We start from the raw sequence: 115,343 nt of genomic DNA, 5'->3' as shown, positions 1-115,343 counted from the left end.
TACAGCAGAAAATGGATGAGCTACAAGCATGGGATGTAAATGCTTTAGCAAAAACAGCTTTAACTAAACTAGGGATTACGCAGTTTGAAGATTCAATTTTACATTTATCAGGTGGCCAACAAAAAAGAGTCGCGCTTGCAAAAGTGTTAATAGAGCCGGCTGATTTATTGCTATTAGATGAGCCTACTAACCATTTAGACAAAGAGTCAACAGATTGGCTGCAGGACATGCTGCAAAAAGTAGAAGGGGCCATTATCTTTGTTACACATGACCGTTACTTTTTAGACACAGTAGCCACTCATATTTATGAGCTTGCTGATAAAACGTTGTATACTCACACAGGTAATTATGCAGATTATCTGGAATCTAAAGCGATTCGTGAAGAGATGAACGCTGCATCTCAGCAAAAGCTACAAAATTTATATCGTAATGAGCTAAAATGGATTCGCAGAGGTGCAAAGGCTAGATCTACCAAGCAAAAGGCAAGAAAAGATCGTTTTGAAGAAATCGATTCACAACTGGACCGCGATAATTCTGCTTTAAATCTAGAGCTTGAAATGGCTACTACTAGGTTAGGGAAGCAGGTGTTAGAGGGTAAAAATATTTCTAAACGTTTTGATGCAAAAGTCATTGTAGATGATTTTTCGTTTATCCTACAGGCAGGAGATCGAGTTGGCATAGTGGGGCCAAATGGGGTTGGAAAGAGTACTTTACTGAAAATGCTAGCAGGCGAGATTCAGATGGACTCTGGAGAAGTAGTTGTTGGATCGACTGTAAAACAGATGCACTTCTCACAACAGCTTCCAAAACTAAATGAACAAATGAGAATGATTGAATATGTACGCGAATCCTCCAATCTAATAGAAGTAGGATCTGGAGAAAAATTCTCGGCTGCTCAAATGCTTGAACGGTTTTTATTTCCATTAAATACACATGGCACGCAAATAGGCAAGCTCTCCGGTGGGGAGAAAAAACGTTTAGTTCTATTAAAAATGTTAATGGAGCAGCCAAATGTTCTATTTTTAGATGAGCCAACAAATGACCTGGATATTCAGACCTTATCTGTTTTAGAGGACTTTATGGAATCTTTCCCTGGTGTAATTATTACTATTTCTCATGATCGTTTCTTCCTGGACCGTATTGCTAAAAAGCTTTGGATTCTAAACGGAGATGGCTTAGTTAGAGAATGGTTAGGAATTTATTCGGATTATTTGGAAGACCTTAAGGATACATCAAAAAAAGTAGTGGAAGTTAGGAAAGATAATGCACCCGTAAAAAGTACGAAGGAAAAGAAAAAGCTAACTTATAAAGAACAACGAGAATGGGATACAATCAGTGAGGATATTGAAAAAACAGAGAGGTTGATTGAAGAATTGGAGCAAAAGCTGTTAACTACAGGCTCTGATTTTACATCGTTACAGCAACTGACCGAACAATTAGATCAAGCAAACGAAGTATATGAGAAGCTAATAGAAAGATGGTCTTATTTAGAAGAGATCGTTTCGTCCTGATTTTATAATATTGGAGGTATAAGATATGAAAATATTGACGATAGAACCAACGCCAAGTCCGAATACGATGAAGGTAGTCGTTGACCAGGAGCTTCCTTTTGGGAAGAGTTATAACTATAAAAAGGATCATATAGAAGACGCACCAAGAGAAATACAACGTATATTTGATATCGAAGGAGTAAAAGGGGTATACCACGTTGCGGACTTTTTAGCGATTGAACGAATTGCAAAGTTTAGTTGGGAATCCATCTTAGCATCTATTGAAAATGTATTTGGCGGTGAAAATGAAGCGGAAACTGAAGAAAAGCCTTTAGATCATTATGGTGAAGTATATGTCCATGTACAATCATTCAAGGGAATCCCGCTTCAGGTGAAAGTATTTGATAGTGAATCAGAGTCAAGATTTGGTTTATCTGCCCGCTTTACCAAGGCTTTGGATGAAGCGATGGAGGGTGATAAAGAAAATTATATTATGCTTCGTAAATGGGTTGACTATGGTGTGCGATATGGTGATCAAAAGGAAATTGGTGAGCAGCTAGTAAAAGAATTAGAGGCAAGCTTTCCCCAAAGTAAGCTGGAGCAACTAATTGCAGACAAAGACAAAGCCGAGGATGATAGAAAGCCTATAAGAGTTCCGTTCACTTTGGAGGAATTTGAAATAAGTGAATGGGAGAAGAGGTTCCAATTACTTGATAACCTTATTAACCCACAGGTTGAAGATATCCCAGTTCTAGCAAAAGCAATACAGGATGAACAGGTTTCAATAAGAAGGCTTGCTACTGTATATCTTGGTCTTATTGAAGATGAAAAAGTCATTCCGTACTTAGAAATGGCACTGAAAGATAAGAGTGCATCGGTTCGACGTACTGCAGGAGATGCAATGAGTGATTTAGGATTTGTACAATTTTCAAAAGCAATGGAAGAGGCGCTGTTTGATAAAAACAAATTAGTTCGTTGGCGAGCAGCTATGTATTTCTATGAGGTGGGAGATATGGATGCATTACCAGCCTTAAAGAAAGCGATGGATGACAAGGAATATGAAGTTAAGCTTCAAATCCGTATGGCGATTGCCCGTATTGCAGAAGGGGAAGAAGCAAAGGGCTCCGTTTGGAAGCAAATGAGCGAGGCAAGAAAATGAGTAAAAGTGAAGAGTCTGGCGGATATCGCCAGCTCTTCTTTTTTAGTTAAATAGATTGAAAATTGTAATAACTGTCGTTTTAAATGTTTAACAGACTAAAATGTGGGGAATTTTATTGTATATAGCAGTTTTTTCTCGAACAAAATCGATTCATTAAAAAAGTAATATTAATTTGTAATGTTGTTGTGTAAATTCAGGAAAATAGGTGAATAATATAAGTAGAACATAAAGTCGAAACGAGGGATCAAAATGAGTAAAGACCAAGTGAAGAAAAAAGAATACAAATATCGGGAAAATACCCAAATCACATACTATTTTACAACCATTTTTCTGATCGCCGGTACTCTTTTAACCTTGTATCTGCTGACTTTTAAAGTAGAAAATATCAGCATATTCATTATTGTATTGTCTATTTTGGCTGGTGGCTTACCGGTAGGTTTTATCGGAGCGTTTATCGATTATAAAATGTCAGTATCAAAGGTAAAATATCGCACCAATTCATCTGTAAAAGAAAGCAGACCTGAGCATAATTAATGCAAGGTCTGTTTTCTTTTTATATAGACATTATTCAGAAATCACAGTTCAATAATAGAACTTTCTATAACAGGCTTTCTATTTCAGGTTTTGCTGAATGCTTGGTACTTAAAAGATAATTTAATGTGTCAATATCAGATTTAGTCGAGAGGGAATAGCTTTGTTTATATGCTTCATTACCTTTTCCAGTAATTACTATCCAATCTCCTGGTCCCGCTATTTCCCAAGCGTATTTAATAGCCTCTGTTCGATCAGGGTATATCACACACTTTTCATGTGCCCCTAAATTCTCAAGCTCGTTTATCATTTGTTCCGCAGGTACCCCATTGAGATCATCAAATGTTAGAATGCATCGGTCTGCATATTTTAATGACATTTCAATCATCCTTGCCCTTTTTTGTACATCTCGATTACCCCTAAAGCCAAAAACATGATAAATCATCCGTGCGTTCTGTGACTTTACGGTGTCTAAAATATAGTGAAACGCATTGGCGGTGTGCGCGTAATCTACGACAGCGGTCGCACTATTCGCAAGAGGAAATAACTGATAACGTCCTGGAATACCTTTGAAATTATTTAACGTTAGCTCAACACGTTTGGGATCTAACCCGAAATGAACGCTTGTAGCAAAGGCTGCAGCTGCATTATTAATATTGTGCTCGCCTTGCATTTGTGTTGTAAGAGAAAAAACCTTGCCAGTCTGTTGTTCGATAATTTTATCTATATCTATTGTATAAGTAGGAGAGCTTCCATTAATTTTAATAACTTCTCTTCCAAGTGAATTTACATATGTATTAAGCCTCTCACTCCAGTCATTACTAGAGAGAAGAATTGCTTTTCCATTGCTTTTTAAGTATGTAAACAACGATTGTTTAGCTAAATAGTATGATTCCATATCTTTATGGTAATCGAGGTGCTCGTGTTCTATATTTGTAAAAATACAATAATCAAATTCAAGTCCTTCTACGCGTTGTTGCACTAGACCATGGGAAGAAACTTCCATAATAATTACTTGGTCCTTGCTCTTTGCAGCAAGTTCATGGAAAGTCAGAGGATCTAATGTCGTATGAGTAGAAGAATATTCTTCGTTGTTAATAATAATAGAAATACTCCCGAATACAGCACAGGAGATTCCTTGGCTCTCAAGTATATGCTTCAACATATAAGAAGTAGTAGTTTTACCGTTTGTTCCAGTAATTCCAATTATTGTTTTGTTATTCGTTGGATTTTTGTAAAATGTTCTAGCAAGAAAGGCTAATGCTTTTCTCGCATCTTTTACTTGAAAGTATGGAACCTCATTTAAGAATAGTTCCTGTTCACCGACCACGGCAATAGCCCCGTTCGTAAGAGCATCCTCAATATACGTATGTCCATCTGAATGAGTCCCTGAAATAGCGACGAACAAATAACCTTCTTTAATGTTTTTAGAATTAAAAGCAATCCCGTTTACTTGAATATTCTGTGTCTTTAGAGTTGGAATAATCTCGACTGAAGATAATAGTTCATTTAGTTTCATAATTTATTTCGCCCCTCATCTAGTTGGTTTGAATTACGAGGTAGCAGATCCATCGTAAGGTTCTAAAATGTATACAAAATCATTAGACTTATTTTGAACGGATACGAGTAAGTTTATGCTAATACTTAGTCATCCATATAGATGAGCAAATGTTGAAAAATGTCAAAAAAAGTCGATATACATTCATTTTAATAGTAACATAGTTAATTTTCTTTCACTAAATAAAAGTATTTCAGTATTCTAAAATAATTCTATTTTCCCTATTTAAAGAGAAACAAGATTATTTAATGCTATGTAGCAGCTATTTAGATTCGTACGAATGAACTGGCTCTTATTATTTTCTTTGCTCTATTTCGAAAACCTGAGAAAATAAATGGATTTAAGGGAAATATAGCACAAGACTATCAAGAGGTTAATGTACTATAAGTAAAAATGAGTGAAAAAAAACTTAAACAAAAGTAGAATAGAAAATAGAATACCTTTTAAGAATGGGTAATTGAACATACGTGAAAGTGGGCGAAGAGATGAACGCATATGATGAATATATGAAGCAAGTAGTTAAACCAATGAGAAGTGAGCTGACGAATGCTGGTTTTAAAGAGCTGACTACACCTGATCAAGTGCATGAGCATATGAAAGAAGAAGGTGTGTCATTAATAGTGATTAACTCGGTATGTGGTTGTGCAGCGGGGCTCGCAAGACCTGCTGTTACTGAAGCGATTGGCGAATTACCAAAGAAACCAAATCATCTTGTTACTGTTTTTGCAGGACAAGATCAAGAGGCGACTGCTACTATGAGAGATTATTTTAGTGAAGTCCCACCAAGTTCACCTTCCATTGCTATATGGAAGGATGGAGAATTAGCTTATTTTATCCCTAGAGAGCAAATTGAAAGTAACTCTATGGAAACAATCAAAGACCACCTGACAGGTGTTCTCACTGACATAATTGCTTAAATGAAAACAGTTATAACGACTGCTGGAAGAACGAATCCCGAATATACTCGGGTAGCAAAAGATATAGCTGCTGATTTATGTATAAACTTCATAGACCGAAAGAAAAAGTCAGTGGAAAAAATACAAAACGAGCAGTTAGCGGATGTTTTAGTAGTTGGTAAGGAAAGGCTGGAGTTTTTTGCATATGGTTCCACCACTCCTTTTTTCTTTCACCCAAATTCTGCAGCCTTTCGTTTAAAAAGGCTGTTAAAAGCGGAAAAAGACCCTTTTCTTGAAGCAACAGGCTTAAAGTTGGGGGATAGGTTTTTAGATACTACAGCTGGTTTATGTTCTGATAGCTTAATTGCTGCTTATACAGTAGGAAATCCAGGAAAAGTAGTTGCACTAGAGAAGGAAAAGATGGTTGCATATATTATTAATCGAGGATTAAAAAGCTATGAAACGGAATTTAGTGAATTAGAAAATTCCATGCGAAGAATTCAAGTGATTCATAAAGATGCAGTAGACTATTTAAAAACGGTAAAGGATAACTCATTTGACGTTGTGTATATGGATCCAATGTTTGAAGAGGAAATTGCCGAGTCTAATAATTTTCAAGCCCTTAGAGAAATAGGGGCTATTGGAACTCTGTATACAGAGTGGGTCGAGCAAGCGAAGCGAGTTGCCAAAAAACGAGTTGTTTTAAAGGCGCATTTCCGCTCTCCTATGTTTGAGGATTTTGGTTTTACCCGACTGACAAGACTAAGTTCTAAGTTCCATTACGGAATAATTGAAGTATAAAACAAAGAGGGAAGTGACTATACAAGTCGCTTCCCTCTTTGTTTTAGAATAATGAACTATTTACTTTTAAATCAGTGCGTGAAGTTTAAAGAAGTTAAATAACCTAATAAAAATAAAAATCCGATTCCAATGATAATATCTGTGCTCATAAGAATTTCCTCCTTAGTTTAAAAAACTACTGATTGTTTACCCTTTTTATTGTACAATGAATACTAGGAAGATGAAACCTTTTGTTCTCGATTTCGTATATGTTTATAATATTGCTTTTACTAAATTGTACATAATTGAAGGTGATTAAACATGAAAAAATGGTTCCAAAAATCGATTATTATTACTGTGGCATTTCTAACATTTGGACTGATTTCACCTAACCATGTTATTTGGGAGCAACTGTTAGAGAGCAAAGTGCCGATGAAGTCGGTCTCTGCAGAGAAGCATACGGTAGAGTATGACCAGGTTAGTCTTAAAGAATCCATTGATTACAGTGAAAAGATTACTCTGGCCGCTAAAGAACAAGCTTACATTAAGTTTGGTGCGAGAATTGGCCCTGTTATTCAAAATGAGTTTGATGAAGTTATTTTCCCTAGAATTCAAGAGGCAATTAATACAACATTGGTTTCTGTTGATGACCAAAAAGCAGCTAATCTAGCAATAACAGAACAGCCTTCTGGAGAATATTACGAAAAAATATTCCATATTTTTGATGAAACTACAAAAAAAGATTTGATGCGTTTTCATGTAAGAACAGATAAAAAACCGCTAGATGGTTACTACTTTAATTTTCATTATCACCTAGCAGAGGATAAATATTCAAAGCATTATGCTTTAGGTGAAATTTATTGGTCTAAGAACACCCCACCTAAATGGCTCTCCTAGATGAGAGCTTTTTTGCTATAAAAGGAAAGGAGCAAGCAAATGCAACAATACTTAGATTTATGTAAGCACATTATGGAACATGGGATTGAAAAAGGTGATCGAACAGGAACGGGAACAAAAAGTGTTTTTGGTTATCAAATGCGTTTTGACCTTTCAAAAGGATTTCCTCTTATGACTACTAAAAAAACTGCTTTTCGCTTGATAGTAAGTGAATTATTGTGGTTTTTAAAGGGAGATACCAACGTTAAAACCTTGATTAAGGCCAATAACCATATTTGGGATGAATGGGCATTTGAAAAGTGGGTAAATAGTGATACATATAATGGTCCAGATATGACAAACTTTGGTGTACGAGCTTCGAAGGATCCTGAATTTAAGGCTTTGGTGGATCAACAAATGAAGGTTTTCTGTGACAACATTCTATCTGATGAGTCTTTCGCAGAAGAATTTGGAGACCTTGGTCCTGTCTATGGTAGACAATGGCGCTCATGGCCTGGCAAAAACGGTGAAACGATTGATCAGCTTGCGAATTTGATCGATGGATTACAAAAGAACCCTGATTCCAGACGACATATCATTACTGCTTGGAATCCATCTGAGGTCGATGATATGGCATTACCGCCCTGTCACACTTTTATGCAATTCTATGTAGCGAACGGAAAATTGTCTTGTCAACTCTATCAGCGAAGTGCTGATGTTTTTTTAGGAGTGCCTTTTAATATAGCTTCCTATGCTTTACTTGTTCATTTAATAGCAAAAGAATGTAAGTTAGAAGTTGGAGATTTCGTACATACTTTAGGTGATGCTCATATTTATTTGAATCACTTTGAACAGGTTGAAACACAATTATCGCGAACACCGCGTGCTTTACCGACATTAGTCTTAAATGAAGAAAAAGCTTCCATCTTTGATTTTGAAATCGAAGACATTTCTATAGAAGGCTATGATCCGCATCCCAAAATCAAAGCACCAATTGCTGTATAAAGGAGAGAATAATGATGATATCACTAATCGTAGCACATGATCCAAACCGAGTAATTGGCTATAACAAAGACTTGCCTTGGCATATACCTGGTGATTTAGCATATTTCAAAGAAAAAACAATGAGTAAGGCAATGGTTATGGGACGGAATACATATGAATCGATTGGGAAAGTATTACCAGGTAGAAAAAGTATAATTGTTACTAGAAACTCCTCTTATAAAGTCGAGGGAGCAGAGGTAGTAAACAATTTAGTGGATGCAATCGAATTGGCGAAGAGTCACCACGACGAGGTTATGGTAATTGGAGGAGAGCAGATTTTTAGAGCAATCCTACCAAAAGCGGACAGACTATATATCACCTTCATTCAACAAACATTCAAAGGTGATACTTACTTCCCACCATACAGCTCCGATGAATGGGTACTTACTGAAAAGTCGGAAGAAATGAAGACATCTGACGGAATAACTTACGTATATTTGGTTTACGATAGAAAGGTTAGTGAATAAGTTGTTTTCTTCTTTAAGAACTTTTGGCTTTTTGTTTGGCTATTTACCAATAAGCATCCCAAAACTCAACAAAATTAAGTCTAAAAAAGGCTTACTATCAGTAGAGCAGTATGACTTGCTTGTCCACGAAGTTCCGCAAAAATGGGCTGGGGGTATTTTAAAACGAACAAAAAGCGAATTTACTGTAGAAGGATTGGAAAATCTTCCTGATGGAGCTGTCTTATTTGTAAGCAATCATGAAGGGAACTTCGATATTCCTACTTTGTTAGCCCATATCCCTAAGCCGTTTGGGTTTATTTCAAAAATCGAGGTTAAAAAAATTCCACTAATTCCTAAATGGATGGAAGAAATGAATTGTGTGTTTTTAGACCGGACAAATCGAAAAAGTAGTTATCGATCAATTCAGGATACAGTATCACAATTACAAAATGGTCATTCTATTTTAATGTTTCCGGAGGGAACTAGAAGTAAGGGACAGGGGATAGGAGCATTCAAATCGGGATTTGTCCGTATTGCTAAAGACGCAGATGTTCCTATTGTTCCTATCGCGATTCATGGAACCTCTAATATTATGGAGAAAAATAATAATAAAATTAGTCCAGCACATGTTCAAATTAGTATCCTTCCTTCATATAGTAAAGAAACGATTCAAGTAAGTAATTCAGAACAAATAAAAGAAGACTTACATATAATTATTGCAAATAAAATTAATGAGCTTCAAAGCAGGCATAAATAGTTTACAGATTAACATCTTTCTTCTTATAATATACTTAGGAAGGAAGGGATATACAGTGCCAAAGGTTCATATAGTTACAGACTCTACAGCTGATTTAACTAAAGAGATAATTGAAAAGTATAATATACATGTAGTACCTTTGACGATTCAGATTGATGGGGAGTCATATATTGATGGGGTTAATATTCAACCAGAGGAATTTTTAGAAAAGATGAGTACTTCTAAAGAACTTCCTAAGTCCTCCCAGCCTGCAGTAGGGGTGTTCAAAGAGCTATACGATAGACTTGGTAAGAATGGAGATCAAGTTATCTCAATACATATGACCGGTGGTATGAGTGGTACTGTCAAATCTGCTCAAACAGCTGCTGACCTGACAGATTCTGATGTGACTGTTATTGACTCCAAGTTTATCTCCTTTGCTTTATATTTCCAGGTGGAAGAAGCTGCTAAAATGGCTGTTAATGGAGCTACAAAAGATGCAATTGTTGAGAAGGTATTAGACATATGCACTAAAACAGATCTATATGTAGTAGTAGATACTTTGGATAATTTAGTGAAAGGTGGACGTATTGGAAAGGGAAAAGCAATGATTGGATCTTTACTTTCTATTAAACCCATTGCGAGCCTTGCGAATGGAGTTTATACTCCTGTGGCAAAAGCTAGAAGTCATAAGCAAGTAGTCAACTATTTGTTTAAACAGTTTATGGAAGACACTAAAGGTAAAGTTGTAAAAGCGGTAGGTATTTCTCATGCTAATGGATTGTCTATGGCTACACCCTTAATGGAATTAATAAAAGACTCGGGTTTCAAAGATATTCAAGTGTCCTTTACTTCCCCGGTGATTAGTACGCATACTGGTCCAGGTGCCATTGGATTTATGTATATGACAGAATAATGCCAAAGCAGGGAAGATCAAATTTTCCCTGCTTTTATTTATAGTTTTACATCATCTTGTATATAAATGGAGTTAAATAAAGGGGTTAGATATGAAATATAAATTTTTAATTATTCTTGTTTGTATTTCTTTATTAGCTAGCTGTGCGCCAGAAAAAATAGAAGAAGTTAGCTTTCCGATAAAGGAAACGGTCTTATTCGAAGAATATATTATTCCGCCTGAATTTTTCCCGAGAACATTAGAACTTGTAGGTCTTGGAGATTCTCTTACTCAAGGGGTAGGAGATGAACTAAAGAAGAATGGGTACGTTGGAAGATTAAAAAATCAAATCTTAGAATACAAGGGAATAGAAGATGTCGTGTTAACCAATACTGCTAAAAGAGGAAGACGAAGTGACCAACTTCTAAAGTTGTTAAAAGATGGAGAAATCGATCATCAACTTCGTAAAGCAGACTTAATCACTATTACCATTGGTGGAAATGATGTCATGAAGGTATTTAGAAAAGATCTCTTCAACCTTCAGATTGAGGCATTTCAAAAGGAATTACAGCGTTTTGAGCGAAATTATGATGAAATCTTAGAGCAAATTCGAGAGGTTAATAGTAGTGCTCCAATAATAATGATTGGAATTTATAACCCTATTACCATAGTTACAGATGAAACGAGCGAAGTAGATCAAATCATAACAGATTGGAACGACACTATAGAATCGCTATCCTATAGTAATACAAATGCTTGTTATGCACCTATTGATACTTTGTTTGATTCTAATGCAAACTTAGTCTATCATACCGACTTTTTTCATCCGAACAGCAAGGGGTATGAGCTGATAGTAGATAACGTAGTAAATTCTTTAGAAAATTGTGGTTTGATAGATGAGCAAAGTAGGGAATTGTTCTTTTGAGGAGCTGGTTTAGATGAATAAGTGGATGATTGCCTTTTTTTTATTATTATTAATCATTGCAGGGAGTATAGGAACCCTTTTGTACTGGATTACATCTCCAACGGAAAATGTTGACGTTGAAAGTATTACTACACCTGACCCTTCCGGACATGTATTAACTGTAAATGTCTCTAAGGAAGATTTTCAGGGAATAGCAAATACTTTTATAGCTACAGCGATGGATGATAAGCCTATTCCCCTTCAATTGAGTGTAGAGGAGCAAATTATTTTAAGCTCTGAGTTAACCATTTTCTCATTAACTCTTCCTGTAAAGATGTATTTCGAACCTTTTGTCGAAGAGAATGGGAATATTCGTTTGGAGCAATCGTCGGTTGAAGTCGGACAGCTTCAATTACCACCCGATACTGTGTTAAAGTTATTACGAGATTCAATAGACCTCCCTCGCTGGATGGTAGTGAAGCCTGATGAAGAAGAAGTTTTAATTCAGTTGGCTAGTATTCCTATGGCGTCTGGTGTGAATGTTCGAGCGAAGGAATTGAATCTTCAAGAAGACAAAATTGTTTTAGAAATTATAGTTCCATCGAAATGAGGGATATAAAATGGAAAAAGCAACATTTGCAGGTGGCTGTTTTTGGTGTATGGTAAAACCGTTTGATTCTTATGACGGCATTAAAAAAGTTGTTTCCGGTTATACGGGTGGTAATTTACCTAACCCTACTTATGAACAAGTGTGTTCAAATGCTACCGGACACTTTGAGGCAGTTCAAATTACGTATGATCCGGAAAAATTTTCTTACGATCAACTACTGGATATATTTTGGCTAAACATCGATCCAACAGATGAAGAAGGGCAATTTTTCGACAAGGGATCTTCCTATCAAACAGCTATTTTTTATCATAATGAAGAGCAACGAGAAAAAGCAGAACAATCAAAGGCTGCTTTAAATGCCTCTGGTCGATATCCGAAAAAAATAGCTACCAAAATTTTGCCTGCATCTGAGTTTTATGAGGCAGAAGAATACCATCAAGACTATTATAAAAAGAATCCAAGTCATTATAATAGATACTTTGTTGGTTCTGGTAGAGCAAACTTCGTTGAAAACAATAGGAGGTTACAAAATGAAGGATAAATTAACTGAAATGCAGTATTACGTGACTCAGCAAAATGGAACAGAACCACCCTTTCAAGGAGAATATGATAAGCATTTTGATGAAGGAATTTATGTAGATGTTGTTTCAGGCAAACCATTATTCCATTCAAAGGACAAATATGATGCTGGTTGTGGCTGGCCAAGCTTTACTAGACCAATCGAGAGCCACGAGGTAACTGAGCATTTTGATGATTCTCATGGTATGAGAAGAGTAGAAGTGAGAAGTAAAACAGCAAACTCACATCTTGGTCACGTATTCCCTGATGGTCCAAAAGAAGAAACAGGCTTACGCTACTGTATTAATTCAGCTGCTATGCGTTTTGTTCCCAAGGACAAGCTAGAGGAAGAAGGCTATGGAGAATACTTAAAACTATTCTAATGTAAAAAAGCATGGATTTCATATCCATGCTTCAGACTGTAGACAAACTCCAAAAATTTTGGAGTTTGTCTACAGTCTTTTTTCTTTTAAAATAGAAGTTAAGCGAGGAAGAGTTGATTTCCACTACGAACGGACGCTTTCCGCGGGCACGGCTTAGGCCAACAGGATGTTGGTCAGGAAAACGTTGTCACACGATGTGACGTCCTTAGTTTTCCCTCCTTGAAACTCCCTCACTGCGCTCAGTCCAGGGTCTTCAGCTCGCGCTGTTCCCGCTGGAGTCGCCGTTCTTCGCTCCAATCAACGGGTCTCCTATAAAATGAATGAGGTGATGGATTTGATGACGAAAAATCAAACCAATGACGCGAACAATTAGAAATCTTGACTATTGAACAGTTGGTACCACAAGACCATCTTTTTCGTAAGTTAGATGCGGCAATTGATTTTTCATTTATCTATCCATTGGTTGAAAATCTTTATTCTACACAGGGAGACCTAGTATCGACCCAGTGGTACTTATCAAGATGACTTTTATCCAATATACCTTTGGTATACGGTCCATGCGCCAAACCATTAAAGAGATTGAAACCAACATGGCATACCGATGGTTTCTAGGCTTTGGTTTCCATACCGAGGTTCCCCATTTCTCAACTTCCGCGAAAAACTATGTCCGTCGTTTTGCAGACACAGATCTATTAGAGCAGATTTTCTACAGAGTATTAAAGGATGTCGCAGATCGTGGGCTCCTAATCCCGGATCATGTCTTTGAGACGCAGGCTTATGAAAAGAGGCTCCAGGAGGAGCTCAACCTCGACCGGGAAAAGCATGGGAAGAAACCATTCCCGCATGAAAAGTTTGAAAAGGAAGAATACAAGGAGATTAAGGAATCGACAACAGATCCTGAAAGTGGTTAATTCGTAAAAGATGAACGGACAAAGCAGTTCGCCTATTCTTTTCACGCTGCAACAGACAAGAAGGGTTTTGTACTTGCAAACATTGTCACACCTGGAAATGTTCACGACAGCCATATCAATGCTTTTTATGTAATTGTTAAGGGTAGAGAGTGTAATAAGAAAGGGGGGGAACCTTGCGGAGATACACATAAGTATTGGGCTAATGGACCCATACCTTGTAGGGGTGGTCCTTAAATAAAGTGTAGAGCCTCACAAAGTGATTTATGGCTTTTTACATAAGAAAAGCTAGCACTATGATTCTCAGTACTAGCTAAAACGGTTATATTACTTACAAATTATAACTTGAACTCGTTTACTACTTTTCTAAGCTCGTCCGCTTGGTGTGATAATTCTACAGCGGAAGCATTGATTTCTTGCATGGCAGCACTACCTTGTTCAGCGGCGGCAGCAGAGTTTTCAGTATTTGACGCAGTGTTTTCTGCAATATGAGTCACTTCTATAAAGGAAGCAGCTACTTCCTGGCTAAATTCCAGTGTTTTTTCTATCTGATTGACCATTTTATTAATAATACTAATCGTTTCGTCTGTTTGTTTCATAATTTGTTCAAGGGAAGTGCTTGTTTCATTCGCTACTTCAACGCCTTTTATAACATTTTCGACCCCTTCGTGATTTTGTTTAACAATAGAGGTTACCTCCGTTTGAATGGAGGTTACAATTCCTGTTACCTCTTTTGCTGCTTTTTGAGATTGCTCTGCAAGCTTCCTTACTTCATCTGCTACTACTGCAAAACCTCTTCCATGTTCTCCGGCACGTGCAGCCTCAATTGCCGCATTTAGAGCCAGTAGGTTAGTTTGCTCTGCAATTGCAGTGATGGTTTTAATAATAGAAGTTATCTCATACGATTTAGTTCCTAAAGATTGAACAGTCTGAGAGGTATTAGCCATCGTTTCTTCAATATTTAACATAACATTTGAAGAATGTTGAACAGACAATGCTCCTTGTTTGGCAGCGGCAGTCATGTGATCAGTCGCTACTTTTACAGCTTGTGCATCCTCATTCAAATATCTTGTTGCTTCTTCTAGTGAATTCATTTTTTGAATAGCTAAGGTCATGCTTTTCATAGTCTGCTCACTACCAGATGCTATCTCATTTGTAGAATCCGCTATTGACTGAATTGTAATAGCAGTGTCGTCAGAAGAGGCCATCAATTCCTGACCGCTAGCTGATACATTTTCGGTTAAATGGCTTACACGTCTAACTAAATCAGCAATAGAAGCGATTAAAACATTTGTATTGGAAGCAATTTCAGCAAATTCGTCTTTCGTTCTTACTTTTACTCTTCTCGTTAAATCACCGCCAGCTTGAGCGATTTCTAAAATCGAACGGTTAATAGAGTAAGTGCTTCTTTTAATAGAATTAAATAGTACAATTCCAAATACTAATGTTAATAATACAGAGAAAATCGTTAAGCCTATAAATATGTTCAAAGCGTTTTGATTTTCGCTCTTTAAGAGTGCAATTTGCTTAGCGTTCTTTTTAGCTAACACTTCGTTCATCGCTTCGATTTGGACATCTACATGGCTCATGGCTGCGCGTCCACTTCCTGCATTTACAAGCTTTTGAGCAGCCTCAAATCCTTTTTGGTCTCTTAGGCTTAATGCACGTTCAGAATATTGAAGGTATGTATTAAAATGCTCGTTAATCGCCGTTACTTTTTTGAGCTCATCAGGACGATTTTTAAAAATAGTCTGCAATTCTTTAAAGCGAGTAACGATTGCATCTTTATAACTTCTATAACTTGACATATAATTTGATTTACCTGTGATGATATAGCTTTGTTCTGCATTTGAAAGTTTAGCAATATCCGCAGATATTTGATTGACCATTAACTGCTCTTTTATGTCCACGTTTATAAAGTTTTCTAGTTCCTTCTGAGATGATTGCATGTTGGCCGAAGTAAGGACAAGCATGGAAAATAGAATTATAATAAGGACGGAAAAAATGATGAGTACTCTGCCACGTATGGAATTTAACAAATTGGTATTTTGAAAGCTTTTGTTTGCATTCCTTTTAAAAAGGGAAAATGAACGACTACTAAGGGATTTGCGCTGTTTCTTTGGTTTAGGTACTTTGGGCGTACTAGGTATTTTGTTTTTTTTCGATTTAAATCCATATTTCAATTGAGCCATTCCTTTCTAATGTTTTATCATCATAATTTTTAGTTTAATTGTTTTAGACTGAATTATCTACAAAATTTTAAATTAATATACTACTTCAGGACTAAAGGAGGAAAAATAATATGAATCAATCGTTTTATTTATTTGCATTAAAATTCCGGGGAGGTCAAAAGACCGATGCCAAAGCTCTATTTGCGGAACAAATGTTTTTACAGCATGATTTTCCAAAAGCAGAAACATCTTTTCAGCCACTTTCCGAGTATATTGAGGAGCTCGCGCATCCAGAGATGCCGGCAATAGTTTTTGATGAAATATGGGAGTTATACGAAGACAATAACCTCTAGGCTTCTACATTGCATTTTATAGTAAAAAAAGGTATCATAAACACGATAAGTTTTAGAAATGAGGTTATATTAATGAGTATTCATATTAATGCAAAAAAAGGTGAAATAGCTGACACGATTTTACTACCAGGAGATCCACTTCGTGCAAAATATATTGCTGAAACTTTCTTAGAGGATGTTGTGCAATATAATGAAGTGCGTAATATGTTTGGTTACACAGGTACATATAAAGGGAAAAGAGTTTCTGTACAAGGAACAGGAATGGGAGTACCATCCATTTCTATATATACAACTGAATTAATGGCTGAATATGATGTACAAAAATTAATCCGTGTTGGAACTTGTGGAGCTATCCAAAAAGACGTAAAAGTACGTGACGTTATTCTTGCTCAATCAGCATCTTCTGACTCTTCTATGAATAAAGTACTTTTAGATGATATTAGCTTTGCTCCTACTGCTGATTTCAATTTATTATACAATGCATATAATGCAGGTAAAGAAGCAGGACTAAACCTACGCGTAGGTAATGTATTTACAGCTGATTTATTCTATAATGAAAATGCTCAAAATGAAAAATGGGCAAGCTACGGTGTACTTGCAGTTGAAATGGAAGCTGCTGCATTATATACACTAGCTGCTAAATACGGAAGACAAGCTCTAGCCGTATTGACTGTTAGTGATCACATTATTACTGGAGAAGTTACTTCTTCAGAAGAAAGACAAACAACATTTAATGACATGATCGTAGTGGCATTAGAAGCAGCATTAAAATAAGGATGTAATTTTAAAAAAAACAGACTGTCATTTTTGGCAGTCTATTTTTTGAAAAACGAATTGTGTGAAAAGGGTGAAGATTTTGGACGAACAAGAGCAACGAACAAACGAAGAACAGGAACAATCATCGCCTGAATCTTCCAAATATGTAAAGATTAAACCTTTGATGCTTTGGTTAATGATTTTTGGTCTCATGATAATCACGGCTGGCGTTACATCACTTCTATTTATGTTTGGAAAAGAGGATGAAGCTAGTGAAATAAAAGGGCAAGAATCACAGGTACAATATGTAGGTGAACGAAAAGAATTCACTAAGTTATATATGGCTTATGACAAATTAAAAAAAGATTACTATAAGGATATTGATGAGGATACAGTGATTAATGGTGCCATCAATGGCATGGTCGATGCACTGGAAGATCCTTATTCTGAATACATGGATACAGAAGAGGCATCTATGTTTGAAGACAGTGTTCATTCGAGCTTCCAAGGAATTGGAGCGGAAATACAGGAGCAAGATGGTATCATTACGGTTATTTCTCCTATTAAAAATTCTCCAGCCGAAAAGTCTGGGTTGTTACCTAATGATAAGGTTTTAAAAGTAGATGGGAAAGATATTAAAGGCTACAGTGTTTCGGAAGCTGTTTTATTAATTCGCGGTAAAAAAGGCACTGAAGTTACATTAACGATTCAACGTGGTGAAGGCGCATTAATTGAAACGACAATAGTTCGAGATGATATCCCTATAGAAACAGTTTATCCTGAGATGTTAAGTGACAAAGTAGGGCATATTATGATTTCTAGCTTTTCTGACGATACGTATGATGAGTTAGTTACTGCGATCGATGATCTGAAAAAAGAAGGCATGGAGTCATTAGTTCTGGATGTAAGACAAAATCCAGGTGGCCTGCTAGATTCGGCAGTTGATATTTCAAACCTTTTTGTTGAAGAAGGCAAGAATATTGTACAAATTGAAACAAAAGATGATAAAAACAAACTTGTAAAAGAGGCGATTGTTGCATCACCTGGTCTCCGAGTGGATCTTCCTGTTACAGTGTTGATCGACGAAGGGAGTGCATCTGCATCTGAGATACTTGCAGGAGCATTAAGCGAATCAGCAAATATGCCTATTGTTGGTGTAAATTCGTTTGGTAAAGGAACTGTGCAGTCTCTTAACAATTTACCTGATGGCTCTAATATTAAAATAACAACAGCAAAATGGTTAACACCGAAAGGTAACTGGATACATGATAAAGGTATTGCACCAGATTACGAAGTACAATATCCTTCTTATGCGATGTTATCTCCTTTAAATACTTCTGAAGTTTTAAAGACAGGTATGACATCAGATGCTATTAAAAATGCTAAGGAAATGTTAAAAGCAGTTGGATACGATCCAGGTACTATTAATACTAGCTTTGACGAGACTATGGTTTCTGCGGTGAAAAAATTCCAAGCTGACAACAAACTGGATGCTACAGGTGAGCTTACCGGTGATTCTGCTAATACATTGATGAATAAGCTTCGTGAAAAATTACTAAACGAAGATCCTCAATTATTAAAGGCAGAAGAGATAGCAAAGGATTTAATTAAAAAATAAGTAATAGCATAATCTATTTCTTAAAAGAGCTGACCTGCAATGGTCAGCTCTTTATTCAAGAGAAGAAGTTTTGACGTTGCCGAGTTGACGATGAATTTCTTTAGGAAATACATAGGAAGAGGTGTGGATGTTGAAAGATGTATATTTATTGAGTGGATTTTTAGGAAGCGGGAAAACATCCTTGTTAACCAATTTAATCTCACAATTCAAAAATGAAGGTATTAAACCAGCAGTAATTATGAATGAGTTAGGTAAATTGGCTTTTGATAGTAGAGCAGTAGAGGAAGACATCCCTCTTAAAGAAATGCTAGAAGGATGCATATGCTGTACAGGATCTGAGAAGATGGAAGCACAGCTTCAAATGTTGTTGGCTGGGGAAGATTTTGATGTGTTATTAATAGAGACTACTGGAGCTGCACACCCTGTTGAAGCATTAGATGCTGTATTCTCACCGATATTTGCAAATCAGTTAAATATAAAAGGTATTATTACTGTTGCCGACTGCAAAAGATGGTTAGAACGCGACAAGCTGTCACCCAGAACACGGATGCTCTTCCTTGAGCAAATCAAACATGCACATTTAATTGTTGCCAATAAAGTAGATTTACTAACTGATGACGAGATTGCGACTGCCTCTATGGAACTCCAAGGTATTAATGGGGATGCACCGATCATTCAAGCCTCAAACAGTAAAATTTCTATAAAAGCACTTGCTAACTTGGAAGCTACCTTTCATGAAAAAGAAGTTAAAGAAGCGGCAATAGGCAAGCAACTTTCCTTGTCTTCAAGGCTTCATACCTTTAACGGACCAATAGATCAAGAAGCCTTCGAGGATTGGGTTAGAGGTCTTCCTGACTCCGTCTATCGGATGAAGGGTTATGTTCCACTTAAGGGACACAAATATCCTTATTTATTTCAATATGCTTATGGAATGATCCAATGGCTCCCTGAATACATGAAAATGGAGCCCCAACTTGTAATTATCGGAGAGCAAATAAATAAGCTTGAGATTATAGGGGATTCGGTTAATGATTGATGCTTTTAAATTGCTATATAAAAATCGCACCACGAATGATATTACCGAAGAAGAAGTACGTAATGTCATTAAATCGGAGCTCCTAGACGAATATACTCACCCGAGGGTAAGGCAGAGCATTGAAAAAAAACGTGAAATGATCACAGAACGAGTTAAAAATAGCAAACTATCTATTTCACAGCAAGAAGATATACTTTTGGTAATTCACGAAGAATATATGAAATTGTCAAGAGCTTTAGAAAACTAATATTTTTATGTATTGGTTTATCCTACCATACCAAAGGAACGGAATCCTTTCTCCCGTCCATCTTTTAATACTCGAATGGACGAGATGGAAGATATTATATAATTTTTTCTTTTGATTTTGTGTATAAAATGAGAGAGCACAAAAGAAGGAGGAAATGAAAATGAACAAAAAGATTTTAGCAGGTATGCTAGCAGGAGGATTATTACTTACTGCTACAACAGCAACAGCATCAGCAGAAACAGCTGGTAATTCAAAAACTACTTCTGAGGCAAAAACATCCATCGAATGGAAGTCTCTAAAGATTAACTCTCAAAAATTGTCTTTAAGTGAGACAGAAATAAACAAAATGCTTCAAAAGTTTAATATAAATAAAGAGTTAATCGTTGCTAACCTAGCAAATACTATTAAAACAGAGGCTGCAAAGAAAAATGACGTGGCACAAAATACCCAAAAGGTACAAAAAGAAACAAAAGAGGTTACTAAACCCAACAATCAAATAAAAGAAAAACCAGTCGTTGAAAAAACACAAACTGCAGCAAAAGTAGAAGTAACTAAACCAAATGCTGCTAAAAAAGAAGCTACAACTGCGAAGGCTCCAGTAAAAAAAGAATCAACAGTGCCAGCGGCTCAACCAAAAAAAGAGGTAGCTACAACTTCTCCAACTACTCAGCAAGCTACTAAAAAAACGGAAACAAACAGTAATTCCAATCAAGCTCAAGTATCTTCTGTTATCCAACAGGTGGTAGATCTAACTAATGCCGAGCGTGCAAAGGAAGGCTTAGCACCTCTACAAATCGACTCTGCATTGACTAAGTCAGCACAGCTTAAATCTCAGGACATGAAGGATAATAATTATTTTTCACATACAAGTCCTACATATGGCTCACCTTTTGATCAAATGAAATCTTTAGGGATTAGCTACAAGTCAGCTGCAGAAAATATTGCAATGGGACAACGATCAGCTCAAGAAGTGGTACAAGGCTGGATGAATTCAGCTGGTCACAGAGCGAATATCATGAACGGTAGCTATACACATATTGGAGTAGGATTATCTGATAGTGGTTATTACTGGACACAACAATTTATTAGCAAATAATTAAAAGAGGCTAAGACAGCTCTTCTCAAAACAAAAGCCTCGAAATATTTTACCCTGGTAAAATATTTCGAGGCTTTCATTTTATCTATAGTTGATAACCGTTCCGGTAATTGCTTTCCATGGGCACTAACGAGAAATTACCAGATTGACATAGTTTTTAATATTGAAGAAAAAAGTGAAATCGGAAAAATGGATTTCACTTTTTCTTGTAGTTAGATTTGGATTACATCAATATCTAAAATATAACTGTTTAGCTATCCATAAAGTTTATGATTATTGTCAAATATCATTTAATAAAGCTTAGCAAACTTGCGCTGTAAGTATACTAAACGTGTTCCCAGGGTAAGTGCACCGACCGTTAAGCCGGCAATTAAGCCTATCCAGTAGCCAAATGGGCCGTATGCTGTGTAAGTACCTAGTATATAGCCAATAGGTAAACCTATTATCCAATAAGATATAATCGCCATGATAAACGTAATTGTAACATCCTTATAGCCCCTTAATGCTCCTTGAACTGGTGCTTGAATGGCATCAGATAATTGGAAGAGGGCAGCAAAAAAGAAAAATTGAACGGTTAAGTTAATGACCTCTACATCGTTTGTGTAAATGGCTGCTATAGGTTCTCGCCAAACAAGTAAAATAGTAGCTGACACAAAGCTAAAGGACACAGCTGTCCCGACTCCTAGCCAACTGTAGGATTTTGCATCCTGATAGCGTTTAGCCCCTACTTCTTGACCTACTAAAATAGTAGCTCCCATTGCAATACTTAAGGGAATCATATATAACAACGAAGTAAAATTCATAGCTATTTGGTGAGCTGAAATTACTGCTGTGGAAAATACACTCATCATAATCGTGACTGCAGAAAAAATAGTAGTCTCTGCAAAAATAGATAGTCCTATTGGTAAACCGATCACTGTTAATGTTTTTAACTTGGCCAACGACGGTTTCGTCCATTCTTGGAATATTTGTAGATCAGCAAACGGTTTATTGTATTTTATGATGAAAATAGTAATAATTAAAATGAGCCAATAAGTTATTGCTGAGGCTAATCCAGCCCCAACACCACCTAAAGCTGGCAATCCAAATTTACCGTAAATCAGCACATAATTTAGTGCGATATTAATTGGTGCAGACAGTAACGTGATGAACATGGAGATGCGGGTCTTGCCTAATGCATCTATAAACGATCGTAGGACACTGTATAGGAATAAAGGAAGTAGTCCGATGCACATCATCCATAAATATTTTTCCGCTATTATGCGTACACTAGTTTCAAGAGGAATTGCTTGAAGGATAGGGTCCAGAAACAAAATAATTCCTATAAAAACTAAAATAGCTAATAGAATAGCAATATATAAACCTTGTTGAACAAAGGTTCTCACATCTTCTTGCTTTTTTGCACCGATTAATTGTGCTACAATTGGCGTAATGCCTAGTAGAATACCAGTCAACCCGGTATATACTGGCACCCATAATGAAGAACCTATAGAAACGCCTGCTAGATGATTGATATTGTATTTACTTGTCATCAAGATATCAAAGAAAGTCATTAAATAGAGTGCGACCTGAGTGATTAAAATTGGTAGTACCATTTGAATCATTATCTTGGTTTTTTCTTGTAAGTTTTTTGTTTCTACCATATGGGCATACATCCTTTAGATAAATAGTTAGGAGATTATCATGAACAATAACAAAATAGTACTGACAGGCGGGGGAACAGCTGGTCATGTATCTTTAAATGAAGCCATTATCCCAGAATTATTAAGAAACGGATATGAAGTCCATTATATTGGTTCTGCTGATGGAATTGAAAAATCAATTATTGAAAAAAGCTTTCCCACTTTACCTTATCACACTATTTCTAATGGTAAGTTAAGAAGGTACTTCTCTATTAAAAATTTCTCAGATCCATTTAAAGTCCTATACGGAACAATGCAAGCCATGAGAACCTTAAGAAAAATAAAGCCTTCGCTTGTATTTTCCAAAGGAGGATTTGTTTCTGTGCCAGTTGTAGTGGCGGCAAAGCTTTCTAATATTCCAGTCGTAATACATGAGTCCGACATCACACCTGGTTTAGCAAACAAAATTGCAACACCATTTGCAGAACATATATTTACGGTTTTTGAAGAGACATTAAAGTATATTCCAAGGGATAAGTCTTCCGCTATAGGAGCAATCATTCGCCCTGATCTGTTTCAAGGAGATGAAAAAATTGCAAGAGAGCTGACAGGCTTTAGTCCTTTTAAAGAAACAATTATCGTTATGGGCGGAAGCCAGGGCTCTAAAAGTATTAATGCTGCGATTAAAGATAATATAGACACTTTAACCAAGCGATTTCAGATTATTCATCTTTGTGGTAAAGGAAACCTAGACCCTTCATTGATAGATAAACCAAATTATAAAGCCTTTGAATACGTAACGGATGAATTACCCCATTTGTTGAAAATCACAAACTATGTAATAAGCCGAGCTGGCTCTAACTCCATTTTTGAATTTTTAGAGTTAAAAAAACCTATGTTATTAATACCTTTGTCCAAGAACGCCAGCAGGGGAGACCAAGTATTAAATGCAAACTTCTTTGAAAAATTAGGCTATGCTATTGTCCTTGAAGAAGAGGGTCTCACCGCTGAGACATTTATGAATTCTCTTTCAGCTTTAGCATTAAACAAAGAAAAAATAATTGATGCACAGTGTCTGGCGAGTTCTTCCAAAACACCTGAGCAATTTACGGAACTACTACTAACATATAAAAACTAATGAAACTCCCGTCATAAAGTTGACGGGAGTTTCTTCTGTTACATAGCTTGTTCTTCTTCCGAATTCTGCTGAAGTGTTTTCATTAGGAAGAGGTCCTTAGGTATATAATATAAATCGAAATGGTTATTACCCTTATTAATCTCTTCGTATATTACTTGGTGGGAATCATTTGCTTTTAAAGCATAGCCAAGCTTTTCAGTTGCACGGATGCTCTTAATATTATTTTTTCTAATACGTAAAAATACTGTTTGTATATTCTGCTCAAAGAACAATTCCTCTAAAAATTGTTCCTTCGCTTTCTTATTATAACCTTGACCTTGGAATTGTGTGCCGATCCATGTTCCTAAAAATCCAGCACCGTGTTCAATATCAAATAGATTTATGGTTCCTATTGGTTGTCCATAGTCACTGATGATTGTTCGAGAAATAGTCGTTCCAGCTAATTCTTCCTCAATCATTTGTTTGGTTAAAAACCAGTATTCGTCTGCGGTATTAGCTTTATGACGAACGAATGGCATAATAGTTGGATCTGACATAAGCTCAAATAGAGCGGTACACTCATGTAAGTCTCTTTTTTTCAACACAAAAAAACGCCTCCTCCAGAACTGAAAATGAGCAGAGTCATTCTAGTTCCCCTGAAATTTTTCATTTGAATTGCATAAAAAATTTCGGGGTAGGAATCGAACCTACTAGAACCAGCTCAAGAACCGGTGGCGCACCATTTGCCTTCCCTCGGCAAAGAAATACTTTGCCTTATAAAATTATTTGCATAGAATAATATACTTTAAGTTTTTCATTTTGCATAGAGTTAAATTATACATTTTTAAAAAAAATATTGTTAATACTTGTATGTTTCACAATTAATACATATGATTAATTTACATAAACAAAAGATACATAGAAAATGATTTACTAGTACAGCTATTATAAATGAATATATCAAATCTTCCTATATTTTTCTATTTATTTGTTTGGATTTTCAACAGGAGGTTTTAGTTCATGTAATTGTACTTTATCGTTTTAAACGAATGCTTTTCACCTGATGATTTTCTATACAAATAGTATAAAAGTTAATAGAGGGTAGACCTATTGTTCATCTCTCAAAAAGCTTCTCCGCTTAGCACGCGATACACTTTATTTTATTATAATAACTATGACCTAAATTCTCTTTTCAGAATTTGAAATCGATGAGAAGAAACAATTCATATAATTTTACTGCCGTTCATATAAAGTGAACGGTATTTTTAAAGGAAGTGTGAAAGTGAAACATCATATTTTATTAATAGAAGATGAAATTAATATAGCGAAGTTTGTGGAACTTGAGCTGAAACATGAAAATTTTGAGGTAACCGTATCTTTTGATGGAAGAGAGGGATATGAATTAGCTTTAGAAAACCATTACGATTTGTTATTAGTAGATGTTATGCTACCTAATTTAAACGGTTTAGAAATATGTCGCAGGTTTAGAAAAGTTAAAGATATTCCTATTATTTTAATAACTGCGAGAGATGCAGTTATAGATCGTGTTTCAGGATTAGAGGCTGGAGCAGATGACTATGTGGTCAAGCCATTCGCTATAGAAGAGCTTTTGGCTAGAATTCGTGCTGTATTAAGAAGGGTGGGGCATACCACATTAAATCAGGAATCTGTTTTATCGATACGTGGCTTACAGGTCAATCAAAAAGCATATAGGGTTACGTATTTTGGGCAGGAGATTATTTTAACGAAAACAGAGTATGACCTTCTTGTATGTTTTATGCAAAACCTTAACATCGTATTAACTCGGGATCAGATTTTAGAAATTGTATGGGGTTATGAATCAGAAGTAGAGACAAATGTAGTGGATGTTTATATTAGGCATCTTAGAAAGAAATTGCCGAAGGAAATTGCAGCTTTAATAGAAACAGTTAGAGGAGTGGGATACGTGATTCGTTCATGAAAAACTGGACTTTACAAAAAAAATGGACATATGCTTCTGCTCTGTCTATTTTTTTAAGTTTTTTAATGATGAGTGCCATTTTATATTTTTCGCTATACAACTGGATGCTTATGTCTGAAAAGAGAGTGGCCCATAACACATTAAACGAAGTTGTAAGCTTCTTTGAGTCACAGGGTCCTGTGATTAGCGTTCAAGACATTCAAAGAAATCGCACACTTATTAACCAGCTTGTTAACCAAGAGCAGTCTATAAGGGTTTTAAATGCAGATGGAATCGAGCTTCTCCGCATTAATGATGCGAGTCCATTTTCAGCATTCGAACCCACTTCAATAAATGAATTTGAAAAAGACAAAGTAGAAGGACAGACTATTTTTCATAAATCTGCTGAAATTGACTTCGGATTATTTAAGGGATATATAGAAATTTCCCACAGCCTTTCTAATTTTGAAGAACTAATGCGCTATATATTGTTGGCTATAACGTTATTTTCTCTCATAGCGCTATTACTATCTGCATTTATAGGGTATTCGTTGTCTGCATTCATGTTACGTCCAATTAAGGAATTACGTGATGAAATGCAGGAGGCAAAACGGACAAGGTTTTCTAAGGAAGTTAATTTTGAACGTTTGTCAAAAGATGAAATCGGTGAGCTGATGAAAATCTATAAGGAATTAATGGACGAGGTAAATGAAACAATCACCAGACAAGACGAGTTTATTCATAATGTATCTCATGAACTTCGAACACCTATTCAAGTTGTGGAAGGACATCTGGCTCTGCTGAATAGATGGGGCAAGGAACAACGAGATGTTCTGGACGAATCCCTGGACATTTCCTTAGCAGAAGTTCAAAAAATGAAAGTTTTAATAGAAGAAATGTTAAAGCTTGCAAAAAATGAACAAACATTTGAGAATACAAATACCCGTCTATTAAGTGTAGTCAAGGAATTGGAACAACAACTGGAGGTGCTATCTCCAACTTCATCAATTGTTTACCGTGGAAATGAAAATATATCAGTTAATATCCCCTCAACGACATTGGAGCAAATTCTTAGAAACCTTATGGAGAATGCAATAAAATATAATGAAAACGATCCGAAAATAATTATAGAAGCTTGGGAAGACACTTCCAAAGTAGTAATTACTGTTTCAGATAATGGGATTGGTATTAAAAAAGAATCCCTTTCTAAAATCTTCGATCGTTTCTATACAGCAGACGAGGCACGTTCAAAGAATAAAGGAGGCTCAGGATTGGGCCTTAGCATTGTGCAACGACTAGTTGTTGCATATAAAGGTAGTATTAACGTAGAAAGTAATCAAAACGGAACAAAATTTTCCATATATTTCCCTAAATTTACAAGTGAATAATCATTCATTTCAAATGTATAAAAAAATTTAGAAAAGATTAATTTAATTTACCAAAAAGGATTGTATTTTTTAGTGAGAGTAGTAAGATGGATATGGAAAAATTGTTCTTATACTTGAATTCTTGAATTCTTTAAGTCTCATGAAAAGAGTGGTAAACTATTAATGTGAAGATTTAAAGAATAAAAATGTACATCTTTCATTTTCAGGCTTTTGCACTTATTTTTATGCAAATTCATTAATGCCTATTGTGGCACAATATGTTGGAGGTTTTTTTAAATGTCGAACAATCAAACACCTTGGTCCATTTTCTCAGGACCCAATCTTGGTTATGTGATGGAGCAGTATGATTTATACCTTCAATCACCAGAAGAAGTGGATCAAGAACTAGTTAGCTTATTTGAAGAGTATGGGGCACCAGTTCTGGATACAACTACAAATGGTACAGGAGCTGCTTTACCAACTGTGGAATCCAACAACTTCGATAAAGTGATTCGTGCAATCGAGTTGGCTGATGCTATACGAGCTCACGGGCACTTATCTGCAGATATCTATCCTTTAAATGACAGAGAAAAAAATGATTCTCGAATCAATTTTAAGACTTACGGTCTAACTCCTGCTGATTTAAAAGAAGTTCCTGTAGCTTTTTTATTAGCTGATGCACCAAACACAGTTACCAACGGTTTAGAGGCAATTGAGTACTTAAAATCTGTTTATACGAATAAAATAGCTTTTGAGATTTCTCATATTGTGAATGTAGAAGAGCGCAAGTGGTTACAGGGCAAGATTGAAAAAGGTGTTGTATTAGAAAACTTATCTGCTGATACAAAAAAGGAATTATTGAAACGTTTAACTCAAATTGAAGGTTTTGAGAAATTTATTCACCGTACGTTTGTGGGAGCAAAACGCTTCTCTATTGAAGGTTTAGATTCATTAGTGGTTTTGATAGACGAGCTTGTTAGACAATCTAATATCACTAAAACAAAACAAGTAAACATTGGTATGGCCCACCGTGGACGTTTAAATGTATTAACACACGTTTTAAACAAGCCTTATGAGATGATGTTCGCAGAGTTTGCACACGTACCTTCTGAAGCTTTTCAACCAAAAGACGGCTCTTTAGAGCTTTCTGAGGGATGGTATGGTGATGTGAAATACCATAAAGGTGCTGCTTACCATTCTCCATCTGGATTAACGATTAAATTAGCATATAACCCTTCTCACTTAGAAGTAGTAAGTCCTGTAGTAACAGGGCAAACTCGTGCTGCTCAAGAAACAACGGATCAAGCAGGTTTGCCAGTTCAAGATAAAAATGCTGCTTATGCAATTTTAGTTCATGGAGATGCGGCTTTCCCTGGTCAAGGTATCGTCACAGAAGTGTTAAACTATAGTAGAGTAAGAGGCTTCCAAACTGGAGGTTCGATCCATATCATCGCAAATAATATGATCGGATTTACAACGGAGCATTACGATTCACGTTCTACTTTCTATTCTTCTGACCCAGCTAAAGGATATGAAGTTCCTGTTATTCATGTAAATGCAGATGATCCAGAGGCTGTTATCGGCGTAGCAAAACTTGCTCACGAATACCGTAACAAATTTGGTAAGGACATTGTTATTGACTTACTTGGTTATCGTAGATATGGCCACAATGAAATGGATGAGCCACTTGTGACTAATCCACAAATGTATCATATTATTCATAAACACCCGACTGTACGTAATATTTACGGACAAAAGTTAGTAAATGAAAACGTTATCCAAGAAGCCGAAGTGAAAAAGCTGGATGAAACTATCTTCAGTGGAATGCAAGAAGCATACGATCGCGTGAAAGAGCTTCCACAGACTACTGCACATGAGATTATTATTCCTGATGCTGTATTAGAGGGAATGCCTGAGCTACCTACTGGAGTTGAGGAAGGCAGACTGAAGAAAATCAATGAAGAATTATTAAGCTGGCCATCTGATTTCAAAGCGTTCAAAAAATTAGAGAAAATTTTAAAACGTAGAGAAGAGCCATTTAAAGGGAAAGGTAAAATCGACTGGGGTCATGCAGAAACACTTGCCCTAGCAACGATTATTCAGGAAGGGAACTCTGTTCGCTTAACTGGTCAAGATGCACAACGTGGTACATTCTCACATAGACACTTAGTGTTACATGATGAAAATACAGGTGCAGAACTTACACCAATTCACTATATTAGTGATGCAAAAGCTTCCTTTACCGTTCACAACAGTCCATTAACAGAAACAGCAGTGTTGGGCTATGAGTTTGGTTATAACTTGGAGAATGCTAATTCATTAACTATTTGGGAAGCCCAATACGGGGACTTCGCAAATATGGCGCAAGTTATGTTTGACAATTTTATCAGTTCGGCTCGATCTAAATGGGGATTGAAATCTGGACTTGTGATGCTATTACCGCATGGTTCAGAAGGTCAAGGCTCAGAGCACTCAAGTGCACGTCTAGAGCGTTATTTACAGCTTGCTGCAGAAAATAACTGGACAGTTGCGAATCTATCAAGTGCCGCAAACTATTTCCATATCCTTAGAAGACAAGCTAAAATGCTAAAAGAAGACGCAATTCGACCATTAATAATCGTTTCTCCTAAATCATTACTTCGACATCCTTTAGTCGGTGCAGAGGTAGCAGATTTGACTGAAGGTAAGTTTGAGACTATTATTGAACAGCCAGGCTTAGGCCAACAACCTGACAAGGTCGAAAAAGTAGTCTTTGCAAGTGGTAAACTAGCAATTGACTTAGCAGACAAAGTGAAGGATGGAGAAGGATATGACTTCATGCATATAGTTCGTGTGGAGCAACTTTACCCATTCCCAGAAGAGAAAATTCAAACGATTGTAGATCGTTATCCAAACCTTAAACAAATTGTTTGGGCTCAAGAAGAAACAGAAAATATGGGCTCATGGAATTTTGCACTTCCATATTTACTGGATATTGCAAAAGGAAAAGATATTAAGTACGTAGGGCGAGTACATCGCTCAAGTCCTGCTGAAGGTGATATCGACACTTATAAAGTAGAGCAAGCAAGAATTATTGAAGAAGCATTGAAAAGCTTGTAAGAAAAGCAATAGAGGAGGAAAATCAAGTGGCAGAAATTATAGTTCCCGAATTAGCAGAATCAATTACAGAAGGTACCATTGCACAATGGTTAAAACAACCCGGTGATACAGTGGAAAAAGGCGAGTTTATCGTTGAGTTAGAAACAGATAAAGTAAATGTAGAGGTAATTTCAGAAGAAGCTGGAGTTGTTAGCGAATTACTTTTTGCTGAAGGCGATACGGTACAAGTAGGCGAAGTAATTGCTATCGTAGGTGCAGGTTCAGGCGCACCAGCAGCTAAAGCTGAAACTAAGGAAGAACCGAAAGAAGAAAAAACACCTGCAGTAAGTGGCAATAAAGCTGAAGAGGTAGCTAAAGCTAATGAAGACGCTTCTAAAGAACAAGACCGCACAATTGCTAGCCCAGCTGCTCGTAAGTTAGCTCGTGAAAAAGGTATTAATTTAAGCGAGATTTCTCCAGTAGATCCAATGGGACGCGTTCGAGTTCAAGATGTATCTGCTCACGGTTCTAAACCTGCAGCACCTAAAGCTGAAGCTTCAAAATCTGCAGCTCCAGTAAAAGAAGATGATGGACGCACAACTCGCGAGAAAATGTCACGTCGTCGTCAAACTATCGCTTCTCGTCTGTTAGAAGTTAGACAAAGCACAGCAATGTTAACAACATTTAATGAAATTGATATGACGAATGTAATGGCATTACGTTCTCGTAAAAAAGATAAATTCTTTGATGATAACGATGTACGTTTAGGATTCATGTCATTCTTTACTAAAGCTGTCGTTGCAGCATTGAAAAAATATCCTTACGTAAATTCTCAAATTGATGGAGATTATATTGTAAAAAATAATTTCTATGATATTGGTATCGCTGTATCTACAGAAGGCGGGCTTGTAGTGCCAATCGTACGTGATGCAGACCGTAAAAACTTTGCAGAAATCGAAGGAGATATTGCTGGTCTTGCTAAAAAAGCTCGCGATAACAAGTTAGCTCTTTCAGACATGGCTGGTGGTTCTTTCACTATCACAAACGGTGGAGTATTCGGTTCACTATTATCAACACCAATTTTAAATGGTACACAAGTTGGTATTCTTGGAATGCACACAATCCAAAAACGTCCAATCGCTGTTGGAAATGAAGTTGAAATCCGTCCAATGATGTATGTGGCTCTTTCTTATGACCACCGTGTTATCGATGGAAAAGATTCTGTTGGATTCTTAAAAACAGTAAAAGAACTTCTTGAAAGCCCAGAAGACTTAATGTTAAATTCTTAATATATTTATTTAAGGCTGGCATATACCCAGCCTTAAATATTCAAAGCACCGAAAATTCTACGTATGTAGATTTTCCGGTGTTTTTTTTGTCTACTTCTTACATGTGTGTTCTATACGGTATGCGTTTTCCAAGGAGTGTTACCTAAAGAGGAGGTGCGCACCTAAAAGCGTGGAAGAGTCACCTAAACCCGTGGAAAGCGCACGTAAAAGGGAGCGAATGTCACCTAAAGAGTAAAAGTGCACCTATACGTTGACCATTGACACCTAAATCATTAGTAAGCGAACCTAAAGGCAGTAGAACTGTCACCTAAACCAGAGCAAGTGACACCTAAATACAGCAGTAACATGATTGAATTTTCATGAATTCAATCGTATACTATAGGTAAAGGAAGTGGTTGAAATGATACATACTAATTGGGCTTTAAAGCCAACTACTAAGACAGTAACATGTATTCATACAGACGCTAAAAAATTCTTAGTTAGCAATGTATTGACAGTTGGAAAGACATACGAAGTAAAAAATGAAACAGAAGAATTTTTATTCGTCATTGATAATACCGGTAAGGTCGGCGGATACTACAAGGAATATTTTCAATAAAAAACTGATGAGCCTTCATCAGTTTTTTTTGTTAAGGAGGACAATAGCGTGATTGAGTTAATAAAAAATGAAAAAGAGCTAAGAACTAGCCGATTACACAGTGAGAAAGATATAGATCTGATTGGCACGGGAGGATATGTTTCGCCTATCGACCATTTATATGAAGATGTGCTAATAGCGGTTTCCTTAAAAAAACCTGTTTTATTAAAGGGGCCAACGGGAGCAGGAAAGACTAAGCTAGCTGAAACAGTGTCCCATTTTTTTTCACAGCCAATACAAAGTATCAACTGTTCTGTAGACCTAGATGCGGAGGCATTGCTTGGTTTTAAAACGATTGTCATTAAGGAAGGGACTAATGTGATTGAATTTGTAGATGGTCCTGTAGTTGAGGCGATGAAAAAGGGACATATTCTTTATATAGATGAAATAAACATGGCTAAGCCTGAAACCTTGCCAATTTTACATAGTGTATTAGATTACCGTCGTATGTTGACTAATCCATATACGGGTGAGGTTATTAAGGCACATCCTGATTTTTCTGTTATCGCAGCAATAAATGAAGGATATATTGGAACTACTCCTATGAATGAAGCTTTAAAAAATCGTTTTGTTTCTTTTTCTATTCCCTATATCACCGGAGAATTACTTGAAGAACTGTTTAATAATTTATTCCCAAATGCTCCTAAAGATCTTCATACTCTAATGCTTAACCTAGCAGAGGATTTAATGGCACAAGTGCAGCAAGGTCTTTTAGCAGAGGATGCTGCATCTATTCGGAGTCTCCAATATGCAATGGATTTAGCACAATATATGGATCCTTTAAGAGCAATTGAATATGCAATTGCTGAAAAGCTAGATGATGAGCAAGAGAAGAGACTCGTTTTAGAGCTTGCTTCCTCTTGGGTTAAGTGAGGCGGTATAATGTCTTCAGTAAATCGCTTTATACAATTTAACAACGAAACGATTGATGCTAGACAACTGATGCATTACGAGACAATTGCTCGTGCAATGACCAAAGACCTGGGAATTACTATTAATGAACGAAAGCTAATAGAATTCCAGCCGGAGGAGCAAACAATATCCATTAGTGTGTTTTGGAGACATCGAAGTGAAGAGGTGATGCATAAAGGGAGACTTTCAGACATCTATCTCTTAACCGAAGGGTTCTGGAAATACTTCAGCATAGGCGCTTGGCTAGACTACTTAAAAGATAGAGATGACACTCTGTCTAGATTAATGGATCAACTAGTGTTTTGTCTTGAGGAATTTCGCCTTATGGAAAATATACAAAAAAGACGTATTGGTACAAGGAAAATCTTTATTGCAAGAGTGGAGACATACCTTGCCTTTCATAAGCAACAGTTAATTGTTAATCTTCAAAAAGGGTTTTTAGCAGATGCTTATATTAGTTACCTTTATATTAGTTTATATGAAGGTACAATTAATGCAAAAGGTCCTGATTCGTTTGTTCAAACTAACAGCATGATTCAAAGAGTATACGATCACAGATCTACAAATGACTCTATTAATTTAGCGTATCAGCTTGTAAATTTTTTAAGGGAATATATTTCGACTGATTCTATTTTACAATTTTATGCGATTCTTTCTCCTAATACTTTAATGAATAAAGACTTTCATTATCATCAAGGCATGAAGGATTCTATAAAAGGTGAGGATGAAAGGAAAGACACAATCGAGGAAGTATTTAGATCCTGGCATAGAGAAAATGAACAGGAAAGCGGAGTCCATCTACAGTATGAGCTGGAACACGGAACAGATGGGAAAGCTGAACAAAATGTCAACGCTGAAGAAGGCCGAGAGGGTCATGACATTACGGAAACGGGTAGGGGACAATCCTCTGGGAATACGAAGGAAAATCTTTCGTCAGATCAAGTAGAGGATAAAATGGGAAGTACCAAGAAGGCAGGCAAGAGCTTTGGATATGAACATTTAAATGTGATATACGAAGAAAAGAGAATTGAAAGCATGCTCCATCCACATACGAAATTAGAACTGCAGACAATCCGGCAGGAGCAAGCTCCCTTTGTTAAGGCCTTTGTCCATGAAATGAAAAAACGTATGGAACAAAAAAAGGTAGATAAGCGGACCAATTTATCAAAAGGTCGACTTTCTACTCGAATGACGTCTATATGGACAGAGGAAAGACCTAAGCCGTTCTACAAAAAAGATGCTCCAAGTACAAGACTCAACGCCGTATTTGGTTTACTGGTAGATGGGTCTGCATCTATGCAGGATAAAATGCCAGAGACCCAAAAGGCTGTTTTATTATTCCACGATGTACTAAGAGAATTAAACATTGTTCATGAAATCGTACTTCATTATGAAGATGCCTATGAGGCAACTGAAACTAGCCAGCCTAATACATTTGAATGGATTCATCGATTAGAAGATGGACAAAAGGATAGTGGCCAAAACATTTTGGCCATGGAAGCTCATGAGGATAACCGAGATGGATTTGCAATCCGTTGGATAGGCAAACGTTTAGAAACTAGACCAGAGACACATAAATTTCTACTTGTCTTCTCAGACGGAGAGCCCTCAGCTTTTGGCTATGCACAAAATGGTATTATGGATACTGCTGAGGCAGTATTGGAAGTCGAGCGAAAGCAGATTTCTATACTTCATTTATTTCTTAATGAAGAGGACCCAACAGACGAACAAATTAACCTGTTCCAGCTTATCTTCGGTAAGAAAACAGCGACAGCTTCCTCTATGGAGAGGTTCTCAGATGAAACGTTGCGCTTACTGCGTAAAATGCTTCAGCATGTCGTAAAAAGCTAAGAAGAATAGTCAATCTCAGTATTGTTTTATAAAGAGGCTATGTTAAAGGTTATGGTTGATTTATAATGCAAACAAATCTTAGATCAGAGAGTAGTATTGATTTTTCGCACCAGCCGGACGCTTTCCTCGGGTTGAACGATAAGCCATCACCCATCGCTTACGCGCGTGGTTGTGATGTCTTATCTGTCTCACTCTCACTCATCCAGTAGGAGTCGCCGTATGGCGTTCCGATCAATAACTGGAACAGCTTTAGCATCTATAAAGCATTAAAAAAATTTACTCGCATAAACAAAGCTAAAAAACTGTCAATTTCACAATCTATTTATGTTCTTAATAGCCATTTAAAAGTTCCTTTGTTTATAGAAGTAGGGAACACCAAATCATTTTAAAAATATAAACATTATCCTTTAACATAGCCAAATAAAAAGACTGGAGTCAAACTCAAGATTCTGAGTTAGACTCCAGTCTTTATTTTATTGATATGCAATTTATGGTTGTACGGATCTGTTTTTAGATTGGTCTGCAATAAGAAGGAGACGTTGTTTTAATTCTTCTTCCATTCGACCAATTTCAATTTCAGCAGCTTTTCGCTTAACTCTGCCATCTGCTTGAATACGCATCGTTTCCTCGATTGTTTGCAGAAGATTTTCCTGTGTTTTCTTCAATGTATCGATTTCTACGATACCTCGCTCATTTTCTTTAGCTGTTTCAATACTATTCACTTTGAGCATTTCCGAGTTTTTCAATAGTAAGTCGTTAGTTGTTTTTGTAACTTGTCTTTGAGCTGCTACTGCTTTTTGCTGACGATTTAACGTTAAGGCAATCGCAATCTGGTTTTTCCATAATGGAATGGATGTCATGATAGAAGATTGTATTTTTTCAGCTAACGTTTGGTTCGTTTGTTGGATCATACGTATTTGTGGCGCACTTTGAATGGTAATCTGACGTGAAAGCTGTAGGTCATAAACTCGTTTTTCAAGTCGATCTACAAATTGGGCCATATCATTAACTTCCTGGTAAGCCATTTGGTCGTTTGACATTTCTGCTTTTCTTTTTAGTTCTGGGATCGTAACGTTGAGTATTTCATCTTTTTTTAGTTCAGCAGCTGCAATATAAACGTTTAATGCTTGAAAATATGTTTTGTTTTGATCATATAGCTTATCTAACATTTGAACATCCTCTACTAGACCACGTTTTGAATGCTCTAATTGAATACCGATACGATCGATTTGCGTACTAAGCTTTTGATATTTTGTCATCATTTCTTGAACAGATCTGTTTACACGATTAAAAAGCTTTTTAATGCCACTCTTCTTTTCGTTGGAAAGCTCTTCAGGATTTAGCTCTGAAAGTTTTTTCATTAAATCGCCTAATATATCTCCAACTGGTCCGATATCTTTCTTTTGCACATGGTCCAGCATTTGATGTGAAAAGCGGGTAAGCTCTGTTTGAGCATTGGCTCCATATGTTAAAATCGCTTCATAATTACCAGCAGGTATTTGATCTGCTAGCTGCTTAGCTTTTTGTTTCTCTTCTTCCGATAAGCGATCAATTAATTTAGTTGGTAGCGCCTCATTTGCTTGTTTAGTTAAAGTTTGAGGCTTTGTTTCATTTAGAGAAAATGGATTATTAAGTAGTTCGTCCATTAAAAGATCGTCTGTTTTATTCGAGATATTTTCGCTCATTTGTTGTCTCTCCTTTTAGATATAAGGGTTTTTCGTTTTTAGATACGGATAGTTTAGCAAAATCAAGTTCCATTCTTAAGTGCTCCATGTCACTAGCAAGAACATTTTTTAAGTCATCTTCCATGACAGAGTTAATGGATTCTAGTGTTTCACGAGTATCCTGCAAAGCAATTTTCATTTCTTTGTTCTTTGATGGCTGAGAAACTAAGAATGTATACTTAGATGTTAGCTCTACTGCCGAATCTAAATGAGCGTAGAAGAAGTTTTCAGCTTGGTAAAATTTCTTTGGGTTTGCTTTAACTAAAGCAATAATTCGTTTTGCTAATCTATTTAATTCGAAAAGCTGTTTAAAAGAGCTCACTGATCGTACTTTTAAATAATGGTTATTAAGTGTACGAACTTTTGCTGTTGCTTCCTTAATCTGCTTTCGAATATGAAAATACTCTGATGAAGTTAAATCATATTTCTTCATAATAGATCTCTGTTGAATTTTTTTGATAGCAAAATTAGAAGTTAGGTAGGTAACTACTGCTAACGCTGAGCTTACAAAAAAACCTAATTCAACTGGGAAGAAGAAAATTAGCCATGATGTAATCATGACAGGAACATTAATAATATGACGAATGACGGTTTGTATTACTTGTGTCATAGTCAAGACCTCCTTATATATACACTACATTATACGAACGAGAGAAAAGAAGGTTTCATATATGTCGAAATTAATGGGAGCATATTACCGTTTAATTTCTCTTTTATTTACTTTGATGTTATTTATAACTTAACGTAAATAGCAAATTTTTTCAATTTATTCAGTTTCAAAAGTCAAAAGAGTAGACATTTTCTTTGTGAGCAGTAAAATATGTATTAATAAAAAGTATTAGAGGCGATTACAATATGTATGAGGTTATTTATATGAAAGCAGACTATGAGCCGTGGTGGGCTTTTGAGGGCTGGGAAGAGTTTATAATGGAAAAAGCGGAATTTGATCAAGAGGACCAAGCTCGCTCATTTTTAGAAAAAAAACTAACCGAATTAAGAAGGAAGTTCCCAAAAGAAGAGATGAGAAACAATAAGTACTGGGCATTTTGGTCAGTAAAGGAACAATGTTATTGTGAGTCGTGTGAAGATGACTTACAAATTTTCCATGGAATAATATTTAATATCAAGTAAACGATTTAGAATAATGTAATTATTTGTTGACTAAATTTATCCAACTGCTATAATTTATAGTAACAATAAAGTATAAACCGGTTGAGCAATTCACATATCCCATGTAGTGATCGATGATGTGATGTCGGTACTTCATGGAATATGTGAATTTTTAGTTTACATATTGTTAATTTTATTTTTGGAGGTAATAACATGAAACAAGGTACTGTAAAATGGTTTAATGCAGAAAAAGGATTTGGATTCATCGAAATTGAAGGAGAAAATGATGTATTCGTACACTTCTCTGCTATTCAAGGTGATGGCTTCAAATCACTTGAAGAAGGCCAAAGTGTAGAATTTGAAGTTGTAGAAGGAAATCGCGGGCCACAAGCTGCAAATGTAACAAAACTATAAGTAGGAAGCCCATCATTATGATGGGCTATTTTTTTTCCTAAAAATATATTAAACTCTAAAGAAAACACTATCTACATAGTGTTTAATATTCAAAGAATTTGGGTATAAGAATCGAGTGTTTAATTTTATTTAAATTATAGGGGGATGTCACTTGGAAAAGCTATTATTAGACGGAGGAATTAAAGAATATTTCGAAGGTAACAAGGGGAAAGTCGAAGATAATCTTTTATCAGAGGCAGTAAATGTTAAAGATAAGATAAATGATATTTTAAGAGTTGGTGATATTGACCTTATCAACAATGCACATCATCTTATTAAAAACATTATCGAGGGTAATGATGAGGAGTTAGATCTATTTGCTAAACAAGAAGGAATTGCGTGGGCAACTCATTCTTTAACGCTTTCTTTTAAATTAGAATGGGTGCAAGCTATCCGTCGAACCATGTGGAGGTTTATAAAGGAATTGAATGATTCCGATCAAATGATGGACCTAGAGGACTTCTTTAAAATTGAAAAGCAGCTAAATAATAGAATTGACAACTTCTTAAATGAATTTTTTATTAATTATTCAACTTATAAAGATGCTTTGATATCCTCTCAGAAAAAAGTAGTTGAAACTTTATCGGTACCAATAATACCGATCACACCTTCCATTTGTATTTTACCTTTAATTGGATCAGTAGATACATATAGAACTTCAATTCTAGAAGAAAAAGTATTAACTGAAATTAGTAAACTCAGAATCCAAACTTTAATAATAGATTTATCAGGTATAGCAGAAATGGAGACAGAAGTAATAGAACATCTGTTAAAGACAATTTATGGTACATCAATGATGGGATGCCAAACAGTAATTACTGGTTTAAGACCTGAGGTTGTTCGACAAATGATTCGATTAGGCATGCTATTTGATAAAGATACAAGAACTTATGGCACATTACAGCAGGCTTTAAATGAATACTTGAAACTAGATAAAATGTATTTACAATAATGGCCATATTTAAGTAAGATATAAATAGATTTCACCAGTTTACTACTATGATTTTTTTATAGTAAAGGGCTAATTATAAAACTAACTCTTTGAAGTGCTCATTAATATACTCGAATGAGTGCTATTTAAGTTTCTTTTTCCAAAATTTTTGGTATAGTGAGAACAAGAAAGGGGAGCTTTGTATGAATTTAGAGTTAAAAAAGGAATTACCTTCCTATGAGGAGCAACAAGACTTTTACACAAAACTACGTGCTAAAATAACGAAATATGTAGATTCCAAATCAAACAAGTTAGGTAAGTTTACTCCATACCTTCTTTTTGCTCCAGATTTTTTCCATTTACTTATAAAATCTATGCTAGATGATCGCATTGACGCAAAAAGTAAAACACTTATTGGTAGCGGTATCCTATACTTTATTACTCCAATTGATATGTTACCCGAGGGCTTAATAGGACCAGGTGGATACATGGATGATATTATTGTTGCAGCATTTATTGTCAATATGCTTTTAAATAAGTTTTCCCCTGAGATCGTAGAAGAGCATTGGGCTGGAGAACATAAGCTGTTAGATACAATGAAAAAGGTATCGGAAACAAGTGATAGCTTGCTTGGGAAATTACCAGCACGTTCATTGCTAGGACGTTTTATAAAAACATCTAAGAAGGTGTAAGACTATACGTCTAACACCCTTTTTTATACGAAAAAAGTACCATGGGATATAAAAAAAAGGGTATCGTAAATATTTACGAATACCCTTTTTACGTATTATAATTTTTGAGATTCTTTCCATTCTAAGAATTCATCGTATGTCAGCTGTTTATCTAGAATAGAGCCGTCCTTGCGGATTTCGATTACACGATTTGCAATCGTTTGGATGAACTGATGGTCATGAGAAGTGAATATCATAGCGCCTTTGAACGCAATTAATCCATTATTCAATGCTTGGATGGATTCCAAGTCTAAATGGTTAGTAGGCTCATCTAGCAATAAAACATTACTTTCGGAAAGCATCATTTTAGAAAGCATACAACGAACTTTTTCTCCACCAGAAAGGACAGAAGGTTTCTTCTTCACTTCTTCCCCAGAGAAAAGCATACGTCCTAGGAAACCACGAAGGAATGTTTCACTTTCATCATCAGGTGAATATTGGCGTAACCAATCAACTAGTGAAGTTTCTGTACCGTTAAAGTATTTTGCATTGTCTAATGGGAAGTACGCACGAGATGTAGTTACACCCCAACGAATAGAGCCTTCTTGTGGCTCTTCCTCTTCTGCAAGCATACGAAGTAAAGCAGATTTAGCAAGCTCATCACCTAACAAGATAATTTTATCGTCTTTGTTCATAGTGAAGTTCATACCTGAGAATAGTTTTTCGTTCTCTAGCGAGTAACCTAAATCTTGAACCTGTAATACGTCATTACCAATTTCACGCTTCATAGAGAAGTTCACATATGGATATTTACGAGAAGAAGGTCTAATATCATCTAGTTCAATCTTATCTAACATTTTTTTACGAGATGTTGCTTGCTTTGATTTAGATGCATTCGCACTAAAGCGAGCAATGAAGGCTTGTAGTTCTTTAATTTTTTCTTCTTTTTTACTATTTTGATCCTGAGCCATTTTAGTAGCAAGCTGGCTTGATTCATACCAGAAGTCATAGTTTCCTACATAAACTTGGATTTTGCTGAAATCTAGGTCTGCAATGTGTGTACATACTTTGTTTAAAAAGTGACGGTCATGCGAAACTACGATTACAGTATTTTCAAAGTTGATAAGGAAATCTTCTAGCCATTGAATTGCTTTGATATCTAAATGGTTGGTAGGCTCATCTAGTAAAAGTACATCTGGTTTGCCAAATAAAGCTTGAGCTAAAAGTACTTTTACTTTTTCTGACCCAGTTAATTCAGACAGTTTCTTTTGGTGCATGCTATCAGGAATACCTAGTCCTTGTAAAAGGATGGCTGCCTCTGATTCAGCTTCCCAACCGTTAAGGTCTGCAAATTCTCCTTCTAACTCAGCGGCACGCATACCATCTTCGTCAGAAAAGTCTTCCTTCATGTAAATTGCATTTTTTTCGTTCATTACTTCATATAAACGTTTATGACCCATGATCACTGTTTCAAGCACATTGTATTCTTCATACTCAAAGTGATTTTGCTTCAAAATCGCTAAGCGCTCATCTGGGTTCATAATCACATTACCTTCTTGTGGCTCAATTTCCCCCGACAAGATTTTGATAAATGTAGATTTACCAGCTCCGTTTGCACCGATTAACCCATAACAGTTACCAGGTGTAAACTTTATATTTACATCTTCGAATAATTTACGATCACCAAATCGAAGACTTACATTACTTACTGCAATCATGCTATACCTCCTAAAATTCACAATGCTCTTATTATAGCACGGTGTTCAAACAAAAGCTATCAAACGTTGATTTGTTGGGCTTATATTAACCCTATTGGTGGGATATTTTAAAGGAAATTCCTAAAAATGTTGAAACCATCCAGAGTGTATTTAATGGAGAAATCAATATGGTAGATATTGATGGTTTTAAGATAGAAGTATGGCGTGGTGGATATAGTAATACTTTTAGAAAAATCGTTTACCTGGTCATCAGTATAAGACTGCTACGTCAAGGCTGACACTAACGCTAGTAAGGGCATGTTAATGTTATGATAGGTATACGGTAAATGATAGGGAGGAAACGATTATAAAGAAAATTTTAAAGCTACATCTATTATCTTTATTAATGATCACTTTATTCGGATGTTCTTCACTTGAAATTGAGATGGTAGCATTCAATAGTCTTTCGGAATCTGAACAAGATTTAATACCAACTTCTCCCATGGATTCTGTGGTTGAAGAGATTAACGTAACAGAAGAAAATAAAAAATATCTTTTTGATGATTATGACAGAGATAAAGTAGTATATTCAGTTTCATTTAATCATACGGATTCTGATAAAAATGGGGATTTGACTGTGGTTGTAGATTTGGATAAAGAAACCGTAGTTGGAAAAGGTTTTAAATAATCATAAAAATAAAATAGTTGATGACCAATCATTGGAAAGCTAAATGAACATGCCTACGAGTGTATGAACGACAGCAGTCCATACACTCATAGTTGCAGCATCTTACCTTAAAAATCTGACGTTAAGTTTAAATTATTTCTCCCAATGTTCTTCGATAAACTCCACGCGTCCTGATTGAGCAAGATCTTCTTTATAATGATCAGGACTTTTTTTATAGAAGTCTTGGTGATAGTCCTCTGCTTTGTAAAACGTTTCAGCATCTCGAATTACCGTAACAATCGGTTTGGAAAATTTACCGCTAGCCGCTAGCTGCTCTTTAGACTTTTCTGCGAGCATGCGTTGTTCTTCATTATATACGAATATTGCTGTCGTATAGCTTTCGCCTCGATCCTGGAATTGACCACCAGCATCCGTTGGATCTATTTGTTGCCAATATATTTCTAGTAGTTTTTCATAATCGAACATAGAGGAGTCATACTGGATTTCAACCACCTCTAAATGACCTGAGTCCCCTTTTTTCACTTGTTCATATGTGGGATTTTCGATATGACCACCCATATATCCTGATGTTACCTTATGTATGCCTTCCCAAGTATCAAACGGTTTTACCATGCACCAAAAACAGCCTCCTGCGAACGTAGCTCTTTCTATCATTTTTATATCCCTCCTATTATAGTAAAATGATTTTACCATTACTTTTCAAGTTGTACAAAATTCTGAAACCAACGCACTGTAAATACGTTATTATAAGAGTATGATATAAATATGGGAAACTAAATACGTGCACCATCAAAACAGCATCTATGAAGAGCTCAAGGGGAGATTTAATATGACTGAAGAAAGAAATACAGAAAGACGATATAAACCGAAAAAAAAACTACGGAAAGGAAGAGTATTCCTTACTGTTCTGTTACTAGCTGGGTTAACAATTGGTATTTACTCATTTTTACAATATCGGGAAGGCTATAATTTAGCTAATGAAACAAAAGTAAAACAGGATATTGACTTTGAAGGGGATGCTTGGTCAAAAGGTGAACGAGAAAATATTCTAGTCCTTGGAGCAGATTCCGGAGCGGGAGGGAAAGAGAGATCCCGAACAGATACAATGATGGTCATTTCTTGGGATAAAGAAAAAAATGACGTTAAAGTCATTTCATTTATGCGAGATATTTATGCGGATATACCTAACTACAAGTCTTATAAGCTTAATACAGCCTATTATTTAGACGGAGTGCCATTATTGCAGGCAACTCTTCAGAATATGTTTGATATACCTATCCATCATTATGCATTAATAGATTTTAGAAGCTTTGAATCATTGGTAGATATTCTCGCTCCTGAAGGAATTACAATGGATGTAGAGAAGGATATGTCTGAAAAAATTGGAGTTTCACTTACAAAAGGTGAACAACAGCTCAATGGACAGGAAATACTTGGTTACGCACGATTCCGAGCCGACGGAGAAGGTGATTTTGGAAGGGTTGCGCGCCAACAAAAAGTAATGGAAGCATTAAAGGACGAGGTAATCTCCATACAAAATGTTTCTAATGTACCCAAATTTATAGGTGCAGCTGAAGGATATATTCAAACAGACTATTCACGTAAGGATAAAGTTATTCGAATCATGGATGCTATAGTTAGTGGAAAACTAGAAATGGATAAAATGACTGTCCCTGTACCAGGAAGCTATTACGATAAGAACTATAGTCACGCAGGAGATGTTTTAGTGATTGACGAGGATCAGAATAGAAAGGCCATAGAAGATTTTTTAGGGGAATAGGACTTTTAAATTTGCGATAAAATTTATTCATTCGTAAAATTAAGTTAGGAAAGGATGTTATGTAAAATTGGAACCTGAAAAACCTTCTTTTTTCTCAACTAGATACATAAAATTTTTAGGTGGTCGTAATACTATATTTACGCTCATACTGCTTTTAATGATTGGCTTAATTATCATGATTTATGATGAAATTTCCTTCATATTTGTCCCATTAACCGTTTTTCTAGGGAATGTCATCCTACCAATCATATTAGCAGTCATCATCTATTATTTACTTAGACCAATATTGCGTATGCTAGAAAAAATTAAAGTTAAACGAGTGATTGGTATACTACTCATCTTCTTAGCTTTGGTTGGTATTATTACCTTATTAGTTTTCTTAGTGTTTCCATTTTTAAAAGCTCAATTTTTTAAATTGGCAGAAGAGCTTCCAGGTTATTTTATAGAAGTCTTAACCCGCTTAGATTCATTCTTGAGAACGAACTCTCTTATAAGCACGTACTATTTGCAAATAGAAACCGATGTTGCTAATCTTCTGTATGATTTACCGAAGGAGCTAGGTGCATTTTTCCAGGAAACCTTTACAGGAATTGCAACAGGAATTTCCTCTGTTATCGGTATATTAACTAGCTTTATACTGGCAATCGTTACTGTTCCTTTTATCTTATTCTATCTTTTAAAGGATGGGGAAAAGCTTCCTGCTTATGTACTAAAAATTTTTCCACCCCGCATGAGAGATGACATAAAGTCGGTTTTTACTAGCATCGATAAGCAGATCAGCTCGTATATTCAGGGTCAAATTCTTGTCTCTATGTGTATAGGTATTATGATCTTTATTGGTTTCACCATCATTGGGATGGATTATGCATTATTGTTGGGTGTTATAGCAATGGTTACGAGCGTTGTTCCATACTTAGGTCCAGTTATAGCGATAACTCCGGCTGCAATTATTGCCTTAGTTACCTCTCCTTTCATGCTTATCAAACTTGCAGTAGTCTGGACAATTGTTCAGTTAATTGAAGGGAAGTTTATATCGCCACAAATTATGGGCAAATCATTGCATGTGCATCCGATTACAATAATTTTTGTATTGATTACTTCTGGTGCAATGTTCGGAGTTCCTGGAGTAATTTTGGGTATACCTGGCTATGCTATTTTAAAAGTTATCGTTTCCCATTTTTACACAATGTTTAAAAAGAGGTACAATAAATTTGAACCAATTGTTGAAAAACACTATGAGTACACAAATAACAAGGTGGAATGAGAATAATGGCCAAAAAATTCAACTCCAGTATTGAAGTGAAATCCATAAAGATTGATACTGTGGTGGATCATCCTTATATTGAACATGGGATCAATCTTTCAGGTACGATTTATATTGATGGAGTTCATGACTATGAGCAAATCGAGAATATTAAGTTAGAAGTCTTTAAAGTGATTAATGGAGAAGCTCCCAAAGTTGTTTCCAAGCATTCTATAGAACTGGTAGGCACAGTAGCTTCAAAGGATATGCAAATGATTCCTTTTGAAATCATGCCAGATGAAAGATGGCTTCCAGATGGTGCAGAGGAAATGACAACGCTTATATTGAGAACGACTGTATTGTTTGAAAATGGCTCTGAATATAACGATGAAGATGAGATACATTTCGACATTGAAGAATAATTAGCAAAAAGACCAGCATTTTTAATGCTGGTTTTTTTGTGGATAAAATGATTGGATTGGTCCATTCTATGTGAAAAGGAATTGCAGCTTGTCATTTTTAGTTGCAGTATCAAAAGGAGTATGACATGAAAAAAATTATAGCTATATTGATTTTTACTTTGTTGCCCTTGAGTGCCTGCGGTGAAGACCGCACATCCAATGAACTTCCACCGCCTGAAATCATTGATAATAATAGGCAAAATTATGGGCCTGAATCAGGAAATGCAGAAGTAAATAAAGAAAACGATGCAGGAATGCCAAATACGAATGAGTTAAATGATCCTGGCTTAGAGGGATTAGAAGGTTACGAATAAATAAAAATTCACATTGTACGAAATAATGTAATATGTTAAAATAATCTTACATTAATGGACGGAGGTGAAGGAAGAATGAAAAACACTGTGAATGCACATGGATTTATATTGGAATTTTTATCCACATCATGTGCGATTACTCATGGATTTGCTACTAACGGGACCAGTCTGTCCTTTTTTAGACAATTACATGAAATTCACAGCTGATAAGCCATTCTTTCTGAACCACATTAGAAGACTGCTCGCTTATTCGAGCAGTCTTTTTGTATGCAGAAAAATGCTTCCAGCAATAATTTGGAGAGGAAGCTAAACATAATGATATGCAAAATACAGGAAATAAGTAAAATGCTTGGTGGTAATCTTATATTTGAGGATCTGTCTTTAGATATTAAATTGGGGGACAAATTAGGAATAGTTGGACGAAATGGGAGTGGGAAAACAACGCTATTTAAGCTAATAGCGGGTATTGAAAAACCTGATCATGGAATTATCACTTTTAAAAAGGGAGCGAAAATAGGTTATTTAGCCCAAATTCCTACTTTTTCAGAAAGCGTTAAAGGAAAAGACCTGTTATACGATGCTTTCGAGGATACTCTGCTACTACAGAAAAAGATGAGTATACTTGAAAAAGAACTAGCAGTGGTAAATGCCGAGGCAATGGAAAAACTCCTAAAGCAGTATGGAGACATACAAGAAAAATTCACGTTACAGGGCGGATATACGATTGATTCCGAAATTGATAAAGTAGTTGAAGGGCTACAGCTAGGTGGTTTTGTAGAACAGCCATTTTCAAGTTTAAGTGGTGGAGAGCAAACGAAAATAATGCTTGGACAGCTACTATTAACCAAGCCAGACCTTTTACTGTTGGATGAGCCGACTAATCATTTGGATTTGTTTGCAATAGAGTGGTTAGAGGAGTATTTAGTTAGTTATACAGGTACAGTTGTTATTATTTCACATGACCGATATTTTTTAGATAAGGTAGTTACAAAAGTTGCAGATCTTGAGGATGGTATGCTTACGAAATATCATGGTAATTATTCTTCTTTTTTAATCGAAAAGGAAGAAAAACTTACTCGTGAATTTCAACAGTATGAGGAGCAACAAAAAAAGATAAAGAAAATGAGAGAAGCAATAAAGAGGTTAAGGATTTGGGCTAACCAAGCAGTTCCTCCAAATGCGAGTTTACACCGTCAGGCGAGGAATATGGAACGGGCATTAGAGCGGATGGAAAAGGTTCGTAAACCTCTAATAGATCCTAAGAAAATGAGTCTATCTTTTGACGCGGCACCCCGAAGCGGAAAAGAAGTTGTCATAATGGAAGAGGCTTTCAAAAGCTTTGGTGAAAAAATGTTATTAAACAGTGCAGAGCTTCATGTATATTGGAAGGACCGTCTTGCAATCGTTGGTAGGAATGGAACGGGTAAAACTACCATTTTGAATATTCTTAGAGGAGTAGAGTTAATAGATTCGGGTGAAGCTCGATTTGGTAGTAATGTGCGCCATGGATATCTTTCTCAACATTTCGAAATAACAGATCCAAAAGCTCGCTTAATAGATATTTTTAGAGCAGAAGTAAATGTGGCAGAAGGAGAGGCTCGACACATTTTAGCGAAGTTTATGTTCTATGGGGCGGATGTTTTTAAAAGAATTGCTGATTTAAGCGGAGGAGAAAGAATGCGACTCCGTCTTGCTCAGCTAATGCATCAAGACATAAATTGTCTCATATTAGATGAGCCAACGAATCATCTTGATATTGATTCACGAGAAGTATTAGAGGAAGCGCTAGATGATTTTACAGGGACTATTATTGCTGTATCTCACGATAGATATTTTCTAAATAAACTATTTCCAAGGACTGCTTGGCTAGAGCATGGCGAGCTTACCACATTTGAAGGCCCTTACGAATGGGCAAGGGAAAAATGGAATGAGTTTTGCTCGAAAGAAAATACTAGGAAAGAAATAATCAATCAGCCATTAAAAGAAGCAACACCTGCCAAACAACAAAAGGAAATTCCTTTGGAAAAGCGAATAAGTGAGCTCGAAAATGTTATAGGTGAGCTAACTAAACAAATTAGCATAGAGAATGATTGGGAAAATTATGAGGCATTAAGCTTGGAAAAACTTCGGGTAGAGGAGCAATTGGAGCAATTATTGGAGAAATGGCTAGATTTAGCAGAATGACCCGAATACTTTTCAAAATGGGTTGATATAAGTAATAGAGCGTGCTAATATAACTTATTAACGAATAATTTAAATAATTTAATATTCTTATCAAGAGAAGTGGAGGGATTAGGCCCTGTGATACTTCGGCAACCTCTGTTGTACAGAAAGGTGCTAATTCCTAACAAGACGATCTTGGAAGATAAGAGCTAGTTAGCAAATTCCTGCCTCTCTTTTCTTACATGGAAAGAGAGGTATTTATTTTAATAATTGCCTTGCTCCTGTTCGATTTCCTACTTAGTTTGAGGCGAAATCACAGGTGCTCTTGCACATTTCATTGGGAGGGGAAAGTCATTGCCTATCAATATTCCGAAACAATTACCTGCAGCTAAGCTGTTAAAAGAAGAGAAAATTTTTCTCATGGATCAAGAGCGTGCTTACAAGCAGGACATCCGTCCACTTAACATTATTATTTTTAATCTAATGCCTGAGAAGGAAAAAACGGAGCTTCAGCTATTAAGGCTTCTGGGGAATACCCCAATACAAGTGAATATAACCTTTATGAATACAGCGACGCATGAATCCAAGAATGCCAGCAAAACCCATTTGGATACTTTCTACACGACATTTGATCAAATAAGAGAAAAAAAGTTTGATGGGATGATTATCACTGGTGCTCCAGTAGAACAGTTGCCATTTGAGGAGGTCGATTACTGGAATGAAATGAAGGAAATAATGGAATGGTCTAAATCAAATGTTACCTCCACCTTACATATTTGTTGGGGCGCGCAGGCTGCACTGTATTATCATTTTGGTATAGATAAATTCACACTTTCTCGTAAATGCTCGGGAGTGTATCGGCATATATTAACTGACCAAGTGGAGAATTTAATAAGAGGATTTAATGAAGAGTTTAATGCTCCCGTATCTCGTTACACTTCTGTATCTGAAGAAGAAATAGAAAAGCATGAGCGACTAACTATTTTATCCACTTCGGAGGAAGCAGGTGTGTTTCTTGTAAAATCGAACGACAATAAAATGGTGATGGTCACTGGTCATTTAGAGTATGATGCGCACACATTAGCAGAGGAATATCATAGAGACATAACTAAAGGAATAGATATTGAGATGCCCAAATACTATTTCCCAAATAATAATCCCTCTAATAAGCCATTAAATACATGGAGGGCACATACACATTTATTATTTTCTAATTGGTTGAATTACTATGTTTATCAGGCTACTCCTTATAACTGGGAGTAAATAGAAAAATTATATATGAGTCAATTTCATAAAAAGCATTTTAAAGATTAAAAGTGAACATTATATATATTGATTGCAGCGGAGGGCGGCGACGTAAGCAGGGATGAGTGAGACAGATAAAAACGTTACAACCACGTGCGAAAGCGATGGGTGATGGCTTATCACTCACGCCACGGAAAGCGTCCGCGATATGAGCGAAAGTCAATTCTACTTTATTATTAAAAATCATATAAATTTTATTGTTCTCTTTTAATTGTTCGTGTTTTTCTATAAAAACAGGAATTTTGAAATTGACACATATAAACTCCTGTTTTAATATTCAGGAGTTTTTTATTGATTTTAGTTTTATTTATTCAAATATTAGGGAAGACAAAATTGAAGAGACATTGTATTTTGTGGATACACATATCTATAAAAGTATGATTTTCAATTATTGGAAGTGGGGTTATGTCTATGAGTTTGACACCAAAACAAAGAATCGAGTTACATGGTTTTAATAATCTGACGAAAACACTAAGTTTTAATATGTATGATATTTGTTATACAAGGACGAAGGAAGAAAGGGAAAAATATATTGAATACATTGATGAGCAATATAACGCTGAGCGTCTAACCAATATATTAACAAAAGTGTCCGAAATTATAGAAGCGAATATTTTAAACATAGCGCAACAGGACTACGAGCCCCAGGGTGCAAGTGTGACCATTTTAGTGTCAGAAGGACCCGTGGATCAAACACCGATAGAATCATTTAAGCAATCCCCTGGGCCTATACCAGAGGTCGTTCTTGGTCATCTAGACAAAAGTCATATTACCGTTCATACGTATCCTGAATATCATCCAGATGAAGGGATTAGTACGTTTCGAGCAGACATAGACATTTCGACTTGCGGAGAAATATCGCCCTTAAAAGCTCTAAACTATCTAATACATTCCTTCGAAACCGATGTAATGGTCATGGATTACCGAGTGAGGGGATTCACGAGAGACGTGAAGGGTCATAAATTATTCATTGACCACGATATTAATTCCATTCAAAATTATATTCCGAATGCCTTGCAGGAATATTACCATATGATTGATGTGAATGTTTATCAGGAAAATATTTTTCATACCAAATGTAAGCTGAAACAATTTGATTTGAATAACTACCTCTTTGGTTACAAGGAAGACGAGCTATCCAATGAAGAGAAAATCTCTATCACCAAAAAGCTTAAAACAGAAATGGATGAAATTTTTTACGCCAAAAACATGACACGAACCGAATAATATTAAGCTCTAAGTATCATGTTAAATCGTTCAAAATGAAGATAAAATCATCTAGAATAGCAGAGCAATTCGCATAGAATTTGCTCTGTTTTTTATTTTTCGTCTTCTTACCTTTATTCCTTTATATGGGAAAATAATAGAAAATTATGTTAACTCTGCGAGGTGTTAATGAAATTAATTTTAACCTATTGGGAGAGGATGATAATTAAAAATGACCAAAATCATGGTATTAGGGACATTTCATATGGGAAATACTTCTGATTTATACAGTGTAGACACGGATAACTTACGATCTACTAAAAGGCAAGAGGAGATAAGAAAAGTTGTAGATGCTATAAAAGAATTCCATCCTAACAAAATTGCATTAGAAGTTGAAAAAGAAAAAAATCACTTATTAAACGAAGAGTATCATCAATATTTAAATAATGAACTAGAGCTAGCAATAGATGAAATACATCAGTTTGGTTTTCGAGCGGCAGCGGAGTTAAAACACGAAGAGGTATATGCGATAGATTGGATAGAGAACGTTGGAAATCGATCAATCGGAGAAGTTCTGAATTGGGTAGAAAAAGAACAAACAGAGGTTTTTCAATTAATAGATACTTATCGTTCTAAGCTCATACTCCCACTAGGTGAAAAAAGGATAGATGAGCTAATTAGAAGCCTAAACGAAGAGAAATACATAAAAAAGCAACATGAAATGTATATGCATATTGCTCGTATAGGTCGGGGGAGCGACTATGTGGGGATTGATTGGATGAGATGGTGGTACCAACGGAATCTTATTTTGTTTGCAAACCTCGCTGAAATCTCCTCTTCGAATGATCGGGTACTTTTGATAATAGGAGCAGCTCATGTCCATTTGGTAGCTCAATTTTTAAAAGAAAGTGGACTATTTGAAATTGTTTCGGTTAGTGAGTTTCTTTAGATTTGTATTAATGTTTTATCGTTTACCCCCCATGGAAAAATTCCGGTAAGATTGTAAGCCAATTCTACTTCAGTATTAAAAAGCTATTGTTCTTGGTTTTCTACAAAAACGGTAATTATAAACATGAATTAAATATGATTGGTAAGGAGAAAATCTGTTGGTTAACTTAATAGAAAGTGTAAACGAGGTAACGATCCTATTGCTGTGGCTATGTGGATATGCATATATTCGTCTGCTTAAAAAGACGAAGAGGGACAGAAAACTTAACAGGTTTGAAGTAATGATGTATATCATTACATACCTTGTAACTTTTTTATACGCAGCCTCTTACCTCCTTTTAACCCTTGGGACGTAACAAGAAAAGCGCAATCGCCTATGTCTGCCCCGACAGGCAAATGGAGAAAAGCGAGGAGGAAGTTCCTCAGCCACCGGAGCTTTTAACCATTTGACCCCGAGGGGCAAGGCGCTGGAGCTAGCCAATCAAGAAAAGCACAATCGCCTGTCTCTGCCCCGACAGGCAAATGGAGAAAAGCGAGGAGGCAGCTCTTCAGCAACCGGAGCTTTTAACCATTTGACCCCGAGGGGCAAGGCGATGGAGCTAGCCATCAATTTATCCACAGGTTTCGAAGTTTATAAATTCTTAAACAAAATTAAAACGAAGCGAATGGACTGCTTTCCATTCGCTTCGTTTTAATTTTCGTCTTTTTTAGCTGCATCAATAGCAGCACTTGCTAATTTTGACTTTATCATATCTTCCATCGGAGGGTTGTATAATCCTGCTCTTACATTTAGGTAGTAGCGATGCATCGGATTAGATTGAGATAGGGCTCTAGAGCCAACTATTTTCATAGCCAAATCGACTATTTTAATAGCTCCATTCGTAACGGCTATTTTAGTAATATCCAGTGACTCTTGAAGGGTCGTCTTATCTTCTGCTTGCTCATATCGTTCCACCGTACCATAGAGCATATGTCTTGCAATGGATAACTCTAGTTCCATTTCGCCTATGATATGCTTAATATTTGGAGTCTCCGCGATTGGCTTTCCTAAAGAGGTGGGGATATAAGAAGCTGCAAAGTCAACTGCGTATTTCCTTGCTGCAGCAGCGATCCCTAAGTAGCAGGCTGGAATATGAAGCATCCATCCCTTTGCTTCTGTCTTGGTAGCAGGTAAGGCTTTCAGGATATGATTTCCGGAAACTCTAACATTTTCTAAAATGAGGGTATGACTTGCAGTTCCTCTCATGGAAAGCATATCCCATGTTTCAAGAATAGAAACACCAGGACTATCCTTAGGTACTACTATCATTTCAATAATGCCGATTTCGTTTGTGCATGTAACTATAATATAATCGAGTACAGGGGAAGCAGATGTAAAAGTTTTCTCCCCATTAATCACTAAATCCTTGCCATCCCGTATAACCGTTGTACGGGGAAGAGCACCTCGTGTAGGGCTGCCGGCATTATTTTCAGTGGCTGCACTATTAATGATCGCACCATTTGCTATTTCCTTTAGAAGCCAGTCAGCAGCATCCTGCTCCCAATGGTTGTTTTCTGCATATTCCAAAACAATCCCATTATGCCATCCAATGGATAGTCCTGTAGCACCACTTCCCTCAGAAATAGCTTCCTGTGCTAGTATGTATTCATACAATCCTAAGCCTTGCCCTCCGTACTCCTTTGGTAAAGTTAAAGTAGGATAATCTATATTCTTTAAATCTTGGAAATCGGCAAAAGGGAAGGAGCCGAGTTGATCGAGCTCCGGCTCTCTATGTCTAAAAACTGGTTTTAAATCGTTTATCTTAGCAATTAGCTCAAATTGTTCTTCTGTTTTAATAAATTGGTCCATAGCTTGACATCCTCTCTCTATATATTGCTATGCAAGTCTAGGCGCTTAAATTGATAAAAAGATAAATCAGTGGAAGATACTAGAGATTTTGTTTATTTCATCTTTAGAAAGCTCAATTTCTAGAGTCTTAATATTCTCTAGTACTTGCTCTGGCCTTTTAGCACCAGGAATTACAACGTCAATTGATTCCTGTTTTAAATACCAAGCTAACACGAGATTAGAAACCGCTACATGCTTATTGTTGGCAATTGCCTTCAATTCATCCACTTTATTTAAATTCTGAATGAATGCATCTCCCTGGAACAATGGGTTCTTTGCTCGTCCATCTTCAAATGTACTATTAGGAGAAAATTTTCCTGTCAATAAGCCAGAAGCTAATGGGAAATAAGGTATAAAGGAGATATTATTTTCTAGAGAGTAAGGGATTAAGTCATCTTCTGCATCTCGTTTAAAAAGATTATAGCCAGATTGGATGACTTCAATATAACCATCTTTGTTTCCTTCTCTTAACTGATCCATTGAAAAGTTGGATACCCCTATAGAACGGATTTTTCCTTCCTCTTTTAATCTATGAAGTTCTCCAACAGCCTCATATTTCGGTGTTTGTTCATCTGGAAAGTGTATATAAAATAAATCAATATAGTCTGTTTGTAGGCGTCTTAAGCTGTTTTCGACCGTCTCTCTTAGAAATTTTGGTGAATTGTCTACTTCCATTTTGTCATTCATGTACTTTTGTCCACCTTTTGTAGCAAGAACAACATTAGATCTTTGTCCTGTCTCTTTAAGTACCTCACCAATTAGAATTTCTGATTTTTCCGGCCCGTACATATAAGCGGTGTCTATAAAGTTAATGTCATTTTGAAGGGCTGCACGAACAATTTCTTTACCAGTTTCGTCCTTTAAATTAGGGAATATATTGTGTCCTCCAACAGCATTAGTGCCTAGACCTATGGGATTTACAAATAACCCAGTACTACCAATCTCCACTTTATTAGACATAAAAAACCAACTCCTTTTCTATGGATAATTACTCATTCATCATATCAATAAATAAAATAGTGACCTAATGAAAGAACTTCCAATGTTATTATACTTTTAAATATATTTCCTATGCAGAGGAAAAGTAAACTATTATGTCGAAATATGAATTAATGGGAAACCAGAAAAGAAATAAAAATAGTTAAGAGGTTAGATTCATACATAGAAGTTTTTTAAATAAATAAAAAGTCATTAATCCTCGCCAATTGTAGGTAACAAGTCTTTAAAATAAAATTCACAAGGAGGAGGGAATGAATGAAATCCACTATAAGCTATTCAAATAAGCGTTCAAGAGTCTGGATATGGCTAGTGATTATCCCTATTGTGATTACTTTTCTTTCAATGAAATTTCTTCCACCTGCACTTCTCTTTTTACCGAACTTATTACTAGCATTGTTTTTCCTCCTCTATTTTATGAAGCTCGTCAGGAAGATTAGGAGTGAGAAAGCTAAATAACGTTCTTTAAGTTATTTCAGCCAATGGAATAGCAGCTTATATGTAACATGATCTATTTAATGTTTATATTGATTGCACCAACTAAAGGTGATGAGTGAGACAGATAAATCATCCAACACGTTCGTAGTCTGGGTTGATGGTTTTCGCCAATCCCGCGTAAAAGGACCGACTGAGAGCGAAAATCATTATTTATAACTTGAGGAGGAAGGGGTCTCTAATGACTAACATCTATTTTGTAAGACACGCGCATTCAACCTATTCAACAGACGAGGTAGGTCGACCATTATCTCTTAGAGGTTTAAATGATGCAAATCTTGTTGCGAATTTGTTAATGCACCATGATATTGACCATGTTATATCTAGTCCTTATAAAAGGGCTATACAAACTGTAGAAAAAGTGGCACAGCAATTTAATTTGACGATCGAGCTAGTAGAAGGCTTTAGAGAAAGAACATTATCAGAACATCCGGTTTCGAATTTTGATGAAGCAATAGCAAAGGTTGGGGAAGAACCAGCTTTTTCATGGGAGGGAGGGGAATCAAATCTAGTTGCACAGGAGAGAGGTGTAACGTCCTTATTGCAGGTATTAGATGAATGGCAGGACAAAAACGTGGTGATTGGAACTCATGGTAATATAATGGTTTTAATCATGAATTATTTTGATGTCAAATATAATTTAGCTTTCTGGGATCAGCTCCAGATGCCTGATATTTATCAGTTGTCATTTGAAGGTAGAAAATTGAGGGATGTTAAAAGAATATCAGAAGAAGAGGTACTACATGGATATTAAGGGCATTAACCATTTATTATTTTCTGTTTCTAATCTTCAAAGGTCCATACAGTTTTATAAAGAGGTGTTAAATGCAAAACTATTAGTAGTTGGAAATAGTACCGCTTATTTTGACGTAAATGGAATATGGTTAGCTTTAAATGAAGAGCCACATATACCTAGAAATGATATAAAATATTCCTATACGCATATCGCATTTACCGTAGAAGAAAAGGACTTCCAGGATATTTGTAAAAGACTAGAAATATTAAACGTGACAATCCTTCCTTCGCGAAAGAGAGAGGAAAGAGATAAGCAGTCCATTTATTTTACAGATCCAGATGGGCATAAATTCGAGTTTCATACTGGTACATTAGAGGATCGTTTGAAGTATTATAAAGAGGACAAGCAACATATGCGGTTTTATGAAGAAGCTTAAAATCCTTTAACACCCATACTTGCAAGGAAGGGTGTTAAAGGTCAATGAGTAAAAGTTGTGGAAAGTTAAAAATATAATCTCATCTCCTATTCATCTCAAAGAATCCCGGCACCTCTTGCGTAACCTTGTTATTGATAATTTTTATTATCTTTTCTATTAAGTCCTGCTCTAGGTCTTCTCTGTATTCAAAGCTTGTTTGATATAGAACACTTTCCATTTTAGGCTCTAGCTGTTTAAGAAGCTTCAAAATTTCAGCTTCGTCCATTTTATTTCCCCCCTTTTTTCTTTTCTAGGTTATGAACGACAGTATTGGATAGATTGTGTAATGAATTTTCTAGTGCCTCCAGCTTATTTTCAAAACGGTGAAGTAAATAAATGGAGACTACAATTGGAAAGCCGAAGTTGCCAAGTAACTGAACAATATTGCTAGCTTCAATCATACGTAAGCTCCTTTCGAATGTTTTCGATTATATTTCGTCTTGATTTTGAAACCGCTTGTTGTGAAATGCCAAAATAATGTGCAATTTCCCGGTCGGTCATTTGTTTTACAAAGACGAGTGATAATATTTTCTTCTGTCGTTCTGAAAGCTTTCTTATACTAAAAAATAATTTATCAGACGAGATGTGGTCTGATATGTCATCTGAGAATCCAATAAAGTCTGTAAAAAATCTTTCATGATAAATGACTGATATTTTTTCATCACCGTCAAGTGATAAAATATTCCTCCTTCTGTGAAGACGCTCCTTTTGATCAAATCGTTTACTTTCAAAATGTAATACCTTAAGCACATAGGTTAAGATACGGATATTTTGGTAAAATCTTTTAAACTCTCTATCTAATTTGTTTTTAATCTCTTGGCTATTGGTGTATTGATATTCTTCAAGCATCTTTTGATTGTCAGGGTAGCTGAGAAACTCTTCTATAATCTTTTTATTACCAGTAACCATTTTTAACATTCCCCCCTTGAAAATAGAATGTAATACTTGGCTGGCGCTAAGGAAAAAGGGACTTTAGCAACGAGTGACTTGTTGTTCTCATATAAAGGGATTTTTTTATTATTTTTTACAACTCCCTTGAAATGTTTTTGAAATAAAAGTAAAATATATAATTGTATATCCTAAATATTACTAATATTTGGATAAGAAATATACTAATATTTGTTGTGAAATAAAAAGAAAAAAGTATTATTATTTAATGCACTATAATAAGAATTTCTTTTTTTAAGTGAATTATTGTACAAAATATTGATTTTCGCTATGTTTTTCGTATTTTTTTATAGGGATGTAGAAAATAGTCGAAAAAATAAAAAAAGGAATTCAGCGATGGAAAGAGAATTATAACCTATACTACATTGCAAGGAGGTGACTTCCGATGGGTGGTAGTATTGGTCTCATAATTAAGCAGGAAAGGTTAAATCGGAATATTAAACAAACGGTTTTGGCAAAAGGGATTTGTTCTACTTCCTATTTAAGCAAGATAGAAAGTAACTCAACGATACCTAGCGAAGATGTAGCACAGCCATTGTTAAAACGATTGAACTTGATGCTAGAAGAAATGCCACTGGAAGAAGAAAACAAAGTTATTGAAGACTTATATGCATTATATAAAAGTGCGATTTTAAGTAGAGATCAAGAAATGGTCAGGGAATCCCTGCAACAATATACATCGCGGAAGATTAATTTTACCAATTTAAAAAATTTTTACAGTTACAATTTATACATGTTTCGATTGATGTTGATTATTAATGAGGAAGTCCTTCAAATCTATCCAATTTATCAAGTCCTAATAAAAATGGAAGCAGATTTTGATGACAAACAAAGGTTTCTTCTAAATTTAAACCTTGGAATATATAACTATTTAATCGCAGAATATTGTACTGCACTAGAAAAGCTTGAAGATGCTCTAAAACTCGTAAACTATAGCTCCTTTGAAGAATGGGAACTCGCAGATTTTCATAATGTTATAAGCTTGAGCTACTTTAAATGTAATGAGTACTTTAATGCCATTAATCATTCTAGTAAATCACTTAAGTATTATATGGATAACCTACTCTTTGAACGAGCGATTGATAGCTATATAGTTACAGGTATGGCCTATAAAAATATGAAAAATTATCAAGAAGCAGAGAAAAACTATAACTTAGCAAAAAAGCTGGCTATGGATTATAAGCTAACTCAATATAAAGGAATGCTCTATCAAAATTTAGGATCTCTCCAGGCTATCCAAGAAAATCATGAAAAGGCAATTGAGTACTATACACTTAGTCTATCGTATAAGGAAGGTCCTCAGCAGGTGGAAGGTTATATGATAACCACACTTTCCATTGTCAAAGAATATTCCAAGCAAAACGACCATCAAAGGGTCCTCAGCTGGTGTGAAGCGGGTTTCAGTAAAATGGACGAGGCTAGCATTCAGCAAAGAAGCAATATTAAATCTTACATACACCATCTTCACATATACCAGGCTCTTCATAACAATTCGGATGAATTTGAAGCTATTGTTAAAAAAGGTATTAATTATTTTGAAAAAGTCCATGACGATCGACATGTTCAAAAGTACTCTATTCTTTTAGCGGACTACTACTATAGGAATAGAAGATTTAAAGCAGCGAACCTTTATTATCAAAAGGCGAATGAAATATTGTTTAGAAAAAAATCTATTACAAAATGGGAGGATTTATAAAATGAAAAAATTACTCATTCTAAGCTTAGTAACTTTAACGGTCTTATTTAGTTTTGGAACTTCTACATTTGCTGAAGAAGAAGCACCTCGACCAACATCGTCTGGAAATACAAACTAGTAAAAGTCTAGTCATGGACTTTGGATAAATATTTAACTTATATCACCCACCTGTGCAATTACAGGTGGGTGTCTATGTTATTTGTAAGGAAACTTGAAGAACTTCAGGTAGAAAGTTGAGAAAGATGAAAAAAATTTGTTTTTTTGAAACCATAACGTGATGGTTTTCGTTATAATATATTAGATAAGATTTTTTAAGAGTCATATAACAAGAGAGTATTAAAAATAACGGAGGTGAATCCCTCGAAATGAGGGAACATATTGGACTCGAGTATATTAAATATCATTTTATTAATCATCTTTTTAGGTTTGACAGCATTTTTCGTAGCAGCTGAATTTGCAGTAGTCAAAATCCGCAAATCCAGAATTGATCAGTTAATCGAAGAAGGTAATAAGAAAGCTGAGATTGCAAAGAAAGTTGTAAGTGACCTTGATTATTACTTATCAGCGTGTCAGTTAGGTATTACAATCACAGCTATTGGGTTAGGTGCTTTTACAAAGCCTTACGTTAAGCATTTAATGTATCCTATTTTTGAATGGCTCAATACCCCTGAAACTGTAATGAATATTTTATCTTATGGTATTTCACTTGCGATTGTAAGTTACCTACATGTCGTTATTGGGGAAATGGCTCCAAAAACATTAGCGATTCAATTTTCGGAGAAAGTCACATTAATGTTGGCACCAAGTCTATATTATTTCGGTAAAGTAATGTATCCGTTTATTAGAGCATTAAATGGTACTTCACGATTTCTGTTACGTGCTGTAGGGGTAAAAGCAGCTAGCGAAGATCAAGCCTATTCGGAAGAAGAGCTTAAAATAATCATGTCTCAAAGTTTCCAAGGTGGGGAAATTGATAAGCAGGAATTGGAATATATGGAGAATGTATTCGCCTTCGATGAGCGTGTTGTCAAAGACATTATGGTTCCTCGCCCAGAGTTCGTTGCTATTGATAGGGATATGAATACTACAGAAATAGTATCGATTTTAGATGAGCATAATTACACTCGTTATCCAGTCGTTGAGGAAAACGATAAAGATAAAATTATTGGCTTTGTAAATGCAAATAAGTTACTTAGTCGCATAGTAACGAATCGTCCTGCTGATTTGAGTGATTTTGTTCGCACGATTCCATTTGTGTTTGAGCAAACACCGATTCAAAATGCATTATTAAAAATGCAGGAGGAGCGTGTACATATTGCGGTAGCTGTCGATGAATATGGTGGTACCGCTGGTATTTTAACGTTGGAAGATATACTAGAAGAGCTCGTAGGAGAAATTCGTGATGAATTTGATGCGGATGAAGTGGATGAAATTCGTAAGACGGGCGAAAACGAGTATACAATTAACAACCGAACATTATTAGAAGAATTAGAGGATCGCTTTGGTATAGATTTCGAGGATAGTGAAGATATCGATACAATTGGTGGTTGGGCACTAAATGAAGGTTTTAAAAACACATCGGAAGTTAACGAAGGAATGGAAATACAGCACGGTGATCATCTATGGATTATTGGTGAAGTAGAAAACTATCATATTAAAGAAGTGATCTTCAAACAAAATTATTTTAAACAATAATTACGATTAATTATTAATGGAGGTGAATCCCTTTCCATAAGGGAGTTAATTGGACGGTATAATTATTTTAAACTTAGCCTTAATCACATTATTTATTTTATTGACAGCGTTTTTCGTAGGGGCAGAATTCGCGATTTTAAAAGTGCGTATGTCACGAATTGATCAGCTTATCTCGGAGGGAAATAAAAAAGCAGTCGTCGCCAAGAAAGTTACACAAGATTTAGATTACTATTTATCAGCCTGTCAGCTAGGAATAACAGTGACAGCTCTGATTTTGGGAGCACTTGGAGAACCAACCGTTGAAAAAATGTTAGCACCAGTATTTGAATATTTAAATTTAGGTGAAGCTCTTTCAACCGCACTTTCCTATGCCATAGCGTTATCGGTTGTCACATTTTTACACGTAGTCCTTGGTGAATTAATGCCTAAAACATTAGCAATTCAATATGCTGATAAAATGACACTTCTTTTAGCACCACCTCTTTATTGGTTCGGGAAAGTTTCTAAGCCGTTTATCTCAGCTTTAAATGGTTCTGCTCGTTCGTTATTAAAAATATTTGGTGTAAAGCCTGCAGGACATGACGAAGTGTATTCTGAAGAAGAGTTGAAAATGATTGTTACACAAAGCTTTGCAGGTGGAGAAATCAACCAAACCGAACTTGCTTATCTGGAAAATATATTTGCATTTGATACTCGTCAGCTAAAGGACATTATGATTCCCCGCTCAGAGGTGATTATGTTAGAAAAACAGCAAACGCTTGAGCAAATGGTGGCGGTCATTGAAGAGTTCGAATATACACGCTATCCAGTCATTGACGTTTTAAAAAAGAAGAATGACGTAATTGGATTTATTAACACAAAGGAAATGTTAACGGATATCGCTGCTGGACGTTCTAATGACGTGACATTCTTCATCCATGACATCCCAAGATTTAAAAATTCAACAGTTATTAAAGAGGTATTCTTAAAAATGCAACAAACACGTAAGCACATGGCCATTGTAACCGATGGTAAAGGAGTTATCGTGGGTCTAGTAACAATGGAGGATATATTATCAGAAATTGTTGGTGAGATCCAAGATGAAGATGATGGAGATTTCGTATATGCAACATAACTTTAACCACATTTAAACAATACATTGGAAGAGTAACCCGAATAGTGGACATGTAACAAGTGGGCCTATTCGGGTTTTAATTATTTATACTTGAATCGTTTTTGGGCTTAACGGAGAAAAGATTATTTGAATTTTAGAGAATAGATTAAATACAACCATCACGTTTTAGTTTTGATTATTTTGAGATCAAAATTATTTGCGGAGGGGGATAGCGATGAAAGAATTATATTTGGAGACTGATCGCTTGATCCTCAGAACATTTAATGAGGAAGATTATGAGAGCTGGTCAAATGGATTTAATAATCGATTACCTTCTCAATATAAATATGACGAAGGATACAAAATAATGGAGAAGGCGTCTAATGAATGGTTCTCTGATTGGATCAAAGGTTTTAATAAGGCTCAAGAGAACGATGAAATGTATATAATGGGTATTTTTAGAAAAGAGGATGGAGTTAATATTGGAAAGGTAGAACTAATCACAATTCTTAGGATGGATTATCAATGGGCTATGATGGGATATTCTATTCATAACCAATATTGGAAAAAGGGGTATGGAGTCGAAAGTGTGAGAGAAGCTAAAAAATATTTTTTTGACTCGTTAAAGTTCCAACGAATTGAACTTCATATTAATGTTGATAATAGACCGTCCGAAACTCTTGCTAAAAGAGCCGGCTTTAAATACGAGTGCACACGAGAGAAGTTTTCTATGGAAGAGGAAGAATGGGTAGACTTTCTAATTTATTATGCGCTTAGAGAATAAGCTTGTTCCTTGGATAAGTAACATTTGAAACGAACTAAAAGATCGAATATTTATATTTTTCGCTAAGTAACAAATAATTCTATTGACATTCGTTTTACATACATGATAAATTTATCCACAATAAAACCATACAAATTCGTTGATGAGAAAAAGTAAAAGATAAATCTATTCCAAAGAGAGCCGATGCTATGCTGAAAGTCGGTGTTTAGGTTATTTTTGAAAATCCTCTCTGAGAAGTCGCACTGAACTAAGTAAGTGTGATCGGGTGTCTACCGTTAAAAGGAACGCGTATGCTTGTACGTGGCTAAGTGCTATTGAGGTGAAGATTTCAATGGAATTAGGGTGGTATCACGGTTAAACCCGTCCCTTTACTGGGGCGGGTTTTTTGTATGTTTTATTAATTTGAACGTGGAGTGATATCAGATGGTTAACAAGGACGTAAAGAAGACGGTTTTACAACGCGAGCAGCAGATAAGAAAAATGTGGGAGGAGCATAATGTATTTCAAGCATCTATTGAGCAACGAGATGGAAATCCTACATTTGTGTTTTACGAAGGTCCTCCTACAGCGAACGGTTTGCCACATGTAGGGCATGCCCTCGGCAGAACGATAAAGGATCTGGTCGCTAGATATAAAACAATGAAGGGTTATCAGGTCATTCGAAAAGCGGGCTGGGATACCCATGGGCTACCAGTTGAACTTGGCGTAGAAAAACAGCTTGGTATTTCTGGTAAGAAGGATATAGAAGACTATGGGGTCGAAGCATTTATCAAGAAATGTAAGGAAAGTGTATTTGTTTATGAAAAGGAATGGCGTGACTTCACAGAAAAGCTGGGATACTGGGTCGATATGGATAGCCCCTATATGACGATGAGTAATAGCTACATTGAAAGTGTATGGAATATCCTTGGTACTATACATGATCAAGGTCTGCTGCAAAAAGGTCATCGGGTTTCCCCATATTGTCCTAGTTGTCAAACGACCTTAAGTTCACATGAGGTATCTCAAGGGTATAAAACGGTTAAAGACTTATCAGCAATAGTTAAGTTTAAACTTACACATAAAGAGAATGAGTATTTTCTTGGATGGACTACTACTCCTTGGACACTGCCGGCAAATGTAGCCCTAGCGGTTAATCCTTCGCTTGAATATGTTCGAGCGAAGAAAGGGGAGGAGGTATATATCCTCGCAAGAGATTTAGTTAAAAAAGTCTTGAAAGATGGATATGAGATTCTTTCCACCTTAAAGGGGGCAGAATTAGAGGGTCTTTCCTATACCCCACTTTTTGATCTTGTACATGTAAAAAAGGGATATAAAGTAGTTACCGCAAATTATGTTTCAAGTGATAGCGGAACTGGTATTGTCCATATCGCACCAGCGTATGGGGAAGAGGATTACAAAGTGATGAAGGAAAATAGCTTATCTTTTATTCATGTAGTAGATGAAAGAGGGAGGTTTACAATAGCCGTCGAGGGGTTGGAAGGACGTTTTGTTAAAGAGTGTGATTTAGAGATTATACGATTACTCTCCCATAAAGGGCTACTGTTTTACAAGGAAAAATACGAGCATAGCTATCCCTATTGCTGGCGCTGTGATTCCCCATTGCTCTATTACGCAATGGAAAGCTGGTTTATACAAACTACAGCCTTAAAAGAACAATTTTTAGCTAATAATGAATCCGTATCTTGGCATCCAGAGCACCTCAAACATGGTAGGTTCGGCAACTTTTTAGAGCAAATGGTCGATTGGAATATCAGTCGTAATCGTTATTGGGGCACCCCACTTAATGTGTGGGAATGCAGCAATTGTAAGCTTGAGCTCGCCCCTAAGAGTATAGAAGAATTAAGCAAGTATTCGCTACATCCTCTAGGAAGTATTGAGCTCCACAAGCCATACGTAGATGATGTTCGTCTCTGTTGCCCTTCGTGTGCTGGAACTATGAGGAGAACTCCTGAGGTGATTGATGTATGGTTTGACAGCGGTTCTATGCCATTTGCCCAATATCATTATCCATTTGAGAATGAGAAGCTATTCTCTAAACAGTTTCCAGCAGATTTGATCGTAGAGGGGATTGATCAAACAAGAGGATGGTTTTATAGTCTTTTGGCTGTTTCTACACTGTTTACAGGCAAATCACCATATAAGCGTGTTCTTTCCACTGGGCATATTTTAGATGAGAACGGCCAAAAGATGTCTAAAAGCAAAGGAAATGCGTTGGATCCCGTTGAGCTGATCCAACACTATGGGGCAGATTCGCTGAGATGGGCTTTACTCGTTGACAGTGCCCCCTGGAATGCAAAAAGATTTTCTGAACGAATTGTTCAAGAGGCAAAATCTAAGCTGGTTGATACACTAGACAATGTTTATCATTTTTATACGCTCTATACTACTTTAGATAAATATGTTGTAACGGGAGATAAAGCCCTTCAGCAAACAACATTAGATAAATGGATTCTGTCCTGCCTTCATAGTACAATTCGTAACGTTAACATTAAATTAGATGAGTTTAACTTTACGAGTGCAGCCAGAGATATTGCACATTTAGTGGAACAAATCAGCAACTGGTACGTAAGAAGGTCGAGGGAACGCTTTTGGTCAAGTGGTCTTAATAAGGATAAGGTAGCAGCATATGAAACGCTTTACGAGGTATTGACTAAAGTAAGCCAATTACTTGCGCCATTTACACCTTTTATCGCGGAAGAAATATACGTGGGACTTACTGGGAAAAGTGTCCATCTTGCTGATTATCCACAGTCTGATGAATCCCTAATCGATCAATTACTCGAGCGAGAAATGGGTGAGGTATTACAGGTTGTTGAACTAGGAAGAAGCATTCGCAACAGTCTTGCTATAAAGGTAAAGCAGCCTCTAGCACAATTGTTTGTGAAGAGCAGCAAGCCAATAAATTGGAGTGCATATGAAAATATTATAAGGGAAGAGCTAAATATCAAGGAGATTCATCTGCTTAACAGCGGAGAAGAATATTTTACTTCAACTGTGAGATTAGATTTTAAAAAATCAGCTGCTAAGTTTGGCAAACATTCAAATAGTATTAATGTGAGGCTAAATAACTTAACATCTAGTCAGGTAAGCGAGCTTATTCAAAATAGAAGTATAAAGTTAGAAGAAAATCTTGTTTTACTAGAAGACGTTTTAATAGAGAATAAAGTAAAGGATGGCTTTGCTTATGGAACTAGTAATGACATGACTGTTGTGATAAATGTGACATTAACGGAAGCCTTGATACGTGAGGGGTGGATGCGTGAGTTAATCAGGGCAATCCAATCCTATCGGAAGCAGTTGCTTTTACCTGTAGAAAAAAGAGTAAATATCACCCTTCACACAACTGCCGAGATGCATGCAATCATAAACAGTTTTTATCCATTGCTAGAACAAAGTGTATTAATAAATCAGCTTATCGTTAAACAACAAAGAGTATCAGGTATAAGTGTGACGATTGGTGGTCATGAGATTGAAATAGCACTCGAATAAAAACTAAAAAAAGGGACATTCTTTCGCGAATGGTCCCTTTTCAAGTCTCTATTAATGCCAAGTATTTCTTTCCACTAAACGAGCATATAAAACATAAAACTCTCTTTCTGGATATTTCTGTTTCATTTTATCAATATGTTTAACAGCATACTCTTCTGCCTCTTCATAAGTGAGGTGGGTCATAGTGCCGCCTGAATTGGTGTACATAGGAGAAGTTGCTTCGTTAATTTGTACAAAGGTGAATGTGATATAAATCTTTTCAGGAAGGTATTGGGCTCTTTTTAATTCGTCATCTGCAGTTCGATCGTTTTCTGAAAAGTAGAATGTATCATGCTTATTCAACAATCCAACTCTCTTTAGTACCCACAGATCCGTGTAACCCATAGAAACTTCTTCTCGAAGGTTTGTATAAATTTCCTCTAGGCTATCACCTATTTTAGGGAAGGCATCTCCTCGGTTGGTTAAGTAAACAAAGTAGCTGATATTTTCAGTTTCATCCAGTAACTTTTTGATCATTTTGCTCCTCCTTTTGTTATGATAAAGTAAGTATATTACATTAATTCATACTATTGTTTATTTTCATTTAAACTTTAGTGAAAGGGTAGTGAAAATGGAAAAATTATTAACTTATATGAAGACAGTAGGAAGTTCTTCTATTCAACGTATACAGCTTCAACATCGCCTAGGGCTGGTACAATCCTTTAATATTGAAAAGGGGATGAGAGTGCTAGAAATCGGGTGTGGTCAAGGTGATACAACAGTTGCATTGGCAGATGCAGTAGGTGAAACAGGATTTGTAATGGCAATTGATATTGCTGGCAGAGATTACGGTAAACCCATAACCTTAGGAGAAGCAACTGACTTTATAAAATCCTCCCCAATAGGTAACCGAATATCTTTTGATCTAGAAGCAGACTTCCTAACGATGAAAATAGACGAGGCATATGATGTAGCTATTCTCTCTCACTGTCTTTGGTATTTTCAAGAACCTGCTACGTTGCTTTCTTATCTTAAACGATTAAAGAAGGTAGCTAAGCGCATATGTATCGCTGAGTGGGATTTAGAATGGACTAAGCCAGAGCAGCTTGCCCATTTTTACTCAGCGAGCATATTAGCAATATATGCAGAACAGTTTGAAGACGAGGGTAATATCCAAAATGTTTTTCACAAGCAACAACTTAAGAATATGCTGAAAGAATCAGGTTGGAACCTAGTTGACTCAAAAAATGTGGATGCATCGTTCCTACAAGATGGCAAATGGGAAGTAGATTATGCGATATCAGTGAGAGAGAAATTTAATCGTTCTCCCGTTAAAATACAGACGCTAATTCAGAGTTATTATGCCTTGCTAGAGAAAGCTACTAATAAGGATGTTCAATCATTAAACAGTATAGTATTAATCGCAAACTAGCCTAACACACCGTAAGATTGCTAGACTCTTATGGTGTGTTAAGCAGGGTTTGTCTCATCATTCACGATATCGGTTATTTCTTTAACAGCATTTGAGGTTTTCACAAAATGAAGCCACTTTGCATTAGCAGTTATTTTATTTTTCACATGGAGCTCTACTATATCTTTATCCTTTAAAATTGTTTGAAGTGATCTTATCGTGCCATTTACTTTAGCAAAGGCTAGTTTATTTGCCAAAGTCGGATTAAGTGCATATGCAAAGTCAATGATGTTGGAGTTAATTGGTAACTTAATAATATCCATTTTTGGTGTGTATATTTCTATTTCTTTATAAAAAAGTTCTAAAGAGACTAGCTCACAAAATGCAATTGGGTTATTGGTAATGGATTTAGCAAAAGGAATCGAATTCCCTAAAAGAGAGGTACTTAGTGTTGTAGAATCAATGGTCTTTAAGCAAGCGAATATCCCATTCTGGTAGAAGTATTGTGTTTGCCTATCCTGTAAAACAATTGTCATTGGAATACCAGCTACCCTAACCTTTGTTTTGAGCTGTTTGATAAAGGGGTGTTTTTCAATGGCAATTTGGTCTACAAAATGATCTGGCATTGTTTCAAATGTGGAATGCACGAGACCAAGAGCTGTATAGCAGTTGAAGGTAGAATCAATGGTAATGTGAACAGTAAACATATCAGAAAGGTAAAATCCTTCACTTAACAAGTTGTACCCTTGAAATAAGGGGATATTAATCCATCTATGTTTGGTAATTATGTGTGAAGTATCCTCTTTCATTAGTTTAGTAATAAATTCCTCATACGATTCTTCATAAACTTTTGTATAGTTATTTATCTTCTCTCGAAATTGCTTATACCGTTCCGGATGCAAATAGCTGAAGGCTAGCTCTTCCAACTCCCTTTGGAGTGTAAACAACCCTATTCTTTCTGCTAATGGTGAAAAATAAAGAAGTGTTTCGTTTGAATAGGGAATTTTCTTTTCCGTTCTTTTGATAGCTAGGGTTCTCATATTATGCAAACGATCTGCTAGTTTAATAGCTGCTATTCGTATATCTTGAATAGCATAGGATAGGAGCTTCTCCATATTAATGGCACTATACTCCTCTTTTTCAAACGTACCTTTTTCAAACTTCGTTAACCCATCCACGATAAAGGCGACATCTTTCCCAAATAAAAGCTCGATTTCCTTGAGGCCAACTGCTGTATCTTCCACTACATCATGAAGTAAGGAGCAGACTAAAGTTGTTATGTCCGCCTTGTATTCGGACAAAATCAGGCACACCTCGAAAGGGTGGATAATGTAAGGTTCACCAGTTGCTCGTGTTTGGCCAACATGCGCCTTTTCAGCAAAATCCATGGCACTTTTTAGTTGAACTAATTCTCTTTCCTCTAAATAGTTACAGCTATGTATAAGCTGCTCTTTTACTTCCTTCATTTGAAAATCACCTCCATTTATTAATATATGTATTAAGTCCTCCTTGAGCAAAGCAATTTAGACTAATAAGTGGTATTTATATTTATTCTACCGAAATGTCAGAATTCCTTTTTAAAGGATAGAACAATCCTAAACATTTGGAGTCTACCCGTATGAGCGCCAATAAATGAATGGAGAGTGTCCCATAAACATTGAAAACTCGCCCGTAAAATATGAAATAATGTCCCATAAAGATTAAGAAGTGTCCCATAAATAAGGAAAGCGCCCGTAAATGGTTGGAGAGTGTCCCATAAACAGTGAAAACTCGCCCATAAAATATGATAAGTGTCCCATAAATTGAGTGTAATTCACTCGAGGTCACATGTTTCTAAACTATCTATTCGATGATCCTAATTTTTGATTAAAAGTTTCTTTTTAGATAAATTTAAAGTAATGCTTGAGGAGGGTTTAATATGAAATGTGGTGCAAAATGCTTTTTAGTGGAGATGGAAGTGAATGGAGTAGTAGAGGTTATAGCGGTGAACGCCCGATCACGGTGTTTGTCAATATAGTTGTCGCATTTAGCTAGTTTAGTATTTTAAAAATACATGTTCTTATAATCTTGTAACCCCTAATTCAGTCTAGGCTACCGCGCTGTGCTTGCTGGCCTGTTGATTGGAATGGAAAGGAAGAGCGTTCTTTCCATTCCAACCAACAGGGTAACGGGGGATTACGGTTTAACTAATACTTCTTTTTTAGCCTCATCCCGCATGGGATTAAGCGCTACTTGTTCATGTGGTGCCCAGTTTCTCGTTTTCCGAGCCCATCGCTCAGGATGCTTCTCTTTCGCAACTTCGTACACATCTTTTCGCCTTTCTAATATCGCCAAATGTGCTCCCGTATGGCACTGTACTGGCGTTACGTAATTGAGCCCACTGTGTAAGTGAACCTCATTGTACCAATGGACAAACTTTTGCGCCCATTGTCTTGCTTTTTCGAGTGTTTCAAAGCCTTTATGCGGGAAATCAGGTCGATATTTTAGCGTCCGAAACATCGCTTCTGAATACGGATTATCATTACTCACACGTGGTCTTGAAAAGGAACTTTGAATGCCCAGTTTCTCGAGTAACACTAGGAATGTCGCAGCTTTCATCGGGCTACCATTGTCCGAATGTAGAACAAGTGGCGTTCCTTGAATTTTTTCACTGATCACTGCTTTTTTCACGAGTGCTTCCGCATGTTTGGATTCTTCTGTTTCCCATACTTCCCAGCCGACTGCTTTTCTACTAAACAAATCTAGAATCAAATAGAGTCGATAAAATAAACCTTTCACGGGTCCACCCAACCAGGTAATATCCCATGTCCACACTTGATTGGGAGCCGTCGCAAGATGGCTTTCTGGGATTCTTCGCTGTGGCTTACCACTACGTCCCCGATGATTTTGCATCTTTTCTTCTTTTAATACACGATAAAAGGTGGATTCAGATGCAATATAAGTACCTTTATCTGCGAGCTTCGGAACGATTTGTGTTGGTGGTAAATCCGCGTAATCTGCTTGTTTCACAACGGTGATAATTTCGTCTCTTTCTTCTGGTGATAATTTATTTTTCGGTACGGGACGTTTTGTAAGTGGTCGCTGATCGACTTTCACTCCGCCATCGGATACCCAACGCTCATACGTACGTACGTTGATGTGTAGCTCCTGACAAGCCTTCGCTATTCGTGCACCATTTTGATTGGCTTCTTGTATTAATTTCACGGCTAGTGTGCGATTTGCCGGGTCAATCATTCGTCCTCGTCGTCCCCCCAAATCGCTTGGGCCTTTTTTCTTAGAAGTAGTAATGCCGCAGCTTCCGCCAACGCTTTCTCCTTCTTTTGTAAATCTTTTTCTAATGCTTTTGCACGTTTCTGTTCTTCTTTTAGTTGAACATTCAACTGCTTGGACTGATCAAATGCTTGCCCATTTGCCTGAAGGCAAACACTCTTCCATGCTTCAATCTGTTCCAGATACAAACCCTTTTTACGGCAATACTCCGCAAGCTCCAGTTCATTCATCGCAAATGTTTCCATCACGATAAAAAACTTATCTTGACTGTTCCATTTGTCGCTTGTTTGTCCATTACCTGGCGTTGCAGTTCCAGCTACGCGAGCTTGCTTTCGCCACTTATATAGCGTCACTTCTGAAATACCTTCCGCTTTGGAAATTTGCGAAACCGCTTCGTTGTTAGGTGGCATCATACGCTTCAAAATTTCTGCTTTTCGTTCTTGTGTGTAACGTGTTCCATTTTGTTTTGTCATTAACGATCGACCTCCGTGTATTTTACTTAATCATATCACGTTAGCCTCGTACGACTTCTATCCTAACAGAGGGGGTGAATGTTACACTTAAGCTAACGCAGCGGTTTAGTTGAACAAGAGGTCCTTTTTATAGCTTTAAAGAATATACATGTAACAATAATTATAAATGGGGGATGTAATGGAGTTTAGTGGGAAGGTAGGTTTAAGTGTTGGTTGGATAACATTGTTTTTAATGGGTATTGACTTATTTGTAGTATCTCCTTTACTACCGTTCATTTCGGAAGCCTATAATGTTAGTTCAGCGATGACTGGATGGATGGTAACAGTTTTTGCAGTCACATATGCTTTTTCCGCTCCTTTCTTTGGATGGCTTTCAGATAAAAATGGACGGAGACCATTAATTACATTTGGCTTATTGTTGTTCGTCATTTCTAACATACTAACTGCTTTTGCTCCTTCATTTTTTTGGTTAATTGTTAGTCGTGTTTTAGCTGGTTTATCTGTTGCTTCAATTACTCCTTTGATTTACGCAATCATTGGAGATACTGCACCACCAAATCGGACAGGGACATGGCTTTCGATTGTTGTTTCAGGACACTTAACAGCTCTTTGGGCAGGAGCTCCATTCGGTATGTTATTAGAGCATTTTCTCGGTTGGCGTTCAGTATTTGTTATAATGGCTGTTATAGGAGCTATATTGGCAGTAGTAAATTTCAACACCTGGAAATATGTTCCTAGAATCTATTTAACAAGGAATCTATTAGAAGGAAATTTGCTAAGAATACTTGGTTCGGTAAGTGTTACAACCTTTTGGGCGATTTCAATGTATGCTCTTTATGTTTACTTAGGAGCTTCTCTTTATTCTGAAAATAGATTCTCATCAACAGAAATCGCATTAGCTATAACTTTTTATGGTATCGGAGCTGTTTTAGGAAGTCTTATAAGTGGACAATTAACAGATAACTTTGGAGAAAGGAATATATCGAAAGTTACGCTCATGTTCTTGACTCTAATATTTGTTTGTTTAGGTATATTCTTCACATCAGATGATTGGATCTATTTCTTCTTGTTCTTATGGGCTTTAGTTGGGTATGCAGGATTTACTTCATACCAAGCAAGATTAGCGGTTGAATATTCAAACGAACGAGGAATTGTCATGGCGTGGAATAATACCGCTTTGTATATTGGTATTACCCTTGGCTCAATGATTGGTGGTTTTGTCATTTCTAAATGGGGATACTCTTTCCTTCCGTATGTTTGTAGCATTGCAGCAGTTCTTAGTTTTGTCCTTAGTACCCAAAAAGTCAAAGAAACAAAAAAGGCATCAGCTGTTTCAGATACATGACCTCCGAATAAAGTCTTTTTGTTGAACTAACGAGGTGCTTAATAAAAAATCAATATCAAAGCAAAATGAGCCAGGAGGAAATATCCTAGCTCATTTTTTATGTGTATTTAAAATCAACCTTTACCTTTAACATAGCTAATTAATTTAACTGTTTGGTCATTAAAAGGTGGGGAATACCATCCTCCATGAAAGGATCGGAGGCTGTGTGATAACCAAGTTTCGCGTAGAAGCCCTCGGCGTGCGTTTGACCGTGAAGCTTAACCTTAGAAAGACTCATATCCTTCGCTATTTCCTCTAGGGAATGGATAATGACTTTTCCTAATCCGAGTTTACGGAATGGCTCTAAAATGCAGATGCGTTCTAGCTTTCCTACTCCATCGACCGCTCGAATACGACCCGTGCCTACTGCTTTATGATCGATAGACACTAAAATATGCTGGCACGGACCATCCAATCGATCGAATTGGTCAAATTCATCCTCTAAAGGAACACCCTGCTCTTCAACAAACACACTTTTTCTGATGTCAAAAGCTTCTTGTAATGAAGCATCAGATGCAATCTTTTCTATGTACATTATCATCATTCCTTTATAAATTAATATAAATCTATTATTTCATAAATTGAATCTATTTCCCAATTCGAGTTTTCAGTTAACGCTGTTTTTAAGAAGGTTTTAAACCTACTAATACTTCCCCATTTGCATGTGGGGGTAGTGATAGGCGCCTGCGCTTTTCTTGTTTTGATTGGGGATTGCGAGAAATTGGACTTAAACGGCGTTAAACACAATGAAAGTCTTTGAGGATAAGGAAGGTATTTTGCACATAAACAAAGAATTATTAAAACTAGGGGGTGAAAGCTCTGTATGTAATTGTCGCGATAATAATAGTAATAACCTTTATAGTTTCAACTTCCTTATCCTTGTTTGTGTTAAAAAGGTGGGGTCGACGGAAGGCTATGCTGACAAGCTGTATAGTAAATGTGTGCTTTTTAGGAATAGCTGCGGCTAATTTGTATGCAATGGATGCTAAAGTATTTTTGAAGCTCACAAATAGCTCTTTAATTATCCTGTTATCCGTACCTATTCTCACATGGATCAATTGCTTCGTAATCATGCAAAAAAGTAAAAGATAGTAGTATTTTTATCATTATTTCAGAGCAATGGATAGACAGGAAGGGGGAGATATTTAGTTGAATGAAATTGTAGAAAACCAAATAGACATACATATTTTTAAGTTACTAGAGCTTGCCACGTCAACGGACAAAGTAATAGAAGAATATAATGCTTATCAACAAATAGAAACAAGAACGCTTTATGGCTGGAAAACCAATGACGTCTATGTTGCATGTATAGGAATAGAAATGATAGAGAGACATCATGCAGAAATAAAGCATATAGCAGTTACCCCAGATAGTCGAAAACAAAAGCTAGGAAGCAGGATGCTAGATTATGTCGTGCAGGAGTTAGGGCTTCATCGATTAACCGCGGAAACAGACTGTGAATCGGTAGGTTTTTATCGGCGATGTGGATTTACTGATTCGAGTCTTGGTGAAAAGTATCCTGGGGTAGAGCGGTTCTTGTGTGTGTGGGAAGAAAAGATCCTTGTTCATCAAACGAGATAGTGTGTCTAAGCATAATAAACGTATGAAGCAGGAGACAAAAACCAATATACAATCAAGTTAAATAACGGAGGAAAGCTAATGTTTTTTGAAATGACGGTCCAGATAAGAGTATCCGATTTCCAAAAAGGTCTTCAATGGTATAAAACGTTATTAAAAAGAGAGGCAGAGCTTATTCCACATGATGGGTTTGTGGAATGGGAAGTAATCTCAGGGTGTTGGCTTCAACTTTCAGTAGGCGTTCCAGCAAAGGGGAGCGGTCCATTGCGTTTAGCTGTGAAGGATTTGGAAGCAGAACGTGAACGAGTGATGAAGGAACTTTGTGTAGAATACTTCGAAATTCACTCGAGGGAAGAAGTTGGGGCCAAATGGGCTACTTTTATGGATCCATGGGAAAACCAAATTGGCTTTTTTGAATACATGGATAAACAGGAAGAAAAAGAGCGAATACAGTTGTTGAATAAGAATCAAAGTAATTAATAGCTCGTCTTCAGAAAGAGGGATTTTTTAAATGAACATTAGTATTGAAAGGCTAAAGATGGAGGATATAGAAGAGCTCTATCTTTTTGAATCCAAAAACAGGACTTATTTTGAACAGACCGTACCTTCAAGGGGAGGAGATTACTATCATCACGAAATATTTATGAGGAAGAATATTGCTTTGTAAGAGGAACAAGCAAGGGGAGAATCCTATTTTTTTCTCATCAAGGAATCCGAATCTATAATAGGGCGTATTAATTTAATAGATATTGACAAACAACAAAAAAAGGCGGATTTGGGCTACAGAATTGGAGCAGAGCACACAGGGAAAGGGATTGCTAGTCTAGCAGTAGCAGTGTTGCTACAAACCATTTCATGGGAAGAAATTAATCAAGTGAATGCTAAAACCACAGCTAATAACATCGCTTCACAAAAGGTTTTAGAGAAAAACGGATTTCAAAAGGTCCAAGCTAAGGAATTTTACATAGCCGGAGAAAGTATAGAGTTCGTTCATTATACGTTAATAGGTGGACATATTTGATTCCCGATCAGCGCTAAGCAATCTATACATAATAACTTTTACAGATCAGTAGCTTAACGCACCTACAATTAATAGTGAAGTCAGTTCCTAGTGTAATCCTCAAATAATATAAAAAAATATAAAAATCCTTTCACCCTCTTATATAAAAGAATGAAAGGATTTTCTTAGTTTAGAAGAGGGACTCATGCCTCATAGATCATCTTTTTTGTCATGCCGCCGTCAATTGTTACATTTGTGCCTGTTACAAAGTTGTTAGAAGGATCCGTCAAATATAGACAGGCCTTAGCGATATCACTTGGTTTTCCTACACGACCCGAGAAATGCTGAGCATGGTCTACCTCCCGGAGGTCATTATAATCCCCAGTTTCAATCCATCCGGGAGATATACAATTAACTGTAATATTGTCCTTAGCTAATGAACTTGCTAAGGAATGGGACAGTGAAATAATGCCGCCTTTAGTAGCAGCATAGGACTCGGAGTTGGGCTCGGACATAAAAGCTCTTGTAGAAGCCATCGATACGATGGAGCCACCGTACTCATTAGTTCTCATAATTTTGGCTGCTTCACGACTACAAAGGAAAACACTTCGTAAATTTGTATGAATGACGTCATCCCACTCATCCAACGATAAGTCGTAAGGCGAGCTCGGTTGAAATTTCCCTGCATTGTTAATCAGTATGTCAATCGTTCCGAATTCTTTAGTAGTTTGTTCCATTAGATTTATAACGTCTTTTTCCACTCGGACATCCGTTTTTATAAAAAGACAAGAGTACCCCTGCTGTAAAAGAGACTCCTCCGTTTCTCTACCAAGCGATTCATTGCTATCAGCTAAAATCACGTGAGCACCGTTCTCTGCGTAAACTTGCGCAACTCCTCTGCCAATACCCTGAGCTGCTCCAGTAATGATTACTACCTTGTCATCGAACATTTTAATGCCGCCTTCCTATGTTTTTTTATTGTTTAGGAAATTATAAAATTGTGAACCTGTCGTTAAATTGATGTCTAGCTCCATCGCCTTGCCCCTCGGGTCAAATGGATAAAAGCTCCGGTGGCTGAGGAACTGCCTCCTCGCTTTTCTTCATTTGCCTGTCGGGGCAGTGACAGGCGATTATGCTTTTCTTGATGTCTAGCTTCATCGCCTTGCCCCTCGGGGTCAAATGGATAAAAGCTCCGGTGGCTGAGGAACGGCCTCCTCGCTTTTCTCCATTTGCCTGTCGGGGCAGACATAGGCGCTTGCACTTTTCTTGATGTCTAGCTTCATCGCCTTGCCCCTCGGGTCAAATGGATAAAAGCTCCGGTGGCTGAGGAACTGCCTCCTCGCTTTTTCCCATTTGCCTGTCGGGGCAGAGACAGGCGATTGCGCTTTTCTTGTTAAATGTATCATAGTTATAATTTCTTGTACGAACACAATTGATATTATCTAATAAAATATTTCTGTTTCCGAATTATTTTGTTTTTCCATCTTTCGTAATGTTCAAACATTTGCTAAACTAGTAAAGTCTTAATTTGTAATATGGGGGAAATATAGTGAAAGTATTCTTGGAGTTGGGCTGGTATTTTAAACAAAGGAAAAAGCAATATTTATTTGGCGTTTTAATGCTTCTATTTGTTGCATTTTTGCAGCTTTTTCCACCAAAGATTATTGGGTTAGTAGTAGACGAGATTCATGCGGGGACACTTACTAACGAGTTTTTATTTAAATGGCTTACTATTTTAGCCTTAGCAGCAATAGGGATGTATGTTCTACGTTATTACTGGCGTATTATGATTTTTGGTTCTTCTATTTATCTCGCTAGGTTATTGAGAGAAAAACTATTTAATCATTTCACCAAAATGGCTCCTTCCTTTTACCAGAAAAAACGGGTTGGAGATCTTATGGCTCATGCGACAAACGATTTGTCTGCAGTACAACAGACGGCTGGATCAGGTGTTTTAACCTTGGTGGATTCCTTGGCAACGGGGGGCTTTGTTATAGCTGCAATGGCAATTACGATTAACTGGAAGCTGACAATCATTGCCTTACTGCCATTACCATTGATGGCCATTTCTACTAGTTATTATGGAAAGCTGCTCCACCAACGTTTCCGTTTTGCACAGGAGGCTTTTTCTAGTTTAAATGATAAAGCTCAAGAAAGTATTTCCGGGGTAAAAGTCATTAAAACATTCGGTCAAGAGAAAGAAGACACAGACGATTTTGTTAATCTATCAAAAGAAGTTGTCGCTAAAAATATGCATGTAGCCAAGGTAGATTCTCTATTTGACCCAACGATTTCTTTAGTCGTGGGAATGTGTTTCTTCTTGTCTATTGTGTTTGGAACACGTTTTATATTAGCTGATGAGATGAGTATTGGAGACCTATTTGCTTTTACTTCCTATTTAGGATTACTAGTTTGGCCGATGCTAGCATTTGGCTATCTATTTAATATTGTAGAGCGTGGAAGAGCTTCCTATGATCGGATAAGAAATATATTAGAGGAAGAAATTGAAATCGATGACCATGCAGGAGCATTGGATCATAAGCCTAAAGGTGATATTCAATTTAATATTGAAGATTTCAAATTTACTGGTGACGATCGTGTTGCTTTGCACAATATCCAATTTACCCTAAAGCAAGGAGAAACTTTAGGAATTGTAGGGAAGACTGGCTCTGGGAAAACAGCAATTTTAAAATTGTTAATGAGAGAGTTTGAGGGGTATCGCGGTACTATTATGTATGGCGACCATTCCATAGTTGCCTATAAGAAGAGAGCTTTGAGAGAGGCGATTGGTTATGTTCCTCAAGATCACTTCCTATTCTCTACGACCGTTGCTGGTAATATAGCGTTCGCAAATGCAGATGCAACGATGGATGAAATCTATGAAGCAGCAAGATTGGCCAATATCCACGAAGATATCCTTCAATTTACGGACGGCTATAACACGATAGTAGGAGAGCGGGGAGTATCGTTATCAGGTGGACAGAAGCAACGTATTTCAATTGCACGTGCCTTGATGATGAAGCCAGAATTACTAATACTTGATGATTCTCTTTCAGCTGTTGATGCGAGAACAGAGGAAGCAATATTAGAATCATTGAAGAAAAGTCGTACAGATGAAACGACTATTATTACTTCCCATCGTTTAAGTGCCATTGCGCATGCACATCAAATTATTGTGATGGATGAAGGTACTATTAAAGAAAAAGGGACGCATGAAGAGCTAATGGAACTAAAAGGGATGTATTATGAAATGTATCAGTTACAGCAATTAGAGAATCTTGTGGAAAAAGGGAGGGATGTCTGATGAATGAAAAACAGCCAACACTGACTGGGAAAGACCAATGGCTAGTTCTTAAAAGACTGCTGACCTACTTAAAACCACATACAAAGATGATTGCTTTTGCATTGTTTTTATTAATATTAACGGTTACTGGAGATATCCTTGGACCATATTTAATAAAAACGTTTATGGATAATTATTTAACACCAAGAGAATTTCCTACTGGACCACTCGTTGGTCTGGCATTGGGATATATATTTATCCAAATTGGAAATGTTCTCGTAAGTTACTTCCAGTTGTTAAAGTTCCAAGAGATTGCATTAAAAATCATTCAACAGATGCGTATTGATGTCTTTTCGAAAGTCCATCGCCTAGGAATACGTTATTTCGATAAGACTCCTGCAGGTAGCATCGTCTCTAGGGTTACCAATGATACCGAAGCAATTAAGGATATGTTTGTTAGTGTATTAGTAGGCTTTGTACAAAGTGGGTTCCTAGTTATTGGAGTCTATATTGCTATGTTCTTACTGAACGTAAAGCTTGCATTAATTACTACCATTTTACTGCCTATTTTGTTTGTAATTATCATCACCTACCGTCGATACAGCTCGGTAGTTTACCAGGACTTGAGAGAACGACTAAGTCAGTTGAATGCAAAGCTGGCAGAGTCTTTACAAGGGATGACTATGATTCAAGCATTTAGACAGGAAGATCGGTTGCAGGATGAGTTCAATGATATCAACGAATCACATTGGAAGGCTGGAAGAAGAAATATAAAGCTAGACAGCCTGTTACTGCGACCAGCAATCGATATGGTATATGCTTTAGCAATTATTATTCTCCTCAGCTACTTTGGAGTCACTTCCATGGACAATATCGTGGAGGTTGGGGTGATCTATGCTTTTGTTACTTATATAGATAGATTTTTTGAGCCAATCAACCAGGTGATGCAAAGGTTATCGATTTTTCAATTAGCGATTGTTGCTGCATCTAGGGTATTTAAGCTGTTAGACGAGAGTGATTTGGCGCCTACACAAAAAAATGTGGAAACAGCTACGATTGACAAAGGGAAAATAGAGTTTCAAAATGTTACTTTTTCCTATGATGGAAAAACGGATGTCTTAAAGAATATCTCATTTACTGCTGAGCCAGGCCAAACAGTAGCATTAGTAGGCCATACAGGAAGCGGGAAAAGCTCAATTATAAATCTACTTATGCGTTTCTATGAATTTGAACATGGAGATATAAAAATTGACGGGCACTCTGTGAAAGATTTCCAGACTGCTGAAATTCGAAACAAGATGGGGTTAGTGCTACAAGATCCATTCCTTTTTTATGGGGATATTGAGAGCAACATAAGACTTCACGGTCACGATTTGACTGACGAAGAAGTGAGAGAAGCAGCTGAATTCGTGCAAGCCGATAAGTTTATAGAAAAATTACCAAATGGATATAAGCAGAAAGTGTCGGAAAGAGGGTCTACGTTCTCGAGTGGTCAAAGACAGCTAATAGCGTTTGCAAGAACTATCGCAACGAATCCTAAAATCCTTGTTTTAGATGAAGCAACTGCAAATATCGATACTGAGACTGAGGTTGCCATCCAAAGCAGCTTAGAAAAAATGCGTAAAGGAAGAACGACTATTGCTATTGCGCATCGTCTAAGTACAATTCAAGATGCAGAATTGATCCTCGTTCTTCACCATGGGGAAATAGTAGAAAGAGGCACACATCAGCAATTATTGAATGAGAAAGGTCTATATCACAAAATGTACCTGCTTCAAAATGGGGTAGTCGAGGATATAGCATAAAAAATTCAAAAAGCTGTCACAAGCTTTAATAGGGTAAAAGTTAAGGAAATTTGATACGATAGGAACAGTAATTTGGAAAGGAAGACTGCCGTGAGTACAGATCTTAACTTACTACTGGCGTTCGGTGCTGGGTTTTTAAGCTTTATTTCCCCATGCACTTTACCGTTGTATCCTGCATTTTTATCCTATATAACTGGTATGTCACTAGAAGAAATTAAAACAGATAAAAAGCTAATGCAAAAAAGAGGCATGCTACATACATTATTTTTCTTGCTTGGTTTCTCTGCTATATTTATCGCATTAGGATTTGCCACATCGTTAATTGGTACATTTTTTATCCAGTATGATGACTTAATCCGTCAAGTTGGTGCAATTTTTATCGTTGTATTTGGATTAATAGTCGTTGGAGTTTTTAAACCGGAATTTTTAATGAAAGAAAAAAAATTACATTTTAAAAACAGACCATCTGGATACTTAGGGACTTTTTTGATAGGTATGGCTTTTGCAGCAGGCTGGCAACCTTGTACCGGTCCGATTCTAGCGTCTGTATTATTACTAGCTGGATCTAATCCTGGTTCAGGCGTCTGGTATATGCTTGCATATGTTCTAGGCTTTGCAATCCCATTCTTTGTTCTGTCCTTCTTTATCACTAGATTGAACTGGATTCGTAAAAATAGTAATCTGATTGTTAAAGTCGGTGGCTATATTATGATTGCTTTAGGGATTCTATTGTTTTTCGACGGATTAACTTATATAATTCGTATATTAAGCCCTATTTTTGGAGACTTTACTGGATTTTAAATAAGGAGGCAACGATATGCCGACAGTTTTAGTAGTGGATGACGCAGTATTCATGCGTACAACGATTAAACGAATGCTAGATGATCATCCATTTGAGATAGTGGGCGAAGCCGCTAATGGGCTTGAGGCTATCGAGCAATATAGAAAGTTAAAACCAGATGTAGTCACAATGGATGTTACTATGCCAACGATGACGGGACTCGAAGCAGTAAAGCATATTATTGCTGAATTTCCAGAAGCCAGGATAGTAATGATTACTGCACTTGGGCAGCAAAAGCTTATTGTCGATGCGTTGGAATACGGAGCAAAGGATTTCATCACTAAACCGTTTGATCCGGACCAACTCATCAATGTGTTACGCAATGTAACAGACATATATTAAATCTATAAGATGAAGAAACTAAAAGATATGGGGAATACCAATGTTAGAAAATATTCCGGCCAATGTTATGATCATTGTCTCAACAGTCATTGCGCTAGGTATGGGAATTCTAGTAACAACCTTACGGGCAAAATCAGCAAAAAAACCAGCAAGTGCTAAAAAAATATTATTACCCCCTTTGTTTATGTCAACCGGGGCATTAATGTTTGTGTTTCCCTTCTTTCGAGTAACGCTAGCGCAAATAGGTGAAGCTTTGTTAATCGGAATGTTATTTTCTATCGTTCTGATATGGACGTCTAAGTTTGAGCATAAGGATGGAGAAATCTATCTGAAACAGTCAAAAGCATTCATCTTCATATTAATCGGGCTTTTAATCATTCGTTTAGTTGGCAAGATTGTTCTTAGCTCTACAATCGATGTGGGAGCATTAAGTGGAATGTTTTGGATTTTAGCATTTGGGATGATTGTCCCTTGGAGAATTGCAATGTTCATACAGTTTAAGAAAATGCAAAAACAGCCAATATAAAAACGAGCATCCTTTTTAAGGGGTGCTCGTTTTTTTTCGATCCTCTGACAAAGCAAAATACTTTTCAAATGGTGAAACATCTACTTCCATTTCCTTGAGTTTCTTACGTAAAAACTTATGATCTCTTTTAGGAGTAGCGATGATATAGCCACGTATCAACAGTTCCTGTGTGATAGCCTTGGCATTTTCTTTTAAAGCAATTTCTCCAATTTTCCCAGCTATTTTTTGTTTTGCAACAGGTCTGAATAAATCAGGTACTGGAGTAACTAGCTCATTTAACAAAGCTTTTTGTTCATCGTTCCATAGGTGTATCGTTTTATCTACATAATATTCTTCCCAGTCGAGATCAGATTTACCATCTCTTTTAGGCATCGATTTGAGGAACTTTCGGAACATGAAAAATCCGCCTATTCCCATCAAAGACACTAAGACAACAACCCAAAAAAGTATAAACCACATAAACCATCCTTCTAACAATCTCTTCACCTCATTCTTCTATCTATTAGTATAAGGTGTTTGAAATAATTTTTCATCAGGAATGTATCCTTTCGAGTAAAAACTTTCTATATAGAGAGTGAAGGGAGGTGATTCAGATGGCTAATTTAGAACACAAGCATTCCGTATTAAGAATTACTTTTGAAGCTGGTATGGGTGAAAATGGTAAGTTAAAAACAAAGTCAAAAACGTATCGAAATGTAAAAGCTAGTGCTACTGCAGACCAATTAGAAGCTGCGGTAATAATTCTCTCAGGCTTATCCGCAAGTCCATTTATCATAGCAGAGAAAGTACAAACATCTAATTTAAACTAAAAATAGGGAGGGTAAAACATGGCTAAAACATTACAACTTCAATTTGAAACAGATAATGGAAAGGAATTGACCTTATCAGTAGACGAGCCTCGCGAAAATCTAACTCGTGAGGAAATAGAAGCAGGGATGCAATCACTCATTAACAGCAACACTTTTCATGTAGATAGCTTTAGTCTAAGCGGTATTAAAGGTGCTAAAGTTGTGGAACGTAATGTCAATTCTATAATCTAACATGGTTAGGGGGGTATTAAGAGAGAACAGCTCTTAATACCTTTTCAATTTTGAACCGGAGATTGGAAAAATAGCAGAGAGCATGTTTGAAAAATGGCTTGGATCTTCTAGTAAATAGTGTTATAGTCGCTTGTACTTTTGGAGAAGATGAAAAGGAGGTTATCCCTATGGACCAGTGGCTTTCAGTTATTCAAGATGTAGGCTTTCCTATTTTTGTGTCATTCTATTTAATGCACAGAGTAGAGAGCAAGCTTGAAGAAATTAAAAATGCACTGTTATCCTTGAGCAATGTATAGACACAAAACTGTTGAAATCTAAAAGACAGAGTAGTTGAACGCAATATCCACATTGGTTAAGATTAGGCTAGGATGTTATAAAGGAGTCATACAATGAAAAAAATATTGGGTATTATAATGATAAGCTTATTGGTACTAGCAGGTTGTGGAAGCAGTGACTTTAAAGCCCAAACAAACTGGGAAATAGAAGAATTTGAGTTTGACAATCAACGAGGCGAAGAAACTTCTTTAGAGGATTTAAAGGGAACGGTTTGGTTGGCTACTTTTATCTTTACGAATTGTGAAACAATTTGTCCGCCAATGACCTTTAATCTTGCAGAAATACAAGGAATGCTAAAGGATAAAGGTATAGAGGATTATAAAATTGTGGGATTCAGTGTAGACCCTGAGGTGGATACGCCGGAAGTTTTACAAGAATACTTGGACATGTTTGAAGTGCCTGATCAAAGTAACTGGGAGCTTTTAACTGGTTATTCTCAGGAATATATCTCCCAATTTGCCGAGCAATCGTTTAAAGCACTCGTTCGAAATAATCCAAATGATGACCAAGTAATTCACGGATCTCGTTTTTATTTGATCGATCAAAACGGTGTTGCAGTTAAAAATTACACCGGATTCGAAGACGTACCTAAAGAAGAAATTGTAATTGACATGGAAACATTGATTGAAGAAGGTAAATAAATTCATACTTAAAACCTATTAAAGATTCCTTGGAGTTTTTAATAGGTTTTTTTATGGACTAATTAGAGTGACCTTTCTGCTCAAGTTCCAATCAAACTATTTTAACCTTCCTTAGGTTTTAAATTCACAAAAAAAGAGGCTGCCTCCAATTTTTGATATTAATCAAAGGTTGGGGCAGTCTCTTTTTTTAGAAATAATTTTTTAAATCAGTGTTAACTTCATTAAAATTATTTACGCATACTTTTCAAGATTAAACTTAAAATAGCAACTAGGATAATAGCACCGATTAAAGCTGGAATAATTGCCATGTCCCAAATTACTGGTCCCATATCAGGGAAAATCATTCCACCGATCCAAGCACCGATGATACCAGCTACAATGTTTCCTATAATTCCACCAGGGATATCCTTACCAAGAATTAGTCCTGCTAGCCAACCGATGATTCCACCGATTATTAAGTATAAAATTAGTCCCATTTACTTTCATCTCCTCAAATAATTATTATTCGATTACACTCTTTGTATAGCCAACATGAGAAGACGTTAAACCTCTTGCTTTTTAATTTAAATATTCCGTCTTTATTTTCCCGTAAAATTCATGATTTACTTCTTGAGTAACATACTTAGAAACACACAAGCTAAAATAACATAATCATATTTCTCAATATAGTTTCAAAGAGTATAATGAAAAACACTAGGATAATCGGTTACCGACTTCTATAAAAGGACTCAACTATGGAACAGAAAACGATTAACAGGCCATTCTAATAAAAACCAAATAATAGTGTTTCCATGGTGATTGCCTTAATCGCATACCAATACCAAGCGTGTCCGATCATACGAAAGGGAAACAATTAATTCAACTTTTGAAAAGTACATAGATATCAGAAGTAAAATAAGTGAAGTATAAAGAGAGAAAAGAAATTAGATTGCAAGGTTGTATAGTGGGTATAAGAATAGATATAAACAAAACATAGTGTAGTGGAGGTAAATAATGTTTCTTGAAAAAAACAATACAATACGTGCAGAGCTTTTTAGACTTGTAGATTCATTAAGCGAGGAGGAGTTCAATCGAAAACCTGATCAAAACTCTTGGTCACCAAAAGAGATTATGGAACATTTGGTTAAAATGGAGAATACGATTGTAAAAGGGATTAAGTCGGAGTTAGCTGATCCTAATAGTCCGCATGCGAAAAAAAAGCCGATTCAGGTTTCGACCCTTCGTTTGATCAAAGTTAAGGCGCCAAAGTATACCGTGCCGAAGCCAGATTACGAGACAAAAGAGGTGATGAAAAGTCAATTACATGCAGCTAGAATGGAATTATTAAAAGTATATGCTAATAATGATTATCAAGTTTTTCAAGATAAGTCACTAAAGCATCCTTTATTCGGCAGGGTACCACTTGTACAGTGGTTTCCATTCGTTGGTTTACATGAAAAAAGACATTTAAAGCAATTAGAGAAAACTATTAAAAAGATAAAAGGTCATAAGAATTAATTATTACTTATAATAATTTTAATGTAATTTACTTATCGCTAGAGTTAAGTTATGATTAATGGTGGAGAAAAGTTACTTGAATAGAGTCTTTTCAATAGATATTAGGAGGAATACAAATGGCAAAAGATAGCTTACACAATAGCCGTACTTCTTTCACGCTAAATGGAAAAGAATATACTTATTATCGTTTAGCTGCTTTAGAAGAAGCAGGAATTGCAAACGTATCACGTCTACCATACTCAATTAAAGTATTACTAGAGTCTGTGTTACGTCAACATGATGGATATGTAATTAAAGATGAGCACGTTGAACAATTAGCAAAATGGGGTAAAGATGCGGATCCAGAAGCAGAGGTTCCATTTAAGCCTTCTCGAGTTGTCCTACAAGATTTCACAGGAGTACCAGTAGTAGTTGATTTAGCAGCATTACGTTCTGCGATGAACGAAATGGGCGGAAATCCAGATAAAATCAACCCTGCTATTCCAGTTGACCTTGTTATCGACCACTCCGTACAAGTAGATAAATACGGTACGGCATCAGCTTTACAAGCAAACATGGATCTTGAGTTTGAACGTAATGCAGAACGCTACAATTTCTTGAAATGGGCACAAACTTCATACGATAACTTCCGTGCTGTACCTCCAGCAACTGGTATCGTTCACCAAGTTAACCTAGAGTACTTAGCACCAATCGTTCATGTGAACGAAAGTGCTGACGGAACACTAGAAACATTCCCAGATTCAGTAGTAGGTACTGATTCACATACAACAATGATCAATGGTCTTGGTGTACTTGGATGGGGTGTAGGTGGTATCGAAGCTGAAGCAGGAATGCTTGGTCAACCTTCTTATTTCCCAATCCCAGAAGTTATCGGGGTAAAATTAGTAGGAGATCTTCCAAACGGAACTACTGCAACTGACTTAGCGCTTAAAGTTACTCAAGTACTTCGTCAACGCGGTGTTGTTGGTAAATTTGTTGAGTTCTTTGGTCCTGGTGTATCTAAATTACCACTTGCTGACCGTGCAACAATCGCTAATATGGCTCCAGAATATGGTGCAACATGTGGGTACTTCGCAATTGATGAAGAATCTCTTGAATACTTGCGTCTAACTGGCCGTGAAGAAGAGCATATCGAAGTAGTTGAAGCTTACCTAAAAGCAAATGACATGTTCTTTGATCCAGCTCTAGAGCCTGTTTATACAGATGTAATTGAAATTGACCTTGGAGATATCCAAGCTAACCTTTCAGGACCAAAACGTCCACAAGATTTAATTCCTCTTACTGATATGAAATCTCGTTACCGTGAAAGCGTAGTAGCTCCTCAAGGTACACAAGGCTTCGGATTATCAGAGAAAGAATTTGATAAATCTGCAACTGTTAAATTTGAAGACAGAGATGTTGTTATGCCAACTGGTGCTGTAGCTATTGCTGCAATCACTTCTTGTACAAACACATCTAACCCATATGTAATGCTTGCAGCTGGTTTAGTTGCGAAAAAAGCAGTAGAAAAAGGATTGAAAGTTCCTGCTTACGTAAAAACTTCATTAGCACCAGGTTCTAAGGTTGTTACTGGTTATTTACAAGATTCAGGACTAGACAAATTCCTTGATGAAATCGGATTTAACACAGTTGGATACGGCTGTACAACATGTATCGGTAACTCTGGTCCATTATTACCAGAAATCGAGAAAGCAATCATTGACGAAGATCTTTTCGTAACTTCTGTTCTTTCTGGTAACCGTAACTTTGAAGGTCGTGTACATCCATTAGTAAAAGCTAACTACTTAGCTTCACCACCATTAGTAGTGGCTTATGCTCTTGCAGGTACTGTTGACATCGATCTTCAAAAAGATTCATTTGGTAAAGACGCAGATGGTAACGAAGTATACTTTGCTGATATTTGGCCTTCAACTGAAGAAGTTAACCAAGTGCTTTCTAAAGTAGTTACTCGTGAGCTATTCCAAAAAGAATATGCACGCGTATTTGATGAAAACGAAGCTTGGAATGCTATTGAAACTTCAACTGAATCATTGTATTCATTTGATGACAAATCAACTTATATTCAAAACCCACCATTCTTCCAAGGATTATCTAAGGAGCCAGGTTCAATTGAAACGCTTGCTGGACTTCGCGTAGTTGCGAAATTCGGTGACTCTATTACAACTGACCATATCTCTCCAGCAGGTGCTATCGGTAAAGATACACCAGCAGGTAAATACTTGCGTGAGAATGGAGTAGAAATTCGTGATTTCAACTCATACGGTTCACGTCGTGGTAACCATGAAGTAATGATGCGTGGTACATTCGCTAATATCCGTATCCGTAACCAAATTGCTCCTGGTACAGAAGGTGGATACACTACTTACTGGCCAACGGGCGAAATCATGTCTATCTATGATGCTGCTATGAAGTACCAAGAAGAAGGTACTGGTTTAGTAGTAATCGGCGGAAAAGATTACGGGATGGGATCATCTCGTGACTGGGCAGCAAAAGGAACAAATCTTTTAGGTATTAAAGCTGTTATTACAGAAAGCTTTGAGCGTATTCACCGTTCAAATCTTGTAATGATGGGTGTTCTACCACTTAACTTCTTACCAGGAGAAAATGCTGAAACTTTAGGATTGACTGGTAAAGAGGAAATCAGCATTAACATTGCTGAAGGAGTTAAACCTCGTGATATTCTGAAAGTAACAGCTAAAGCTGAAGATGGTTCTGTAAAAGAATTCAACGTGCTTGCTCGTTTCGATTCAGAGGTTGAGGTAGATTACTACCGTCATGGTGGTATCCTTCAAATGGTATTACGTAACAAAATGCTAGAAGCTTAATAAATAGATTAAAGGACCTAAATCTTAAATGATTTAGGTTCTTTTTTTGTTGTTTAGGAAATTATAAAATTCTGAACCTGTGGATAAATTGATGTCTAGTTACCTCACCTTGCCCCTCGGGGTCAAATGGATAAAAGCTCCGGTGGCTGAGGAACTGCCTCTTCGCTTTTCCCCATTTGCCTGTCGGGGCAGACGTAGGTGCCTGCGCTTTTCTTGCATGAATTAACAAAATATTCTTTATAAGAACATATATTCGTGTTAGTATCTAAATAATGGGGGGATTTTATGATAATAGAGGGTTTTGAACTGGCAGAGCGAATGAAATTTTATAAGGTACCTGGTATAAGCATTACATTTATTGATCAAGGGCAAATAAGTGAGGGTGTCAATGAAGGCTCCATAGAAAAGGGGTGTGAGAAAAATGTTAAAGAAGATACTCTTTTTAACGCTTGTTCGTTAAGCAAGTTTTTAACTGGAATGCTAGTCATGAAGCTCACCGAATTAGGGAAAATTAACCTAGATGAAGATATAAATAAGAAACTTGTAAGTTGGCATTTACCCGAAAATAAATTTACAAAACTAAAAGCGGTGACACTACGAAACTTACTAAGCCATCAGTCGGGTATTAAAGACCCTGTAAATAGTTTTACAGAGTTAAATCCAAATTATAGTGCCCCATCAATGATCAAACTTTTGGAAGGAGAAAGTCATTACACTGCTTACCCTATAAATGTTACATATGAACCTGGAAGTGAATTTCATTATTCAGATGCAGGATATTGTATCATTCAGCAAATTATAGAAGACGTTTTAAAAGAGCCATTTCCTCAAGTAATGGATAAATTCATTTTTCGACCATTAAATATGGAAAATAGTAAATATGTTATTAGTTCGTCTAGTATATGTAAGGAAAACTTTTCATGTGGTCACAGCAAGCACGGAGACGTTGTGGAGGGTAAATATACGATCTATCCATACTCAGCTGCTTCAGGATTATGGTCTACATCTAAAGATATTGCAAAGCTAGTCCAAGAACTAATGAATGCGCTAAAAGGAGAAAGCATAACAGGCATTTCTTCAACGGTTGCTAAAGAATTGATTACTCCCCAAGGAGGAAAAGAATGGTCTGGACTTAGCGTGTTTCTTGATAAAGTAGGGAATGAGCTAGAAATTACATCACTTGGGTGGGGTGTAGGCTATCAAAGTATGATGGTGGCGTTTCCATATTTAAACAAAGGTGCTGTGATCATGACTAACGCTGATCTCGGTGTTCATCAGTTAGATGGTATCATCGGTGAAATATATCAAGTATGGATTAATTCTTAAGGGAGGGCAACGAATGAGGATAATAATGGCTTCACCAACTGAAATACATAAAGTAAATTCCTTTTTTATAGAGCATTTAAATCCTATTAGCAGCGAGCTTTACTCAGCTGAGTTTTTGTGTCCTCTTGGCATACAAGCAGCCATTAGAAGAAATCAAATGGTTGTAGCCGTAGTAGATGGTGAAATAGTTGGAGCAATGCGGTTTTATCCAAAGAAAACAACTAATACTATCTCGCTTTATCAATTTGCTATAAGCAATGAGCATCGTGGAAAAGGGATTTTAAAAAAAATGTTACTTTTTATAAAGGCTGTACCTATTAATGCTCTCTGCCCAGTTGCTTCTGAATTTAACAATTACTTTTTAAAAACGGATTGGCAGCTACAGAAAAAAAGAGGCGAGTATAACGAATGGATATTTCAATAAGAGCAGCACTTCAACATTTTTGCCTGGTTAACTCCCAACTATGAATAAACATTTCGTTTAAATATAGGTTTGTAGATGTAGGTGGTAGCTCTAGCGAAGGAGTTAAGCTGATAACAGATCATAACACACCCAAAAGCTTCCACCTAGAGTAAAAATATATGAAACTATATGGTACAAAGCTTATCTTTCCTATTGTCGATTTCATTAAACAACTGTGTTTAAGATTTATTTATTCTTAGCTTTGTTAAAATTTTTGGTTGATTTTGACTAACAATTCTTTTTTATAGTGACTGTAAACATAAACAATTGAACTTTAAATGGCTATTAAGAACATAAATAGAAGATGAAATTGGGGTTGGTGACAGTTTTTCGGCTTTATTTAAGCGAGTAAATTTATAAGCAATTTATCGATGCATCAAAGAGGTTCCTATTTATTGATTGGAGCGCCAGACGGCGACTCCTACGGGATGAGTGAGACAGATAAGACATCACAACCACGCGCGTAAGTGATTGTGATGGCTTATCGCTCACCCCGAGGAAAGCGTCCGGCTGGGGCGAAAAATCAATTCTACTCTCTGATCTAAGATTTCTTTGGATCATAGCCTTATTCTTTAACAATTCTCTACATGAGCTAAATCTGGTATAGGGTACTTCACTTCCGAAAAGTTATGGATTAGCAACTCTTCTTTTATCATTTGACCTGTTCTTTTATCGATAGTCTTTCTCCAAATCTCGTTTTGACGAAAGTTTTTCCCGTTTTGTTTTAAAAATTGATGATTTCTTTCATCGATATGATAGGAATAGGGCATTTCTTCTTTAGCGAAAATGGCACCCTTCAAGTGTTTATCAGTTACCCAAACCTTTATTTGAAATGAGTTAGGTGTCGGATTATAAAATCGTAAATCAACATAATTGTAAAAGACACTGGCTCCACTGCCAAAAGGAAGCGTACGCCCCGAGTCAGGAAAAGGATCAAAACTATGATGATGTCTTTCTATAACATTAAGAGGTGTGTGTAGCACCATCCAATATAAGAGGTTTGCAAGCTGACATATCCCACCGCCAATGCCCTTCTTCACCTCTCCTCTGGAGAGCTGCATGCCTTCAATATAGCCTTTTGCTTTTGTAGCTTTTCCAACAAGCTTCCAAAAGGAAACAATCTCACCAGGTTTGATAATGATTCCATCTATTTTACTAGAAGCAATCTTCAAGTTTGTTATTTTGTTTTCTTGCAATTGAGGGTCGCTTTCACCTAATGTCCTTCTCAACAATGATTGGTGTTTTTTGCAGGTGTATGGAAATGTGGTTGACAGTAACTTGCTGGTAGCTAGCTTTTGCACATCTTGTAAATTGATTATCGACCTGACTAATCTTTTCTGTTGAATACGTAGGTGATAGAAAATTGGATGGAATTCAGATAATCTCAATTTTATTTTCCTCCCTGCTTTTTACTTGAAGTTTTTATCATGAAAAAGCTAATATAAGTTTCTTACTTATTTCTTCCATTCAGGCTGGGTAATAGAAAAAATAAAAGCGTCATGTGATTCGGTATCTTGATATAGATAACCTTTTAAGACACCTTCTTTTTCAAAGCCCATTTTTAAGAGTAAGGCGAATGATGCTTCATTTTGAGGGAAGGTTACAGCCCCTATACGAAAAAGTTTTAATTCATTAAAGCAATAATCAATCACGGCTTCTACAGCTTCCGTCACAATTCCTTTTCTCCAATGGGCGGGCAATAAATCATAGCCGATTTCTGTTCTTTTGCTATTTAAGGATAGGTTATTTAACCCTACTGTACCGATTAATTCTCCTGTTTCTCTCCAAACGATTCCCCAACGCATGGATCTTTTTTGCTCATACCCATTCCCAAAGGATTTTACCATTGTTGCTGCTTGGTCGATGCTAGTTAATGGGGACATTCCGTAATATTGAATGACTTCTTCATTGGAAAAAATGGAGTAAATGCTAGCCACATGCTCTTCATTTATTTCTATTAAATTTAATCTCTCTGTCTTTAATATTGGAAAACTCATTTCATAACCCCTTTTCTAAAATTCATATATTTTAGCATAACTGTAATTATCTATCTATTCAATTAAATTTTATGTTAGGATATGTTTAAATAAACGGTTTCTTTAGGGGGGATTCGATGGAACAACCAACAATATTAGTATCTAAGCTCACATCACCGATTCCTTCTTCTAATTACATGAGAAGGTCCTCTCTAATTAAAAAGTTAAAAAGTAAAGCAGATAAAAAGGTTTGTCTTTTACATAGTGGTGCAGGATTTGGAAAAAGCTCTGCGCTTGCTCAATATTTCTACGACACAAAGGAAGCGTTTTCATGGTACTCAATATCCGAGGAGGACGATAATATTCTTCCTTTTCTCCGTTATCTAGTGCATAGCATACGAAGAGTGGTTCCAACGTTCGGGAGTAGTCTACTAGAAGACAATATTCATTTCATTTACCCAAAGGAGACAGAGTTGACTAGGTGGTATTCTCTATTTTGTAACGAACTAGCCATGATTAATACCCCTTTTACGATTGTCTTAGATGATTATCATTTAGTTGACCATGTATTCCATATAAATTATGTAATCGAAAAAATAATAGAATTTCTACCTCCTTCTATTAATCTCGTTATAGCTTCTCGGATTCGACCGAAGTGGACTGTGTTGCTCAAGCTTAAGTTAAACGGTCAACTAGTTGAGCTAAAAGAACAGGATTTTATGTTTAGCGAGGAAGAAATTCAAGTGTTCTTTGAAGATTATCATGAAAAGTCGATTACTAACGTGGAAGCAGAGAATATTTTAAAGCTAACGGAGGGATGGGCGATTGCCATCCAATTGATTGCTGTTCAATTAGTAGAGTCTCAGAAAACGATAGCAGATCTTACTAAATTTGCGCTTAATGATTTGTTTTCCTATCTTTCTGAAGAAGTATTTTCTAATATGTCACCAAAAGATCAGCTTTCTTTATTGAATTTCAGTATATTTCCTGTCTTTTCTGCTGAAGAAATAGATGAATTCTTTGGTAAGGAAGAATTTGCTCAGTTTGAGATATTAACCTCTAGTCATTCTTTTATCCAAAAGTTAAGTGATTCCAATACTTATAGGTTTCACGCTTTGTTTCAACAATTTTTAGAAGATAAGTGGCTCCATACGAATTCTATTGGTTTTTATGAAACACATAAAGAAGTCGCTAGTTTTTTTAAAGAGAAAAATAACGTCGTCCAAGCTATATATCACGCCGTAAAATGTAAAAACGAACAATTTTTAGCCGAGATGATTATTCCGAACGCCAATTCCATGATTTTGGCTGGTCAATTCGATTGGCTGCTGGAGTTGATGAAGGATCATTTATCTCCTTCTACAAGAGAACATTTTTATGAACTCTATTATTTTGAGGGGGAATGTCATCGATATCGAGCGTTTTATGAAAAAGCGAGGAAATCATATGAAAAGTGCCTAGCAATGGCTCAGGCAAAGCAGAATATTCTTTACATGAGCAGAGCTAATGCAGGGATTGCCCATATTTATCTAGATACGATTCAACCAGCATTAGCAAAATCATTTTTAGAGGAAGCTATTAAATGGGCAAATGATAGCAAAGAAATATCAAATGACGAGCAGAATTCCCTAAAAAGACTCCATGCGGAGAATTTAGTTAATTTAGGCAGGTCGAAAGATGCCAGTGAGTGGGTAACAAGGGAAAAGTTAGATCCATTTATTTTAAGAAATGGTAACTTGGATGCCCGAATATATTTAAGAACTGGAATGTTAAATGATGCTATACGAGTTTTAGAGATGAGACTAGAGGATGAACTAGCAATACCGGATTCTCATCGTGAAACTGCCTTACTGCTCTCGTTCATTTACTCATTGACAGGGGACACCGAAAAAGCGAAAAAAGCAGCTAACAAAGGAATTGAAACTGGCATTAAGGAAAAATCAGGCTTTGTGGAAGCGGTGGGATGGATTAGAAAAGGTCATGCGGAAATATTACATAATCCATTTGACCTTCATACTCCTGAAGCACTTTATTTAAAAGCTGTTCAACGTATGGAGGATTTGAATGTTTCGAGAGCTAAAGCTGAGCCTTACTTGGGACTTTCCATTTTAAAGTCCCGGCAAGGAAAATTTCAGGAAGCTATTAGTTATGGGGAAATGGGATTACGTGAAACAATCAGAAGTAATGATTATTGGTTATCTGCATATATAATGCTTGGTCTGTCCATTGTTTATTATGAAAATGAAGATTTAGATAAGGCAGAAGCACGGTGTCAGGAGGCAGCAACATTATTTTATGAAAACGGAGATATATACGGAGAAATGGCCAGTAATTATTGGCTTTCTCGTATTTATGCTGACCTTCAAATGAATGAGTTATTTATAAGTTCCATGGTTACATTCGCAAAAATATGTGTTGAAAATAATTTTCTTTTCTTTTTACAGAAAGAAACAGTATTTGGTCCAGTTGACTTACAGATAAATTTTCCCCTTATAAAAAAGGGCTTACTTCTAACCAAAAATAAAGATACTTTTTTACAAACGCTGAGAGAAAAATTAGTTGTACGAGAGGAGATTGCCTATCCTGGATATTCTTTAAGACTTCAACTTTTAGGCTCCTTTACGTTATATATGGGAATTCATGAAGTAGAGGAAAGAAAGTGGAAAAGGGAAAAATCGAAGGAACTTCTTACTTATTTATATTTGAATAAAAGTCGTTTTGTACCTAAGGAAGAATTAATAAGAAGCTTATGGAAAGAAAACGCCGATGAAAAATCATCTGATCGAGATTTTAAGGTTATTTTAAACGCATTGCTTAAAGTGATCGAACCAAGTAGGGAAGCTAGGGGAGAATCATATTTTATAATCCGAAAGCAATCGATGTATAGGCTAAACCCAGAGTCAGTGGTGAGAAGTGATTTAGAAACTTTCAATGATTACGCTACACTTGGTATGCTTGAAAAAGATGCTTCCTTAGCATTAGAGCACCTATTGAAGGCAGTGAGACTTTATAATGGCAGCCTATTAGAAGGAAAGCCAGCGATTGAGTGGATTTCCCATGAACGGGAGAAAACAGAACAACAGTATATATTGGTATTAGAAAGATTAGCGCAAACGAGTACACGTTTGAAGGACTTTGAGAAAACAATTTATTGGTCCCAGAAGCTTATCCACTTAGATCATACGTGGGAAGAGGCCTATCGTTTGCTCATGTTTGCTTATTATCAGCTTCAAAATAGAACGCAGGCAGTTAAATGGTATGAGCGCTGTGTAGCGACTTTGCACGAGGAGCTTCACGTAGAACCTATGCAAACGACTATTCAAATGTATGAGATGATTATCAATTATGGGTAAATTTTAAGGATATAAATATTTTTGAGCTTTACTAATTTTATTAACACAATGGCATTCATTTTAGACAGGTTTACTGGCGCGAATCGAATAGCTTTAGCAATGGTGCAATAGGCAAGACAAAAATAAATGAAATTATCGACCATGAATTATCTGCTAACGAATAAAACATAAAAAAGGCTTCGAAAATTTACGTACAGTAAAATTTTCGAAGCTTTTTTAATTTTACATGATTGCCCTAGCCAAGAATTTTGCAACTTATTTGTAACTCCGATTTTGTACAGTTAAAACGAAGCATGAGAGCGCTTACAAAATAATTGGGAGGTTAAGAACATTGAAAAAATGGATTCTATTTCTAATGCTATTATCGGTTTTATTTTTTAGTGCGGCTTGTAGTGAGGAGTCAGGTGAAGCTACTCCTGTTTCAGGCGAGGTGCAGGAAGGCGAGACTATTAAAATTGGTGTACTTGCTTCGTTGACTGGATCACTGGAGTCGTACGGGAAGCAAACTAGAAACGGTTTTGAACTTGGTTTAGAGTATGCGACTGGCGGGACAATGGAGATAGCTGGCAAGAAAATTGAGGTTGTTTACGAGGATACAGAGACTAAACCTGAGGTTGCTGTTCAAAAAGCGACAAAGCTTTTGGAAGAGGATGAAGTAGACTTCTTAGTTGGTTCCTCTAGTTCTGGGGATACGTTAGCTGTACTGCCACTTGCTGAGGAATATGAAAAGATTATGATCGTAGAACCTGCTGTAGCTGATAGTATCACGGGTTCTGAATTTAATCCATATATATTCCGTACGGCTCGTAATTCTTCTCAGGATGCAGTTGCAGGAGCAGCAGCGATTGCTAAAGAAGGAGTGAAGATAGCGACCTTCGCACCAGATTATTCCTTCGGCTGGGATGGAGTCACAGCATTTAAAGCAGCAGCTGAAAAGCTGGGGGCAGAAATCGTATTAGAGGAATACGCTGACCCTGCTGCAACAGATTTCACATCTAATCTACAAAAGGTAATTCAAGCGAAACCAGATTATCTTTTCGTCGTTTGGGCTGGGGCTAACTCACCTTGGAACCAAATTGCTGACTTAAAATTGCAGGATAAAGGAATAAAAATCTCTACGGGTGCACCAGATATCCCTGCTCTATCTATTATGGAGCCGCTAATTGGTATGGAGGGATTTTCGGTTTATTATCACACATTACCAGACAATGAAATTAATGATTGGTTAGTTGAGGAGCATAAAAAACGTTTTAATGGAGAAGTCCCTGATCTGTTCACTCCTGGTGGTATGTCAGCTGCCATTGCCATCGTAGAAGCACTAAAAAAATCTGAGGGTAATACAGATGCCAATGAGCTCATTAAGTTGATGGAAGGTATGTCTTTTGAAACTGCAAAAGGAAAAATGACGTTCCGTGCGGAAGATCATCAGGCACTTCAATCTTTATATTCTATTAAACTAGAGAAACAAGATGGTATCCCGTACCCAGTACCGGTTCTGATTCGAGAATTGTCACCAGAAGAAACGGAGCCACCAATTATAAACAAGAAGTAACGATATTAAAGAATTGAAGAAACTGACTGCCTAACATGGATTAGGAATGAAACTAACCTTGTTATAGATTTTTTCTAAAGCAAGGTTAGTGTTTAAGAGAGGAGTCAATTCGAATGGAACCTATATTAAGAACGGAAAACCTGACAATTAAATTTGGAGGTCAAATTGCAGTAGACCATGTGAATTTTACTATGCCCGAAAAACATTTCAAATCGATTATTGGTCCAAATGGAGCTGGAAAGACAACTTTTTTTAATTTAATTAGTGGTGAATTGAAGCCAACAGAAGGCGATGTATTTTATAAAGGTCGATCTTTGGCTAAGTATTCTTCTATCGAGAGGACGCGACAAGGCTTAGGTAGATCCTTTCAAATAACAAATGTATTCCCAAATCTCACTGTCATGGAAAATGTTAGACTTGCGGTGCAATCGAAACAGAAAGTCCGTTATCAAATGCTTCGTCATTTTAGTAGCTACCATAAATTTCAGGAAGAGGCAGAACAGCTGTTGGAGATGGTTTTACTGTCTAAAAAAGCATATGCCTTTGCGAATGAGCTTTCTCATGGGGAAAAAAGAAAATTAGAAATTGCCATGCTTCTTGCTTTAGATACAGAGGTGCTGCTGTTGGATGAGCCGACCGCCGGTATGTCTTTAGAGGAGGTTCCAGCAATATTAGATGTGATCAAGCAGATTAAACAAAAGGGAGACAAAACCATTTTGTTGATTGAACATAAGATGGATATGATTTTGGACCTCTCCGACTCTATTATGGTTTTGTTCAATGGAAGGCTACTTGCAGATGGTAGCCCTGATGAAATCATGAACAATGAAACCGTTCAAAATGCATATTTGGGAGGTTTATACGATGAGCACCTTGCTTAAATTAGAAAACGTTCACACTTATATTGGTCAATATCACATTTTGCAGGGAGTCTCTTTTGAAGCGAGGGAAGGAGAAGTGAGTGTACTGCTTGGTAGAAATGGAGCAGGGAAAACGACCACTTTAAAAACGATTATGGGCCTTACACCCGCCTCCAAAGGAATCATAACATACGATGACTCATCAATTGCCTCGCACGCTACTCATCAGATTGCCTCAAGTGGTATCGGCTATGTACCCGAGGATCAAGGTATATTTGGAGCATTAACCGTTGAGGAAAATTTAAAAGTAGCCATGAGAAAGGATGATGATGCTGCAAAAGAAAGGCAGGAATATGTCCTAGAGCTATTCCCAGATCTTAAAAAGTATTGGAAGAAGGATGGGGGGCATTTATCCGGAGGACAAAAACAAATGCTTTCGATGGCTAGGGCTTTCGTTAATGAAAGTAAACTTCTCTTAATAGACGAACCTTCAAAAGGTCTTGCACCGGTCGTTATTGAAAAGGTGATGGAAGCAATAATAGAGATGAAGAAGCAGACTACTATTATCCTGGTAGAACAAAATTTTATGATGGCAAGTAAAATCGGGGATACATACACACTAATCGATGATGGAGAAACTGTTCAATCAGGACAAATGAGTGAGCTAATCCAAGATGAAGAATTGAAGAGAAAATACCTCGGTATCGGGTAAAGGAGGAAGCTATATGGAGTTGATCATCAATTTATTGATAAACGGATTGGCAACTGGCATGTTGATATTTTTATTGGCAGCTGGATTAACCTTAATATTTGGGTTAATGGATGTCTTAAACTTTGCGCATGGAGGCTTATTTGCCTGGGGTGCTTTTTCTGGAGTATGGTTTTACAGTTTGACCGATAGCTTTACCTTAGCTCTGGTAGGAGCTGTTTTAACGGGAGCTTTATTGGGGTTCATAACCGAAAAGCTAATTATCACACCTGTTTACGGAAACCATGTACAGCAGATATTAATTACTCTAGGTTTCATGATTGTTCTTTCTGAAATGCTGAAGGTCGTTTTCGGACCAAACCAAATTCCAGCAAAAGTACCTCCTCTGTTAGCTGGAAGCTGGGAGGTTGGGGATGTCATCATTATTAAATATCGTTTATTTATCATCACCATTGGATTCATCGTGTTTGGTATTTTCCAATTCATTTTAAAACGAACAAAAATCGGTCTAACTGTACGCGCTGGTGTTATGAACAAGGAAATGGTGCAGGCGTTAGGTATAAATATAAAAAAGGTTTTTTTATATGTTTTTATGACAGGTGCAGCACTTGCAGCGTTAGGTGGTGCTTTAATGGCACCCTATTCAGGTGTGGTATACGCTGAAATGGGCATGGAGTATGCAATATTAGCCTTCATAGTAGTAGTCATTGGTGGAATGGGTAGTTTTCCAGGATCATTAATGGCAGCTATTTTAGTAGGTTTGTCAGGGAGCTTCATGGCGTATTATGTTCCAGCTCTATCACTTGCGGTAAATATGCTGCTAATGGCAGTCGTATTAATCTTCCGTCCGCAAGGTTTGTTTACTGCGAAAGGATGATACAAGGATGAAGTTAAAATCTACATTTCAAGTTAAACATGGCGTATTGTTGCTAATTATCGCTGCATTTACCATATTTCCATTTGTCTCAGATTCTAGAACATGGACTATTTTGCTGACTCAAATATTCATCTTTTCCATATTAGCGATGAGCTATGATATTTTGCTCGGTTATACAGGAATTGTATCCTTTGGTCATGCTATGTTCTTCGGTATGGGAGCATATTCCACGGCTATCATGTTAAACCACTTTGAGTCAACAGTCGGAATATTTATACTTTCAATTGCTGTAGGTATGGTTATTGCAGGGGTTATTAGCTTTTTAGTTGGATTGTTAACGCTACGTCTAAAAAGCCATTTCTTTGCCATGCTTACAATGGCGGTATCCGGACTATTTCTTGTCCTTGCAGAAAAGTGGAGAACTCTTACCTATGGAAATGATGGCTTTACATTTAGAGCTCCTGAAATTTTTAGAGATCGCATGGTGTTCTATCTATTGGTATTGGGGTGCCTCGTCCTAGTTTATCTATTCCTAAGAAGATTTGTAAATTCTCCTCTAGGTAAAGTGTTGATTGGAGTTAGAGAAAACGAGCAAAGAACAAAGTCACTTGGATACAACACGCTCTATTATAAGGTAATCGCTTCAGTAGTTGCGGGTGTAATTGCCAGTCTAGCAGGATCGTTATATGCGATATCGTTACGCTTTGTCAATACCAGTGTACTGACGATGGATATCACACTTGATGCATTATTAATGACAATTATAGGCGGTGTGGGCACACTTATTGGTCCTATTATAGGTGCAGGAGTTATTGAATTAGCACAGCATTATCTTTCTGGGCTAGCTAAGGAACATCCGATTTTTGAAAGATGGATTATATTCTTCGGTATTATTTATATTCTCGCCGTTATTTTCTTCCCTAGAGGCATAGTTGGAACCATTCAATATGCTTTCTGGAAACGGAAAAACAAAAAAAGTAATGTGGAAGTGGCTACTAAAAGGAGGGAGTTAGCAAAATGACGATAGGGATTGTCAGTACTGGAATATATATTCCAACAGATGTAATGACTGCTGAAGAAATCGCATTCCGTTCCAAACTCCCTATTGAAGTAGTCAAAAACAAAATGGGTATTTCAAAAAAGCCAATTCCAGGGAAAGATGATCATACAGTTGCAATGGGAATATGGGCAGCGGAGAAAGCATTGCAAAAAGGAAATGTGGATCCCAAATCTATCGATCTAATAATCTATATTGGGGAAGAGCACAAGGAATATCCCCTTTGGACAGCTGCCATTAAGATTCAAGAAGAGCTTGGCGCCTTTCACGCGTGGGGTTTTGATGTGGCGCTACGTTGTGGAACAACAATTATGGCAATGAAAGTTGCAAAGAGCATGATGCTCGCTGACCCCTCTATCCAAACAGTTTTGCTTGCGGGAGGTTATAGAAACAGTGACTTTATTGACTATACAAATGATCGGACGCGCTTCATGTTCAACCTAGGTGCAGGTGGAGCAGCAATGATTTTAAAAAGAGATTACGAGAAAAATACTGTTTTAGAGACGGATATAATCACGGACGGCTCTTTTTCAGAGGATGTATTGGTGCCTGTTGGAGGAACTAAGCAACCTTTATCACCTGAACATTTGGAGAATGGTTTGTATCGATTAGATGTAATGGATCCCGAGGGTATGAAGGCAAGACTAGAACAAAAATCGATGGACAATTTTTTAAAGGTTGTTAGGAATGCGCTTTTGAAAAGCGGATACAGTGACAACGATATCGATTATCTTGCCATCCTTCACATGAAAAGATCTGCACATGATTATGTCCTAGGTGAGCTGGGTTTGAATACGGAACAATCTATTTATTTAAGTGATTATGGGCACGTCGGACAGATGGATCAAATTATATCATTGGAATTAGCTGAAAAATCAGGGAAAATAAAAAGTGGAGATATTGTCGTTCTAGTAAGTGCTGGCATTGGCTACGCGTGGGGAGCAATAGTTATTAAATGGGGAATGGAAGGGAGAAATATATGAACATGACATTACAAAAAGTAACATTGGCAAATGGGGAGTCAATTACTTATAGGGAAAGAGCAAGGGGTAAGCGGATCCTCGTACTTGTTCATGGCAATATGACGTCATCAAAGCATTGGGATCTACTAATGGATGCTTTGGATGATTCATTTACTGTAATTGCTATGGATATGAGAGGTTTTGGAGGCTCTACTTATCATACACGAGTAAATGGGATAAAGGATTTTTCAAATGATTTAAAAGGTTTTGTCGACCACCTTTCCCTTAAGAAGTTTGACTTGATCGGCTGGTCTACTGGGGGCGCAGTATGTATGCAGTTCGTTGCTGATTGCCCTGGGTATTGTGAAAAACTGGTTCTCTTGGCGTCAGCATCCACCAGAGGATATCCATTCTTTGGGACGAATGCAGATGGCACGCCTAACTATAATGAAAGACTACAAACGATTGAGGAAATCGAGAATGATCCATCAAAAACGAAGGCGATGCAAGGATTGTATGATACAAAAAACAAAGAGGGCTTAAGGGCTGTATGGAATGCTGCAATCTATACACAAAGTAAACCGAATGAGCAATTATATGAAGAATATTTAGACGATATGCTGACACAACGAAATTTAGCTGATGTGTATCACAGCTTAAATATATTTAATATTGGTAAAGAGCATAATGGAGCCGCAAAAGGAACTAACCAGGCTAAGGATATAACCATACCAGTTCTTGTTATTCGTGGAGATCGAGATTATGTAGTTTCAGAGCAAATGACACAAGAAATCGTTGCAGATTTGGGTGACAATGCTACATATATCCCTTTAGTTAACTGTGGCCATTCTCCCTTAATTGATGATTTGGAGCAATTGCTAAGTGCTGTCGAACCATTTTTAAAGCCCAGTGGTAATATGTCAAGCGAAAAAAAGAAATGAATTGGAAATTACTTAAGTGATACTTTCCAAATGAACACTTTTTGCGCATACCAAATAAACCTCTCATTTTTCTGCTTTTAAAAAAGAAAAAAATGGAAGTTATTTAACGGGTGAAAGGTTGTGAGTTGGTTAACTCAGTCTCTCCTTTCTGGTGGTATGTACAGCTGATTCGTGCGTAGTAGCGAATGCACGAGGCGTACTAGTTTTCTAGCGGTTAAGACGAGAGCGCGTTTATGTTGGTGCTTGGTTACTTCTTGGTATTTCTTTTGATAAAAGGCTTTATATTCAGTGTCATATTTACGTACCGCATCTGCTGCTTGTACAAGATAATACCGTAGGTATTTATTGCCGGTTCGCATCCGGCTAGTATTTTCGGCTTCAAATTCGCCAGATTGATACTGTGTCCAAACGAGTCCAGCATATTTCGCTAATGCGTGGTGGTCATCAAAACGCTTGATATCTCCAATTTCGGCGAGCAAGCCGGCTGCGTACACGGGTCCAATGCCTTTTACGGAAGTTAATGTTTGGGTGAAACCTTTCATCATACGCTCGATTTCCTTATCCAAACGTTTGACTTGGGATTCCATATGGCGAATCGTACTTAAAATCACGGATAGTGAGATGTTAACGGGATCAGCCATGGCCTTGTCTAATCGAAAGGAATTACGTGCAAGCTTTTGAAGATATTTAGCGATTTCTTCTGGCTCGGCAAAACGTTTTTTGCCTTTCTCCTGTAAGAACTCAACCAGTTCTTCTAAAGGCATCTCGGCAATGGTTTCCGGATCTAGCTCTTCAATGACAGCGAGACTGGTCGTACCGAATGTATTCGAGAACGGGTTATCTTGGCGTAGGCCACTAAACTTTAAAAACAGTTGGTTCATCATGTAGGTTTTATTACGTGCAACTTCATGCATTAGATGGAATCGGGTACGTGTTAAACGACGAAGTGCTTCATATTGTAAGGTTTCTTGCATTTCATGTGGCAGACGTCCAAAGCGTAAATGATCCGCAATTACCCAGGCGTCAATTCGATCGTTTTTCGGTAACGTATCGTACCCCTTTTTAAAGCGAGATACTTTACGTGCATTTAACATATAAACCGCTGTTTGAAACGTTGGTTCATAATTGTGCAATTGATTCTTTAAATAATGAGCAACGTGCCAGCTATACTGGTCTGTCGCTTCTAATCCAATTTTAATATGTTCGCACTGATTTTTTTCCGCTGTTCCTAAAAGCTTTTGAATTAAGGTGTTCGCACCTTCTGTATCATTGGAAACAGAAAAATCAGCGAGCGTATGTCCCTCTCCATGCATGAAATGGACATGATGGGAGCGCAAACTCACGTCGATACCGACTAGCATTTGTGACATGCCAATCACCTCCTAAGGTGGGATTAATCAAGATTGTCTCAGACCTGGGTGCCCATCAGAATCATCGATGTCTGCCTCGTTATTAGCAATCAAAGTGAAAGAAGACCAAAATGAGCGCTACACTCTCTTCTTCCTCAGCGTCGCAGCCAGTGGTTAGACCTTCCATAATGAACGATGGGTAGCAGGCTTATTAAGCAGTGCACTAAGTGCCCGCAAGGGGGAAAAGCTATTTCCTGTGTCAACCTTGTCCGTTCCATTGTCTCATGGGCACGGTCTGAGAGAAAAGTAGATTGAAATAAAAAAGGACGAAGTACTGAAATGGAGCATCCTCCAATCTTCGTCCAAACGATATGAAGTTAGGCAACTCAAATAAGCAGGTAAGCACCTGTCAGCTTTATTTAGTCATGTTAAAAATAGACTTTTCCTTTTTGGCTCCCTCGGTAAAGCAGGGGTCAAACAGGTAAAACATAAAAAGGGTGAGGGAGCCAAGAGGCGACCACTTCCTATAGGAAATCCAACAGATCCTCCAGCTGTCCGGATCAACTGGAAATTCTATCGGAAAGAGCTCTTATTACTAATATACGAGGGGGAAAAATAATGATGAGACTTCAAGATAAAGTAGCAATTATTACTGGAGCCGCTAACGGTATAGGATCCGCGGCTGTTCAACGGTTTGTTGAAGAAGGAGCAAAAGTAGTTTTGGCTGATTTCGATCAACAGGCAGGCACATCTCTAGAAAATGAATTAAGAGAACAAGGTTATTCGGCATTCTTTATCCAAGTGGATGTGGCAGATCGAAAAAGTGTTGATGCAATGGTGGACCAAACGATTGAACGGTTTGGAGAGATTCATATTTTGATAAATAATGCAGGGATCACTCGTGATGCCATGCTAACTAAAATGACGGAAGAAGATTTTAGTAGAGTGTTAGATGTAAATCTAAAAGGTGTATTCAATTGCACGCAGGCTGTTGTTCCATACATGGTAGGAAATCAATATGGAAAAATTATTAATACTTCCTCCGTTAGTGGAGTTTATGGAAACGTAGGTCAGACCAATTACGCTGCTTCAAAGGCTGCGGTGGTAGGAATGACGAAGACATGGGCAAAAGAACTAGGAAGAAAAGGCCTCAATGTCAATGCTGTAGCCCCGGGGTTCACTTTAACGAAAATGGTAGCGAAAATGCCTGAGAAAATTATTGAACAGATGCAGTCTGTTGTGGCCCTCCAACGTTTAGCAGAACCACGCGATATTGCAAATGCATATTTGTTTTTAGCCTCCGATGAATCTAGTTATGTTCACGGGCATGTACTACAAGTAGATGGCGGTATCATGATGTAAGGAAAGGGTGTTGCCAAGATGTTATCTGAACAAGCATGGATTTATAAAAGGGCTATCCTCTCTCCAACTAAGAAGGCTTTAATAGATAGTAGTAGTGGCAAGGAATGGACCTATGAAGCATTATGGGAACAAGTAAGTGGGTGGGCCAACTATTTTGAGCAACAAGGATATAAAGCTGGGCAGAGAATCGTGGTTCTTTCTCATAATAGAATAGAACTATTTGCATTATTGTTCGCCTGTGGTTTGAAAGGACTTATCTATGTGCCGTTAAATTTCCGGTTAAGCACCAAAGAATTACAATATATACTAGATGATTGTTCGCCAGTGGCCGTCATTTACGATGACGAGCATAGATACTTAAGTACATTTTTCCCTACCTTTAAAACAATTATTTTGTCGAGTATAACACTCTCCAATAATAGTGACTTCCATCTGAACACGGATTGGAAGCCGGATGATCCTTGGCTCATTATTTATACAGGCGGGACAACTGGAAGTCCTAAGGGAGCGGTACTATCCTTTGACAATGTCAATTGGAATGCGATCAATACAATCATCAGCTGGGGATTAAACGAAGAGGACTGTACATTAAACTATATGCCTATGTTTCATACTGGAGGACTAAACGCACTATGCATACCTATTTTAATGGCGGGGGGTACCGTGGTCACAGGCAACAAGTTCCAAGCAGAGGAAGCTTTAAAATACTTGGACTCCTACAAGACTACTCTGTCTTTGTTTGTGCCGACGATGTATCAAGCAATGTTAGATACAGAGTACATCAATAAGTCACTTTTCCCTACAGTTAAGTGTTTTTTATCCGGTGGGGCGCCTTGTCCTCACACAATCTATAATAAGTTTGAAGAGATTGGAATTTTGTTTAAAGAAGGCTACGGTTTGACGGAGGCAGGACCAAACAACTTTTTCGTCCATCCAGAGAAAGCTATGCTTAAAAAGGGTACAGTAGGCAAGTGTATGCAATTCAATGAAGTAAAAGTAGTAAACGAAAATGGGGAACCTTGTCAAAAAAATGAAGTAGGGGAGCTATACGTTTCAGGGAGACACGTTTTTAAGCACTACTGGAATAATGATGGGGAAACAAAAAATACATTTGAGGGCAAATGGTTAAAAACTGGAGATCTTGCAATCTTTGACGAGGATGGTGATTTCTTCATAGTGGGACGTAAAAAGGAAATGATTATTTCAGGTGGAGAGAATATTTATCCTTTAGAGATCGAGCAACGCCTTACGGAGCATCCTAATGTAAAGGAAGCAGCAGTACTAGGATTAGAGGACGTAAAATGGGGAGAGTGTGTGACTGCTTTTATTTCTTATGCTAGCTCATCTGTGTCAGAGCAGGAGCTGATTGATTATTGTAAAGTAACGCTAGGAAGCTATAAGGTTCCTAAGAAGATTTATTTTCTAGAAGAATTGCCAAGGACAGATGTAGGTAAAATTAATAAGAAACTATTAAAAGAGATGGCTTTAAAAGCTGTGGAGTAACACTTTCCAGCTTTTTTTGCTATCTTTTTGTATAATAGAGGTTGAGGTGACTAAGAAATGTTTATAAGTGAAAAAGAAATTGAAGTACGATACGCAGAGACCGATCAAATGGGAGTAGTGTATCATGCCAACTATTTAGTTTGGTTAGAGATGGGGCGAACTCAGCTCATACAAGATTTAGGTTTCTCCTATGCAGGTTTAGAGAAAGACGGATACCTTTCGCCAGTGACCAATGTCAATATAAATTATAAGACTCCTGTCAAATATGGAGATAGAGTCAAGGTACGCACTTGGATTGAAAAGCATGGAAGACTTAGAACAACCTATGGCTATGAAGTTGTACATACAGATGGCACGCTGTCTTCTACAGCAACAACGGAGCATGTCATCGTTCGAAAAGAGGATTTTAGACCGGTATCACTTGCTAAGATAGATGCAGCTTGGGACAATAAATATAAAGAAATCGTGAAGGAATCTTAACAGTGGCATTTGGTATTAATAGAGATGAGTTAAAAAATTGGAAACAGTCAGTGGAAAACAAGGAAATCGCTTTTCTTACTCACTATTGGTTGGATGAACGCTTTCCAGGATGCAAAACGGTTACTAAGGTTGGATGTAGCGATATTAATAAGCTCATCGAATGGGGAAAGCAGTATGACTTAAAGGAAGAGTGGATTGACTATAAGGAAGGTTACCCCCATTTCGATCTTTTTGGTAAATATGAACTTGAGATTATGGAAAAAGAGAATTTATTGGAACAGTTAAAACGATTTCGTCCATTAAAATAAAAGTGAGCTTGGATTCGCATCCAAGCTCATTTATTTTGTTTTTAAGTAAGAATGCATCCATAGAAGATGGTGTTCGTTAAAATACTTGACGTAATTCAATCTGACCTTCTCCATATCCTTGAGGGTCAGGCATTTGCATCGCCCACTCAACCGCTTCTTCTTTTGATTCCACTTCAATCAGTATAAACCCTGCAATTAAATCTTGTGATTCCGTAAATGGACCTTCTGAAACCACTGGCTTTTCCCCAGGTATAGGGAATGAGAGGCGAATCCCATTGGAACTTGGATGTAATCCTTTAGCCATAACACGTACGCCTGCCTTCACTAGATCCTCATTAAATTTTGTCATGGCTTCCATGAGCTCTGGGCTCGGGAGATTTCCGGCTTCTGAATTCCTTGAGGCTTTTACGATTAACATAAATAGCATGATAAATTCCTCCCTCTTTTTAGAAAAGTCATATTCCAAACAAATAAATATTAGTGAAAATCTCCTCCCTCAAATTGTACTATAACCCTAATTTTACCACAATTACGATTTTTGTAGTTTTTTATAAAATCAGCCAGGGTAGACAGTATAAAAATTAAAATTCCTTAAATACTTACAATGGAATGTCTAATAACCGCTCTTTTTTGAATGGCTATGTTAAAGGGATAGGTTGATAAAAATACTCATAAAAGATGAGCTAGGATATTTTATCCTGGCTCATTTTACTTTGATATTATTTTTTTCTAACACAACCCGTTAGTTAATTAAGTACCTTCATCATAATATTGTCTATATAAAACTTCATCCATATGATAAAATTTACCAGAAGAGGAGGTTACATGATGATTTCATTTTCATACAAGGCAATGGGCTTTGTTTTCTTATTTTCATTAGGATTTATTTATTCATGTTTACGGATTGGACAACTGACGGGAGAAGTATCCGAAGCAGTAACCTCACATATACTTTTCAAATTATTTTTTTCTGTCTTTTTTATAATAAGTTTAATTATATTTATTTACGGGTTGAAGAAGGATAAGTAAATATATGTCCTAAAGTATTCAACGTAATAATGCTCAATCCTACTTAGACTAACCTATGCAGTTTAAGTGTAACACTTTAAACAAAACTATCTTACGAAAAATCAAACAAGTCATTTAAATAGCCTTTTCAATAAAAAAGGCAGTAACGCTTTTATACGTTACTGCCTTTCGCTATCTAGCTTTTTTTATAGGAATATTCAAGCTCATTTGATTGGTCATTAAATGAAACATAAAGGTCATGTCCAGTGAAATACCATTCATCTCTCTCTTCTATAAAGAACATGATCTCTTCATGTAAGAGAGTTACAGATGGTTCGAATGGAGTATCCTTTGTCACACCTAGTGAGAAAGCCTCTTGTATTGGACTTGAGCCTCCATATCGAGCATAGAAACGAATTTTGTCTCCTTTTTCTGCTTCCATTTCCTCGCGGAACCATTTTAAAGCATCACTAGAGATATTGATTTTCATGCGAACCACCAAGCTTTCTTTAAATTTTACGATGTTTTTCATGGGTTTAGTCTAAAGCTTTTTAATAGGTTCCGCAAAGAATTTGTTTAACTCTTTAGCAGCAGGAAGCTTCGATTCAATAGTTAAATCCACTTGACCTTTGGCTCAGTTCCATTTTTAATGCGCTCTATATTCGAACGATGACGATAGAAAATAAAGATTGCAAGTAAAAATACGATTACGATTAGTGGCCAATCTTCTTTGACCGTAAAATAGTAAACAATAGAGTAGATGAGTGCAATGATGGCTAAACACATAGAGGTTAGAGAGACCATTTTGGTTATTTTTAATATAATAAAAAATCCTACAACTAATATTACAAATATTGGCCAGTTGTAGCCTAATAGGATCCCGCCTGATGTAGCCACTGCTTTTCCGCCTTTAAACCCAGCGAACACAGGATAAATATGTCCAATTACAGCAACTACCCCTAAAATTAGAGGATGCACGTTTGTTGAAGCAAAAAACGGAAGCAAGCCTAACAAAGTGGCTGCTGTCCCTTTAAGAATGTCCATAATTGTTACGGCCAATCCAGCCTTTTTACCGAGCGTTCGGAAAGTGTTAGTTCCACCAAGATTGCCACTACCATGCTCACGTATATCAATGTTATAAAATAGCTTTCCAACCCATAATCCTGATGGGATTGATCCGATTAAATAAGCAAGCAAAAGTAAAATGAATATTGTCATAGTGTGCTCCTTCTATATGTATCTATTAATGAATATAATAACTTTCTTATTTTACCATGTAGACAACTTTTTATTCAATGACAAGTAATGTCGTTATAACGGAGAGTTCGAGCGCAATATAAGTCTTTTTGGACCACAAAGTAAGTGTAAAACCTATTATAAAAAAATTTTAAGTAGGTTCCTAATGAAAAATTCCAAGTTTATACGATATACTTAATATACAATTGGTCTTTTAAGCAACTGGATGAAAACATTGTTTAAAAGTAAAGAAGGAATTATCTAGGTGAATAGAGAATGCATGAAAAGGGTAGATTGCATTCTAATTGAACTTTCACTACAATTGAAGTCTGGCCTGTCCTTCAGCGCTATTGACATAATGACAATCTGTTTGTAGGCTTAAATAGAAAGAAGAACAAACGTTTTGTTTTTTTGGAGGGAACGAATTGAGTAAAAACAATAATTTAACAAGCTATGGCGATGATGATATTCAGGTGCTTGAGGGCTTGGAGGCCGTAAGAAAAAGACCGGGAATGTATATTGGATCAACAGATTCTAGAGGTCTTCACCATTTGGTCTATGAAATAGTAGATAATGCGGTGGATGAAAGCCTTGCTGGATTCGGTGAACATATTATAGTTACAATCCATTCAGACCAAAGTATAACGGTAAGAGATTTTGGACGAGGTATGCCTACTGGTATGCATAAGACAGGCGTTCCTACTGCGGAAGTGATTTTTACTGTACTACACGCAGGTGGTAAATTTGGACAAGGCGGCTATAAAACAAGTGGAGGTCTACATGGTGTAGGTGCCTCTGTAGTAAATGCTCTCTCCTCATATGTAGATGTAGTCATTCATAGAGATGGGAAAAAATTTGCACAACGCTTTGAAAATGGTGGGAAAGTAGTCGAATCGCTAAACCAAATAGGGACTACAAAAGAAACGGGAACATCCGTACATTTCTTACCAGATACCAAAATCTTCTCTACTACTAAATTTAACTATGAAACACTTTGCGAAAGACTTAGAGAATCCGCTTTCCTCTTAAAAGGATTAAAAATCGAATTATTTGATGAACGTACCGAAGCCCACGATGTGTTTTATTATGAAACAGGCATCGAAGCTTTCGTTGCTTATTTGAATGAAGAGAAAGACGTTTTACATCCAGTGTTTTATATGGAAGGCAGCCACGAAGAAATTGAAGTGGAATTCGCTTTCCAGTTTAATGACGGCTATTCAGAAACGATTTTATCCTTTGTAAATAACGTGAGAACTAGAGACGGCGGTACACATGAAACAGGTGCCAAGTCGGCGTTGACACGTGTATTTAATGATTATGCTAGAAAAACAGGATTATTAAAGGAAAAAGATAAAAACTTAGATGGCTCGGACATTCGTGAAGGAATCTCCGCTATCGTATCTCTTAGAATTCCCGAGAATCTTTTGCAATTCGAAGGGCAAACGAAAGGGAAACTGGGTACTAGTGAAGCAAGAAGTGCGGTAGATTCTGTTGTGTCTGAAAAGCTACAATACATCCTCGAAGAAAACTCCGAGTTGTCCGCCTCTTTAATCCGAAAAGGGATTCGTGCTCAGCATGCTCGAGAAGCAGCAAGAAAAGCACGTGAAGATGCTCGAAATGGGAAAAAGCGCAAACCATCCGAGTTATTATCAGGTAAACTTACTCCTGCTCAATCTAGAAATGCAAAGAAAAACGAGCTTTATCTAGTAGAGGGTGACTCTGCTGGAGGTTCTGCTAAGCAAGGTAGAGATCGAACTTTCCAAGCTATCCTTCCCCTAAGAGGAAAGGTTATAAATACGGAGAAGGCTAAGCTTACTGACATCATGAAGAACATCGAAATTGCTACGATTATTCATGCAATTGGCGGTGGAGTTGGAGCAGACTTTAAGATAGAAGATATTGCTTACGACAAAATCGTTATTATGACAGATGCCGATACAGATGGAGCACATATCCAGGTACTATTGTTGACGTTCTTCTATCGATATATGAAGCCATTGATTGAAAACGGCAAAATCTATATCGCCATGCCTCCTTTGTACAAGGTATATAGAGGAATGGGGAAAAAAGAGGTCTCCGAATATGCATGGACCGAAAAAGAACTCAATGCAGCGATGGAGAGAATTGGAAAAGGCGTTATGCTACAACGTTATAAAGGTCTTGGTGAGATGAATGCCGATCAATTATGGGATACAACTATGAATCCTGACACTCGAACTTTAATACGAGTAACGATTGAAGATGGGGCACGTGCCGAGAGACATATAACAACTCTAATGGGGGATAAAGTAGAACCTCGCAGAAAATGGATAGAAGCAAATGTTGACTTTAGTTTAGATGATGATTCTAACATCTTAGAAAATGACAGAATTCACACGGAGGATGAATTAGTATGACACAAACCGAAAGATATCAAAATTTACCCTTAGAAGAAGTTATAGGTGATCGGTTTGGACGTTATAGTAAATACATCATTCAAGACCGCGCTTTACCTGATGCTAGAGATGGACTTAAGCCAGTTCAGCGTCGTATATTATTTGCCATGCTTCAGGAAGGGAACACCAATGACAAGGCGTTTCGTAAGTCAGCTAAGACCGTTGGAGTTGTAATTGGTAACTACCATCCTCATGGTGACTCTTCAGTCTATGAAGCGATGGTGCGTATGAGTCAGGACTGGAAATTGCGACATATGCTGGTTGAAATGCATGGGAACAATGGTTCAGTGGACGGAGATCCACCAGCTGCTATGCGTTATACAGAAGCAAGGCTTTCTGCGATTTCTCATGAGCTATTAAGAGATATTAATAAGAATACGGTGGATTATATTCCTAACTTCGATGACTCGGACATGGAGCCTATGGTTCTCCCCGCTCGTTTTCCTAATTTACTAGTAAACGGTGCAACTGGGATTTCCGCAGGATATGCAACAGATATACCTCCACATGCTCTACACGAGGCGCTTGATGCCGTTTTAATGCGCATGGAGAATCCAGCATGTACTGTGGACGAACTCATGACCGTTATTAAAGGGCCAGATTTTCCAACAGGTGGGATTATCCAAGGCGTAGAGGGGATTAAAAAAGCTTATGAAACGGGCAAAGGCAAAATCGTTGTTCGCTCTAAGGCTGAAATTGAAACCATCAAAGGCGGTAAAGAACAAATCGTCATAACTGAAATTCCATATGAAATCAATAAGGCTAATCTAGTCAAAAAAATTGACGAGCAACGATTAGACAAACGTTTAGATGGAATTGCAGATGTTCGAGATGAATCAGACCGAACTGGATTGCGTATTGTAATAGAGATGAAAAAAGAAATTGATGCTCATGGTATATTACAATACTTATTTAAAAATACAGATTTACAAATCACCTATAATTTTAATATGATCGCCATTCATAATCGTAGACCAACTATGATGACATTGCCTTTATTACTTGATGCATATATCAATCATCAAAAAGAGGTTGTTACTCGTAGAACAATTCATGATCTGAATAAAGCTCAAGAGCGCCTCCATATTGTCTCAGGTTTGATGAAAGCCTTATCTATTTTAGATGAAGTTATTAAGACGATACGTGCTTCTAAGGATAAAAAAGATGCCAAAAACAATCTGATTAAATCCTTTGACTTTTCTGAGGCACAGGCGGAGGCAATCGTTTCCTTGCAGCTATATCGTTTAACTAATACAGATATAACGGAGCTACAAGAGGAAGAGAAAAAATTAAATCTGCTGATCACGAGTTTAGAAAACATACTTGCGAAGGAATCTGTTTTGATGAAAACCATCAAGAAAGAACTACAGGTTGTTCGTAAGCAGTTTGCTGAACAACGTAAATCAGTTATCGAAAATGAAATTGAAGAGATAAAGGTTACTTTAGATGTGCTTATACCATCTGAAGAGGTTATCGTTACGGTTACAAAGGATGGCTACATTAAACGAACAGGCATGAGATCCTTTAATGCATCCAGTGGACAGGACTTTGCTATAAAAGAGTCGGATTACCTTCTTTATCAGCAGTCCATCAACACCCAGCACCACCTGCTGTTGTTCACATCGAAAGGGAACTATATTTATCAGCCAGTGCATGAATTGCCTGATATTCGATGGAAGGACCTTGGTCAGCATATATCTAGCATTGTTCCTCTTGATGCAAATGAGACAATTATAAACGTCATCGGTATTGAATCATTTGATTTAGACTTATGCGTTTTAACTGCAACGAAAGAAGGACAGATTAAACGCTCACTCCTTTCAGATTACGTAGTACAGCGTTATGCTCGACCTATAAAAACGATTAAACTCAAGCCAACAGATGAGCTTATATTGGCTCAGCTAGTAGCACCGTCAGATGAAATACTAATGACAACTCATTTAAGTTATTCTGTTCGCTTCTCTTTAGACGAAGTGCCAATTACAGGAGTAAAAACAAGTGGCGTGAAAGGGATCAATCTTAAAGAGGATGATTATGTCGTAAGTGTAAACGTAATATCACAACAAAGTACGGAAGACATTATGCTGATCACTCAGCGTGGTTCCATTAAACGAATGCACCTTTCTGAAGTCGAGCCAGGAGCTCGGGCAAAAAGAGGACTTGTGACACTTAGAGAATTAAAAACTAACCCGCATCGCGTGTTTGCAGTTGTTTTAGCTAACAAGTCAGAAGGCTTAGTAGTAGAAACGGTAAAAGGACATCAGGAAACGATTGAAGTGAATAGCTTCCGTCCAACAGATCGTTATTCTAATGGCTCATTTGTGATAGATACAGAGAAGGATGGGCAACTTCTAAGAGCTTGGAAGAAGCCAGTAGAACAAGAATCCTAAAAGAGGGAAAAAGGATATGTGGAGAAATAGAAACGTTTGGATTGTTCTAATAGGGGAATTAGTTGCTGGATTAGGACTTTGGAGCGGTATAATAGGAAACCTGGAATTTATGCAGGAAAAGGTCCCCTCTGATTTCCACAAGTCCTTGCTGCTTGCTAGTGGTTTACTTGCAGGAATTCTTGTAGGCCCACTAGCAGGTAGAATCATCGACCAGTCCAATAAGAAAAAAGTATTAATCCTTTCTGGTATCGGTCGACTATTTAGTGTGTTATTTATGTTTGTTGCTATTGCTACAGGATCCATTTGGTGGATGTTATTATTTCTAATAAGTCTGCAGGTATCCGCATCCTTTTACTTTCCAGCTTTACAGGCTACTCTGCCGTTAATTGTTAAGGATGAGGATTTACTTCAGTTAAATGGTTGGCATATGAATGTTTCCACTATTGCTAGAGTAGCAGGTACTGCAATTGGAGGGCTTGCATTAGTTTACTGGCCCATCCAATCTCTGTATATTATTTCAATGATTGCTTATGCAGGTATTCTTGCTTTTACTTTTATGCTCCGAATCGACGAAACTGCTAAAGAAAAAATGCTAGTGAGTAATGGACCTAGAAGAGATGGTTTTAAAGAGGTTTTTCCTATGCTTAAAGGGAATATGCCTGTCATGCTTACACTACTCCTAACCTTAATACCTGTTTTATTTTTAGGTTCCTTTAACTTGATCGTCATTAATATTAGTGAGATTCAAGATTCATCTTCTATAAAGGGAGTCATTTATGCAGTCGAGGGTGTAGCCTTCATGATTGGTACCCTTGCTATTAAGTATATTGGGAAAAGATATAGCACTAAATCTATTCTCTTCACTTTCGTATTTGTCATTGGTCTTGCTGAGATATCTATGTATTTTGTTGCAAACCCAATATTAACACTAGTAAGCTTTGCTTTGTTTGGTTTCTCTATTGGTTGTTTTTATCCAACAGCATTAACCATTTTCCAAAAGCAAGTGCCGAAAGAGTATCATGGTCGATTCTTCTCTTTTCGAAATATGCTGGACCGAATTTCGTTCCAGATTGTTTTGTTATCGACAGGTGCCATGTTAGATTTAATTGG

The 115,343-nt window shown here is 36.8% G+C and carries 106 protein-coding genes, 3 pseudogenes, 1 riboswitch and 1 other annotated feature (2 of these 111 cut by a window edge); of the genes and pseudogenes, 83 read left to right on the top strand and 26 right to left on the bottom strand.

Going from position 1 to position 115,343, the window contains the following annotated elements; all coding sequences use genetic code 11:
- The 3 genes from MKY09_RS10240 to MKY09_RS10230 form a co-directional block, all read left to right on the top strand.
- A protein-coding gene (locus tag MKY09_RS10240; protein ID WP_340883640.1) for an ABC-F family ATP-binding cassette domain-containing protein crosses the window boundary here: on the top strand, nt 1-1,511 show its 3' portion. Its footprint begins 370 nt before the window's first position; only the last 1,511 of its 1,881 coding nucleotides appear in the window; its start codon lies beyond the left edge, outside the window; it ends in the stop codon at nt 1,509-1,511.
- A 25-nt stretch (nt 1,512-1,536) separates the two neighbouring features.
- Nucleotides 1,537-2,649, top strand: a complete 1,113-nt coding sequence (locus MKY09_RS10235) for a conserved virulence factor C family protein (RefSeq protein ID WP_340883639.1) — start codon at nt 1,537-1,539, stop codon at nt 2,647-2,649.
- A gap of 249 nt (nt 2,650-2,898) precedes the next feature.
- Entirely contained in the window at nt 2,899-3,183 is a 285-nt protein-coding gene (locus tag MKY09_RS10230; RefSeq protein WP_169360126.1) for a hypothetical protein, read from the top strand.
- Nucleotides 3,184-3,247: 64 nt separating this feature from the next.
- Here MKY09_RS10230 and MKY09_RS10225 read toward each other — a convergent pair whose 3' ends face one another.
- A complete protein-coding gene (locus tag MKY09_RS10225) occupies nt 3,248-4,699 on the bottom strand; it encodes a UDP-N-acetylmuramoyl-L-alanyl-D-glutamate--2,6-diaminopimelate ligase (RefSeq protein ID WP_340883637.1) in 1,452 nt (483 codons plus the stop codon).
- Nucleotides 4,700-5,223: 524 nt separating this feature from the next.
- On the opposite strand from MKY09_RS10225, the gene MKY09_RS10220 reads away from it, so the two are divergent.
- The 12 genes and pseudogenes from MKY09_RS10220 to MKY09_RS10165 all read left to right on the top strand — a co-directional run.
- The gene (locus tag MKY09_RS10220; protein WP_340883636.1) at nt 5,224-5,655 is read left to right on the top strand and encodes a BrxA/BrxB family bacilliredoxin; all 432 of its coding nucleotides are present in this window, start codon (nt 5,224-5,226) and stop codon (nt 5,653-5,655) included.
- Entirely contained in the window at nt 5,656-6,435 is a 780-nt protein-coding gene (locus MKY09_RS10215; protein ID WP_340883635.1) for a class I SAM-dependent methyltransferase, read from the top strand.
- Nucleotides 6,436-6,735: 300 nt separating this feature from the next.
- Entirely contained in the window at nt 6,736-7,311 is a 576-nt protein-coding gene (locus MKY09_RS10210) for a YpjP family protein (RefSeq protein ID WP_340883633.1), read from the top strand.
- A 39-nt stretch (nt 7,312-7,350) separates the two neighbouring features.
- Nucleotides 7,351-8,295, top strand: a complete 945-nt coding sequence (locus MKY09_RS10205; RefSeq protein ID WP_340883632.1) for a thymidylate synthase — start codon at nt 7,351-7,353, stop codon at nt 8,293-8,295.
- A gap of 14 nt (nt 8,296-8,309) precedes the next feature.
- Nucleotides 8,310-8,801, top strand: coding sequence for a dihydrofolate reductase (locus MKY09_RS10200; protein WP_298467783.1), 492 nt, complete (start codon nt 8,310-8,312; stop codon nt 8,799-8,801).
- A complete protein-coding gene (locus MKY09_RS10195; RefSeq protein ID WP_342560707.1) occupies nt 8,794-9,537 on the top strand; it encodes a lysophospholipid acyltransferase family protein in 744 nt (247 codons plus the stop codon). Before MKY09_RS10200 ends, MKY09_RS10195 begins: the two co-directional genes overlap by 8 nt.
- Before the next feature lie 55 nt (nt 9,538-9,592).
- Nucleotides 9,593-10,432 carry a DegV family protein gene (locus tag MKY09_RS10190; protein ID WP_298467788.1) on the top strand — a complete coding sequence of 280 codons (840 nt, stop codon included), beginning with the start codon at nt 9,593-9,595 and terminating at the stop codon, nt 10,430-10,432.
- Between the two features lie 91 nt (nt 10,433-10,523).
- Nucleotides 10,524-11,336: a GDSL-type esterase/lipase family protein gene (locus MKY09_RS10185; RefSeq protein WP_298467791.1), complete on the top strand. Its 813-nt coding sequence runs from the start codon at nt 10,524-10,526 to the stop codon at nt 11,334-11,336.
- 13 nt (nt 11,337-11,349) lie between these two features.
- Nucleotides 11,350-11,925, top strand: coding sequence for a YpmS family protein (locus MKY09_RS10180; RefSeq protein ID WP_169360117.1), 576 nt, complete (start codon nt 11,350-11,352; stop codon nt 11,923-11,925).
- 10 nt (nt 11,926-11,935) lie between these two features.
- Nucleotides 11,936-12,466: a peptide-methionine (S)-S-oxide reductase MsrA gene (gene msrA / locus MKY09_RS10175; RefSeq protein ID WP_342560708.1), complete on the top strand. Its 531-nt coding sequence runs from the start codon at nt 11,936-11,938 to the stop codon at nt 12,464-12,466.
- Nucleotides 12,456-12,866 carry a peptide-methionine (R)-S-oxide reductase MsrB gene (msrB, locus tag MKY09_RS10170; protein ID WP_169360115.1) on the top strand — a complete coding sequence of 137 codons (411 nt, stop codon included), beginning with the start codon at nt 12,456-12,458 and terminating at the stop codon, nt 12,864-12,866. The genes msrA (MKY09_RS10175) and msrB overlap by 11 nt, the downstream gene beginning before the upstream one ends.
- A gap of 334 nt (nt 12,867-13,200) precedes the next feature.
- Nucleotides 13,201-13,894, top strand: a pseudogene (locus MKY09_RS10165) (transposase); the annotation flags it as partial.
- Between the two features lie 218 nt (nt 13,895-14,112).
- Here MKY09_RS10165 and MKY09_RS10160 read toward each other — a convergent pair.
- Nucleotides 14,113-15,957 (bottom strand): methyl-accepting chemotaxis protein, encoded by a 1,845-nt coding sequence (locus tag MKY09_RS10160; protein ID WP_298467797.1) that lies wholly within the window; start codon nt 15,955-15,957, stop codon nt 14,113-14,115.
- A gap of 119 nt (nt 15,958-16,076) precedes the next feature.
- On the opposite strand from MKY09_RS10160, the gene MKY09_RS10155 reads away from it, so the two are divergent.
- From MKY09_RS10155 to MKY09_RS10130, 6 genes are all read left to right on the top strand, one after another.
- Nucleotides 16,077-16,298, top strand: a complete 222-nt coding sequence (locus MKY09_RS10155; RefSeq protein WP_298467800.1) for a YozE family protein — start codon at nt 16,077-16,079, stop codon at nt 16,296-16,298.
- 72 nt (nt 16,299-16,370) lie between these two features.
- Nucleotides 16,371-17,072 carry a purine-nucleoside phosphorylase gene (deoD, locus tag MKY09_RS10150; RefSeq protein ID WP_169360112.1) on the top strand — a complete coding sequence of 234 codons (702 nt, stop codon included), beginning with the start codon at nt 16,371-16,373 and terminating at the stop codon, nt 17,070-17,072.
- 73 nt (nt 17,073-17,145) lie between these two features.
- The gene (locus MKY09_RS10145) at nt 17,146-18,672 is read left to right on the top strand and encodes a S41 family peptidase (protein WP_340883628.1); all 1,527 of its coding nucleotides are present in this window, start codon (nt 17,146-17,148) and stop codon (nt 18,670-18,672) included.
- Nucleotides 18,673-18,802: 130 nt separating this feature from the next.
- Nucleotides 18,803-19,708, top strand: coding sequence for a GTP-binding protein (locus MKY09_RS10140; protein WP_298467867.1), 906 nt, complete (start codon nt 18,803-18,805; stop codon nt 19,706-19,708).
- Nucleotides 19,701-19,955, top strand: coding sequence for a hypothetical protein (locus MKY09_RS10135; protein ID WP_298467806.1), 255 nt, complete (start codon nt 19,701-19,703; stop codon nt 19,953-19,955). The genes MKY09_RS10140 and MKY09_RS10135 overlap by 8 nt, the downstream gene beginning before the upstream one ends.
- Before the next feature lie 160 nt (nt 19,956-20,115).
- Nucleotides 20,116-21,051: a CAP domain-containing protein gene (locus MKY09_RS10130; RefSeq protein ID WP_298467808.1), complete on the top strand. Its 936-nt coding sequence runs from the start codon at nt 20,116-20,118 to the stop codon at nt 21,049-21,051.
- A 290-nt stretch (nt 21,052-21,341) separates the two neighbouring features.
- Here the strand turns inward: MKY09_RS10130 and MKY09_RS10125 are convergent, their stop codons facing one another.
- Nucleotides 21,342-22,694, bottom strand: coding sequence for an MATE family efflux transporter (locus MKY09_RS10125; RefSeq protein ID WP_169360109.1), 1,353 nt, complete (start codon nt 22,692-22,694; stop codon nt 21,342-21,344).
- A 40-nt stretch (nt 22,695-22,734) separates the two neighbouring features.
- Here MKY09_RS10125 and MKY09_RS10120 point away from each other — a divergent pair, with 40 nt between their 5' ends.
- A complete protein-coding gene (locus MKY09_RS10120) occupies nt 22,735-23,811 on the top strand; it encodes an undecaprenyldiphospho-muramoylpentapeptide beta-N-acetylglucosaminyltransferase (protein ID WP_251553193.1) in 1,077 nt (358 codons plus the stop codon).
- 38 nt (nt 23,812-23,849) lie between these two features.
- Here MKY09_RS10120 and MKY09_RS10115 read toward each other — a convergent pair whose 3' ends face one another.
- Nucleotides 23,850-24,395, bottom strand: a complete 546-nt coding sequence (locus tag MKY09_RS10115) for a GNAT family N-acetyltransferase (RefSeq protein ID WP_298467814.1) — start codon at nt 24,393-24,395, stop codon at nt 23,850-23,852.
- A 677-nt stretch (nt 24,396-25,072) separates the two neighbouring features.
- On the opposite strand from MKY09_RS10115, the gene MKY09_RS10110 reads away from it, so the two are divergent.
- The 7 genes from MKY09_RS10110 to MKY09_RS10080 all read left to right on the top strand — a co-directional run bounded on the left by MKY09_RS10110 (nt 25,073) and on the right by MKY09_RS10080 (nt 34,863).
- Complete coding sequence (locus MKY09_RS10110; protein WP_298467817.1) at nt 25,073-25,750, top strand: response regulator transcription factor; 678 nt, start codon at nt 25,073-25,075, stop codon at nt 25,748-25,750.
- The gene (locus tag MKY09_RS10105) at nt 25,747-27,117 is read left to right on the top strand and encodes a HAMP domain-containing histidine kinase (protein WP_298467819.1); all 1,371 of its coding nucleotides are present in this window, start codon (nt 25,747-25,749) and stop codon (nt 27,115-27,117) included. The genes MKY09_RS10110 and MKY09_RS10105 overlap by 4 nt, the downstream gene beginning before the upstream one ends.
- A 276-nt stretch (nt 27,118-27,393) precedes the next feature.
- The gene (locus MKY09_RS10100) at nt 27,394-30,195 is read left to right on the top strand and encodes a 2-oxoglutarate dehydrogenase E1 component (RefSeq protein ID WP_298467821.1); all 2,802 of its coding nucleotides are present in this window, start codon (nt 27,394-27,396) and stop codon (nt 30,193-30,195) included.
- Nucleotides 30,196-30,221: 26 nt separating this feature from the next.
- On the top strand, nt 30,222-31,463 hold the full coding sequence (odhB, locus tag MKY09_RS10095; protein ID WP_298467824.1) for a 2-oxoglutarate dehydrogenase complex dihydrolipoyllysine-residue succinyltransferase: 1,242 nt from the start codon (nt 30,222-30,224) through the stop codon (nt 31,461-31,463).
- Between the two features lie 400 nt (nt 31,464-31,863).
- The gene (locus MKY09_RS10090) at nt 31,864-32,061 is read left to right on the top strand and encodes a DUF6501 family protein (RefSeq protein WP_169360102.1); all 198 of its coding nucleotides are present in this window, start codon (nt 31,864-31,866) and stop codon (nt 32,059-32,061) included.
- Between the two features lie 60 nt (nt 32,062-32,121).
- A complete protein-coding gene (locus tag MKY09_RS10085) occupies nt 32,122-32,973 on the top strand; it encodes a MoxR family ATPase (RefSeq protein ID WP_298467870.1) in 852 nt (283 codons plus the stop codon).
- A 9-nt stretch (nt 32,974-32,982) separates the two neighbouring features.
- The gene (locus MKY09_RS10080) at nt 32,983-34,863 is read left to right on the top strand and encodes a VWA domain-containing protein (protein ID WP_298467827.1); all 1,881 of its coding nucleotides are present in this window, start codon (nt 32,983-32,985) and stop codon (nt 34,861-34,863) included.
- A 488-nt stretch (nt 34,864-35,351) separates the two neighbouring features.
- Here the strand turns inward: MKY09_RS10080 and MKY09_RS10075 are convergent, their stop codons facing one another.
- Both MKY09_RS10075 and MKY09_RS10070 read right to left on the bottom strand, forming a co-directional pair.
- The gene (locus MKY09_RS10075) at nt 35,352-36,548 is read right to left on the bottom strand and encodes a toxic anion resistance protein (protein WP_169360100.1); all 1,197 of its coding nucleotides are present in this window, start codon (nt 36,546-36,548) and stop codon (nt 35,352-35,354) included.
- A complete protein-coding gene (locus MKY09_RS10070) occupies nt 36,526-37,197 on the bottom strand; it encodes a 5-bromo-4-chloroindolyl phosphate hydrolysis family protein (protein WP_251553186.1) in 672 nt (223 codons plus the stop codon). Before MKY09_RS10070 ends, MKY09_RS10075 begins: the two co-directional genes overlap by 23 nt.
- A gap of 245 nt (nt 37,198-37,442) precedes the next feature.
- On the opposite strand from MKY09_RS10070, the gene MKY09_RS10065 reads away from it, so the two are divergent.
- From MKY09_RS10065 to MKY09_RS10050, 4 genes are all read left to right on the top strand, one after another.
- Nucleotides 37,443-37,718: a DUF1033 family protein gene (locus MKY09_RS10065; protein ID WP_169360098.1), complete on the top strand. Its 276-nt coding sequence runs from the start codon at nt 37,443-37,445 to the stop codon at nt 37,716-37,718.
- Between the two features lie 192 nt (nt 37,719-37,910).
- Entirely contained in the window at nt 37,911-38,111 is a 201-nt protein-coding gene (locus MKY09_RS10060) for a cold-shock protein (RefSeq protein ID WP_169360097.1), read from the top strand.
- A gap of 178 nt (nt 38,112-38,289) precedes the next feature.
- Nucleotides 38,290-39,102 (top strand): STAS domain-containing protein, encoded by an 813-nt coding sequence (locus tag MKY09_RS10055; RefSeq protein ID WP_251553210.1) that lies wholly within the window; start codon nt 38,290-38,292, stop codon nt 39,100-39,102.
- 182 nt (nt 39,103-39,284) lie between these two features.
- Nucleotides 39,285-39,773, top strand: coding sequence for a DUF1232 domain-containing protein (locus MKY09_RS10050; RefSeq protein WP_342566615.1), 489 nt, complete (start codon nt 39,285-39,287; stop codon nt 39,771-39,773).
- 95 nt (nt 39,774-39,868) lie between these two features.
- On the opposite strand, the gene MKY09_RS10045 is transcribed toward MKY09_RS10050, so the two are convergent.
- Nucleotides 39,869-41,470, bottom strand: coding sequence for an ATP-binding cassette domain-containing protein (locus tag MKY09_RS10045; RefSeq protein WP_169361410.1), 1,602 nt, complete (start codon nt 41,468-41,470; stop codon nt 39,869-39,871).
- A gap of 424 nt (nt 41,471-41,894) precedes the next feature.
- On the opposite strand from MKY09_RS10045, the gene MKY09_RS10040 reads away from it, so the two are divergent.
- Nucleotides 41,895-42,137: a hypothetical protein gene (locus MKY09_RS10040; RefSeq protein WP_342566614.1), complete on the top strand. Its 243-nt coding sequence runs from the start codon at nt 41,895-41,897 to the stop codon at nt 42,135-42,137.
- Between the two features lie 132 nt (nt 42,138-42,269).
- Here the strand turns inward: MKY09_RS10040 and msrA (MKY09_RS10035) are convergent, their stop codons facing one another.
- Nucleotides 42,270-42,791, bottom strand: coding sequence for a peptide-methionine (S)-S-oxide reductase MsrA (msrA, locus tag MKY09_RS10035; protein ID WP_342566613.1), 522 nt, complete (start codon nt 42,789-42,791; stop codon nt 42,270-42,272).
- 175 nt (nt 42,792-42,966) lie between these two features.
- Here msrA (MKY09_RS10035) and MKY09_RS10030 point away from each other — a divergent pair, with 175 nt between their 5' ends.
- The 8 genes from MKY09_RS10030 (at nt 42,967) to MKY09_RS09995 (ending at nt 51,558) form a co-directional block, all read left to right on the top strand.
- The gene (locus MKY09_RS10030; protein ID WP_342566612.1) at nt 42,967-43,917 is read left to right on the top strand and encodes an LCP family protein; all 951 of its coding nucleotides are present in this window, start codon (nt 42,967-42,969) and stop codon (nt 43,915-43,917) included.
- 67 nt (nt 43,918-43,984) lie between these two features.
- Nucleotides 43,985-45,181 (top strand): AI-2E family transporter, encoded by a 1,197-nt coding sequence (locus MKY09_RS10025; RefSeq protein ID WP_169361413.1) that lies wholly within the window; start codon nt 43,985-43,987, stop codon nt 45,179-45,181.
- Between the two features lie 5 nt (nt 45,182-45,186).
- Nucleotides 45,187-45,582 carry a sporulation protein gene (locus MKY09_RS10020; RefSeq protein ID WP_169361414.1) on the top strand — a complete coding sequence of 132 codons (396 nt, stop codon included), beginning with the start codon at nt 45,187-45,189 and terminating at the stop codon, nt 45,580-45,582.
- Between the two features lie 125 nt (nt 45,583-45,707).
- Nucleotides 45,708-45,935, top strand: a complete 228-nt coding sequence (locus tag MKY09_RS10015; protein WP_169361415.1) for a hypothetical protein — start codon at nt 45,708-45,710, stop codon at nt 45,933-45,935.
- A 312-nt stretch (nt 45,936-46,247) separates the two neighbouring features.
- A complete protein-coding gene (gene abc-f, locus MKY09_RS10010; RefSeq protein WP_342568233.1) occupies nt 46,248-48,119 on the top strand; it encodes an ABC-F type ribosomal protection protein in 1,872 nt (623 codons plus the stop codon).
- Nucleotides 48,120-48,203: 84 nt separating this feature from the next.
- Nucleotides 48,204-48,307: riboswitch (SAM riboswitch) on the top strand.
- 145 nt (nt 48,308-48,452) lie between these two features.
- Nucleotides 48,453-49,361, top strand: a complete 909-nt coding sequence (metA, locus tag MKY09_RS10005) for a homoserine O-succinyltransferase (protein ID WP_169361417.1) — start codon at nt 48,453-48,455, stop codon at nt 49,359-49,361.
- 453 nt (nt 49,362-49,814) lie between these two features.
- Complete coding sequence (gene speD, locus MKY09_RS10000) at nt 49,815-50,630, top strand: adenosylmethionine decarboxylase (RefSeq protein WP_169361418.1); 816 nt, start codon at nt 49,815-49,817, stop codon at nt 50,628-50,630.
- 211 nt (nt 50,631-50,841) lie between these two features.
- The gene (locus MKY09_RS09995) at nt 50,842-51,558 is read left to right on the top strand and encodes a DUF5694 domain-containing protein (protein ID WP_298467855.1); all 717 of its coding nucleotides are present in this window, start codon (nt 50,842-50,844) and stop codon (nt 51,556-51,558) included.
- Nucleotides 51,559-52,248: 690 nt separating this feature from the next.
- Here the strand turns inward: MKY09_RS09995 and MKY09_RS09990 are convergent.
- Together MKY09_RS09990 and MKY09_RS09985 are read right to left on the bottom strand one after the other, a co-directional pair.
- Nucleotides 52,249-53,406: an acyl-CoA dehydrogenase family protein gene (locus MKY09_RS09990; RefSeq protein WP_342566611.1), complete on the bottom strand. Its 1,158-nt coding sequence runs from the start codon at nt 53,404-53,406 to the stop codon at nt 52,249-52,251.
- Nucleotides 53,407-53,472: 66 nt separating this feature from the next.
- Nucleotides 53,473-54,405 (bottom strand): aldo/keto reductase, encoded by a 933-nt coding sequence (locus tag MKY09_RS09985; RefSeq protein WP_340883616.1) that lies wholly within the window; start codon nt 54,403-54,405, stop codon nt 53,473-53,475.
- A gap of 712 nt (nt 54,406-55,117) precedes the next feature.
- Here MKY09_RS09985 and MKY09_RS09980 point away from each other — a divergent pair.
- Nucleotides 55,118-55,690 carry a histidine phosphatase family protein gene (locus tag MKY09_RS09980; RefSeq protein WP_342566610.1) on the top strand — a complete coding sequence of 191 codons (573 nt, stop codon included), beginning with the start codon at nt 55,118-55,120 and terminating at the stop codon, nt 55,688-55,690.
- The gene (gene fosB / locus MKY09_RS09975) at nt 55,680-56,108 is read left to right on the top strand and encodes a metallothiol transferase FosB (RefSeq protein WP_342566609.1); all 429 of its coding nucleotides are present in this window, start codon (nt 55,680-55,682) and stop codon (nt 56,106-56,108) included. Before MKY09_RS09980 ends, fosB begins: the two co-directional genes overlap by 11 nt.
- A 79-nt stretch (nt 56,109-56,187) precedes the next feature.
- Here the strand turns inward: fosB and MKY09_RS09970 are convergent, their stop codons facing one another.
- The 3 genes from MKY09_RS09970 to MKY09_RS09960 are packed head-to-tail and all read right to left on the bottom strand — an operon-like array spanning nt 56,188 to nt 57,056.
- Nucleotides 56,188-56,373: a hypothetical protein gene (locus MKY09_RS09970; RefSeq protein ID WP_342566608.1), complete on the bottom strand. Its 186-nt coding sequence runs from the start codon at nt 56,371-56,373 to the stop codon at nt 56,188-56,190.
- Nucleotide 56,374: 1 nt separating this feature from the next.
- The gene (locus MKY09_RS09965; protein WP_169361335.1) at nt 56,375-56,548 is read right to left on the bottom strand and encodes a YvrJ family protein; all 174 of its coding nucleotides are present in this window, start codon (nt 56,546-56,548) and stop codon (nt 56,375-56,377) included.
- Nucleotides 56,541-57,056: a sigma-70 family RNA polymerase sigma factor gene (locus tag MKY09_RS09960; RefSeq protein WP_298469975.1), complete on the bottom strand. Its 516-nt coding sequence runs from the start codon at nt 57,054-57,056 to the stop codon at nt 56,541-56,543. Before MKY09_RS09960 ends, MKY09_RS09965 begins: the two co-directional genes overlap by 8 nt.
- Nucleotides 57,057-57,480: 424 nt before the next feature.
- On the opposite strand from MKY09_RS09960, the gene MKY09_RS09955 reads away from it, so the two are divergent.
- The 5 genes from MKY09_RS09955 to ileS all read left to right on the top strand — a co-directional run bounded on the left by MKY09_RS09955 (nt 57,481) and on the right by ileS (nt 65,855).
- On the top strand, nt 57,481-58,791 hold the full coding sequence (locus MKY09_RS09955) for a helix-turn-helix transcriptional regulator (RefSeq protein ID WP_342566607.1): 1,311 nt from the start codon (nt 57,481-57,483) through the stop codon (nt 58,789-58,791).
- A 378-nt stretch (nt 58,792-59,169) separates the two neighbouring features.
- The gene (locus MKY09_RS09950) at nt 59,170-60,486 is read left to right on the top strand and encodes a hemolysin family protein (protein WP_342566606.1); all 1,317 of its coding nucleotides are present in this window, start codon (nt 59,170-59,172) and stop codon (nt 60,484-60,486) included.
- A 49-nt stretch (nt 60,487-60,535) separates the two neighbouring features.
- Nucleotides 60,536-61,600: a hemolysin family protein gene (locus tag MKY09_RS09945; protein ID WP_251553173.1), complete on the top strand. Its 1,065-nt coding sequence runs from the start codon at nt 60,536-60,538 to the stop codon at nt 61,598-61,600.
- 208 nt (nt 61,601-61,808) lie between these two features.
- Nucleotides 61,809-62,363, top strand: a complete 555-nt coding sequence (locus tag MKY09_RS09940) for a GNAT family protein (RefSeq protein ID WP_251553208.1) — start codon at nt 61,809-61,811, stop codon at nt 62,361-62,363.
- A gap of 130 nt (nt 62,364-62,493) precedes the next feature.
- Nucleotides 62,494-62,734: a binding site (T-box leader), on the top strand.
- A 52-nt stretch (nt 62,735-62,786) separates the two neighbouring features.
- The gene (gene ileS / locus MKY09_RS09935) at nt 62,787-65,855 is read left to right on the top strand and encodes an isoleucine--tRNA ligase (RefSeq protein WP_342566605.1); all 3,069 of its coding nucleotides are present in this window, start codon (nt 62,787-62,789) and stop codon (nt 65,853-65,855) included.
- Between the two features lie 51 nt (nt 65,856-65,906).
- Here ileS and MKY09_RS09930 read toward each other — a convergent pair whose 3' ends face one another.
- The gene (locus MKY09_RS09930) at nt 65,907-66,371 is read right to left on the bottom strand and encodes a hypothetical protein (protein WP_298469966.1); all 465 of its coding nucleotides are present in this window, start codon (nt 66,369-66,371) and stop codon (nt 65,907-65,909) included.
- Nucleotides 66,372-66,465: 94 nt separating this feature from the next.
- On the opposite strand from MKY09_RS09930, the gene MKY09_RS09925 reads away from it, so the two are divergent.
- Complete coding sequence (locus MKY09_RS09925) at nt 66,466-67,266, top strand: class I SAM-dependent methyltransferase (protein ID WP_342566604.1); 801 nt, start codon at nt 66,466-66,468, stop codon at nt 67,264-67,266.
- A gap of 38 nt (nt 67,267-67,304) precedes the next feature.
- On the opposite strand, the gene MKY09_RS09920 is transcribed toward MKY09_RS09925, so the two are convergent.
- Nucleotides 67,305-68,711, bottom strand: coding sequence for an HD domain-containing protein (locus MKY09_RS09920; RefSeq protein ID WP_342566603.1), 1,407 nt, complete (start codon nt 68,709-68,711; stop codon nt 67,305-67,307).
- A 709-nt stretch (nt 68,712-69,420) separates the two neighbouring features.
- A pseudogene (locus tag MKY09_RS09915) lies at nt 69,421-70,988 on the bottom strand (IS3 family transposase).
- Nucleotides 70,989-71,166: 178 nt separating this feature from the next.
- Here MKY09_RS09915 and MKY09_RS09910 point away from each other — a divergent pair.
- Nucleotides 71,167-72,333, top strand: coding sequence for an MFS transporter (locus tag MKY09_RS09910; RefSeq protein WP_342566602.1), 1,167 nt, complete (start codon nt 71,167-71,169; stop codon nt 72,331-72,333).
- Nucleotides 72,334-72,472: 139 nt separating this feature from the next.
- Here MKY09_RS09910 and MKY09_RS09905 read toward each other — a convergent pair whose 3' ends face one another.
- Nucleotides 72,473-72,907 (bottom strand): GNAT family N-acetyltransferase, encoded by a 435-nt coding sequence (locus MKY09_RS09905; protein ID WP_342566601.1) that lies wholly within the window; start codon nt 72,905-72,907, stop codon nt 72,473-72,475.
- 614 nt (nt 72,908-73,521) lie between these two features.
- Between MKY09_RS09905 and MKY09_RS09900 the strand changes: the two genes are divergently transcribed.
- From MKY09_RS09900 to MKY09_RS09885, 4 genes and pseudogenes are all read left to right on the top strand, one after another.
- Nucleotides 73,522-73,953, top strand: coding sequence for a GNAT family N-acetyltransferase (locus MKY09_RS09900; protein ID WP_298469953.1), 432 nt, complete (start codon nt 73,522-73,524; stop codon nt 73,951-73,953).
- 78 nt (nt 73,954-74,031) lie between these two features.
- Nucleotides 74,032-74,430, top strand: coding sequence for a VOC family protein (locus tag MKY09_RS09895; RefSeq protein WP_169359208.1), 399 nt, complete (start codon nt 74,032-74,034; stop codon nt 74,428-74,430).
- A 31-nt stretch (nt 74,431-74,461) separates the two neighbouring features.
- Nucleotides 74,462-74,617, top strand: a complete 156-nt coding sequence (locus tag MKY09_RS09890; RefSeq protein ID WP_342566600.1) for a hypothetical protein — start codon at nt 74,462-74,464, stop codon at nt 74,615-74,617.
- Nucleotides 74,618-74,635: 18 nt separating this feature from the next.
- A pseudogene (locus tag MKY09_RS09885) lies at nt 74,636-74,971 on the top strand (GNAT family N-acetyltransferase); the annotation flags it as partial.
- Nucleotides 74,972-75,153: 182 nt separating this feature from the next.
- Here MKY09_RS09885 and MKY09_RS09880 read toward each other — a convergent pair.
- Nucleotides 75,154-75,900 carry a glucose 1-dehydrogenase gene (locus MKY09_RS09880; RefSeq protein WP_298469952.1) on the bottom strand — a complete coding sequence of 249 codons (747 nt, stop codon included), beginning with the start codon at nt 75,898-75,900 and terminating at the stop codon, nt 75,154-75,156.
- Nucleotides 75,901-76,499: 599 nt separating this feature from the next.
- Here MKY09_RS09880 and MKY09_RS09875 point away from each other — a divergent pair.
- From MKY09_RS09875 to MKY09_RS09855, 5 genes are all read left to right on the top strand, one after another.
- The gene (locus tag MKY09_RS09875) at nt 76,500-78,254 is read left to right on the top strand and encodes an ABC transporter transmembrane domain-containing protein (protein ID WP_298473195.1); all 1,755 of its coding nucleotides are present in this window, start codon (nt 76,500-76,502) and stop codon (nt 78,252-78,254) included.
- Entirely contained in the window at nt 78,254-80,038 is a 1,785-nt protein-coding gene (locus tag MKY09_RS09870; RefSeq protein WP_342566599.1) for an ABC transporter ATP-binding protein, read from the top strand. Before MKY09_RS09875 ends, MKY09_RS09870 begins: the two co-directional genes overlap by 1 nt.
- 90 nt (nt 80,039-80,128) lie before the next feature.
- The gene (locus MKY09_RS09865) at nt 80,129-80,839 is read left to right on the top strand and encodes a cytochrome c biogenesis protein CcdA (protein ID WP_169359203.1); all 711 of its coding nucleotides are present in this window, start codon (nt 80,129-80,131) and stop codon (nt 80,837-80,839) included.
- 16 nt (nt 80,840-80,855) lie between these two features.
- Entirely contained in the window at nt 80,856-81,221 is a 366-nt protein-coding gene (locus tag MKY09_RS09860) for a response regulator (RefSeq protein WP_169359202.1), read from the top strand.
- A 40-nt stretch (nt 81,222-81,261) separates the two neighbouring features.
- Nucleotides 81,262-81,747, top strand: coding sequence for a cytochrome c biogenesis protein CcdC (locus MKY09_RS09855; RefSeq protein WP_169359201.1), 486 nt, complete (start codon nt 81,262-81,264; stop codon nt 81,745-81,747).
- A gap of 15 nt (nt 81,748-81,762) precedes the next feature.
- On the opposite strand, the gene MKY09_RS09850 is transcribed toward MKY09_RS09855, so the two are convergent.
- Complete coding sequence (locus MKY09_RS09850) at nt 81,763-82,206, bottom strand: DUF2621 domain-containing protein (protein ID WP_169359200.1); 444 nt, start codon at nt 82,204-82,206, stop codon at nt 81,763-81,765.
- A gap of 134 nt (nt 82,207-82,340) precedes the next feature.
- Between MKY09_RS09850 and MKY09_RS09845 the strand changes: the two genes are divergently transcribed.
- From MKY09_RS09845 to MKY09_RS09830, 4 genes are all read left to right on the top strand, one after another.
- A complete protein-coding gene (locus tag MKY09_RS09845) occupies nt 82,341-82,556 on the top strand; it encodes a DUF1659 domain-containing protein (RefSeq protein WP_169359199.1) in 216 nt (71 codons plus the stop codon).
- 18 nt (nt 82,557-82,574) lie between these two features.
- Nucleotides 82,575-82,787 carry a DUF2922 domain-containing protein gene (locus MKY09_RS09840; protein ID WP_169359198.1) on the top strand — a complete coding sequence of 71 codons (213 nt, stop codon included), beginning with the start codon at nt 82,575-82,577 and terminating at the stop codon, nt 82,785-82,787.
- A gap of 167 nt (nt 82,788-82,954) precedes the next feature.
- Nucleotides 82,955-83,083: a YvrJ family protein gene (locus MKY09_RS09835; protein ID WP_169359197.1), complete on the top strand. Its 129-nt coding sequence runs from the start codon at nt 82,955-82,957 to the stop codon at nt 83,081-83,083.
- A gap of 93 nt (nt 83,084-83,176) precedes the next feature.
- Entirely contained in the window at nt 83,177-83,764 is a 588-nt protein-coding gene (locus tag MKY09_RS09830) for an SCO family protein (protein WP_251553157.1), read from the top strand.
- A gap of 227 nt (nt 83,765-83,991) precedes the next feature.
- On the opposite strand, the gene MKY09_RS09825 is transcribed toward MKY09_RS09830, so the two are convergent.
- Nucleotides 83,992-84,240 (bottom strand): GlsB/YeaQ/YmgE family stress response membrane protein, encoded by a 249-nt coding sequence (locus MKY09_RS09825; RefSeq protein WP_340883575.1) that lies wholly within the window; start codon nt 84,238-84,240, stop codon nt 83,992-83,994.
- A gap of 517 nt (nt 84,241-84,757) precedes the next feature.
- Between MKY09_RS09825 and MKY09_RS09820 the strand changes: the two genes are divergently transcribed.
- The 4 genes from MKY09_RS09820 (at nt 84,758) to MKY09_RS09805 (ending at nt 89,836) form a co-directional block, all read left to right on the top strand.
- Entirely contained in the window at nt 84,758-85,261 is a 504-nt protein-coding gene (locus MKY09_RS09820; protein ID WP_342566598.1) for a DinB family protein, read from the top strand.
- 116 nt (nt 85,262-85,377) lie between these two features.
- Nucleotides 85,378-88,086, top strand: a complete 2,709-nt coding sequence (gene acnA, locus MKY09_RS09815) for an aconitate hydratase AcnA (RefSeq protein ID WP_298473179.1) — start codon at nt 85,378-85,380, stop codon at nt 88,084-88,086.
- Between the two features lie 285 nt (nt 88,087-88,371).
- Nucleotides 88,372-89,412, top strand: a complete 1,041-nt coding sequence (locus tag MKY09_RS09810) for a serine hydrolase domain-containing protein (protein ID WP_342566597.1) — start codon at nt 88,372-88,374, stop codon at nt 89,410-89,412.
- Nucleotides 89,413-89,425: 13 nt separating this feature from the next.
- Nucleotides 89,426-89,836: a GNAT family N-acetyltransferase gene (locus MKY09_RS09805; RefSeq protein ID WP_342566596.1), complete on the top strand. Its 411-nt coding sequence runs from the start codon at nt 89,426-89,428 to the stop codon at nt 89,834-89,836.
- Between the two features lie 611 nt (nt 89,837-90,447).
- Here MKY09_RS09805 and MKY09_RS09800 read toward each other — a convergent pair.
- Both MKY09_RS09800 and MKY09_RS09795 read right to left on the bottom strand, forming a co-directional pair.
- The gene (locus tag MKY09_RS09800; protein ID WP_342566595.1) at nt 90,448-91,263 is read right to left on the bottom strand and encodes a VanW family protein; all 816 of its coding nucleotides are present in this window, start codon (nt 91,261-91,263) and stop codon (nt 90,448-90,450) included.
- A gap of 66 nt (nt 91,264-91,329) precedes the next feature.
- Nucleotides 91,330-91,872 (bottom strand): GNAT family N-acetyltransferase, encoded by a 543-nt coding sequence (locus tag MKY09_RS09795; protein WP_342560741.1) that lies wholly within the window; start codon nt 91,870-91,872, stop codon nt 91,330-91,332.
- A gap of 116 nt (nt 91,873-91,988) precedes the next feature.
- On the opposite strand from MKY09_RS09795, the gene MKY09_RS09790 reads away from it, so the two are divergent.
- The 8 genes from MKY09_RS09790 to MKY09_RS09755 all read left to right on the top strand — a co-directional run bounded on the left by MKY09_RS09790 (nt 91,989) and on the right by MKY09_RS09755 (nt 102,162).
- Complete coding sequence (locus MKY09_RS09790) at nt 91,989-95,204, top strand: BTAD domain-containing putative transcriptional regulator (RefSeq protein WP_342566594.1); 3,216 nt, start codon at nt 91,989-91,991, stop codon at nt 95,202-95,204.
- Nucleotides 95,205-95,559: 355 nt separating this feature from the next.
- Nucleotides 95,560-96,756 (top strand): substrate-binding domain-containing protein, encoded by a 1,197-nt coding sequence (locus tag MKY09_RS09785; protein ID WP_342568232.1) that lies wholly within the window; start codon nt 95,560-95,562, stop codon nt 96,754-96,756.
- Nucleotides 96,757-96,869: 113 nt separating this feature from the next.
- Complete coding sequence (locus tag MKY09_RS09780) at nt 96,870-97,637, top strand: ABC transporter ATP-binding protein (RefSeq protein WP_298473165.1); 768 nt, start codon at nt 96,870-96,872, stop codon at nt 97,635-97,637.
- The gene (locus MKY09_RS09775) at nt 97,621-98,328 is read left to right on the top strand and encodes an ABC transporter ATP-binding protein (protein ID WP_342566593.1); all 708 of its coding nucleotides are present in this window, start codon (nt 97,621-97,623) and stop codon (nt 98,326-98,328) included. Before MKY09_RS09780 ends, MKY09_RS09775 begins: the two co-directional genes overlap by 17 nt.
- Before the next feature lie 13 nt (nt 98,329-98,341).
- Complete coding sequence (locus tag MKY09_RS09770; protein WP_298473158.1) at nt 98,342-99,202, top strand: branched-chain amino acid ABC transporter permease; 861 nt, start codon at nt 98,342-98,344, stop codon at nt 99,200-99,202.
- Between the two features lie 7 nt (nt 99,203-99,209).
- Nucleotides 99,210-100,223 carry a branched-chain amino acid ABC transporter permease gene (locus MKY09_RS09765; RefSeq protein WP_169359183.1) on the top strand — a complete coding sequence of 338 codons (1,014 nt, stop codon included), beginning with the start codon at nt 99,210-99,212 and terminating at the stop codon, nt 100,221-100,223.
- Nucleotides 100,220-101,242: a 3-oxoacyl-ACP synthase gene (locus tag MKY09_RS09760; protein WP_342566592.1), complete on the top strand. Its 1,023-nt coding sequence runs from the start codon at nt 100,220-100,222 to the stop codon at nt 101,240-101,242. Before MKY09_RS09765 ends, MKY09_RS09760 begins: the two co-directional genes overlap by 4 nt.
- A gap of 2 nt (nt 101,243-101,244) precedes the next feature.
- Nucleotides 101,245-102,162: an alpha/beta hydrolase gene (locus MKY09_RS09755; RefSeq protein ID WP_342568231.1), complete on the top strand. Its 918-nt coding sequence runs from the start codon at nt 101,245-101,247 to the stop codon at nt 102,160-102,162.
- A 134-nt stretch (nt 102,163-102,296) separates the two neighbouring features.
- Here the strand turns inward: MKY09_RS09755 and MKY09_RS09750 are convergent, their stop codons facing one another.
- Complete coding sequence (locus tag MKY09_RS09750; protein ID WP_251557253.1) at nt 102,297-103,532, bottom strand: IS110 family transposase; 1,236 nt, start codon at nt 103,530-103,532, stop codon at nt 102,297-102,299.
- A gap of 600 nt (nt 103,533-104,132) precedes the next feature.
- Between MKY09_RS09750 and fabG the strand changes: the two genes are divergently transcribed.
- The 4 genes from fabG to MKY09_RS09730 are packed head-to-tail and all read left to right on the top strand — an operon-like array spanning nt 104,133 to nt 107,164.
- The gene (gene fabG, locus MKY09_RS09745; RefSeq protein WP_342568230.1) at nt 104,133-104,873 is read left to right on the top strand and encodes a 3-oxoacyl-ACP reductase FabG; all 741 of its coding nucleotides are present in this window, start codon (nt 104,133-104,135) and stop codon (nt 104,871-104,873) included.
- Between the two features lie 18 nt (nt 104,874-104,891).
- Nucleotides 104,892-106,376 carry an AMP-binding protein gene (locus MKY09_RS09740; protein ID WP_342566591.1) on the top strand — a complete coding sequence of 495 codons (1,485 nt, stop codon included), beginning with the start codon at nt 104,892-104,894 and terminating at the stop codon, nt 106,374-106,376.
- Between the two features lie 57 nt (nt 106,377-106,433).
- The gene (locus MKY09_RS09735) at nt 106,434-106,856 is read left to right on the top strand and encodes a thioesterase family protein (RefSeq protein ID WP_342566590.1); all 423 of its coding nucleotides are present in this window, start codon (nt 106,434-106,436) and stop codon (nt 106,854-106,856) included.
- 2 nt (nt 106,857-106,858) lie between these two features.
- Nucleotides 106,859-107,164, top strand: a complete 306-nt coding sequence (locus tag MKY09_RS09730) for a hypothetical protein (RefSeq protein ID WP_342560747.1) — start codon at nt 106,859-106,861, stop codon at nt 107,162-107,164.
- A 76-nt stretch (nt 107,165-107,240) separates the two neighbouring features.
- On the opposite strand, the gene MKY09_RS09725 is transcribed toward MKY09_RS09730, so the two are convergent.
- From MKY09_RS09725 to plsY, 3 genes are all read right to left on the bottom strand, one after another.
- Entirely contained in the window at nt 107,241-107,591 is a 351-nt protein-coding gene (locus tag MKY09_RS09725) for a YciI family protein (RefSeq protein WP_342566589.1), read from the bottom strand.
- A gap of 777 nt (nt 107,592-108,368) precedes the next feature.
- Nucleotides 108,369-108,662 (bottom strand): HesB/YadR/YfhF family protein, encoded by a 294-nt coding sequence (locus tag MKY09_RS09720; protein ID WP_251553143.1) that lies wholly within the window; start codon nt 108,660-108,662, stop codon nt 108,369-108,371.
- Between the two features lie 122 nt (nt 108,663-108,784).
- Nucleotides 108,785-109,390 carry a glycerol-3-phosphate 1-O-acyltransferase PlsY gene (plsY, locus tag MKY09_RS09715; protein ID WP_342566588.1) on the bottom strand — a complete coding sequence of 202 codons (606 nt, stop codon included), beginning with the start codon at nt 109,388-109,390 and terminating at the stop codon, nt 108,785-108,787.
- A 443-nt stretch (nt 109,391-109,833) separates the two neighbouring features.
- Here plsY and parE point away from each other — a divergent pair, with 443 nt between their 5' ends.
- The 3 genes in view from parE to MKY09_RS09700 are tightly spaced (at most 16 nt apart) and all read left to right on the top strand, a layout consistent with a single transcriptional unit that may run on beyond the window.
- Nucleotides 109,834-111,804: a DNA topoisomerase IV subunit B gene (gene parE, locus MKY09_RS09710; RefSeq protein WP_251553141.1), complete on the top strand. Its 1,971-nt coding sequence runs from the start codon at nt 109,834-109,836 to the stop codon at nt 111,802-111,804.
- Nucleotides 111,801-114,233, top strand: a complete 2,433-nt coding sequence (parC, locus tag MKY09_RS09705; RefSeq protein ID WP_251553140.1) for a DNA topoisomerase IV subunit A — start codon at nt 111,801-111,803, stop codon at nt 114,231-114,233. Before parE ends, parC begins: the two co-directional genes overlap by 4 nt.
- Before the next feature lie 16 nt (nt 114,234-114,249).
- On the top strand, nt 114,250-115,343 hold the 5' portion of the coding sequence (locus MKY09_RS09700) for an MFS transporter (protein WP_342566587.1). It continues 109 nt past the right edge of the window; 1,094 of the gene's 1,203 nt are visible here — the first part of the coding sequence; its start codon is at nt 114,250-114,252; the stop codon falls past the right edge of the window.

The organism is Psychrobacillus sp. FSL K6-4046, assembly GCF_038624605.1.
GTDB lineage: Bacteria > Bacillota > Bacilli > Bacillales_A > Planococcaceae > Psychrobacillus.
Note: the sequence above shows the minus strand (reverse complement) of the source record. Positions and strands in the feature narration are given on the sequence as shown.

Bases quoted from the DNA above. Each gene is read 5' to 3' on its own strand.
- MKY09_RS10235 (WP_340883639.1), top strand. From the start codon at position 1,537: ATGAAAATATTGACGATAGAACCAACGCCAAGTCCGAATACGATGAAG.
- MKY09_RS10230 (WP_169360126.1), top strand. From the start codon at position 2,899: ATGAGTAAAGACCAAGTGAAGAAAAAAGAATACAAATATCGGGAAAAT.
- MKY09_RS10225 (WP_340883637.1), bottom strand. From the start codon at position 4,699: ATGAAACTAAATGAACTATTATCTTCAGTCGAGATTATTCCAACTCTA.
- MKY09_RS10220 (WP_340883636.1), top strand. From the start codon at position 5,224: ATGAACGCATATGATGAATATATGAAGCAAGTAGTTAAACCAATGAGA.
- MKY09_RS10215 (WP_340883635.1), top strand. From the start codon at position 5,656: ATGAAAACAGTTATAACGACTGCTGGAAGAACGAATCCCGAATATACT.
- MKY09_RS10210 (WP_340883633.1), top strand. From the start codon at position 6,736: ATGAAAAAATGGTTCCAAAAATCGATTATTATTACTGTGGCATTTCTA.
- MKY09_RS10205 (WP_340883632.1), top strand. From the start codon at position 7,351: ATGCAACAATACTTAGATTTATGTAAGCACATTATGGAACATGGGATT.
- MKY09_RS10200 (WP_298467783.1), top strand. From the start codon at position 8,310: ATGATATCACTAATCGTAGCACATGATCCAAACCGAGTAATTGGCTAT.
- MKY09_RS10185 (WP_298467791.1), top strand. From the start codon at position 10,524: ATGAAATATAAATTTTTAATTATTCTTGTTTGTATTTCTTTATTAGCT.
- MKY09_RS10180 (WP_169360117.1), top strand. From the start codon at position 11,350: ATGAATAAGTGGATGATTGCCTTTTTTTTATTATTATTAATCATTGCA.
- msrA (WP_342560708.1), top strand. From the start codon at position 11,936: ATGGAAAAAGCAACATTTGCAGGTGGCTGTTTTTGGTGTATGGTAAAA.
- msrB (WP_169360115.1), top strand. From the start codon at position 12,456: ATGAAGGATAAATTAACTGAAATGCAGTATTACGTGACTCAGCAAAAT.
- MKY09_RS10155 (WP_298467800.1), top strand. From the start codon at position 16,077: ATGAATCAATCGTTTTATTTATTTGCATTAAAATTCCGGGGAGGTCAA.
- deoD (WP_169360112.1), top strand. From the start codon at position 16,371: ATGAGTATTCATATTAATGCAAAAAAAGGTGAAATAGCTGACACGATT.
- MKY09_RS10135 (WP_298467806.1), top strand. From the start codon at position 19,701: ATGATTGATGCTTTTAAATTGCTATATAAAAATCGCACCACGAATGAT.
- MKY09_RS10130 (WP_298467808.1), top strand. From the start codon at position 20,116: ATGAACAAAAAGATTTTAGCAGGTATGCTAGCAGGAGGATTATTACTT.
- MKY09_RS10125 (WP_169360109.1), bottom strand. From the start codon at position 22,694: ATGGTAGAAACAAAAAACTTACAAGAAAAAACCAAGATAATGATTCAA.
- MKY09_RS10120 (WP_251553193.1), top strand. From the start codon at position 22,735: ATGAACAATAACAAAATAGTACTGACAGGCGGGGGAACAGCTGGTCAT.
- MKY09_RS10105 (WP_298467819.1), top strand. From the start codon at position 25,747: ATGAAAAACTGGACTTTACAAAAAAAATGGACATATGCTTCTGCTCTG.
- MKY09_RS10100 (WP_298467821.1), top strand. From the start codon at position 27,394: ATGTCGAACAATCAAACACCTTGGTCCATTTTCTCAGGACCCAATCTT.
- MKY09_RS10090 (WP_169360102.1), top strand. From the start codon at position 31,864: ATGATACATACTAATTGGGCTTTAAAGCCAACTACTAAGACAGTAACA.
- MKY09_RS10080 (WP_298467827.1), top strand. From the start codon at position 32,983: ATGTCTTCAGTAAATCGCTTTATACAATTTAACAACGAAACGATTGAT.
- MKY09_RS10075 (WP_169360100.1), bottom strand. From the start codon at position 36,548: ATGAGCGAAAATATCTCGAATAAAACAGACGATCTTTTAATGGACGAA.
- MKY09_RS10070 (WP_251553186.1), bottom strand. From the start codon at position 37,197: ATGACACAAGTAATACAAACCGTCATTCGTCATATTATTAATGTTCCT.
- MKY09_RS10065 (WP_169360098.1), top strand. From the start codon at position 37,443: ATGTATGAGGTTATTTATATGAAAGCAGACTATGAGCCGTGGTGGGCT.
- MKY09_RS10060 (WP_169360097.1), top strand. From the start codon at position 37,911: ATGAAACAAGGTACTGTAAAATGGTTTAATGCAGAAAAAGGATTTGGA.
- MKY09_RS10050 (WP_342566615.1), top strand. From the start codon at position 39,285: ATGAATTTAGAGTTAAAAAAGGAATTACCTTCCTATGAGGAGCAACAA.
- MKY09_RS10045 (WP_169361410.1), bottom strand. From the start codon at position 41,470: ATGATTGCAGTAAGTAATGTAAGTCTTCGATTTGGTGATCGTAAATTA.
- MKY09_RS10040 (WP_342566614.1), top strand. From the start codon at position 41,895: ATGGTAGCATTCAATAGTCTTTCGGAATCTGAACAAGATTTAATACCA.
- msrA (WP_342566613.1), bottom strand. From the start codon at position 42,791: ATGATAGAAAGAGCTACGTTCGCAGGAGGCTGTTTTTGGTGCATGGTA.
- MKY09_RS10030 (WP_342566612.1), top strand. From the start codon at position 42,967: ATGACTGAAGAAAGAAATACAGAAAGACGATATAAACCGAAAAAAAAA.
- MKY09_RS10020 (WP_169361414.1), top strand. From the start codon at position 45,187: ATGGCCAAAAAATTCAACTCCAGTATTGAAGTGAAATCCATAAAGATT.
- MKY09_RS10015 (WP_169361415.1), top strand. From the start codon at position 45,708: ATGAAAAAAATTATAGCTATATTGATTTTTACTTTGTTGCCCTTGAGT.
- speD (WP_169361418.1), top strand. From the start codon at position 49,815: ATGAGTTTGACACCAAAACAAAGAATCGAGTTACATGGTTTTAATAAT.
- MKY09_RS09995 (WP_298467855.1), top strand. From the start codon at position 50,842: ATGACCAAAATCATGGTATTAGGGACATTTCATATGGGAAATACTTCT.
- MKY09_RS09990 (WP_342566611.1), bottom strand. From the start codon at position 53,406: ATGGACCAATTTATTAAAACAGAAGAACAATTTGAGCTAATTGCTAAG.
- MKY09_RS09985 (WP_340883616.1), bottom strand. From the start codon at position 54,405: ATGTCTAATAAAGTGGAGATTGGTAGTACTGGGTTATTTGTAAATCCC.
- MKY09_RS09980 (WP_342566610.1), top strand. From the start codon at position 55,118: ATGACTAACATCTATTTTGTAAGACACGCGCATTCAACCTATTCAACA.
- fosB (WP_342566609.1), top strand. From the start codon at position 55,680: ATGGATATTAAGGGCATTAACCATTTATTATTTTCTGTTTCTAATCTT.
- MKY09_RS09970 (WP_342566608.1), bottom strand. From the start codon at position 56,373: ATGGACGAAGCTGAAATTTTGAAGCTTCTTAAACAGCTAGAGCCTAAA.
- MKY09_RS09965 (WP_169361335.1), bottom strand. From the start codon at position 56,548: ATGATTGAAGCTAGCAATATTGTTCAGTTACTTGGCAACTTCGGCTTT.
- MKY09_RS09960 (WP_298469975.1), bottom strand. From the start codon at position 57,056: ATGGTTACTGGTAATAAAAAGATTATAGAAGAGTTTCTCAGCTACCCT.
- MKY09_RS09955 (WP_342566607.1), top strand. From the start codon at position 57,481: ATGGGTGGTAGTATTGGTCTCATAATTAAGCAGGAAAGGTTAAATCGG.
- ileS (WP_342566605.1), top strand. From the start codon at position 62,787: ATGGTTAACAAGGACGTAAAGAAGACGGTTTTACAACGCGAGCAGCAG.
- MKY09_RS09930 (WP_298469966.1), bottom strand. From the start codon at position 66,371: ATGATCAAAAAGTTACTGGATGAAACTGAAAATATCAGCTACTTTGTT.
- MKY09_RS09925 (WP_342566604.1), top strand. From the start codon at position 66,466: ATGGAAAAATTATTAACTTATATGAAGACAGTAGGAAGTTCTTCTATT.
- MKY09_RS09920 (WP_342566603.1), bottom strand. From the start codon at position 68,711: ATGAAGGAAGTAAAAGAGCAGCTTATACATAGCTGTAACTATTTAGAG.
- MKY09_RS09910 (WP_342566602.1), top strand. From the start codon at position 71,167: ATGGAGTTTAGTGGGAAGGTAGGTTTAAGTGTTGGTTGGATAACATTG.
- MKY09_RS09905 (WP_342566601.1), bottom strand. From the start codon at position 72,907: ATGTACATAGAAAAGATTGCATCTGATGCTTCATTACAAGAAGCTTTT.
- MKY09_RS09895 (WP_169359208.1), top strand. From the start codon at position 74,032: ATGTTTTTTGAAATGACGGTCCAGATAAGAGTATCCGATTTCCAAAAA.
- MKY09_RS09890 (WP_342566600.1), top strand. From the start codon at position 74,462: ATGAACATTAGTATTGAAAGGCTAAAGATGGAGGATATAGAAGAGCTC.
- MKY09_RS09880 (WP_298469952.1), bottom strand. From the start codon at position 75,900: ATGTTCGATGACAAGGTAGTAATCATTACTGGAGCAGCTCAGGGTATT.
- MKY09_RS09870 (WP_342566599.1), top strand. From the start codon at position 78,254: ATGAATGAAAAACAGCCAACACTGACTGGGAAAGACCAATGGCTAGTT.
- MKY09_RS09860 (WP_169359202.1), top strand. From the start codon at position 80,856: ATGCCGACAGTTTTAGTAGTGGATGACGCAGTATTCATGCGTACAACG.
- MKY09_RS09855 (WP_169359201.1), top strand. From the start codon at position 81,262: ATGTTAGAAAATATTCCGGCCAATGTTATGATCATTGTCTCAACAGTC.
- MKY09_RS09850 (WP_169359200.1), bottom strand. From the start codon at position 82,206: ATGTGGTTTATACTTTTTTGGGTTGTTGTCTTAGTGTCTTTGATGGGA.
- MKY09_RS09845 (WP_169359199.1), top strand. From the start codon at position 82,341: ATGGCTAATTTAGAACACAAGCATTCCGTATTAAGAATTACTTTTGAA.
- MKY09_RS09840 (WP_169359198.1), top strand. From the start codon at position 82,575: ATGGCTAAAACATTACAACTTCAATTTGAAACAGATAATGGAAAGGAA.
- MKY09_RS09835 (WP_169359197.1), top strand. From the start codon at position 82,955: ATGGACCAGTGGCTTTCAGTTATTCAAGATGTAGGCTTTCCTATTTTT.
- MKY09_RS09830 (WP_251553157.1), top strand. From the start codon at position 83,177: ATGAAAAAAATATTGGGTATTATAATGATAAGCTTATTGGTACTAGCA.
- MKY09_RS09825 (WP_340883575.1), bottom strand. From the start codon at position 84,240: ATGGGACTAATTTTATACTTAATAATCGGTGGAATCATCGGTTGGCTA.
- MKY09_RS09820 (WP_342566598.1), top strand. From the start codon at position 84,758: ATGTTTCTTGAAAAAAACAATACAATACGTGCAGAGCTTTTTAGACTT.
- acnA (WP_298473179.1), top strand. From the start codon at position 85,378: ATGGCAAAAGATAGCTTACACAATAGCCGTACTTCTTTCACGCTAAAT.
- MKY09_RS09810 (WP_342566597.1), top strand. From the start codon at position 88,372: ATGATAATAGAGGGTTTTGAACTGGCAGAGCGAATGAAATTTTATAAG.
- MKY09_RS09805 (WP_342566596.1), top strand. From the start codon at position 89,426: ATGAGGATAATAATGGCTTCACCAACTGAAATACATAAAGTAAATTCC.
- MKY09_RS09795 (WP_342560741.1), bottom strand. From the start codon at position 91,872: ATGAGTTTTCCAATATTAAAGACAGAGAGATTAAATTTAATAGAAATA.
- MKY09_RS09790 (WP_342566594.1), top strand. From the start codon at position 91,989: ATGGAACAACCAACAATATTAGTATCTAAGCTCACATCACCGATTCCT.
- MKY09_RS09785 (WP_342568232.1), top strand. From the start codon at position 95,560: ATGCTATTATCGGTTTTATTTTTTAGTGCGGCTTGTAGTGAGGAGTCA.
- MKY09_RS09780 (WP_298473165.1), top strand. From the start codon at position 96,870: ATGGAACCTATATTAAGAACGGAAAACCTGACAATTAAATTTGGAGGT.
- MKY09_RS09775 (WP_342566593.1), top strand. From the start codon at position 97,621: ATGAGCACCTTGCTTAAATTAGAAAACGTTCACACTTATATTGGTCAA.
- MKY09_RS09770 (WP_298473158.1), top strand. From the start codon at position 98,342: ATGGAGTTGATCATCAATTTATTGATAAACGGATTGGCAACTGGCATG.
- MKY09_RS09765 (WP_169359183.1), top strand. From the start codon at position 99,210: ATGAAGTTAAAATCTACATTTCAAGTTAAACATGGCGTATTGTTGCTA.
- MKY09_RS09760 (WP_342566592.1), top strand. From the start codon at position 100,220: ATGACGATAGGGATTGTCAGTACTGGAATATATATTCCAACAGATGTA.
- MKY09_RS09755 (WP_342568231.1), top strand. From the start codon at position 101,245: ATGACATTACAAAAAGTAACATTGGCAAATGGGGAGTCAATTACTTAT.
- MKY09_RS09750 (WP_251557253.1), bottom strand. From the start codon at position 103,532: ATGTCACAAATGCTAGTCGGTATCGACGTGAGTTTGCGCTCCCATCAT.
- fabG (WP_342568230.1), top strand. From the start codon at position 104,133: ATGAGACTTCAAGATAAAGTAGCAATTATTACTGGAGCCGCTAACGGT.
- MKY09_RS09740 (WP_342566591.1), top strand. From the start codon at position 104,892: ATGTTATCTGAACAAGCATGGATTTATAAAAGGGCTATCCTCTCTCCA.
- MKY09_RS09735 (WP_342566590.1), top strand. From the start codon at position 106,434: ATGTTTATAAGTGAAAAAGAAATTGAAGTACGATACGCAGAGACCGAT.
- MKY09_RS09725 (WP_342566589.1), bottom strand. From the start codon at position 107,591: ATGCTATTTATGTTAATCGTAAAAGCCTCAAGGAATTCAGAAGCCGGA.
- MKY09_RS09720 (WP_251553143.1), bottom strand. From the start codon at position 108,662: ATGAAAATCAATATCTCTAGTGATGCTTTAAAATGGTTCCGCGAGGAA.
- plsY (WP_342566588.1), bottom strand. From the start codon at position 109,390: ATGACAATATTCATTTTACTTTTGCTTGCTTATTTAATCGGATCAATC.
- parC (WP_251553140.1), top strand. From the start codon at position 111,801: ATGACACAAACCGAAAGATATCAAAATTTACCCTTAGAAGAAGTTATA.